We start from the raw sequence: 89,960 nt of genomic DNA, 5'->3' as shown, positions 1-89,960 counted from the left end.
AAAGAAACAGGGCGTTTAAGTTAACAAATTAAAAAGTTTTAGAGTTAAACACGGAGTGAATGTATTTATAACCATGAGGGTTTTAAAGATGATTAAAGGAAAAGAGAAAATAGTGATAAAGAAGTAGAGATAAAACAGTGTAAAGAAAAGCTAAACAAGGCAGGCGGTAAAATAACCAATCGATTAAAATAACCAATAGAATAGAGAGAAAAGGATCACCGTGGTAATAAACCCGGTACGTAGCCATACCTTGAGTGAAACTGGGTTATGGGCAGAGCCGCTTGCTTTGGCATTATTGCCATAGGGTGACCACAGCAGCTGCAGCGGTTCATTGTGCATAAAGCCCTTGGCGACAAGCCGCCAGCCCTGATCAACGGTTGGCAGCAAGGCTAATGAAATTGCGGCTGGCAAGGTGGAATTTAGCAACTGGGGCTCGCTCTGCCCCGCACCGACCTGCCAGCGAATGGTGTGCGTTTGGCCTTCAAGCTGAAGGCGCAATTGCAACTCCCCTTCCCCGCCACCTAGACGAAAACTGGGTGATTGCAGCGTCGGTGTTTGGTAGCCCTGGGTTTGTCCCAGTGACGAAGCCGATGAGCTTGCCAGCATACGGACAACCTGCCACTGGGACTGTGGCAAGGTTTGCGGTGTTGATGGCTGGGCGTTATTCGACAGTGGCTTGGCTGGCCCTTGCTGAAGCGGCGGGGTGAACTGCTCCGCCTTTAGCTGCTGAGGCTCGATTCGCAGTAGTTTGTTTATCGCCGCAGAGATCGGTGACAGCATAAAAAGTCCTCAACAAGCCCAGCTGTTATCATCTAATTCTTTACTAAACAGGCTGTTATTAACCCGGTCATTATCAGCTGAGTAACGATACCACGGTTTGACGGTGGACATTGGCCTGCACCTTCAAGTTTTGGAACGCCGAGGTAAAGCTATCACCAGTAGGTAGCATGCGCAACAAATCGGCCTCAACCGTGCCCAGTACCTGATCGCTGAGGTAACGGTTACGCTGATTGATGGTATCGATGCGTTGCATGACATCTTGGTTATGGAGCTTCAATTCCTGAATGCTGGATTTGATCTGCTTCATCATCTGCTGGGTTTTTACCAACGTCTGTCGAAGCTGTTCTTTATCGGTCTGCCATTTCTGTGGTTCAAAGCGCGCTTCGGTTGTCTCTAGTTTTACCCGGTTCGGCTGGCCTGCCGGAAAACGGTCACCTTGGCCGACAACCCGCATTTTCTGTGACAAATGCTGCCAATCCGCTTCATTGGCAGAAAAAACTAGCTGGCGCTGTTTGTTCAATGACACCCCGATACCGTGCTCATTGAGCGCCTGGCGAAACTGCATCGCTTGTTTTTCCGGTGTGGCGTTAGCCGTGAGTTTCACCGGCACCGCATTAGCCCCGCCTTTGGCTAGGTTGAAAATCAGCGTTTCGTCACGAGGGCTTGGGCGCTTGGTATCTAGCCCTTTGATTTGGAATGCAGTACGCGGCTCGCCATGAAATACCGGCTTAAGCTGGCGGCTTAGTACTGGCTGGTCCTTGTATGTCGCCTGCTGCAAGCGCTGCTCCATCCGGCTTGCCAGTTGTTCAATCTCCGCCGTGATTTTTGGAGAGGCACTACCCGAGCGCATCGCAAACTCCACCCGCTTACCAAGCTGGGCCAAGTTCTTACCAATATCATTAAGGCTGAATTCTGCCACCCGCGAGGCGGCAACTTTATGCTGGGCACGCTGGATCAAGCTGTGCTGGCGGGTATGCTCCGGAGTCAGGGTTTGCGACAAGCGCAATGGATCCGGCTGTTTGTTATCAGGTACTGCGGCCGTTTTCGTGGCCGGCCTAGCGATTACCTGCTGCTGGCGACTGGCTCCGGCTGCCGCCGAGCGAAGATCATTTACCTGAGAAACCATGTGTTTTCCATCAATCGAAAAATACCCTGCCGAGCGGCCCGGCAGGGTATGAATTACATAATACTAAATAGCGACAAACTAGCCGTTTTGACATAGGTTGACTGGGTTGCCTGCAAGGCCAACAGATAGTTGTTGTATTGCACCATGGCATCGGCGTAATCGAGATCTTCAAGCTGGCCAATCAGGTCATTATTAAACAGCTCAACCTCACTGTGGCCATCCTGCATCGTGGTCAAGGCATTCTGGCGGCTACCCAGGCTAGTAACAGTGCCCGATACTGCCATCATGGTATCATCGAGCACATCAAGGCTGCGTTCGATAATATCACTGCCCGACATATCGAAGTCCGGGTCACGCAGCGCGCCAATCAGTTCATCAAGCTGGTTGAAAATATCCGTGCCGCCGGAAAAGAACATATCCTGGGCATTGACGTTAAGCTGGATAGTCACACCATCACCGACGACAACTTCACGGATACCGGTATCCCCTTGGTAAATCCAGTTACCCTCTTCATCCTTGACCAGTGGCTGGGTGTTTACTTCGTTACCCGCGAAGATGTATTTGCCGTTTTCATCCTTGGAATTCACCAAGCTCACCAAACTGTCTTGCAGATGCTCAAGCTCGTTAGCCATCGCAGCCAATTCGTCTGGGCCATTGGCACCGTTACCGGCCCATAGCATCAAGTCGCGAATTTGGTGCAGCACATCAACAGCACTGCTAAGGTAAGTTTCCTGCTTTTTCAGCGCCGTATCCGCTTGCTCGATATTGCCCTGATACTGGCTGATCGCCGCCTGCTCACGCTTTAGGTTCATCACTCGGCTGGATGCCATCGGGTCATCAGATGGGACCAACAAGCGCTTACCCGTCGCCATCTGCTGCATGATTTTATTGATGCCCAAGGAATTTTGGCTCAGGCTACCAGACATCATCTGGCTGTATTGATTAGTACTTACACGCATCAAGGGTTCCTTAGAATAGCTGCATGATTGAAGCAAACATCTGGTTTGAAGCGCTGATCACCTGCATGTTGGCTTGATAAGCCTGCTGGTACATCATCAAGCTCACCGCCTCCTCATCCAGGTTGACGCCACTGGTGGCAGATTTTTCAATCGTCGCCTGTAGGTAGATGTTGCTGGCCGCATCATGATCGGACTGAGCCTGACGGCTTTTTACAGCAATATCACTCAACAAGGAGTTAAACGCGCTGCCCAGTGTCTGACTGCCTAGATCACCAATTTCAAATTCTTGATCTTTAATCTCAATCAGTTTCAGCAAGTTATCAGTGTTACCCGGCGTGCCGTCACCTGATAGCGCCAAATCTTCCGGTTTGAAATCCGGGTTGATCGATAAGGTTGCCGCTGGGTTTTCCGGGTCAAAAACAAACAGTGGTTTGCCCGGTTCACCATTGAGGTCAAAACCCTCGGCCAACTGGTCGTTAAAGGCTTGGGCAAACTCAAAAGCGATATCGTTAATGGCTTCTTGGGTTGGCACTAACACATCTCGCTCGTACTCAATCAGGGCACCCAGTTTGCCGCCCATGTCGTCATCAATTGGGAAGCTCTGACCGTTCAACTCCAGTGACAACACATCGCTACGTGGGTTATTCGGATCAGATTCAAGGTTAAACTGAGCCACCTGATTGCCCATTACCAATGGCTGACCATTTGGCAAGGCAATGTTCAGTGTGCCATCACCGGCATCGGTAATACGCACATCAACAATTTCGGACAGCTCGGCAATCAGCACATCACGCTCATCTTGCAACGCTGACGTGTTTGCGCCTGATGCCTCACCCTTGCGGATTTCTTCATTGAGCTTGCCAATATTCGACATTAAGCTGTTGGCTTGGGAAACCGCACTGCTACGTTGCTGGGACAAGTCATCATACTGGCCATCTAGCGAGCTGCTTAGCTGGTTGAAACGGTTACTAAGTGCTTCTGCTTCACTAATGATCAGCGAGCGATGGGCTGAGCCATAAGGCGAAACACTGGCACCATTAAGGGCAGAGAAAAAGCTGTCAAAGCCTTGGCTCAGATCCATCGAGTCACCTGACAGAAGCGTCTCTAACCGCTTGAGTTGTTGGGCAGACGTCGAGGCAGCTCCCAGCATTGAGCCGGCACGGAAGATCTGGTTGGTCTGGTATTGATCCGTCACGCGGCGGATAGCATTGACCGATACCCCGTTACCCGCATCTTTCATGCTCATGCTGGTTGAGCCGACGGCTGATAACTGTACCTGCTGGCGGCTATAGCCCGGGGTGTTGATGTTGGCTACGTTCTGGGCCGTTACATTCATGCCCACTTGGCTTGCCTGTAGGCCAGACAAGCCGATATTCATTAAACTCATGCGTTAGTGCCCTCACGGTTGAAATGCAGCAAAGACTGGCTAAATGCGCTGCCCGCGAGCGGACCTTGCTCTGCCTTACCCGAAGTTAAAGCGACCTCGTTGCTGGCATCCTTAAACCCTTCTTCACCACCGAGTTGACGGACAATGACTTCCGCCAACCCTAGCTGGCTTTTCGACATTTCAATGGCGATTTGCCCATCGAAAAACTCCTGGTAGGTTTTGTGCTCACGGCTGCCAAACAAAGCGTTATCGTCATCGGCATTGAGGGCTTCACTCGCCTTGCGCATTTGCTTGAGCACCATTTGCAAAAACAGGGACTCAAACTGCTCGGCGACTGTCTGGATAGCCTGCTGCTGGTCACCACTGGCTTTGAGCTCTGCCAGTTGGCGGCTATCGAAGGTGGTCACCGTTCCTGTATGAGGATTGGTGGCGATCCGGCTGGTTGCCATCGGCTGCAGCGCCATGGTGTTCACCGGTAAAACTGTTACTGTCATTGCTTGTCCTTAAATCACGACCAGTTCCGCATCCAGTGCACCGGATGAATGGAGTGCCTGCAAAATGGCAATCAAGTCGTCGGGAGAGGCGCCCAGGCTGTTTACTGCTGACACAATGGTTTCCAGCTCAACCCCTTCCGGCCAGATAAACATCGGGTTTCTCTCGTGGCTGATATTCAAGTCCGATTCCGGCGTTACAACAGTATTACCGCCGCCAAACGCATTCGGCTGGCTAACGTTAAACGACTCAGCAATCGTCACTGTCAGGTTACCGTGACTCACTGCCGCACGGCCAATGCGCACGCCGTTCCCCACCACAACAGTACCGGTACGGCTATTAAAGACGACCCTTGCACGTTGGCGGCCAATATCGACGGTCATATCTTCCAGCATCGACATGAAAATCACCCGCTGCTCGAAATCCTTCGGCGCCGACACCTCCACCCGGGCATTGCTGACTGCCATCGCGGTATCCGGACCAAAAGTGTCGTCAATCTGGCGCGAGATATTGCGTGCGGTAGTGAAGTTCGGGCGCAGCAAGTTCAGTGTCACTTTCGGCTGGCTGACAAAATCAGAAGGAATTTCTTCCTCGACAATCGCCCCGCCCGGAATACGCCCTGTAGTTGGCACATTGACGGTAATACTGGAACCAGAACGACCTTCGGCTTTCACACCGGCTACAACCAGGCTCCCTTGAGCAACTGCGTAAATCTGGCCATCGATAGCACGAAGCGGCGTCATGACCAGACTGCCCCCGCGCAGGCTCTTAGCATCACCAATCGATGACACCGTGACATCGATAGTCTGCCCCGGCCCCGCTAAAGGCGGAATTGATGCATGTACGCTTACCGCGGCGACGTTACGCAATTTCGGGTCGATATTATCCGGCAGCTGCAAGCCAAACTGACGCAGCATGTTGGTAACCGACTGGCTGGTGAACTTCACCTGGTTGCGATCTCCCGTACCATCGAGACCAACCACTAGGCCATAGCCGATTAACTGGTTGTCTCTCAGCCCTTGGATATCCACTAAGTCAATCAGGTGACGCTCATTGGTTTCGGCACTGGCTGTTTCTACAAACATGAAAGGCACCACCAACACCGCCAGTAAAATGATAAGTTGCTTAAACATAATGCCTCGTTAGAGTGGGAACAGCGGATTGACAAACAGCTTGGTCAACCAGCCGGCCTCATTAGCATCGGCCAGTACACCACTTTGCGAATAGGCAATGCGGGCATCACCGACTCGCTGGGAGGAGATCTGGTTACCGTTGTCGATATCATCGACCCGCACCAGGCCATCAAGACGGATAAACTCATCGCCTTGGTTGAGGCGAATCCATTTTTCACCCTTGATTCGCAGCACTCCATTAGGCAGCACTTCGTGCACCATGACCGTAATCGAGCCGCTCAAGGAGTTACGTTGCGAACTGGCCGAACTACCGCGGAAATCACGTTCTCCCGAGATATCAGCCCCGGCACTGCCGCTGTTTGAATTACTCGAGAAGCTGCCCATCAGGCCACCACTGGCATTCTTGCCAAAGTTGGTATTGGCCTGCTTGCTCGAACGGGTATCTTCATCCAGCGAGACGGTCAGCATGTCGCCGACCCGGTAGGCACGGCGGTCCTGAAACAAGGTCCACATATATCCGTCACGGTAAACCGAGCCACTGCGGGCATCCGGCAGCGAGTAGTCGAGCATCGGCGGCGCGTAGTCCAGATCATCAGGCGCTGGGCGCTCATCAATCAAGGAGGGGGTCGACGAGCAACCGGCCAAGAGCATAGCCGCCAGCCATGCTCCCAGACGTCTAACAGTGTTAACTTTTGTCAATCCGGCCATAACTTACAGTACCTGAGAAACGTACTGCAGCATTTCGTCAGCAGAAGACAGGGCCTTGGCATTCATCTCGTAACCACGCTGGGTGGTGATCATATCGACCATTTCCTCCACCACCTGGACGTTAGAGCCTTCCAGCACACCTTGTTTAAGCTGACCAAAGGCACCTTCACCGGCAATGCCATCGATGATCTCGCCACTAGAGGCGGTTGCTCGGAATAGGTTTCCGCCCATGGCTTCAAGACCGGCCGGATTAATAAAGTTAGCCAAGGTGATCTGGCCGATTTCCTGCGGCATATCGTCGTTGGCAACCTTGACCGAGACGATACCGTCACTGCCGATAGTGATAGTCTCGGCATCTTCTGGCACCTGGATTTGCTGCGCCAGCGGCAAGCCCTGGGTATTGACCAGTAGGCCATCTGAGTTCAGGTGGAACTGGCCGTTACGGGTGAATGCCTGCTCACCGTCCGGGGTCTCCAGCTCAAAGAAGCCCTTACCGTCAATGGCCACATCCAAGCTCTGGTTGGTGGTTTGGTACATACCCTCGGTAAAGACCTTCTGGGTGCCTACAACACGCACCCCCGATCCAAGCTGGATTCCGGTTGGCAGTTCGTTGATCTCATCGGCCATCGCCCCCGGCTGGCGCTGGATTTGATAGAACAGATCTTCAAACGCGACGCGGTCGCGCTTATAGCCAACGGTGTTGACGTTGGCTAGGTTGTTGGAAATGGTCGCCATCTTGGTGTCTTGGGCGGCCAAACCGGTTTTACTGATCCATAGTGCTGCGTTCATCTCTTATCCTTACGCTCTGATCAGGCGATTGCCTGCTTCTGCAATTTTTTCTGCGGTCTGCATCATCTTCAGCTGCATCTCGAAGTTGCGGCTAAGCTGCATTGAGGCCACCATTTCTTCAACGGCCACCACGTTGCTCTGCTCCAAAAAGCCCGACACCATCATCACGGTCTCATCATCATTAAGCGGCTCACGGTCATTGGTCACAAAAAGGCCATTCTCCAACTTGCCAAGCTCTTGTACCTCAGGGTTTACCAGTTTGAGGCGGGCAACTTCCACCGCCAGTACTTCCCCTTCAGGAACAATATTGATTAAGCCGTTATCACCAAACTCGATGCTGCTATAAAGCGGGACATTCACCACATCACCGCCGTCAGCCAATACCGGCAGTCCACCAATATGCAGGTCACCCTCTTCAGTGCGCTCAATGGCCCCCGAGCGGGTGTAAGCCTCATCGCCATCGGGTAACTGAACGGTAAAAAAGCCATCACCACGAATTGCCAGATCAAGCTCACGCCCTGTAGTTTGTAGCTCGGCAGCATCAAAACGGGTACCTGCCGACTGGGCCTGAACCATGGTGCGGCTGTCGAAGCCATTGCCCTGCACGGCATACGCCTGGGCGCGCTCCATGTCGGCACGGAAGCCATGGGTATTGATATTGGCTAGGTTATTGGCGCGCACCTGCTGGGCATTGAATACCCGGCCCGCCCCGCTTGCTGCGGTATAAATCAAACGATCCACGCTAATGCCCTTACATGTTGAACAGCACTTGGGTCAGTTGCTGCTGGGTGGACAGCGACTGGGCATTGGCTTGGTAGTTACGCTGGGCTGTCATCAGGCCGACCAGTTCACCAGTCAAGTCAACGTTGGACTCCTCGATGTAACCAGAGTAAAGGCCACCTAGCGTCCCTGTACCCGGCGCGCCAATCAGTGGCTGGCCCGAAGCCTGAGTCGCGCTCCAGCCAGTATTACCAGTCTGCATCAAGCCGCCCGTATTCGGGAAGTCTGCCAGTACCACCTGACCCTGCAGCATTTGCTCACCATTGCTGTAGTTGGCAAACACCATACCGTCTTCGTCGATGGTGATCCCGGTCAGCTCACCGGCACTGTGGCCATTGCTGCGGTTGGTTGATACGGCAAATTCACTGCCGAACTGAGTCGTCCCCGACATAGAAAGGGCAATGTTCATCTCAGCGGCACCTTCCGGGGCAAACGTCAGGTTGATGTTGCCTGTTGGCGCAACCAGCTTACCGCTGTCATCAAATTCCAATGCTTCGCTGATTGGGTTTTCATCAGCATCAACCATGACCTCACCATTCATCGCGTAATGTACTTCCCACTCGTTTTCACCGGTTTTCACGAAGTACTGGGTCAGGGTGTGTTCATTGCCCAAAGAGTCATATACCGTTGTGGTGTAGGAAGAGTTGAAGCTGTCGCTGTCTTCCGGATCAAACGCAATGCGGTTGCCATCTTCGTCGAGGATCGGTGATGCACCGGCATCAAGATTAGCTTGGAAATCTACTCGGTCAGTCGCTTTAGCAGGAACCGAGCCTGTCGATACCTGAAGGTCGCCCATCGAGCCCGTTTGCAGATTACCGTTATTATCCGTGGTGTAGCCCTGCAGGCGCAGACCTGCGCTGTTGACCAGATAGTTGTCTTTGTCTTGCTGGAACATCCCGGCACGGGTATAGGTGTAGCTACCGTCTTCACCCTGCAGAACGAACATGCCGTTACCACCAATCGCAAGGTCGGTAGTGCGGCCTGTCATACTAAATGCACCGTCGTTGAATGACTGGGAAAGGCTCGCAAGTTCAACACCACCGCCCATGCCGCCGTTCATCAGTGCCGCGAATTCAGCACGGGATGATTTAAAGCCAACGGTTGAGACGTTAGCGATGTTGTTACTGATAGTGTTCAATTCCTGAGAGGTGGTATTCAAACCACTCATTGCAATGTTAAAGCTCATTATATTTTTCTCTTGCTAACCTAGTTTTTGCGGGCCGCTATCGGCGGCCAGCCAACGTAAATAAAGGAGTGGGCTCGGGGCCGTTATCGCCACCGCTGTTTGATTCGCCATATTGGTTGACGTTGAAGAAAGGCACATAGCCGACGCCACCAATCAAGAATTCCGGTGAGCCGCCACCTGGCGGAATACGCATTTTCTCGATAGTGCCAGCCACCATGACATCCGGCTTATAGTCGGTATCACTGGTGACCACGCTCAGATCGTACTGACCGTCTTTTAGACCCAATGCCTCAGGGTCAATCACAAAGGCCACTTCGCCCTCGCTGTTGGCACCTAATTCGATGGTTTCAACCAGCTCGCCAGCGTCATTGCGGATCTCAACCTTGAGATCATCAACCAGGCTATCTAGCTCAATGACGGCATCCAGCGGGTTGCCTTCCAGCTCCAGGGTATCGGTGATCACCCGAACATCTTGGCCGACCATGCCAGCGGTAGTCAGCACCTGGATGTTATCCAACAGCACCATTTGGTTAACCACGGTATTGTTCATGTTCTGCATGGTCTCGACCTGGGTCATCTGTGCCAGCTGGGTCATGAACTGGGTTGTATCCAGCGGATCTAACGGGGTCTGATTCTGGATCTGGGCAATCATCAAAGTCAGGAATGTGTTGTCCTGCTGGCCATTACTGGCAATTGGATCGTGTCCACTACTTGTGGTCGCACCGCCGCTATTGGTGACATATGGAGTACTCATCGCGATCCCTTACTGGCCTAGTTTCAACAAACCCTGCTGCATGCTTCGCGCACGCCCCAGAACATCAACACTGGTTTCAAAGCTGCGTGAGGCCGACATCATATCTGCCATTTCCGACACCACATCCACGTTGGGATAGAACACGTAACCGTCGGCATCTGCTATCGGGTTACCAGGCTCGTACCGGCGATCAAGCTCACCTTCGACAGGCACGACATCCATGATTTGAACGCGGGCACCAGCACGCTGGCTGGCCTGGAACTGACTGTTTTCATACACAGTGGCGAACACCGGCTTATGGCTGCGGTACGTTCCTGCTTCCGTGGTTGAGCCGGCATCAGCATTGGCCAAGTTACTGGCAATGGTATTAAGGCGCATGGTTTGCGCAGTCATAGCCGAACCGGCGATTTGGTAAATTTCACTAAATGACATAACGGGTTACTGTCCTTGAATAGCTGTCGCCAGCCCTTGGAATTTCATGTTCAAAAAAGTCAGGCTGGTTTCGAAATCCATCGCGTTCTGAGCGTAATGAGCCTGCTCTACCCCCAATTCAACGGTATTACCGTCCATTGTGTTGTTATAAGGATTACGGAATTGCAGTGCTGGAGACGTTTGCGACTGAACCTGGCCGTACTGACGCTGCTGCGCTTCAACAGAAGCAATCGCTGCCTGAAAATCAAAATCGCGTGCTTTGAACCCCGGAGTGTCGACATTAGCCAGGTTACCCGCCAGCACCTTGGCACGCTCGGTACGAAGGTTTAAAGTGTGCGGGTGAATGCCGAGGGCCTTGTCAAAGTTGATTCCCATTTGGTGTCCTTGATTGCAAGAATTCTAAAATCTGGAGTCTCACAAACAATTATCGTGCCAACTTTTATTTTGTTGATTTAAAAGAAAATAAAACAGAAAGACCGAGCCAGCGGAAGCGCCACTTCCGCCACGGGAAGGCAGGCGGAAACAGCAAAGCGGAAGCCATTCCGCACCAAGGACAAAACGAAATGGAACACACTAAATGGTAAACTTGACACAAGACGCTCGAGCTGTGGTAACCATGGCTCTGTTATTTATATTGCTCGGAACCCACCCCGTTGCTTCGGCCCAAGCCACTGAGGACAAGTCCGGACATACCAACGTCGAAAATCAAATACAAAGCCAAGTCACTCGCGCCATCGAGCAAGAGGTAAAGCATGCTGCGGCACAGCATCATTGGCCACCAGCCCAACCCGACATTTCGCTGAGGCTACCGAGCGGAAGCCAGCGGCTCGAGGCATGCTACACCCCATTAGATATCGAGCGTATCGACCGGCGCCGTTACCCTGCTGGCCGCCTGCGCTTTTCGGCCCGTTGTAGCCAAACCGAACCGTGGCAGATCACTGTGCAAGCCGATGTGGGTATCACAATACCGGTTGCTTTTGCTGCCAAGACCCTGAGCAAGGATGCCGTTATCACCGATAATGACATCGTTCTCAAACCAACCGATATTGCCACCATCAACCGTGAATTCTTCGCCTCAAAACAGGGCTATATTGGCTTACGTGCCCTGAGGCAAATCCGCCGCGACCAGCAACTATCTCCATCGCATCTTAGCCCGGCCTACATGGTCTCTGCCGGAGACACTGTGATTATCCAAGCCAGCAACGGACAGTTCAGTGCCAATATGCAGGGAGTTGCCCTCGAAGGTGGGTATGAAGAACAACAAATACGGGTGAGGAACAACAGCTCCGGCAAGGTGATCCAAGCAACGATAGCCAGGACTGGGCTGGTCACCACGCTTTTCTAATTTGATTTAATCTCACAGCCGGCTTGGTCGTTTAATCAAAGTATCGGAGAAGAAGTCAGGAGAACTGCCATGATCGAGTCAACTAAAGCAGGTTTGCAGCTAGCCACAGCAGCTCAGAGCCAACCTCAGAAAACGCCAGAAGCAAGCAGCAAAGAAGTATCAACCTCACCTGCGCCGGTCGCATCAGTGACCAAGCCAAGTGCAGATGTCAGCCCGCAGGCCCAAAGCTTGGATAATCTCCAGCAGGAGCTAAAACGTATCCCTGATGTGGATATGGTCAAGGTCAACGAGATCCGCACCTTGCTTGCTAGTGGCAATTACGAGGTCGACCTCGATGGGCTGGCTGCCAGCATCCGCGGTGCCCACCGTCGCGATTAATCCAAGACGACATCATTACACGACGGAAGTTGAATACCATGAGCCAAAAACCCGCGTCAGTGATCAAGGCTTTTATCCAAGATATCAATCTTGATCTGGCTGATTACCAAAAGCTCCATCAACTGTTGAAGGTGCAGCATCACAATATGCTGCACCGCAACAGCGATAAACTCACGGCGATGACAGGGCCACATCAAAAGCTGATAGCTCAATTACAACAGCGCGCTGATCACCGAAGTTGGTTGCTGGAACAACTTGGTATGAAAAGCTCACCGGACAGTGTCAACCGCCTGATCTCTGCCCTTCCGAACCAATACCGAAAACCTATCGACCATAAATGGTGTGAACTAAAAGACCTGGTTCACAGCTGTATGGAACAAAATGACCGCAACAGCCGTCTGCTCAGTATGCAGCAGGAAATACTCGGCCAGGTCCTGCATCAAGAAAGTGAAGCGACGTACCAGCCGCTTTAGCTGCTAGCAGATCGAATAAAACAAAAACGCCACAGCAGGTGCTGTGGCGTTTTTGTAATTTTAGTCCTGACGTGTGAGGTTTATCACCATTCACTATCAATAATTAGACCGGATGAACCGTTGCATCGCCATCTCATCCATCAGCTTTTGCTCACTTCTCGCTACCTGTCTTTCGTGATGCTGACGGCGCTTATCAATCACATTATCAAGACTTTTCACTTTCACGTGCTGCTGGGTAACATGGTGTTTAAGGCTAGCCTCTTCAGCTTTAGACAGCGCCAAGGTTTGGCTCTGGATTTCTGTCAGGTGCTTGAGGTGATCACGAAGGGCAAAACGGTTATGCCAGGCCAGTGCCGTTTCACCGGCAACTACCTGACAAGAATCATAAAGCTCATCAAGTTGTTCGAGTTTTTGCAAGTGATTGGCACTGTCTTGCTGCTTTTGCTGGTACTGCTGGCCGAGCTTTTCCAACTCGCCCTGACGGATCTGACGAAATCTATCCAGTGCCTGTGAATGCTTAGCCAAGGTTCAGCTCCTGTATCAATTGTTGCATCTGGCTGTTTACCGTTTCCCAATCGGCACTTTCATCCATCTCCTGCTGCAGGAAAGCCACCAGTTTGGGATAAGCGCCCACCGCCTGATCCATTTCTGGATCATTACCCGGCTGGTAACCACCAAGCGGGATAAGTTCACGAACTTCCTGATAACGGCTGTAGAGCTGCTTGAAGCGCATCGCAGAACGGAGCTGCTCTTTGCTCACCACCTGTGGCATCGTCCGTGAGATAGACTGGGAGATATCAATCGCTGGATAATGCCCCGCTTCTGCCAACTGGCGGCTCAAGACAACATGGCCATCGAGGATCGCCCGAGCACTGTCCGCAATAGGGTCTTGCTGATCGTCCCCTTCCGCCAGCACCGTATAAATCGCACTCATGCTGCCTTGTTGCGAGGCGCTGTTGCCAGCCCGCTCTACCAATTGCGGCAGCATACTGAAAACCGACGGCGGATAGCCCTTAGTTGCCGGTGGCTCACCCAGTGCCAGGGCGATTTCACGCTGCGCCATAGCAAAACGGGTCAACGAGTCCATCAGTAGCAGGACATCCTTGCCCTGATCGCGGTAGTACTCTGCAACTCGGTGACACAGCTGGGAAGCCCGTAGCCGCATCAATGGTGATTCATCCGCCGGGGCGGCAATGACCACTGCCCGCGCCAGCCCTTCAGGCCCTAGGGAGTGCTCGATGAATTCCTTCACCTCACGGCCACGTTCACCAATCAAACCAACGACGACCACATCGGCACTGGTCTGGCGGGTGATCATCCCAAGCAACACACTTTTACCGACCCCACTGCCAGCAAACAAACCAATTCGCTGCCCCTTACCCAGAGTCAGTAAACTATTCATTGCGCGGATGCCGACATCAAGCGCACCATCAATCGGGCGCCGCGACATCGGGTTAATATTTTCGCCATCAAGGCTGATATCATCTTGGCCCAGCACTGGCCCCAAGCGGTCAAGCGGCTCACCAAGACCATTGAGCACCCGGCCAAGCCATTGCGGCCCGATACGGAGCTGGCTTTCACCTTCGAGCGGCCACACCTTGGCGCCAGAAAACAACCCGGATGCGTTACTAACCGGCATCAGATAAGCCACCTCGCGGTTGAAGCCAACAGTCTGCGCCTCTATCTTGGTGCCATTTCCGGTCTCGACCAAGCAACGCTGGCCAGTGAGCAAACGGCATCCCACCGCTTCGAGCATCAAGCCAGTGACCTTCACCAGTCGCCCGGTAACTTTCGCCACCGGGACCGAATCGAGTGAGGCCAGGGCTTGTTCCAGGCGGTAATCGATTATGTTACTCATGATGCCTGTCTAACTTCCCCATTGCTCTCTTGCTCTGAGATCTGGCTTGCTTCAACCGCGACCTGCTCATCGAGCAAATGGCCTTTAACGGCTGACATGCAGGTATCAAGGCGTTGCTCACAACCGGCATCCGCTTCGGCATTTTTGGTCACGACCCGACATTCGCCCTGACGTAGGGTGTCATCACAGACAATATTCCACTCGTCAATTTTGTCGCTCGCCACTTTCTCGAGGTGAGTGAATTCCTCCCTCGCCATTTTGACCTTCAAGCCCTGTGGTTCACCCGGTAGGCTCTCGAGGGTTTCTTCCACCAAGGCCATGATCTGCTGCGGTTGCAATGCCAGTTCGCAACGAATCACTTGCTGGGCAACCTTCTGAACCAATTCGCAGACCTGTTCTCGCTGACGGCGTTCGTGGTCGGCAAACAACTCGGCGGTTTGCTGGTGCATTTGGGCAAAAGGGGCTGAGGCCTGGATAAACTGGGCCTTACCTTCCTCAATCCCTTGCTTCATCCCTTGTTCACAGCCTTGCTGGATACCCTGCTCAAAACCTTGCTGCTGGCCTTGTTCAATGCCCTGTAGCAAGCCTTCTTCATGGCCCCGGGTCATCCCCTGCTGAAACCCTTGATTAAACTGGGCCTGGAAATCCTCCTGCTGGGATGGCTCAGGTGTAGGGTCAAGCACCGATTCCCCACCCGCCCCTGTCATTGCACGGGTATCTTGTAGCAAGCGTGCATCTTCACTCAACTCATCAAGGCCAAAATCGTCCATTGCCAGATTATCGAAACCTAACTCATCGACACCAAACTCTTCGTCCAACCCCAGAGCAGCGTCAAAGTCACTGTCTAGCCCTGCTCCCATTGCAACCTCCGGCTGCTGACCGTGTACTTTGACGGCAGACTGGGTAAAGGCTTGGGCATCGACTAACGGCGGAAAGCGATGGCTACGAAACTGACTAGGCTGTAACCGCATGATTCTATTTCGTCTAAACATGACTATTCCACCGTCGTCTCTTGGTAAAGCTGCAGACTGATCACCTTGGATTCATTAAGTTCACGAACATAGTCCATGATTTCCGCGCGGGCTTCCTGTACCTGGCGTACCGACACTTTGCCTAGCTGGGCGATTTCTGTTTCCATCGACTGCTGCATGCGGCGCGGCAAGATAGCGAGCAACGATTTGCGCATGGCGGAGTCTGCCCCTTTCAGGGCCATGGCCAGCAGATCCGTTGGCAGATCTTCCAAAATACGCAAGCGAACGGCTTCAGGCTGGCGGGTAAGGATGGAGAACTCGTACATTTTGTTCTTAAGGCGGTCGGCCAACTCGGTATCGTGCTCTTCAAGCGCCGTCATTAGAGCCATCTGATCACCGGTGAAGCGGTTGATAATATCTGCCACCTGCTTCTCGCCTTCAATCACCGCGCTCGAGTTTTCCGCCAGGTATTCGATACAGCGATCGACCAAGTCCTGCAGCTCTTCTGCCACTTCACGGCTAACTTCAGTCAATACCGCAATGCGACGCAGCACATCTTTCTGCTGATCCACCGGTAACTCGACCAGTACCTGCGAAGCAATCTCAGGCGGCAAGAAGGCAATAAATACCGCCTGCATCTGGATATGCTCGTTCATCAAAAACTTGGCAAGGTGCTTGGGTTCAATCCATTGCAGTCGCTGCATGGTAGTACGGATCTCATCGCCATAAATCGTATCCAGCAGGTTACGGGCCAAACGGCCACCGAGTGCTTTATCCAAGGTACGTTGCAAGAAGGTTCGTGATGCCCCACTGATCCCCGACTGGGCGCGGAACTCTTCGAAAAAACCCTGCAGTACGAAGCGAGCTTCAATACTGCGGATTGCCGGCTGCTTGGCCATGGCATGGCTAACCTTGAGCAATTCGTCCCGTGACATGTGGCGCATTACCTGCGAGGCCGACTCTTCGCCCATGCTAAGCAGCAAAATAGCGGTCTGCTCCATCGGGTCTAGCAGTACATCACCGTCTGCCAGGTGGCTAAAATTACTTAGACTCATTGCTGTTCACCCACTTCTTGATCACTTCTGCAACACGTTCTGGTTCAACTTCGGTCAGTTTTTGCAGGTGCTTGACCTGCACTTCTAACTCAGAGCCCGGAGGCGGTAAGGTAGACAGGTCAAACTCGCCCTCAGCCGCTGGCTGTGGCTCACTGTCCTCGGCCACCATGCCCCCTTGGGCAATCGAATCTAACAAGGCATCTGCCAGATCCTGCTCGCTACCGCTAGCCGGAATACTAACTGGCTTATATTCGCTTGTTGGCTCGGCAGCTGGCAGATCTTCGTTGGCAACTAGCTCAACACTGCCTTCCGGTGTTGCTGCGAGTGCCGTGGTTACTGGTGCCGGACGCTGTAGCGCTTTGACCAGCGGGCGAAGTACCAGCAAGATAAATGACAAACCGAGCAGCGCATATACACCGTACTTAGCCAGTAACAGCAATTGCTGATCGTGCCACCATGGGGTATCAACCGGTGCGGTGTCTATCGCACGAGCAAAGTTAAATGCATGCAGGCTGAACTGGTCACCGCGTTCGGCGACATATCCGACGGAATCTTTAACCATTTGGGCTATTTGCTCCAATTGTGCTTGTTGCCAACCTTGTTCATGGACATCATCGTTGAGCAACACTGAGACTGATAACATTTCTATACCGCCCTGGGCATGGCGGGTATGGCGGACCTTGCGGCCGACATCATATTGGCGGCTGAGCTCAGCACGCTCATTGCGGGTTTCATTGCTAGCCGGGCCTTCCTCCCCGGCAGGCTGATTACTCAGAGCCCCCGGGATCCCCATTGCCAACTGGCCCTGGGTCTGATCCTGCTTGGTAAATTCGGTACGCAATACCGGGTCGCTATCGACAGACTCGTGGGTCTCTTCGATTTGGTCGAAATTCAATGTTGCCGCAACCTGGACCCGGAAGTTCCCGACGCCAAGCAAAGGTGCCAGCATATCGCCGGCCCGGCGTACGATGTCACGCTCGACCCGCTGCTGGAGTTCGTGGAAACGGACATTGATCTGGGACTGCTGCCCCATCGCCAGATCAGCGCTGAGCAAGTTGCCGTACTGATCCACTACCGACACGGCATCTGCCGTCATGCCTGTAATACTGCCGCTCACCAAGTTAACAATCGCTTCAACCTGAGGTTGATCAAGCTGCATCCCTGGCTCGAGCTCGAGCATTACTGCTGCCGATGGCTTTTCCTCGTTGATGCCTACAAACAAGGTACGGTTAGGGATCGCCAAATGCACCCGGGCATGGTTGATGGCACGGATAGCCAGGATAGTTCGGGCTAGCTCACCCTCTAGCCCCTGACGGTAGCGAGCGTTCTCAATAAACTGGCTAGTGCCAAGGCCGGAGCTGCGGTCAAGAATTTCCAACCCTTCTGGCAATTTGGCTTTCACACCACGGGCTGCCAAGGTGATCCGAGCATCAGCCAAGCGATTGGCTGGTACCATGATCTGCCCGGTTTCGTTATCTAGCTGGAACTGGATTTTTTCCTGCTCAAGCACCGAAAGGATCTCGCTGTTGTCGTAACGCTCCTGAGTGCCATAGAGGGGTTTATACGGGCTGCTCTGGGTCCACATCACCACCACGATAAAAAACGATACCAAGACTGCCAGTGCAGTAATAAGTGCCACGTTCTTATACTTTCCATCCAAGCGTTGTTGGATTTTTTCTTTATATGACAGCCATTTGTTAGATGGTGCCTGTTCTGGATTTTCAGCTACTGTTGTACTCATTTTCTTCTCACTACAGAGGCATCTTCAGTACATCGTCATAGGCAGCCAAGAGCTTGTTCCTTACCTGTGTCAATGCTGAAAAAGAAATACTGGCTTTTTGGCTGGCGACCATTGCGCCGACCAAGTCATCGGAGCGGCCGGCATCCACATCTGCCGTCAATTGATGGGCAAAATGCTGCTGGTTATCGACCCGGCGGACAGCCTGTTGCATGGCTGCCTGAAAGTTACCGGTTGGTGGATGTGAGACATTGACCGCAATCTGGGTGCCGGTTTGAGCTTGTTCCCGCATCACAGCCATACGCTGCAACATCTCGCTCTGAATCATTGAGTTCTGATTCGACATAATGTGCTTTCCTTACGCCGCTGAGCTTGTTTGGTGAATGTATGAATCGATGTTGATCCCCTGCTCGCGCATGGCGGCGATCTTGTATCGCAGCGCACGGGTTGACATCCCGAGGGCCTCTGCCGTGTCATTTCGTTTGCCATTGAAGCGGGCTAAAGTGTCGAGGATAAATTGCTGCTCGGCATTCTTGCGGCTTTGCTTGAGCGCTTGCTTGGCATCTTCCACTACCTCGGTAATTGCCCCCTCAACCATGGTGCTGAGCATGTCATTGAGCATCAGATCCTGTGCCGTGATCCAGTGACCATGGCGCATCACCAGAGCACGCTGCACGGTATTTTCCAGCTCACGGATATTGCCCGGCCAGTTGTAGTGCAGCAGGGCCTGCTGAGCTTCTTTAGAAAGGCTGCAGGAGTCCGCCCCCCCGGCATTGAGCTTGCGGATAAAGTGCTCTGCCAATGGCAGGATATCTTCCTTGCGCTCACGCAGCGGTGGCCACTGCAGTGGCAAGACATCCAAGCGGTAATAAAGATCTTGGCGGAACCGGCGCTCGGCAACCGCTTGCTGCAGGTCTACATTGGTTGCAGCAATGATCCGAATATCCAGCGCAATCGAGCGGTGGCTACCAAGGCGTTCGACCTGACGCTCCTGAAGCACACGCAACAGTTTGGCCTGTAGCGCAGGAGGCATCTCGCCAATCTCATCTAGCAGCAAGGTGCCGCCATTGGCCTCTTCGAACTTACCGGCCTGGCTTTGGGTCGCACCGGTAAAGGCACCTTTGGTATGGCCAAACAGTACCGCTTCCAACATACTTTCAGGGATCGCCGCGCAGTTAATCGCCACAAACGGCCCCTCGCTTCGTGGGGAGTGATCGTGAACATAACGTGCCAATACTTCCTTACCGGTACCCGATTCGCCAGTAACCAAAACAGTTGCATCGGTTTGGGCTGCACGATGGGCCATTTGCAGCACCTGCAAACTACGCCGGCTTGTTGCCACTACTTCACGCTTCGGTGACTGGACAATTTGGTTACGCTTCATCAATGCCGTTATCTGCTCCGGCTGATAAGGCTGCAACAGGTAATCATCGGCTCCTGCCTGCATGGCATCGCTGGCCAGTTTGCTCTGCTGGTAATCGACGATAGCAACAACCGTACCGCCTGCCGTAACCTGCTTAGCGCGACGAATCGTTGACAGCATGTCCATGTCTGCCAAGTTATCGGCAATAAACAGTAAACTGTCTGGTTTTGCCTGCAGTTTCGCTAAGGCATCTGCCGCCGTAGAGGCATTACAGACCGTATAACCTTCCGCACTCAGTAGTTTGATAGCTGCCGCGGCCTGGATCAGACAACGGTGGGCAAAGATCACATTACCGCTATTCATACATCCCCCTTGACCAAACGTAATTGCACCCGGCGATTTTTCTGATTAGCGCGATTACCAGTCCCTTGCTGGGCTGGGTAACGCTGGCCATGGGCGCGCAACTGGATGAGATTACGATCAACCCCAAGTGCTACCAATTCATCAGCAACGGCCTGGGCCCGCTGACGCGACAACCATAAGTTATCCAGTGACGTACCGGTAAGATCGGTATGGCCATCAATCAGCAAGGCGTTGATTTCCCGGTCGTAGCGAATGTAGCTCGCGATATCACCGAGCATCTTTCGTTGCTCTGCGCTGATCCGGCTTTCACTGCTGGCAAACAAGAATGTATTGTCTCTGGCCTGTTCGTAACCTACCGGTAGCATCTGTGCCAAACAGGACTTGAATTCCTGATAGGCGGGAGCAAAGCTCACCGATGGAATATCCCAACGTTTGGTTTCTTGGTGCTGGTTATAACTGACCGAGATCTGTCCCCATGCCCCTTTCTCCATTTTATTTAGCAGGTAATGAAGTGATTCTGTCCCACTAAAAGCCAGTCCATGCTGACCCTGTTCCTTACCCTGTAGTAATTCACGCAGAGGCTGATTTTGCTCCCACGGCGAATAATTGACGCTTAACGAAACCTTATCGACAAAATAAGGACGCTGACTACTGGTAAAGGAAACCAAATATGGCTGAGCTGAGTTTGCAATAAACGCAACACTGCCATCGAACTTAAGTTCCTTTGCTAATTTGCAAGAAAAGCGATCTCCTGAGAATTGCCAATCCACTTTATCTAATGGTGATTGAATAACTGTTGCATCTACATCATTTGATAAAAAAACTAACAAAGAAAGCACTGCGGTTGATTTGATTGCTTTCATATTAAACAAATTGCCTAACTGGTAAAAATTATTTTATTTTCGCGTTAAAAAGCAACGAGAAAAATAATGCTTGCAAGCATGCCTTCATTAATATCAACTTAATTTATATGCAACGAGACACACCTATTATTATATTTGTCAATAAAGCAAGGCATTGTGGGTGGATATTAGGCAGCATTTAATTAATTTACTAGGCAGTTATTTCTTCCATTTATTTTGCTTGGCTTAAGATCACGATTTCATATTTGGTTACAAATAGACGACAACAACAAATAAAAAACAATTAGAGCAACAAGTGATGATAGATTTTACAAAATAAAAACAAACAAGCCGAAAAAACATGCACAAGCGCACACTTTCAAGACAGTCTTATTTTTACTCCTATTGATATAAAAAATAGTTATGTGATCTTGATTCACCAAATAATTAAAAATTCATTTAAAAAAATTAATTTGCAGGATTTTGACAATTATTTACAAGCATTTGAACTATTGGACAAATGCTGATAGAAATAATCGCCGAACAGATACAAGCAATTTATTGAGCTTATTTAGTAATTAAGTTTAACTTTTATATCTTCGGGATTATTAATGAAACCGAGCATTAGCAAAAATAAAGTCAAACCGAGGAATATACATAGTTCAAAGAATGTATTTCCTATCGACATTCGTTCATTAGGAAGACCTTTAAATGCTGCTCAGCAGTCTTTATCGCCTTATATTACCCAGTCGGTAAAAGCACTAGAGCAAACACTGAACAACATGACCCGGCGAACGGATTGCCACGTCAAGCTTCTCAGTTACGGCTTGGATGTTAACTACCAGGAAATAAAAGACAGGGAACCCATTGCCTTTAGCCATAATGCATTTGGCGGCCAGTGTCTTGTCAGTATTTCCCAGCCGCTCACCCACCTGATTGCTGAAGCATTCTATGGCGGGACTCCCTGTTTTGCTGCGACAGACAACATTAGCAATGACACGGCTGACGACATGTTGGGGAATAACGATATCGATTCCAGCGACGATGGAGAGGTTGCCTCAACTAAAGTACAGCCTATGAACGCCAGCGAAAAGCGTGTTCAAGCCCGACTTGCAGCGACCCTATTAAATGAGATCAGCCACCAATGGCAGGTTTCAAACGAACAACCAGCATTTAGCAACGGTGTGCTGCACGCCAAATTTGCTATCCAAATAGCGCAGAGCTACGGGGAAATTCACCTCCACCTTGATGATGACCTGCTGTTGCAATTAACCGCAAAGGATGTTGCCAGCCAGACCGAGCCGACGAAAGTCGATGATCTGCGAGAGATGCACCTCAAGCAGGTACCACTTCGTCTTAATGCCGTACTAAGCCGCCAGACTCTGGCTCTCGATCAAGTCATCAACTTGAAGGTAGGCGACATCATCGCGACTGACATCCAAGAAGTGGTTGATGTTCACGCCGGCACGCTACCCCTGTATCAAGCCCATATCGTTGAACGCAATGGTCATTTGGTCTTGCAAGTTATCGATAATATTACTCCTCAGGAGCGACACTGATTATGAACGAACAAAACATCCAACACCTGCTTGATGGTGATCTAAATATTGATGCTGATGTCGCAGACATCTTCGAGACGCCAGCTGCATCCGAGACGTTAGATCAGCCATCACACGCACCACGTGACCTTGGTTTCTTCCGCCAGATCCCTGTAACGGTCACGCTGGAAGTTGCCAGCACCGACATCGCTTTAGGTGAACTGTTGACTGTCGGCCCAAACTCGGTGATTGAGCTGGACAAGCTCAATGGCGAGCCGCTAGATGTTAAGGTAAATGGCCGCCTATTGGGCCATGCCGAAGTCGTAGTCGTTAATGACAAATACGGCCTGCGCCTGACTGATATTGCCGAAGATGCCCTGCATGACGTCACGGCATAAAACACATATGCCGGTTTGGCTTAAATTGCTGCCTTTTGTGGCGCTAATGCTTGGCTTTTCCGGCCAAGCATTGGCCGATCAGGGGATTGCTTTTATGTCAGTGTTTGACGGCGAAAGCAATCAGGAATACTCGGTCAAGGTCCAGATCCTACTTCTGATGACGGCGCTGAGTTTTCTGCCATCCATGCTGCTGATGATGACCAGTTTCACCCGTATCATTGTAGTACTGGCGATCCTCCGTCAGGCACTGGGTCTGCAGCAAAGCCCGCCAAACCGGATCTTGATCGGTATCGGCCTGACCCTGACCATGCTGCTGATGAAGCCGGTTTGGGATCCTATCTATACCGATGCCTATATGCCTTATGACAATGGCGATATCACCCTGCAGCAGGCCGTCGCCGAGGCTGAAAAACCGGTACGGGCATTCATGCTGGCCCAAACCTATGAGAACTCCCTCGAGCAGATGCTGCGGATTGCCGGAGACCCACTCGATCTCGAGCCTGAAGAGATCAGCTTTGCGGTTTTGATGCCGGCTTTCGTACTCAGTGAGCTAAGAACCGCTTTCCAGATCGGTTTCATGTTGTTTATTCCATTCTTGATCATCGATATCGTTGTCGCCAGCGTGCTGATGGCCATGGGTATGATGATGCTGTCACCGCTTATCATCTCACTGCCGTTCAAACTGATGGTGTTTGTGATGGTTGATGGCTGGACCATGACTGTCGGTAGTCTGACGGCCAGTTTCGGAGGTTTGTAATGGGGATCGATGCGACGGCTAACCTGTATGCCGATGCCATTTATATGATCATCTCTATGGTGGTTATCCTGATCGGCCCGAGCCTGCTAGTTGGCTTAGTGGTCGCTGTCTTTCAGGCGACGACCCAAATCAACGAGCAAACCATGAGCTTTCTGCCAAGGCTGCTCACCACCCTACTGATGCTGATATTTGCCGGCCCGTGGTTGCTACGCAACATCAGTGACTTCTTTACTTCGCTATTCCATACGATTGCCAATGTCGTTAGCTGATAGCTTGGTAAACCTGACCTTTGCCGATATTACCGCCATAGCCGGCCAGCTATGGTGGCCATTTTTCCGCATCTCGGCAGCCTTCATGACCATGCCATTTATCGGCAATGCACATATCAACAACCGGACTCGGTTACTATTGGCGTTGTCGGTTTCCCTGATTGCCGCGCCGTTGCTACCAACTATGCCAGCGGTTGACCCAGTATCACTCAAGGCTGTAGCGCTGGCGGGAGAACAAATTGTCATCGGTGCGCTGCTTGGTATGTGCCTGCAATTTCTGTTTGCCGCCATGGCGATGGTTGGCCAGATCATGTCGATGCAAATGGGCCTCGGGATGGCAATGATGAATGACCCTGCCAACGGGGTCACCGTCGCCCTGCTGGGCAACTATTTCTTGATGTTCACTACTTTATTATTCCTTGGCCTTGATGGTCATCTCGTCGCGGTGGATATCATCGTCCAGAGTTTCGAGCGCTACCCGGTAGGTGGTGGCTTCGACGTGGTTTCTTTTGCCCGTTTGATTGATCTCTTCGGCTGGATGATGACCGCAGCGGTCACCATCGCGCTACCGACAATTGCCGCTATGCTCACCGTTAACCTGACTTTTGGGGTCATGAACCGTGCCGCACCGTCACTCAATGTTTTCGCCCTAGGCTTCCCGATGTCAATGATGCTCGGGTTATGTGCGGTCTTGTTATCGACATCTGGCCTGCCAAGCATTTATGCCGAGCTTTGCCACCAAATCCTCAGTGAGATGCGCCTGATGGGAGGGAACTGATATGTCTCAGCAACAGAGCAGCCAAGACAAGAGCGAAAAGCCCAGCCCACAGAAACTGCGCAAAGCCAAACGCGAAGGCCAGGTCGCCCGCTCCAAAGAGTTCGTAGTCGGGATCCTGTTCATCGCTATCGCCCTATTCCTCTGGGCCTATGGTCCTTTTCTTGGTGAGCAAGCTGAGAAGTTGTTCACCATTAACTACCAACTCAGTGCTGCCGAGCACAGGGAGCCCGATATCATGGCCCGCAAGCTTGGTGAAAGTGTACTGCTGCTGGCCGGCATCTTCGTACCCATGGCGATGGTGCTGATCATCATGACGGTTCTTGCCTCTATGGTGCCAGGTGGCTGGGTCATGTCACTCAAACCTATCCAGCCTAAACTGAGTAAAATCAGCCCGCTGGCCGGCCTCAAACGTTTGTTTTCCATCAAATCACTGGTTGAACTGGTTAAATCCATCCTCAAAATAGCGCTGATTTCCACCGTGCTGTATACGCTGCTCGATAACAACCTCAGCACGCTGATCGCCGCCCAACGAGCACCTTTCGAACAAGGTATGGGGATCACCCTCAACCATATTATCAAGGCACTGATCTATTTTGGCATCGTGGTATTGCTTATCGGCTTAATCGACATGCCCTACCAACTATGGAGCCACATCAAAGAGCTCAAGATGACCAAGCAGGAAGTGAAGGACGAGCACAAGAACAGCGAGGGCCGGCCTGAGGTCAAACAGCGTATCCGGCAAATCCAGCAACAGATGTCGCGCCGCCGGATCGATAAATCGGTACCAACTGCCGACGTTATCCTAACCAACCCAACCCACTATGCCGTCGCCCTTAAGTACGATCTCAGCCGGGCCGGTGCTCCCTTTGTTGTCGCCAAGGGGGAAGACGAAATGGCCTTGCGTATCAAGGCGATTGCCGAGCAGCACCAGATAGAGGTGATAAACCTGCCGCCACTGACCCGAGCGATTTACTTCAATACCCGGATCGATCAGGAAATACCGGGGCCGCTGTTCGTCGCCGTGGCCCATGTCCTGACCTATGTCATGCAGCTGAAAGCTTATAAAGAAGGTAAAGAGGAAAAGCCCCAACCATTGCCGAGCTTTGCCATCCCGAAGCAACTGTTGATCCCGAATAAACATTAATGCAACCAACAGATACAACAACACTACCACCAACAACAATAAGCAACGTCAACTTTGAGCTAGAAGTCCTATGAAAGCGAAACTGCAACAACTGTTTCCGAACCTGACCAGCAGTTACCTGGGGATCCCCATCATGCTGCTGGCGATCCTGGCTATGGTCATTTTACCCTTGCCGCCATGGCTGCTCGATGCCCTGTTCATCTTCAATATCGTACTGGCAGTCATTGTGTTGCTGGTTGCGGTATCGAGCAAACGGCCACTCGACTTTTCTGTGTTCCCGACCATCTTGCTAGTCGCCACCCTGATGCGCCTAACCCTCAATGTCGCCTCGACCCGGGTGGTATTACTCAACGGTCACCTCGGCGGGGATGCAGCAGGTAAGGTGATCCAGGCTTTCGGTGACGTGGTTGTCGGCGGGAACTATTTCGTCGGTATTGTGGTGTTCGTTATCCTGATGATCATCAACTTCGTGGTGATCACCAAAGGGGGCGAACGTATCTCCGAAGTCTCGGCACGATTCACCCTCGATGCCCTGCCGGGTAAGCAAATGGCCATCGATGCCGACTTGAACGCTGGCCTGATTGACCAAGACCAAGCCCGTACCCGTCGTGAAGAGGTCGCCCGCGAAGCAGACTTCTATGGCTCAATGGACGGTGCCTCCAAGTTTGTCCGCGGAGATGCTATTGCCGGTTTGATGATTCTGGTCATCAATATCTTGGGCGGTATTACCATAGGTATGGTGCAGCATGACTTGGCTGCCAGCGAGGCATTCCAGCGTTTCGCCCTACTTACTATCGGTGATGGCCTAGTCGCACAGATCCCGTCGCTGCTACTGGCGACAGCTGCTGCCATTATCGTTACTCGGGTCAACGACAGCGGTGATATCTCGGTTGATGTCCACCGCCAGATGCTCGCCTCGCCAGCCACCTTGTTTACTGCGTCGGCTATCATGCTGATCATCGGCCTGGTGCCGGGTATGCCGCACCTTGCTTTCTTTATCTTTGCCGCGGTACTCGCCTACGCCGGTTGGAAACAAAGACAGATTGAAAGTGATCCGGAGCCGCTAGAGCAAGCCGAGGCCGTTGCTGAGGCCATTGCCCAGGACAATACCCCGACTCTAGGCTGGAATGATGTACCGGTAGTAAACCCGATAGCCTTAGAGTTGGGTTACCGCTTGGTAAACTTGGTCGACAAAAACCAAGGTGAGCCGCTGGCCCAACGCATTCGCGGGGTAAGGAAAACCATCACCGAGCAGGTGGGCTTTTTGATCCCGGAAATTGCGATTCGTGATAATCTCAAGCTCAAACCCACCCAATATTCCCTATTGCTTCATGGTGAAGTGATCGCGCAAGGTGATATCGACCCAGAGCGCCTGATGGCCCTTGCGGTTGGTGAAGTTTACGGCCAACTTGATGGCGTACTCGGCAAAGATCCTGCTTATAACCTCGATGCTGTGTGGATTGAACCCGCCAACAAACCCCAAGCGCTTAACCAAGGCTATTCTGTGGTTGATGGTGCAACAGTCATTGCGACCCACCTTAGCAAAATAATCAAAGAGCATCTGGCCGAGCTATTCAGCCATGATGATGTCGAGCGCCTGATGGAACGCCTTGGCAACTCGGCGCCCAAACTGATGGAGGCACTGACCAGTCAGCTCAACCATCAACAGCAAATGCGGGTATTCCGCCAGCTTCTAGTGGATCAAGTGCCAATCAAGGACATCGCTAATATCGCTTCGATCATGGTCGAGAGCAGCGAAATCACCAAAGATCCCATCCTGATCGCTGCCGATATCCGCTGTGGGCTCAAACGCTCCCTGACCAATAGCCTGGTCGGCCCAAGCAAGGACTTCAACATCTATACCTTGAGCGACAACCTCGAAAAAATGCTGATGACCTCTTTGAGCAAAGCCCAGCAGAGCGGCGGGCAGACTGCATTGGACAGTTTCCCAGTAGAGCCTAGCCTACTCGCTCAGTTACAGCAGAATATGCCGGCGGTCAAAGAGCAGCTCAAGCAAAATGGCTTCAAGCCAATCCTTCTGGTAACGCCGCAATTAAGACCACTATTGGCCCGCTATGCCCGAACATTTGCCAAAGGCCTGGTGGTGCTTTCTTATAACGAAATCCCCGAGGACAAGAACATCAATGTGCTTGGCCACTTAGGTTAACTAGCTCTCGAACTGTATTTGTCCCTTCTTCTTTCTAGGCTGGCATCTGTTGGGTGTCCGGCCTGGAGAGAAGAGGAAGGATAAAGAACATTTTGCCCTTTACCAAGACAGTAAAATGAAGTTTCAGAAACAAAAAAGTAACACCTAATTTTCCCTTACTCATCAATAACTTCATCTATACAGCTGGTTACCCAAATAACATCCCCATAAAGATTAACCAATCTCGTGACATATCTATCCGCATTTATCGCTTTACCCGTGATAAAATTATGGTATAAATCCAACGCAAACGATTGCGCAACTCATAAAGCCTGCTTGCGCGATATATACAAAGTTACCAAATGCGAGGTTATGGTCGTCCATGAAAAGTGATATTGAAATTTGCCGTGATACATCGCTCACTCCGATTGATCTCATCGCTCAGCAGGCTGGCCTGCTACCTGAAGATTTGACTCCGCAAGGCACATTAAAAGCCAAGGTGAAACCTTCTGTCCTCAAGCGCTTGGCTGACAAGGAAGAAGGTAAGTTGGTTGTCGTTACTGCGATCACCCCGACCCCTTTGGGTGAAGGTAAAACCGTAACCACCATTGGTCTTGCCCAAGGTCTGGCCAAAATCAACCAGTCGGTGATGGCATGTATTCGCCAACCATCAATGGGCCCGGTGTTTGGTGTTAAAGGCGGTGCAGCCGGTGGCGGTTACAGCCAGGTCGCGCCGATGGAAAAGCTGAACCTTCACCTGACTGGCGATATTCACGCTGTGACAGCAGCCCATAACCTTGCCGCTGCCGCAATCGACGCCCGTGTTTACCACGAAGAGCGCCACGGTTACGAAGGCTTTAGCGAAAAAACCGGCATGCCAGCCCTACGTATCGATATGAACCGTATCGTCTGGCGCCGTGTAATGGACCACAATGACCGTGCCCTTCGCATGATCACGGTTGGCAAGAACCAGCCAGGCAAAACCATTAACGGCCTTGAGCGTGAAGACGGCTTTGATATCTCGGCGGCTTCTGAGCTAATGGCAATCCTAGCCCTTTCAAAGGATTTGGCTGACATGCGCCAGCGTATCGGCCGTGTCGTATTGGCTTATGACCTAGATGGCAAACCAGTCACCGCAGAAGATCTCCAAGTTGCCGGCGCAATGGCCGTGACCATGGTCGAAGCAATTGAGCCAACCATGATGCAAACACTGGAAGGGGTACCGACCCTTATCCACGCTGGCCCATTTGCCAATATCGCCCACGGCAACTCGTCGATTATTGCCGACCGTATTGCCCTGAAACTGGCTAACTACACCATTACAGAGGGTGGCTTCGGCTCAGACATGGGCTTCGAGAAAGCCTGTAATATCAAGGCTCAGCAAGCAGGCCGTGGTCCAGATTGTGCCGTGGTTGTTGCTACCCTACGTGGCTTGAAAGCCAACTCGGGGCTGTATGACCTGCGCCCAGGCCAGGCACTGCCACAGGCTATTTTCGAAGAAGACGAAAAAGCGCTGGTTGCGGGTTTTGAAAACCTGAAATGGCATATCAACAACGCGGCCAAATACGGCGTACCTGTTGTTGTGGCAATTAACCGCTTCCCGCAAGATACCGATGCCGAACTGGCACAGCTAAAAGCGATGGTTGAAGCCGAACAGTTCGCTACCCATGTCGATGTAGCGATCAGTGAAGCCTTCGGTAAGGGCGGTGAAGGTGCTGTTGAACTGGCAAAAGCGGTGACCCGCGCCTGTGAAACCCCAGCTAACTTCAAGCCACTGTACTCATTGTCACAAACGCTGGAAGAAAAGCTGATGACCGTCGCCGAAGTTGGCTACGGCTGCCGTGGTGTGGAGTTGTCAGATCTAGCCAAAGAGCAACTGGCCCAGTTCAAAGCCCAAGGCTATGACAACTTGGCACTTTGCATGGCGAAAACCCCGCTGTCTATCAGCCATGACCCTAGCCAGAAAGGCGCACCGAGCGATTTCACTGTTCCGGTCCGTGAGCTGAAACTATGTGCCGGCGCTGGCTTTGTCTACGCCCTGTGCGGTAACGTAATGACGATGCCAGGCCTACCGGAAAAACCTGCCTACCTAGGTTTGGACATTGATGCCGACGGTAACATTGTTGGTTTGAGCTAATAGCTCTACATCAAGTACAACTAAATCCACAAACGAAACGCCAGCACTTGTTGGCGTTTTTGTTTCTCAGGCTTATATCAAACTGATAAACAACCCGGCCACAGTGGCATTGAGCAAGTTGGCCAGTGTTGCCGCCACCAGCGAGCGTACACCCAAGGTGGCAATCTCATGATAACGGCTTGGGGCCATCACCCCGATACTGCCCAGCATGACCGCAATTGATCCGAAGTTAGCAAAGCCACACAAGGCAAAAGCGATAATCGCCTCTACCCTTGGCTCCAATATACCCTCAGCAATCATTGGCGCTAGCTGCGAGAAAGCCACAAACTCATTGATAGTGGTCTTGGTCCCGAAAATTACCGCCATCTGCTGGGCTGAATCAAAATCCCAGATCCCGGCCATAAGCGCAAACGGCAAGAACAAGTAGCCAAACACCACATCCAGGCTCAGCTCTGGCACACCAAACCAGCCACCAACGCCAGAGAGCATACCGTTAATCAGCGCAATCAAGCCCACAAAGGCCAGTAGCATGGCACCGATGTTCAAGGCGACTTGCATGCCCTGTGCGGCCCCCTGCGCAGCTGCATCGATCACATTGGCGGGTTTCCGCAGCTCCTGCTGCTGCTCCTCTACACAACCCGTCGCATCCTCTGTTTCAGGGATCATCAGCTTGGCCATCATCAAACCGGCAGGGGCTGCCATAAATGAAGCAGCCAGCAGGTATTCTAGGGGGATCCCCATCTGGGCATAACCCACCAGCACCGAACCTGCAACCGAGGCCATGCCACCCACCATTACCGCAAACAGTTGTGAGCGGGTCATGGTTGGCAAATATGGGCGGATCGTCAAAGGTGCTTCAGAGATACCAAGGAAAATGTTCGCGGTCGCAGAAATTGACTCAGGGCGGCTGGTGCCCAGCACCCTTGCTAATCCCCGGCCTAGGGTATTTACAATCAGCTGCATGATGCCAAGGTGATAGAGTACCGACACCAACGCAGAGAAAAACACCACCACCGGCAGCACCCGCAGGGCAAGGACAAAACCATTGCCGCCAAACAACTCGAACATCTTGTCTGACACTAGGCCACCAAACAAGAAGCCAATACCGTGGTTGCTGTAATTGATCACCGTTTGCACACCGGCAGAAAAATCCGATAGCGCCTCACGACCAAACGGGCTGTAGAGGACAATGGCAGCAAAACCCATCTGGATCGCCAAAGCCCCCAGAACCGTTCGCCAATTGATACGATCACGTTGTTCAGAAAGGAAATAAGCCAAAACAATCAGCAACAAAATGCCGATCACACTGGATAGAACTTGCATAGATAACTCATAGAAACAATCAGGCAGTGCCGCACCCTGGGACGTGTTGTCCAGAGTCAGTTAGTTGTTCAAAACAACCCGATCCAAAGTGCTTGGGGCGCTACCTAGGTACACCTCTGCCCGGGATAAAATCTCAGGCACCAAATGCACTCGATTTCCCTCTGCTTTGAATCCTTGCCTCCTGGCGGCATTTTGTTCGTATGAATGAAAAAAACGGGGATTCTCGCGCAATATGCGAGTGGGCACGGAAAAACCGTGCAGAAAAACGCGCGCAGGTTAAGCAGTTTTGTGACCAACTGCAAGGCATGCAGAACCAAGCGCTAAGGAAAACAGCAAGCTGGGGAAAAGACCATCAGTTCCATTGACCAGCCCAAACCAAGATTACCAAGCTATTTGCTGAGGTAATCGTTATCATGGAAGGTTCTCACCCACTGCGGCTGGTATACCACCAGTAGGGTAATTGCCATGCCATTGATAAGGGCTTCGGGGAAGAGTAGCAACGGCATCAGGACCAAATAGTTTTCGACAATATAGTGCCAACTATATAAGCCGCTCACCCACATTACCCCACTATTGAGCAGTTGATGAGCCGCTATGGTTAACGCACCGTTAATGAATGCTGCAACGAAAATATAGACAAAAAGGTGGCGGTTGAGGTACCGATAAGTCAGGCGAAACAGGCAAAAACTCAGCCAAGCCGGGAAAATGACCGACACCACGAGATAAATACCTATATCCGCAACGGGTAACAAACTAAAGCTAGCAAGTAACAGTGCCGGGAAGACACCGATTAATGACGCTATCCGCCAACCATGGCACAACGCCAACGTGGTTAGGGCCAAAAAATGCACCTTTAATCCATCCGCTAACCCGGCCTTTAGGCTCCATAGCAGAAACAAAACGACCACACTAGCAAGAACCCAGTGCTGGTAGTCCTTTTCCTGCCGAAACTTGGGCCAAAACTCCCGGGGAAAACTGGCAACAAGTGTTATCACCGCAAGTAAAATTCCGGCTAGCTGTAGACCACTCATCACATCTGGCATCCCTGTATCATCCCCATTAAATGTCCCCTGAAAATCCCTCTCAACCCATCACATCAACTACGTGCTTCAAAACAATAATCCACTCAAGCAATCCCCTAAATCCATGTAATAATTAGGGAGATAGTTGGATTAATTCGCCTAATCGCAGTGGATTTGGGTAGACTTTATACGATTAGTAATTTTTAACAAAAAAAAGTTAGCAAGACGTAACTAGATCAATTTTTTTTCGATTTATCCTGTTAACCTCAATGCCAGCTCAATAAAAATTAAGGCCTATCATTATGGAAATGACTAACGCACAACGCCTGATCCTCTCTAATCAATACTACTTGATGTCTAAACTCACGCCAGAGAACGAAGCCAAATACCGCCGCCTACAAACTATCGTAGAGCGTGGTTACGGCCTACAAATGCGAGAACTAGACAAAGAGTTTGGTGATCTGCCTGAAGAAAACTGTCGTGAAATCATTGATTTCATGGAGATGCACCATGCGATGCAAGAATCTTACAAAATGCTGTCTGATGATAACCAGAAGCAAGTAGATCAGCGCCGCCTTAACTTCCTTGGTTTTGATGCTGCAACAGAAGCCCAGCATGTCCACTACGTGCGCTTCCTGACAGAAGAAGAAGGCCTGTACCCTCAGTTCGACAAATCAGAGCACATGTTCAACAGCCAGGTGCCGATGCTGGAAAAATACCAGCGTATGCTGCGTACATGGCGCAACTGCCCTCGTCAGTACCACTTGTCTGCCACTGAGATCCAACAGGTCCTCAACGCCTAAGTTACTCTCAATTTTTTTTCAAGCCGGAGCCTTTGCTCCGGCTTGTTGTATCTGAGTCTTGACAACCCTTCCAACATAACAAAAATGTGAGCCCTGCCGGTAAATGCTCGCATCGCGTGTCAAGTTTGACCCTTATGTTATGCAAAGCATGATAAAAGCGATAAACCACTAATAATTCAGATTATTAGCCACTAATTACGCTACTCTTGGCATCTATTTCCCTGTATACACATAAACACTCTGGCTAGCTGATCTGCAATGATGAAATTAATTTATGCCGTCATACTCCTTTTCTCGCTCTCAAGTTGGGCCAAGCCAACCGATCAGCTGATCATCCTGACCACATTTACTGTCGAATCACTACAGCCACTCCTCAAACAATTTAAGCAACTTTACCCCGAGGTACACTTCACTGTTCTCCATCGCCGCGAGATATCCGGCTTGCGTTTGCTCAGCTATGATGATCATGACATTGACATCGTCATCTCTTCATCGCGCTCACTGTTTACTCCGCTGGTTGAAAAAGAACGCTTGTTACCTCTCAATGCGCTCAATTTTGATACGGCCTTTCAGCAGCAGCGCTTTTTGCAGGACTCCATTACCAATGTCGCCATCTTTGGTTATTCCGGCTATGGGTTAATGTGGAACAACGATTATTTAGAGAAACACAATCTCCCCTTGCCGAATAAGTGGGAAAGCCTTGCCGATCCCCGCTATTTCAACCATTTGGTCATGAGCAGCCCAGCCCGCTCTGGCACCACCCATGTTATGGTTGAAAATATCCTGCAGCATTACGGCTGGAAAAATGGTTGGAAGCTACTACTTCAGATCGGGGGTAACCTATCTTCTGTCTCTGCCCGTAGCTATGGTGTAAAAGACAGCATTGCCCGAGGTTTAGCCGGTGTCGGTCCGATCATCGATAGTTACGCTTACGAAAGCCAAAAGTTATTTCCGTTTATCCATTTTTCCTATCAACCCAAAAGTCCACTGATACCTAGCTACATCGCTGCGGTCAAAAACCTCAACCAGGCAAGGCGCAGTATCGAATTTATTGAGTTCCTGCTCTCTGAAGAAATACAACAGAAGTTATCGACCAGCTCACTCAATAAATACGCGCTGGACCAAACAATGGCGCAACCATTTGAAATTACGCCTATAGACCACAAACTGATGGAAGAGCGCTCGATCTTAGTCAAGCAACTCTTTGAACAGACAGTAAACCGCCAGTTGATTCGCCTTAACCAAGCATGGCAATTGATCCACAAAGTTAGGCAGCGCAACGACTTATCCTCTGAAGAGCTACGCCAATACAATCTCGCGATCCGTCTGGCCTCAACACCACCTATCTCTGAAGCCCAGTCGCGTAATTCCCAGATGCGAAGTGCTATCAGCATGTCGAGAACCGATGTGTACACTGCTCGCCTACTTGAGGAATGGCGCATATTGATGGCAGAACAACTCGACCAAGCCATCAGTATCTGTGAAAAATTGCTCGAGGGCAGCAAGCACGAGGGGAACAGGTAATGCTACTCGGCAACACCATAGGTAACCGCCTCATTGCCTCGATCGCCCTGATGGCCTTTTTGACCATTAGCGTCAGCGTGATAGCCATCATCAACTGGGAGAGCCTAGATGACCAGATCCAGGCCATGGTTGAGACAAACATGCCGACCTTACGGGCAAGCTATCAGCTGGAGCGAAACACTGCCGCCCTGCAAGCGGCACTGAACGTGCTTAACAACAATACCGACCCAGTTTTGCATGCTGAGTTAAAGCAAAACATCAATGACAAGCTGGCCAAAATCAATACGACCATCGACCAAGCAGCCAGTCTTAAATTTCATGATGCCATCAAGGCAGAGCACATTACCTTGCAAAGTGATATCAAGGTATATGCAGGCCTGTTGTACCAACGAAATACCCACATTTCTGTTCTGGCACAGACCGAAAACAACCTCAAATGGCTGCACCAGGACATGATTGATGAACTGACCCCCATTCGTCAGGAAGTCGAATGGCAGCTGACACGGATGCTGCCAAATGCGTTGGCATCGAGCACAATCAATGACGTGATAACTGAGTTTTCCCTGCTTCAGGCTATCACGGTGAAAGAAAACGAACTGCACCAACTGGTGCAGGAAATTATCCTACAGCGACAACAAAGGGATATCAGTAACGCCTTCTATTTCATTGGCTACAAGACCAAAGCGCTCAGCAAGATGAGCCAAAGCCTAAGCCACTACCCTTCTACCGTCTCTTACAGGCAATTGTTAGATGAATTGATAACCCTAGTTGAACCTGGCGGTATCCTAGAAAAGCAATTACTGCATGATTATCAGCTTTACCAGCAGATCAGCGATTACCAAGACCAGATCCAAGCTCAACTGGCCTATCAAGAAGAGCTGATCCTGACCATGGTGGAGCAAGAGGACGCTGCACTTACTACGCTCAATGAGAAAACGCGTCAGGCGATCTCTATCAGCAATATCATTCTATTTGGCACCATGGCCATCACCTTGTTTCTTTCGGTGATGCTGTCGATATACCTGGTCGGCCAAGGCATCGTCAAACGGCTAAACCTGTTGTCACAGGACTTACTTGCGGTGACCAACAACCAGCACGATGCAACTATCCAAGTGACCGGTAATGATGAAATTGGCCAATTAGGAGACAACTTGCGTGAGTTCTGCCGCCAAATGCAGGAAATGCAACAAAGCAATGCTTTAAACCTAATCAACAATACCCAGGCCAGTATCATCACCTGTAGCCTGGAAGGCACTATCGAATCCGTCAATCCAAGCGCCCTCAACTTGTTCGACAATATCGAAATGCCGCACAACCGAGCTATTTGGGAACTATTTAGCCCAACCATGCACGCTCGGTTGCGATCGCTATTCAACGAAAATAGCCCACTGTTCAGCCTCGGAGGCTGTAACTTAACCCTGAAGCAGAAGAAAGTGGATCTTGAAAACCTCTACCTGCGCTTGGATTTCCGCCTGTTCCAGCAGGGACAGCAGAAAAAGGTGATCATCACGATGACTGATATCACCGAGCAAGAGAAAGCGGCACGCTGGCTAGAAAAAATGGTTCGGGAAAAGACCCACTCCCTGACCAGCCGTAATCGCCAACTGAAATTAGAGATAGAAGATCGTAAACGGGTAGAAGCCGACTTACGCGCAACCCAAGACGAGCTGATCCAAGCGGCGAAAATGGCTGTGGTCGGCCAGACCATGACCTCACTTGCCCATGAGTTGAACCAGCCACTCTCGGCTATCTCTACCCATATCTTTACCGCCAAGTTAGCACTAGAGAAGCAACGTCTTGATCAACTGCCAACATCATTAGGTAAAGTCGAAAACCTGGCTTCCCGCATGGGGCGTATCATCGCCAGCCTAAAAAGCTTTTCAAAAAAACAGTCATCCGACAGCCCAATCAAACAGGTAGAGCTCAACGCATCGATCAAACAGGCAATGATGATTGTCGAAAGCAGGGCCAAGGTCCAGCAGACAGAAATCCATAACTTATTGGCAGGGCCCTATTTCTGCCATGCCGATCAGGTCCAACTTGAGCAGGTTCTGGTCAACCTGCTCGTCAATAGCTGCGATGCCGTTGCCGGGAGCGAGCATCGAGAAATTACCATTGAATCCCTTGACTGTCAGGCAGATCGATGTCGCCTGGCAGTCAGTGACAGCGGCAATGGATTTGCCGCCGAAATCATCGAAAAACTCTTTATTCCCTTTACCACAACAAAAGAGGTAGGGCTTGGCCTTGGGCTAAGTATCTGCCGTTCAATCATGAACCGCTTTGATGGCGATATTTACCTCGCTTCAAACTTGCAAGGCGGTGCCATGGTCGTGTTGGAGCTAAACAATTATGATAATGAATAATGATATAGAAGTACTGATCATTGATGATGACCATGATGTATTGGAGTCATATCAACAACTTCTAGAAATGTCAGGTTTTAAAGTCAAAGCCATTACTGACCCAACACAGGCGACATCCCTGTTACACAAGAACTGGCCCGGTGTGGTCGTTACCGATATGTACATGCCAGGACTCAGCGGCATGGACTTACTCGAGTTCATCAAAAACTTAGATCCTGAATTGCCTGTCATTATGATCACTGGCCACGGTGATATCCCGATGGCCGTCGACGCGGTCAAGCGTGGCGCTCTCGATTTTCTGCAAAAGCCACTGCAACCCGCAGAGTTGCTGACCCTGCTGGAAAAACACTTACCGCAGCGTAAAAGCACTATCGAGCAACGTGAATCTATCGGGCAGTCCACCAGTGAGATCTTGCTGGGTGAGAGCCCCCTAATCGTCAAAATCCGCGAAAAAATCACGCAAATGGCACTGACTTGCAAAGATGTGCTGATTGAAGGCGAAAGCGGTACGGGCAGGCACACTGTATCCAAACTACTGCACCAACACAGCCAACTGCACAAAGGGCCGTTTGTTGCCACCCAAGGTAGCAAAATCACCTGTACAGCCGATCTTCAGCGCGCCATGATCTCAGCCCGCAGCGGCAGTATCAGCCTGAATGAACCTCAGGCCATGCCTCTGGAAACCCAGCAATGGCTGTGCCGCTTTCTGTTAGAGCAAGAGCGCCAGAATAAAAAAGAAGTGCGGGTATTGGCGATAACCGGAGCGAACCCTGAAGCGTTAGTCGAGCAAGAAGTGTTGCTGCCCGAGCTTTTCTATTTCTTAAGCCAGATACGCTTTCAGCTTCCGTCGCTGCGCCAACGGGTCAGTGATATCGCACCGTTGTTCAAATACTTCCTAAAGCAAAGTTGCCAGAAACTGCACAAAGCCGTACCTGCCATCGATAAAGCTTACATTAATACGTTGAATCGCCACGCATGGAGCGGAAATGTTCTAGAGCTGAAAAATGTCGCGGAGCTGTATGCGATTGGGATAGTGAAGCTGACAGGACAAGACAGGACCAAGCCATTAGAGCAAATGAGCAGCCCGCTTGATGATCTGGTCGACAGCTATGAGAAACAAGTCATTGAAGATGCGCTGTACCTGTTTGCCGGCCGCATCAACGATGTGTCCAACTACCTACAGATCCCACGCAAGAAACTGTATTTGCGGATGAAGAAACACAATTTAGACAAGGCCGAGTACAAAGCCAAAAGCTAACCCACCTTTGGGGAGCGCCATAACGATGAAGCCAGCTTACGCTGGCTTCATGCATGCTGCGTTAGTACTCGTAACGCAGGCCAAGGAACATATAGTCATCATCGGTCTTTCCGGCAAATCGCACGGGTTCCGCCGTTCCATCATCCCCATCTTTTCCGTCTCGGAACACATAACTGGCAAAGATAGAAGAACGCAGGGTCAAACGATACTGTGCTTCCAAGGTAGTATCACTGAGTTCAAGCTCATCACCATCACTATTATCCAACCAGCGGTAACCACCACGCAGCACCCAGTAGTCATTGAGTTCATAGACGGCGGTAAACTCAACCACCTCGTCCTTACTCTTGATGCCACTGCCGTAATCCACCTCATCCTCTGAATAAACCAAACCCAGAACTAAGTCGCCGATATAATAGCTGCCGCCGATACCCCAGACATAATATTCGGCGCCATTGTCATTCTCGTCATACTGATACACTGCAACCGGTGCAATTTTGCCGGCTTCACCCAGATCAAAGGTATAGCGCATCGCGATGTTGTAGCCTTGCTTTAAGTTATCGACAATTACATCACCGGCTTCATTTTTAGTGGTATCGTCATTACCAATAATGTAGGCAAGGGAGTAATCAAAATAACCAGCGCTATTTTGGTACTGCAATGTCGCATCCTGTCGGAAAACTTGAGTTGCTGTAGGGTCAACATCAGCAACTTGACGAGCGATTGCAATATCCGATGCGGCATACACATCAACAATATCAGTAAACATAATCAGGCCCGATGCTACTCGTCCACCGGTTACCTTACCGTAATACTCTGAATCAATACCGACCCAAACATATCGGGCAGATAAACTGTCATTTCCTTCTCCGGTATTCCCTCCTTCAGCAGCATTTACTTGGTACTCTGCCCAACCGATCACTGAGACATCATCATTCACCGTTTGTGAACCACCAAGGCCAAGACGGGCATCAAATTTACCTTTTACATCACTAGAATCTTTGTCGGTAACGTTAAAGGCCAAGCGCCCATAAACATCAATTGTCGAGCCATCATCTCCTTGGAAAATCGTCCCCGCCTGAGCATAACCGGTACCCAATAATGACGATACTGCCACTGCTAATGCTACTCTTTTCATGTTCAACTCCTGTTGTACATTTTTATTGTCGAGGCCATCGCTTGCCTCGTGAAAAAGCACTGCTACTCTTTGAACGCTCAATGCACTTTCTAAAAATCAAGCACTTATTTGCGCTTAATTAGCATAGTACAGATATGCAGATATTGAATATTTGTTGAAAATTTATTGAACTTTTATGCACAAGAGAGAATGAATGGTTTGCCACTCACATTAACCGTTTTAAACGAAACGAAAAAAGGGAAGCAAAATTGCTTCCCTTCACTTGCGATAATTTCCAGTGATTCAGGCGGACTTAGAAACCGTATGAAGCACCGAAGACAAATGCATTGTTGCTGTTATTTGCTTGGTTACGGTACTCGAAGTACGGTTGCACGCCGTTGCGAGTCCATGTTGCACGGAGCTCATGATCTTTTGAGTTCTTGCGAGACTCGCCATTATTGGCATCATCGTTAAAGTTATAAATAAAGTTATACTTCAAGTTCACATCTTCGTTCAGCTGATAAGCGATTGATGTATCAGTACGCAGTGAATCACCGGCTGTATCTCCATCTGTCGCATCAATGTGGTAGCGAGAGCGGTGGTAAAGCGAGATGTTATCCATGTTGTAGCCAATTTTGACTAGCGGGCGGTACTGGATAGTCTCACCTTCCTGAACAAGATGATGGTAACCCGCAGCAACCCACAGATTGTCAGTGATGTTCATCGCTTGCTCAGCACCTAGAGTGACATAAGTAGAGTCTTGTAGCTTATTTCCCTTATCATCCACATTGATCTCACCCAACTGGATGCCGTCGAACTCAGTCAGTAGCGTCAGGCCACCCAATGAGTTAGTAAATGTATGGCCTGCTTCTAAGGTCGATGTCGCATCTGACCCACCATCGCTATGAAACTGCACGTTACCCGTTACGTAAGATGACGCCATTGCGCCTTGTGCCATTAGTAATGCGACTGCGCCTAGTGCAAAACGTTTCATTATGAACTCCTAAAGAAAAATACTCGCGGCATGTGTGCCATCTTGTTTTTTTACGGCATAAATTATTATTCAGAAAATGGATGTAATCGACAATGAACATCACCCAATCTACTTATTGCCTTGCAACAGAATCATATTCCAACCCATCCCTAGGGCATGCAATCCAACACCAATAACCACTTGATATAAAACCAAAAATAGAAAGTAAAACACTTCCTTTGAGTTGAAAAATATCTGAGATAGCTGAATATAAACTGAACATGAAGCACGGATTTATCTTTAAAATATAACTGTGATCTAGATATAATTTTACAGCGCGAAATATGTGATCGATATCCTTTCTTCCCAGCGCTTGCAGGCGTATATAGGCGGCGTTTACAATATTCCATCTACTCTTTCAGCTCGGTAACACCTATGTCATACCAATGCCCTCTCTGCCACCAACTGCTTACCCAACAGGACAAAACATGGAAATGTGCCAATAATCATCAGTTTGATCAGGCCAAGGAAGGGTATGTAAATTTAATGCCGGCTCACCATAAGAGCTCAAAGAATCCGGGCGATAACAAAGAGATGATGCAAGCTCGTCGGCTATTTCTCGATGCCGGCCACTATGCCCCAATGCGTCAGCAGGTGATTGAAAAGCTTGAACAACATTTACCAGATAATGCAGAGCACCTTTTGGATATCGGCTGTGGCGAGGGTTATTACACTTCTGGCTTTGCCGCCGCTTTGTCGGAACATCCAGCACTAGAAGTTCACGGATTAGATATTTCAAAAGTGGCGGTGCGCTTCGCTGCCAAACGCTACCCGACCTGCCATTTTTGCGTGGCCTCGAGTCACCGCTTGCCATTTGCAGACCGCTCCCTTGACGGTATGGTAAGGATCTATGCGCCTTGCAAAGCAGAAGAGCTCAAGCGCACGGTTAAACTCGGTGGCATCATAGTTACCGTCACTCCTGCGGCCCGCCATTTATACCAACTCAAAGAGCTTATTTACGATGGTGTGAGGTTGCATGACATGGACCCAGAGATCATTGATGGGTTTGAGCTGATCGATCAAAGCCAACTTCACTACGACATGACGCTCAATGGCGAAGAGGCAACGGCATTGATGCAAATGACCCCATTCGCGTGGAAAACCAGTGACAGTGTTTGGCAACAACTGGCAACCAGCGAGCAGTTCCGCTGCGAGGCTGACTTTGCTATTCGGGTTTATCAACGTCAGGCATAATCCCTACTCTCTTCGGTTTACCGCAATAAACAATAGTAGTTATCAATTGCAATTGATAACTACTATCAACTCACTTATCATCACAGCTTCTATACTTAATGTTTTGTTTGTCGTGTAGTTTTTACTCGGCCTCATTCAACACTGTGAATTGATAACCATGAAAAAATGGCTTTCCCTCGGTCTAGCGAGCCTGATGTTCGGCTGCACCTCTCATTCTGACGTAAACGGCATTGATGCAACCAATGCGACTCAACCGCTGCCGACAATGTATGACTCAACTATTCAGTCGCCTCAAGGTCAGCCAATGACCTTGGCCCAACTGGCGACGGCCCTCAAAGACGCAGATATCGTCTTGGTCGGAGAGTGGCACGGCCACCCTGGCGCGCACCTGATGCAGGCCAAGTTATTTGCCGCCCTCTATCAGCAAAACCCTGATATGGCGCTCTCGATGGAGCAATTCACCCGCGACAAACAACATGTCGTCAATCAATATCTGGCTGGTGAAATCGGTGAGAAAACCCTGATCAAAGAAGGTAAAGCCTGGCCAAACTACAGCAGTGATTACCGCCCGTTAGTTGAGTTTGCCAAAATGAATCAACTGGATGTCATTGCCGCCAATGCACCTAAATCTATCGTTCGTTGTATTGGCCAACAGGGGGAGGATTATTTAACCCTGCTTCCAGCCATTGAACGTAAGTGGGTCGCTGAGCAACTTACTCTGGGTGATGATGCCTACCACACTAAATTCAATGCCTCGATGCACCATGGTGACGAAGAGAAAACAAAGCGCCAATTTGCCGCTCAAACCGCTTGGGATGACACCATGGCCGAAAGTATGGTGGACTACCTTGCCCTACATCCAGGTAAGCAAATCATCCATGTTGCTGGTCGATTCCACGTTGCAGAAGGCTTGGGAACAGCATCACGGATCACTACCCGTAACCCAGATTTGAAGGTGATGATGGTAACCCCTGTCACCGAGAAAGCTAATGTAGCGGAAGGTTCACCAGACTTCACTTTCGAAGTCATGCCACTGCCGACCGCTTATGTCGACAAAGACAAAATGAAAGCAGCAATGCAGCAAATTTACGGCAGGAACAAAGGACTTGAATGCTATAAATAACAAGTTTATAGCCTAGAAAAGAACAGACCCCACCGGCGGCCAAGCTTGTGGGGTCGTTGGGAGAGATACAGCTAATATCTCGATAGCTATTATTTCGTACCAGAGCTGACCCTTTCCTGAACGCTCGCCTGTCACAGCATGATCCAAAGCACAGTTTTTCATAGCGTTATTCCGCCAAAACAAAAAACTTACCTCCAGTAACGACAAAAATAGCAATTAAGCGTATCTGACTATTTTTTAGCCGCCTCTTAAACAAACTCACCGCGTGATTTATACCAAGCAATATTCCATCACCATTAAAGACAACTCTTCCAGCATGATCGCCCTTAGTGTTGTTGCATTATTGTTAAATAACATATGTTCATTGTGCCCACAATGCGCTACAACAATATGCCAAGCCGATATTTGATTGCTATAGCAGGTATCGCAACCGGCACTTTGTAAAGCAAACAGGGAATGTATGAGAATGGACATAAAAAACAATAAACTACTCACCGCTATCTGCGTCGCCACTTCACTGACCTTGGCATCGGCATCCGCTATGGCGGCCGATGTTGCCAAAGTCGCTGTATCACAGATTGTCGAGCACCCCGCCCTTGATGCGGCCCGCAATGGCCTGCTTGATGGCCTGAAGGAAAAAGGCTACATCGAGGGGGAAAACCTAGAATTTAGCTACCAAACTGCCCAAGGTAACCCCGCTATTGCGGTCCAAATTGCCAAGCAGTTTGTTGGCGAACGCCCTGACGTTCTGGTAGGCATTGCCACCCCGACAGCACAAGCCCTAGCAGCCTCGACCCGCTCTATACCCGTTGTCTTTACTGCGGTCACCGATCCTGTTGGCGCCAAGTTGGTCAAGGACATGGAACAACCAGCCCGTAATGTCACCGGCTTATCCGATCTGTCTCCTGTTGCCCAGCACGTCGCTTTGATGCAAGAGCTGCTGCCAGAAATGAAAAACATCGGCGTGGTCTTCAATCCAGGTGAAGCAAATGCAGTAGCCTTGGTTCAACTACTGCGTGCTGCTGCGGAAGAAAAAGGCCTGACTGTGGTTGAAGGAACAGCCCTGAAAAGTGCCGACGTCCAATCTGCCGCCCAGATTGTTGCCGCCAAGGCAGACGTCATTTACGCCCCGACCGATAATACTGTCGCCAGTGCCATTGACGGCCTGGTCAATGCCGGTAACCAAGCCAAAACCCCTATCGTCGGGGCATCGACAACTTACATTGAGAGTGGCGCGCTGGCAGCCCTTGGTTTCGACTATTACCAAGTGGGAGTCCAGACTGCAGATTATGTTGATGCCTTGCTAAAAGGTAAGAAAGTCGCGGAGTTGCCGGTAAAAGTTGCCAAAGGCTCAGATCTGGCCCTCAACCAGAAAGCTGCAGACAAGCTAGGCATCACCTTCCCAAGCTCAATGATTGAGCGCGCGACGTCGATAGAGAAGTAAGTTTATAGATCCTAGATCCTGGTTCCTAGCTAACGGTTCTAGGTTCTAGGTTCTAGGTTCTAGGTTCTAGGCAGGATGCCTACTCACATATAAAGACAAGGAGAATAAGGATGTCTTTCTTTGCCTTTCTCGGGACGCTTGAAATCGGGCTGGTCTATGGACTGGTTGCCCTTGGCGTCTATCTCACTTTTCGTATTCTGGACTTCCCCGACCTCTCGGTCGATGGCAGCTTTCCTATGGGAGCAGCCGTGGCGGCGACAGCCATTATTGCCGGCTTCAACCCGTGGGCGGCAACCTTGCTGGCCATCGCTGCCGGTGGATTATGTGGCTTGGTCACCGCCTTTCTTGCCGTACGCTGCGGGATCCTCCACCTGCTAGCCAGTATCCTCACTATGATTGCGGCCTTCTCGATAAATATCCGCATAATGGGTAGCCCAAACCTCTCCCTGCTTGGTGAAGATACCCTGTTTACCCCGTTTGAAATGCTCGCCTTTGACTACGGACTGGATGAAGGCATCATCCGCTTAGCGGTCGTGCTGGCCTTGGTCGTTGCAAGTGCGTGGTTTATCACCCGGTTGCTCGCCAGTGACTTTGGCCTTGGCCTTCGGGCCACCGGTGTAAATAGCCGTATGGTCAACGCTCAAGGTGGTAACACGGCACTGTACACCTATTTTGGCCTCGCCTTATCCAATGGTTTTGTCGGCTTTGCTGGCGCCCTGTTTGCCCAGACCAACAGTTTTGCCGATGTGACTTCCGGTGTAGGAACCATCGTCGTCGGCTTAGCTGCAGTTATCCTCGGACAGACCTTGCTGCCTGGGCGCAAGATTTGGGTCGCGGTAATCGCCGTGATCCTCGGCTCTATCCTGTATCGCCTAGCCGTCGCTTTTGCCCTGAGTAGCGGTATGTTCGGCCTACAAGCGTCAGATCTCAACCTGATCACAGCCCTATTGGTTGCCTTCGCGCTTATTGCCCCGCGTATGAAAGGGCAATTGATACGCGGCAAAAAGAAACCATCCGTCGCCACCAACAAGGCCAGCGCAAGAGGTTAAGGCAAGCATGATTGAACTCAATGATATCCGCGTGACCTTTAATGAAGGCACAATATTGGAAAACCAAGCGTTGAAAGGGGTTTCCCTCAGGGTGCCCGAAAAGCAATTCGTTACCGTGATTGGCTCCAACGGGGCGGGAAAATCCACCCTCCTAGGTGCAGTCAGTGGTGAAACGCCAATGGTTGGCGGGCAAGTGCTGATAGACAGCATTGATGTTACCCAGAAAAGTGTCCACCAGCGGGCCCAATATGCTGCCCGTGTTTTCCAAGACCCACTGGCCGGTACTTGTGGCTCACTGACCATAGAAGAGAACATGGCACTGGCCTACAAGCGTGGCAGCAACCGCAGCTGGAAGCTCGCCCTTTCTTCCAAGCGCCGCAAACTGTTCCAAGAGCGCATCAGCATTCTCGGCCTTGGCCTAGAAGATCGCCTAGGCGACAGCATCGGATTATTGTCGGGCGGGCAACGTCAGGCCGTGAGCTTGGTTATGGCAACACTCGCTGACAGTAAACTATTACTGCTCGATGAGCACACCGCAGCACTGGATCCCCGCATGGCGGCCTTCGTTCTCGCACTGACCAATAAAGTCGTACAGGAGTTTGACCTCACTGTAATGATGGTCACTCACTCCATGAAAGATGCTTTGGCCTATGGCGAACGCACTGTCATGCTGCATCAAGGGGAGATCGTCCTTGATGTCGCTGGTGAGGAACGTAACCAAATGGGCGTCAAGGATTTGTTGGAGATGTTCAGTAAAGTTCGCGGCGAAGAGCTGGCGGATGATAGCCTGTTGCTGAACTAGCACCAAAATTGCTATTCGCGACCTACGGCAAATTAAAGTAAAATACCCATCGTGCCCAGCATGTTCTGGGCCTTATTGATTTTTAGGAAAACGATGAAAAAAACATTTGCTTTAACTCACCCGAAGAAAGCGGTTCCACGCGTTGTCGAAGCTGTAAAGTTCGAGGTAAAGAAATACCTCAAGCGTGAACGTAACAAATCCCTGCCAGCAGGCGCTGACTACTGGGATTTCGACTGTAAATATGGTCACACCGAGCAGGAAGCAAAGGTAATCCACGTTAAAGAAATCAACAAGTGCATCGACGAAGCGGAATCTTTGTCGCTGACCTCTTTCTACTTGGAAATCTTGGCTAAGCCAGCTGTGCGCACCAAGCGCCAAGTTGAAGACGAAGAGTAATCGTCGAACAAAAAAAGTAGCCCGCTGGCTACTTTTTTTGTATTCAAATCAACTTAAAACAAATGCCCTATCAAAACCAACGCTCCAGCGAGGATTTGTCCAGTTGCTTGAAGGCACGGTTTAATACCTGAGCCAACTCTTTATAGCGCGGGCGGCTTTTCAGTGGCTGCAACGTATACCCTTCACTAACAATCTTGTCATGGATCTCACGGTACCAGCTTGCCAGTGACGGCGGCAGGTCGGTTCGGCTCCGCTTGCCAAGCCACCACAGCCCTTGCAAAGGCATACTCAGGGCAAATAAAGCAATGGTGATAGCTTGTGGCAGGGCGTCATAGTTATCAAAGGCCATCTGGCTCAGAACACTGATAACCGCTACCGCTGGCATCACTCGCATTGCAAAACGTGTCGCTTTTATGTAGCGCTGCTCGGGAAACAGGATGGCCAACTCTTTACGCATTGGCCACGTAGCCATGTAATCCTGGCCATGACGGAAAGCTTGCCAAATAGAATGTTGTTGACTCATAAACCACCAAACTTAAAAAAAATCAGTAAAAATTCAAAACCAGCGATAACAAACTTGATTCAAATTAATTTTTTCTAAAAATACTTTTGTTATATTGCACCACAATCGCTATCCTATGCACGCCTACATTTATTGTTGCCTGTAATCATCGTTCTGGCAACTGAAGGCACTTCCAAGGATGGCCCAGAATCTGGGTTACACGATTCTACTTGATACGGATGTAGCACGATTTTGACCCTGACTAGACCGACTTGTCGAAAAGTCGTCTATTCTATGGGTAATTTTTATTTCAGTTGAATATCAACTTTCAGACAGATTATAGGTAGTCACTCATGTCTAAGCTGGTTTTAGTTCTTAACTGCGGTAGTTCTTCTCTAAAGTTCGCTGTTGTTGACGCGGTATCAGGTGAAGAGCACCTGACAGGTCTTGCAGAATGTCTGCACCTTCCAGAAGCACGTATCAAGTGGAAACTTGACGGCAAGCACGAAGCTCAACTAGGCGACGGCGCTGCTCACGAAGAAGCACTAGCGTTCATGGTAGACACAATTCTTGCGTCTAAGCCAGAACTAGCTGAAAACCTAAAAGCTATCGGTCACCGTGTAGTACACGGCGGCGAGCAGTTCACTAAGTCAGCACTGATCTGCGGTGACGTACTTAAAGGTATCGAAGACTGTGCAACTCTAGCACCTCTTCACAACCCTGCTCACATCATCGGTATCAAAGCTGCTCAGAAGTCTTTCCCAGCGCTTAAGAACGTTGCTGTATTCGACACTGCGTTCCACCAGACTATGCCTGAAGAAGCGTACCTATACGCTCTACCGTACAACCTATACAAAGAGCACGGTATCCGTCGCTACGGTATGCACGGTACTTCTCACCTATTCATCACTCGCGAAACTGCGAAGCTGCTAGGTAAGAAAGAAGAAGAGCTAAACATCATCAACTGTCACCTAGGTAACGGTGCTTCAGTTTGTGCAATCAAGAACGGTCAGTCTGTAGATACTTCTATGGGTCTAACTCCTCTTGAAGGTCTAGTAATGGGTACGCGTTGTGGTGACATCGACCCAGCTATCATCTTCCACATGCACGACAACCTTGGCTACTCTGTTGAGAAAATCAACAACATGCTAACTAAAGAGTCTGGCCTAATGGGTCTGACTGAAGTGACTTCTGACTGTCGTTTCGTTGAAGACAACTACGGCGAGAAAGAAGAAGCAACACGTGCAATGGACGTGTTCTGCCACCGTCTAGCTAAGTACGTTGCTGGTTACACTGCTTCTCTAGAAGGTCGCCTAGACGCAATCACTTTCACTGGCGGTATCGGTGAAAACTCTGCACCTATCCGTGAGATGGTTCTAAACCGCCTTGCTATCCTAGGTGTTGAAGTTGACGGTGAAGCTAACCTTAAAGCACGTTTCGGCGGCGAAGGTGTGATCACTACTGAAAACAGCCGTGTTCCTGCAATGGTTGTTTCAACTAACGAAGAACTAGTTATCGCTGAAGATACAGCTCGTCTAGCTGAAATCTAATCGGTCGATACTGATTTCAACGGCTGGCCTAGGCCGGCCGTTTTTTCATGGCTTATGACCTTAAGTCATGCTTTTTTGTGGTGCTGTCCAATACCGGTTCACCCATCGTTATTGCACAGCGCTGTCGTATTTCAATAGTTGAGGAATCCATAGTGTCCCGTACTATTATGCTTGTTCCGGTTGGTGCCGGAGTTGGTCTTACTAGCGTAAGCCTAGGTGTGCTTCGTGCAATGGAGCGCAAAGGTGTTCGCGTTTCTTTCTTCAAGCCTATCGCTCAGCCACGTCACGGTGGCGGTCAGCCAGATCTAACAACTAACATCATTGCTGCTAACAGCGATATGAAAGTGGCTGAACCATTCTCAATGGCTTGTGCAGAAGAGCTTATCCGTAACGATAAGAGCGACGTGCTACTAGAAGACATCGTTGCACGCTTCAAAGAAGCAACCGCTGACGCTGAAGTTGCATTGATCGAAGGTCTTGTACCAACTCGCAAGCACCCATTTGCTAACCAGATCAACTACGAGATCGCTAAGACTCTGGATGCGGAAATCGTATTCGTTGTTGCACCTGGTACTGATAACCCAGCTCAACTTAAAGAGCGTATCGAAGTAGCATGTTCTAACTTCGGCGGTATCAAGAACAAGCAAATCGCTGGTGTTATCGTTAACAAGCTTAACGCACCTGTTGACGCTGAAGGCCGTACTCGCCCAGACCTATCTGAAATCTTCGACGACGCTGAAGCCACTGTACCTTCAAACGTTGAAGTTATGCAGGTATTCAACTCAAGCCCAATCCGTGTACTAGGCTGTGCACCTTGGAGCGCTGAGCTGATCGCGACTCGTTCTACTGACATCGCTAAGCACCTAAACGCTGAAATCATCAACGAAGGTGACATCGCTTCTCGTCGTATCAAGAGCATCACTTTCTGTGCGCGTTCTATCCCGCACATGGTTGAGCACTTCCGCCCAGGCTCTCTGCTAGTAACTTCTGCAGACCGTCCTGACGTAATCGTTGCTGCATGTCTTGCTGCAATGAACGGCGTTGAGATCGGTGCACTACTGCTTACTGGTGGCTACGAGCTACCTAAGCCAGTTATGGACCTTTGTGAGCGTGCATTCGAAACAGGCCTACCTGTTATGACTGCAATGGGTAACACTTGGCAGACTTCTCTGAACCTTCAGAGCTTCAGCCTAGAAGTACCAGCTGACGATAAAGAGCGTGTTGAGCTAGTTAACGAGTTCATGGCAAGCCACATTGACGGCCAGTGGATTGAATCTCTTACTGAAGGTTCAACCAAAGAGCGTCGCCTAAGCCCACCAGCATTCCGTTACGAGCTAACTGAGCTTGCACGTAAAGCGGCTAAGCGTATCGTTCTTCCTGAAGGTGACGAACCACGTACTGTTAAAGCTGCAGCTATCTGTGCTGAGCGTGGTATCGCTGAGTGTGTGCTTCTTGGTAACCCAGAAGACATCAAGCGTGTTGCTGAGCAGCAAGGCGTAACTCTAGGTGCTGGCGTAACTATCATCAACTCTGATGAAGTACGTGAGAACTACGTTGCTCGTCTTGTAGAGCTACGTGGCCACAAAGGCATGACTGACGTTGTTGCTCGTGAAAAACTTCAGGATTCTGTTTTCCTTGGCACAATGATGCTAGAAAACGACGAAGTTGACGGCCTGGTTTCTGGTGCGGTTCACACCACTGCGAACACTATCGTTCCTCCATTCCAGATCATCAAGACTGCACCTGATGCGTCTATCGTATCTTCTGTATTCTTCATGCTACTACCTGATCAGGTACTGGTATACGGTGACTGTGCGATCAACCCTGATCCAACAGCTGAGCAGCTAGCAGAAATCGCTATCCAGTCTGCAGACTCTGCAAAAGCATTCGGCATCGAGCCTCGCGTAGCAATGATCTCTTACTCTACCGGTACTTCTGGTAAGGGTGCAGACGTTGAGAAAGTACGTGAAGCGACCAAGCTAGCTCAAGAGAAGCGTCCAGATCTAGTGATCGACGGTCCTCTTCAGTACGATGCTGCGATCATGGAAAACGTTGCGGCTTCTAAGGCGCCTAACTCGCCTGTAGCTGGTAAAGCAACTGTATTCGTATTCCCAGACCTAAACACTGGTAACACGACTTACAAAGCGGTACAGCGTTCTGCAGACCTAGTATCTATCGGTCCAATGCTTCAGGGCATGCGTAAGCCAGTTAACGACCTATCTCGCGGCGCACTAGTAGACGACATCGTTTACACCGTTGCTCTTACTGCGATTCAGGCTAAACAAGCTGACGACGCTAACAAGTAATATTGAGTTACTTGCATAATGTTTCAATGCCCCGCACTGCGGGGCATTTTTTTACCCATATAAAATCAATTTCTTATATATTCCGCTGAATATTTATTCCTCCTTTTTTCACGCAACTGACATCATATGGTGACCGAATTCACAATACCCACATAAAGAGTATGATTATTCGTTAACGGAATGTTTTTTCGGAACTTGTATACCACTTTTGGCGTAGTTGATGGTTTATAAACCCGGGTTAAGAACTTAGTGCAGAAGTTCGAGCGGTTTTTGACTTATATGAAACAAGGATAATGGAATAATGTTCTGGATACACCTGTTATTACTGCTAGCTGTCATTTTGATCGGTATACGCCACGGCGGTATCGCCTTTGGTCTACTCGGGGGCCTTGGTGTCTCTGTCATGACATTTGTTTTTGGCATCGCCCCGGGCCAACCGCCTGTCGGCGTTATGCTTATCATCCTCGCAGTGGTTGCCGCCTCTGCCACCCTTGAGGCCACCGGTGGCTTGAAGCTACTGGTTAAATTTGCCGAGCGCCTGCTTCGTAAACACCCAGAGCATGTGGTATTCCTTGGCCCGATTTGTACTTACTCACTAACAGTACTGGTTGGTACCGGCCACTCGGTCTACCCGCTACTGCCTGTTATCTATGACGTCGCCTATAAAAAAGGTATCCGCCCTGAGCGTCCGATGGCAATGGCCACCGTTGCTTCGCAAATGGGTATCACTGCCAGCCCAATCGCTGCGGCGGCTGCCGTTGTGATGGCAACAGCGATGGACAACAACCTCGATATCAACCTCATCAACGTCTTGATGGTTACCATTCCAGCCACCTTCGGCGGCCTGTTGATTGCCTGCCTATGGAGCTTGAAGCGTGGTAAGGACTTGGACAAAGATCCAGAATTCCAAGCGCGCCTTGAAGACGAAGAGTTCCGCAACAGCCTGGTTGACCCTGATCAGGAAGGTTCTGCCGAAGAGGAAGCAGAACACGAGCGTACCGCGAAGAAAGGCCTTACTGTGTTCCTGCTCGGTATCCTTGCCGTTGTCGGTATCGCACTGTTCAGCAAGCAAGTACTGCCACAAGGTGTTGGCATGTCGGTTGCTATCCAGTTCATGATGCTATCGGTCGGTGCGGTTATCCTGCTAACCACTAAGATTTCACCTAAGCGTATTGTTAACAGCAACGTCTTTATTGCCGGTATGAGCGCGGTGATCACCATCTTCGGTATCGCATGGTTCAGTGACACTATTATCGGCCACCATAAAGAGTACCTCGTTGGCTTGGTAAGCGGCATGGTGAACGTTTACCCATGGACCTTTGCCTTTGCGATGTTCTTCGTGTCTGTGTTCCTGAAGAGCCAGGCAGCCGTGCTGACTATTATGATGCCACTAGGTTTTGCCCTTGGTATCGACCCTGCTGTACTGATTGGTGTGCTACCGGCGTGTTACGCTTACTTCTTCTTCCCGTTCTACCCAAGTGATCTCGCTGCTATCAGCTTCGACCGCTCGGGCACTACGGCAATCGGTAAGTACGTATTGAACCACAGCTTCATGATCCCAGGCTTTATTGGTGTGGGTTCGGCAACGATTATTGGTTATTTCATCTCTATGATGGTGAACTAAGCCACCCTGAACTGAAATAAAAAAAGGCCGCTACATCCGTAGCGGCCAACATGTCAGACTCGAATCAACACAAGAAATAAAAAACTAACTCAATACCAAGCTAGTAAACGTAGAACACGGTACTCCCCACTTACTTGTTGCGTAAGTAGATAATCCAATAACCCATACCGACAAACACACCACCACCGATGATGTTCCCCAGTGTCACCGGGATCAGGTTATTGATTACAAAATTACTCAGGGTCAAGTCGGCAAAATCCGCCGGGTTCATACCCGACATCTGCCAAAATTCAGGTGTGGCCAGGTGCTTGATACCAATAGCCATCGGTACCTGGAACATGTTGGCAATGCAGTGCTCGAAGCCCGATGAAACGAACATCGCTACCGGCAGGATCATCACCAAAATCTTATCTGTCAGGGTACGGCCGCTGAAGGTCATCCATACCGCCACACACACCAGTACATTACACATTACGCCTAAGGCAACGGCCTGCATGAAGTCATGGTGCAGCTTATGCTGGGCAATTTGCATCGCATTAATACCGACCGCACCGCTGCCAGACATGTACTGTTTGGTCATCAGCATGATCGCAACAAGCATCAGCGCACCGAGTAGGTTACCGATATACACCACACCCCAGTTGAGCCACAGGCTCTTCCAACTGATCTTTCCGCTGGCACGGGCAACAAGCGTCAACACAGAACTGGTAAACAGCTCGCCACCGGTGATCACAACCAAGATAAGACCTAGGCTAAATGCCAAACCACCGATAAAACGCGACATTCCCCACGGCATGTCACCAGCACCAGTAGTAACTGTGGTATAGAACACAAACGCAATACCAATATGCATCCCAGCGGTGATCGCCAGTAGCAACGACTTCATCGGATCTTTGGTGGCCTTGCTTACACCTACCTCGGCCGCTTTCTCCGCCATTTGTGGCGGTAATAACGAATCAAACTGATTCTGACACATATTGTTTGGCACCTGACACATCTTGAAATACACAAAAATAAGGAGGCGAGGATAGTGACTTTTATCACACAAATATTCAAGGGTTCGCCAAAACAATAATTCGAGATATACGAACGAATTACTCGGATATTTCGAATCAACAAATATTGTAAACATCGAGCAACAAATCTGTACGCCAAAGATTCAAATCGCGCTAACATGCCGTCACATTGCAACTACATTTATACCCATATGTGCATAGCAGTGGAATCTTATGCACAGCCCCAAGCCTGTAAACAAGATATACCGAGATCAAAAAAGGCGGCTAAACAGCCGCCTTCTCGATACTTGATGAATTATTTTTCAATTACGCCAGTTCAACCTGGCAGATGATCTCATCATCAAAAGAGAGCACCTTGAGCGTATTGTCTTCCAGTAGGCCATAGCTGGCCTGGTACTCACCACGAGGAATCGTCACCGAACCAGGGTTATAGACATAAAGGGCATCTTTCTTTTCAGCAACGGGAAGGTGGGTATGGCCTGACACCACCACGTCACCATCGCGCAGACGCGGGTGCTTGTCAGCGTTGTAAAGGTGGCCGTGGGTCAGAAACAAGCGGCGGCCATTTGGCAGCAGTACCAAGTTGTAATCTGCCATCATCGGGAATTCCAACAGCATCTGATCAACATCACTGTCGCAGTTACCTCGTACTGCGGTGATCTTCTCGGCATGCTGGTTCAACTGCTCGGCTACATCAATCGGTGCGTAGCCCGCAGGTAGTGCGTTGCGTGGACCGTGATTGAGCACGTCGCCAAGTAGGATCAGGTGGTCAGCCCCACTCTGCTCGAACTTTGCCAGAGTACGGCGGGTGCTGTCGGCACAGCCGTGAATATCAGAAGCAAAAAACAATTTCATGTCAGGAGATCTTTCTTCGGTACAGGATGACTGTGATCCTACACCTAAGCCCATGACAATGCCATTGCGCTAACCGTTACGATTCTTCCCGCAGCATGCCGTTCAATACGATGTTGTTATAGCTCACCATACCGATAATATGGCCACTCTCGATGACTGGTGCGCGGCTGATACCAAAACGCTCAAACAGACGGGCACAGTAGCGGACATCCATGGTGGCACTGACCGACAAAGCTGGCTTGGTCATGATTTCATAGATATTGGTCCGCTCGGGCGAACGATCCAGCGCCAACACCTTTTTGGCGATATCGTTCATTAGCACAATTCCGTACTCGTCGTCTTCATTACGCTTATTGACGATCAACGCTTTCACTTGCTTTCGTTTAGCAATACGAATCGCCTCTGCCACTGTTGTCAGTCCTTCAACCGTCGCGTAGGTGTCCATCATTACATCCCGTACCCGGACCAAGGTGTCATCACTCATAGCTTCGCCTCAACAACTTTGGTTAATGTTTCAACCTGGTGGGCCACCCCCACCGCATCTTCAACATCGAGTTGGACAGCAATACCTTGCCCAGAGGAAGAGTCAAAATCCCCGACCCGCTCAATGGTTTCCAGAATCGTCCTGGCCAGATGCTCCTCGACCACAAACAAGATCACATCCCGCTGGACATCGAGCCCAAGGCCAAAAAAGGTTTTTTTCTGGTACAAACCTTCGCCGCGGGCATTGTTGATCACCGTTGCCCCTGTCGCCCCGGCTTTGCGCGCAGCATCCAACACGGCATCGGTTTTCGCATCTTCTACAAAGGCCAATAACAACTTAAATCGCATTTCCTTCTCTCCTCTTAGCCTGCCTTGCCGACAGTTGGGCATAAGCCATCACTGTGATCATCGGAAACAGGCTGGCAAACGCAATGAGCCCAAACCCATCGAGCATCGGGTTTCTTCCCGGCACAGTGGAGGCCAACCCTAGCCCTAATGCCGTGACTATAGGTACAGTCACCGTCGATGTTGTTACCCCGCCGGAGTCATAGGCCAAGGGGACAATCATCTTCGGTGCAAAGTAGGTCTGCACCACCACCACGCAGTAACCCGCCAAGATGTAATAATGAAGCGGGTCTCCGGCGACAATCCGGTAGCTGCCTAAGGCAATGCCCACCGCGACCCCGAGCGCAACAGCGATACGCAGGCCGTTAACACTTATAGTATCGCCCGAAACCTGATTCGCTTTTATGGCCACAGCAATCAAAGAAGGCTCAGCGATAGTCGTACTAAAACCGATGGCCGCGGCAAAAATGTATACCCAGTAATACTGGGTCCAGGGAATAACATCCGGGATCCCTTCCCCACTATCGAACAAGAAATCCATGGCTGTCAGTTGGGCTGCCATAGACTCCCCTAGAGGGAATAGCGCCAGTTCGAGGCCAAGCAGGAAAAATGACAGGCCGATGACGACATAAACGAACCCTAGCGCGACCCTAGGCCAGTTGGTGACCGGGCGGCGCAACACGACAAGCTGGAAACCGAAAATAATAATGGCAATCGGTATGACATCTCGCACTGTCATCAGCAAAGTGGATAAAAAGTGGGGAATAATCCCATGGAGCTCTGTCATCCCAATCCTCCTAATGCACCAGCATGCCGTAGGCCATTACAAATATCATCGGTGTCAGCGAGGCAAAAGCGATCAAGCCAAAACCATCAACTATCGGGTTACGGCCTTTTATCGACGAGGCTAGCCCAACCCCTAGCGCCGCCACCAGCGGGACGGTAATGGTCGATGTCGTCACCCCACCGGAGTCATAGGCAATCCCGACAATGGCTGGAGGGGCAAACCAGGTCATGATCATCACGAGCAAGTAGCCCCCGATGATCATCCAGTGGATTGGCCAGCCTTTCAAAATACGTATCACCCCGAGCATAATGGCAATACCGACCGACAGAGCCACCGTCAAACGCAATCCTGTCGCATAGTCCAGTTGGCTTTTGGCATCTGTCGCTATCAGCCCCCCTCTAGCAGCAACCTTGGCGGCTTCTGCTGACACTGCAGTAAGCGCAGGCTCGGCAATCGTGGTACCAAACCCTAAGCAGAACGCAAAACACAGCAGCCACCATACGCTTCCTTTACTGGCAAAGGAGCGTGCCATTGACTCGCCGATTGGAAACAATCCCATTTCCAGCCCGAATACAAACAGGGTCAGACCTATCACAACAAAGGCTAGGCCAACCAGAATCGGGCCGAGCTTGGGCATTGGTTGCTGCAGAACCACCAATTGGAAAAAGCCTATCACTAAGATGATCGGCAATAAGTCACGTAGACTGGAAAGCAGGGATTTCAGCAGGGCGAGTACAAACGACATTCCACCTCCTGGCTGTCGCCCGGTAATCAAAAAAGGGTATACCTTCAAGGTACTCCCCAAACGGATATAGACACAGCTTTTATGTGCCAACACGAGAGCTAGCCCACATAACAAGATGGCATAAAGAACATAGTTAGCGATACCAAGCCTTTGGTTTAGCTATACTTATGCCGAGAGCCATACCAATATGGGCAAAGGCATTGCCTCAAAGGAGAAGTATGAAGATATTAGTGACCGGCGGAACCGGGTTTATCGGCTCAGCCTTGATCAATGCGCTCAAACAACATGATATCACCGTGTTGAGCCGTGACCCGGCCAAAGCGAGCCAAAACCTAGGCGGTAAGATTAACGCCGTCGACTCCCTTGACCAGTTCGATAACCTTGATGACTTTGATGCGGTCATCAACCTCGCCGGTGAGCCGATCATCAACAAACGCTGGAGCCCGCAACAAAAGAAGAAAATCTGCCATAGCCGCTGGGACATGACAGAGCAGTTAGTTGCAAAAATTCAAGCTGGCAGCCAACCGCCCCATACCTTCATCAGCGGATCGGCAGTAGGGGTTTATGGCGACCAGAAAGACACCGTCATCGACGAGTCATTTGCCATCAGTGATCATGTCAACCACGAAGATTTTGCCCACCACGTCTGCCAACGCTGGGAAGAGATTGCGCTCGGTGCAGAAAGCGAGCAAACCCGGGTCTGCCTGCTCCGGACCGGTATTGTGCTGGGGAAACATGGTGGCGCCTTGGCAAAAATGCTTCCCCCCTACCAGCTTGGTCTTGGCGGGCCGATTGGCAATGGTTCGCAATATACGCCTTGGATCCACCTTCAAGATATGGTCGATGCGATAGTGTTCCTACTGGAAACGCCAACGGCAAAGGGCGCTTTCAACCTCACTGCGCCAGAACCCGTCACCAACAAGTTATTTAGCCAAGCGTTAGCCAAAGCGCTGCGCCGCCCCCACCTTTTTTTCACCCCGGCTTTCGTACTCAAGCTGGCCCTTGGCGAAGCGGCCTCGTTGTTACTTGAAGGCCAACGAGCTATACCGAAGAAGCTCGAAGATCTCGGCTACAGCTTTCAATACACAACCATTGAGGTGGCATTGGGTGATATTGTTTCCAGGTAAATATTGTTTCCGGTTGAGCACGAACAGCAAATACAAAATAGCTCCCCGATATGGGGAGCTTTGCAAAACCACAATACCCGGATAGGGTTCTACCTAGCCCCGCACCGGTTGCAGCAAGCTATTGATCATCGAGCGGATAATCACAACCACCAGCAACAACGACAGCATCGGCACGACCAGCCACATTCCCGGGTGCCAGCTTACCGGCAGTTCAAAGCCCCATTTGACCAAAGCCGCAACGACAGCTTCAGCACCGGCCGCCGCCATCACACCTGCCAGCAAGGCCATAATGCCATACTCGCCCCACACTGTAGCCGAGACTCTTTTGCGGCTGGCACCCAATGTCCGGTATAAACGGATTTCGTCCCGGCGCTGGGCCAAGCTCAGGCGTAGCAAGGTCATCACCAGCAACAGGCCACTGACCACACCTAAACCGGCCAGCACCGACAGCGACAAGGAGACCTGCTGCATGATGCCCTGAATACGGGTTGCCATGGTTCGCAAGTCCAGCAAAGTAACCGTTGGGTAATCCCGGCCAAGTTGGTTAACCACAGCCTGTTGGTCGGCCTCAATACGGAAGCTTACCAACCACGTGGCCGGAATATCGGCCATTACATCAGGCGTGAAGATAAAGAAGAAATTGGGTCGCATATTGCGCCATTCGACCTCACGGATACTGGTCACCTCTGCACTGAAAGGTTGGCTGTTTACGTTGAAAGCCAAGGTATCACCCACCGTGATCCCTAACCTTTCAGCCACACCCGATTCAACTGAGACCCCGTTCGTTGCCTGCCAGTCCCCAGCGATCACTTTATTGTGGACAGGGATAGAATCACGCCAGGTCAAATTGAGTTCACGGCGCAATGAGCCATCTACTTCTTGGTCACCCTGTTTAGCTCGCTCCAATAAGTCTTCTTGGTTGAGGTGGGTTATCCGCCCACGCACTACCGGATAGCTGTCGGAACGCATTACCTGTTGCTGATCCAAATAGTTGAGATACTCTTCTTGCTGCTCTGGGCTAATATTCAAGGCAAACACATTCGGTGCGTCCGCAGGAAGGGTTTGTTGCCAGTCAGCCAGCAAATCAGAGCGTAGCAGCCAAATCACCGTCAGCAGCATCAACGAGCTAGTCAGGGCGGCCAACTGGGCCCCGGTCGCCATCGGACTGCGGTTGATACGGCTCAGTGCCAAGGTAATCGCTGGCCCCCAGCGGCCCCGCTTGAGCCCCCTGACAATAGAGACACCAACCACGGCAAGAATGACAAGGATCGCAGCGAGCCCTAACAAGGTCAACCACATCAACCCATTGCTTCCCAGCCACAACAACCCTGCCACCAATGGCAATAGGGCCAGAGCATACCCCTTGTTGCTGGTTTTCCAGCTATCCATTCGCTGTATTACCGAGATAGCAGGCGCATCCACCAGCTTCAATAGCGGAATGCCCATGCCCGGGATCGCAACCAGCAAGGCAACGAGTACACTTACAACCAGCGGCGTAAAGCCAATCCCCGGTAAAGGATCAGGCAATACATCTACCAAAGGCACCCGCAGTAAATACTCCAACAAAGCACCAATCGCTACCCCTGCGACCAGTGCAAGACTAAAGAGCATGCCGAGCTGGCGGGCCAACCATTGCCACAGCCACTTCTTGCTCGCCCCCAAACTTTTCATCATTGCCACAACCTCGGTCCGGGTCGAGGCATAATGCATACAGGTCAGCACTAAGGTGGCAGTCGCCATCAAGATCACCAAAATTAGCGTCAGCGACAGGTACTGGCGGGCTTTTTCAATCACATCACCCGTTCGCCCTTGTGAAGTTTCACTCAACCAACGCTGCCCCGGCTCAAGTTCGACTTGCTGCTGCAATGCTTTGAGCTGGCTATCTGCACCAGTGAAGTAAGCCCGGTATTGGACCCGGCTACCCGGCTGGATTGCCCCGGTGTTATCCAAGTCATCGGCATGGATGAGCACGGCCGGCATTTGGCTGAACGGATTGAATGACAGCTCCGGCTCTTGGACGATTGTCCCGCTAACCTTGAGCTCGGCATCACCAATAGCCAAGACATCTCCGGGTTGGACCTTCAACAGATCAAATAACCGCTCCGCGAGCCATAGCTCACCAGGCTGCACCTGATGGTGGATACCGGACGGGCTTTTCAGCTCAAGCTCCCCCCTTAGCGGGAAGTCACTCTCAACGCTTTTGACACTGACAAGCTGCATGGCTTCATCACTGAAAGCCATGGTCCCGAAGCGTACTTGTTGGGAGGTGACCAACCCAAGCTGCTCCGCCTTGTCCAAAGTCGGTTGTTCAACCGGGTTGGCCGAGCGAAACACCAAATCGGCCGCAATCATGGATCGCCCCTGATCGACCATGATCTTCTCAACCCTGACCACCAAGGCCGCTAAGGCAAACACACAGGCGATGATCAGTGTTAGGGCCACGGCGACCGGCCATAACTGGCCATGCCAAAGTTCGCGCCAGCTCCACTTGAGCAGCATCGAACGGTTAACGGACGGGGAATCGGATTGGATTTCTGTCATTTCTGTCATGCGGCTACCAAACTCCCACTTTCAAGTGTCAAGGTCCGGTCACAACGCTGGGCTAGCTGGGGATCATGAGTCACCAATACTAAGGTAGTACCGTGATCGCGGTTGAGGGCAAACAGCAGCTCGATGATATTGGCTGCAGTATGCTGGTCCAAGTTACCGGTCGGCTCGTCGGCAAATAACACCTTGGGCCGAGTCATAAATGCCCTCGCTAGAGCTACACGTTGTTGCTCCCCCCCTGATAGCTGTGCCGGTAGGTGAACTTCCCTGCCGTCTAAACCGACTTTTTCAAGCAGCTCCCGTGCCCGCCCCTCATCGGCTTCCTCTCCCTTGATAATGGCAGGTAACATCACGTTCTCCAGAGCCGACAGTGATGGGATCAGCAAAAAGCTCTGGAATACAAAGCCGATGCTGTCACTGCGTAGTGCCGCCCGCGCCTCGTCATTCATGGCCGCCAGTGGCTTACCTAGCAATTCAATACTGCCCTGGCTTGGGATATCAAGCCCGGCTAGCAAGGTCATCAGCGTCGACTTACCCGCCCCTGAAACACCCACCAAGGCAATTGCCTCTCCCTGCTCGACCTCGAGCGAAACATCCTGCAAAATGGTGAGCGACGATGATGCTGTCGTCACCTGCTTGGACACTGATACAGCTTTAATCACGGATGTAGACATGATGCGATTCCTTTCAGTAATCTTTTTTCTTGTTTTCACTCAGCACGCCCTCGCGGCCAAACTGATGGTACTGGGCGATAGCCTCAGTGCCGGTTACCAGATGCAGGCCGAACAAAGCTGGCCGAACCTACTGGATGCTGAGCTTGAAAAATATGGCCATGATGTCACTGTGGTCAACGCCAGTATCTCCGGCGACACCACAGGTAATGGGATGGCTCGGCTTCCCCGCCTACTCGAGCAACACCAACCTGATTTCGTCTTGATTGAGTTGGGTGCCAACGACGGGCTCAGAGGATTTCCTCCTACAACTATACGCAATAATCTCAGTGAGATGATCACTGAGATAGAGCAAGCAGGTGCTTACCCGCTGCTGATGCAGATATTTGTACCGCCAAACTACGGCAAGCGCTATAGCGACCAGTTCGCAAAAGTGTATCAAGATATCAGTGAGCAACTGGAGATCCCATTGCTGCCCTTTTTCCTCGAGCACATTATCCTCAAGCAGGAATGGATGATGGATGACGGCCTGCATCCCAAGCCTGATGCCCAGCCGTGGATAGCCGATTTCATGGCTAAAGAGCTTGCCCCACACCTCTAATTCAACAGACAAGGATGCCCTCAATGACGGCGACAAACCCGCTCCGAATCCTGATCACCGGCTGCAGCAGCGGCATCGGTTATTACTGTGCGAAAACACTGCACCAGCAAGGCCACAAGGTTATCGCTAGTTGCCGGCAACAAGATGATGTCAAGCGCCTACAGGACGAAGGCCTGCACTGTGTGCTGATGGACATGGACAACGAAACCTCAATCGAGCAAGGGTTTGCCGATGCGCTGGCAATCGCTGGAGGCACTCTGGATGTTTTGTTCAACAATGCCGCCTACGGCCAACCAGGCGCGCTGGAAGACTTACCAACCCAAGCCCTACGCCAGCAATTTGAAAGCAACCTGTTTGGCTGGCACCACCTAACCCGATTGGTTATCCCAGTGATGCTGGCCCAAGGCAGCGGTAAAATTGTCCAGAACAGCTCGGTACTGGGCCTAGTTGCCATGAAGTACCGTGGCGCCTACAACGCCAGTAAATTTGCCCTTGAAGGCTATACCGATACTCTACGCCTCGAACTGAGCAACACCCCAATCAAGGTCAGCTTGATCGAACCCGGCCCGATTGAGAGCCAGTTCAGGGCCAATGCCAAGGCAAAGTTCGAACAATATATTGATATGGGCAACTCACGCCACCAAGCCAGTTACCAAAATACGCTAGACCGATTAGGTAAAGACTCGCCGTCAAGCAAATTCACCCTTGGCCCTGAATCGGTGTTGAAGCCATTACAAGCCATTATGGGAACCGCAGAGCCAAAGGCCCGATACTACGTTACACAGCCCACTTATATCTTTGGTTTCCTGCGCCGTATTTTGCCTACCCGTTTACTCGATTCCCTGTTGGTCAAAAGTGATTAATAAACTGAATTAGCCTTCGCCCCAAACATAACACTGGCGAATAGCGCTCAATAAATACACAACAAAATAAGTCACTTACCAATAACCGGGATCAAAAAAGCACCACTGGGGACCAACAAACCTGAAAAAACACTGAATAGACCGGCGGAAGCAGCGTTTCCGCCAAAAAAAGCAAGAAATGTCATATTTGTGTCACACAGCACGGTTAAGCTTGTAGTGTAAATTGAGGTTGTTCCCTACCGGCCTTTAATTTCCCTGTAACCGTTCCGATAAAGAATAAAGAAAGGTGTGACAATGACATTACGCCAAATAAATATCCTTTGCGTGTGTGTGACACTCGCATTGCTGTTGACGTTTCAATAAAAATGGAGAGCCGGGCTCTCCATTTTTATTTGTCTCGACAGCGCCAGCCTAATCTCTATTTAGCCACGACCATCACCTTCTCACTGTTTCACCTTGAAAATCCTCGCCTTCCCCCCCATAACTATCACAACGAAGAAATTTATGGCCTACGCGCTTTTTCAGAAGTCCAGGGAGTGAAGATAAACCCATGTATGACCAACTAGCCATCGAACTGAACGAACAGAATCTGCAACAGGTGATCGAGCAATCGATGCAAACCCCAGTGGTGATCAGTTTCTGGGCCCCTTCTATGCCTGAGACGGCCGAAGTCAACCAAATCTTGGAAAAGCTGGCGGCGTCCTACCAAGGCCAAGTCACCCTGGCGACCCTTAACTGTGAAGCCCAGCCAATGGTCGCAGGCCAGTTTGGCGTTCGTAGTTTGCCAACCGTTGCCGTATTCAAAAATGGCCAGCCTGTTGATGGCGCAGCCGGTCCGCAGACCGAGCAAAGCCTCATGGAAATGTTGGCCAAACACCTGCCAAGCCCAGAGGAACTGGCGCTGAAAGCGGCACTGGAGCAAGTCGACAACCAGCAATATAACGAAGCATTGCCGGTACTGCGTGAGTTGGCGACCAAGTTCACCCAAAACAGCGTGATCAACCTGGCTCTTGCCGAATGCCTGCTAGGAACGTCTCAATACGATGAGGCAGAAACCCTACTTGCGACCATTCCAATGCAAGATCAAGATGCCAAGTACAAAGGATTGATGGCAAAACTGGAGCTACACCAACAAGCCAGCGATTCGCCGGAAATCCGCCTGTTAGAAGAGAAACTAGCCGCGGAACCTGGCAACAATGAAATTGCCTTTGAGCTTGCCGTACAATACAGCCAAGTTGAACGTGCGGAAGAGGCATTGGAACTACTTATCGGCCTGCTTCGCAAAGACATGAACTTTGCCGATGGTGGCGCCAAGAAAACCATGATGGACATCCTGGCTGCACTTGGCCAAGGTAATGCTGTCGCTAGTAAATACCGCCGCCAGCTATACTCACTGCTTTACTAAGCGAACGGGTTTAATAGACAAACTTGAGAAGGCAGGGTTATCCCTGCCTTTTTTCATGGGAAGAGGGGTATCTAGAAAGGGCATTATCCATGCCGACACAGCCCTTCAATGATCGGGCAACTTGCCCCCTCATCGCCCGGGCACTGCTTGGTCAACGTTTCCAAGGTTTGCTTCATTTCCAGCAGCTCTTTGATCTTCTCATCAATCTCCACCAGCTTTTGCTCTGCCTTGGCTTTGACATCGGCACTACGTCGTTGCGGATCACGGGAGAACGCCAACAACTCTCGGCCTTCATCAAGGGTAAAGCCCACCAAGCGCGAACGCCGGATCAGATGCAGTTCATCGATATGTTTGGCACTGTATTGGCGGTAACCGTTCGCCGCCCTGCCCGGCGGTGAAATAATGCCCTTGTCTTCGTAAAAGCGGATGGTCTTAGTCGTCAGCCCAGTCTGCTGGGACACTTCACTGATATTCATACTCAGCCTTACAGTTAATGGAAGGTTAGCGTCATTCTATTGCTTTTCTCGGTGGTATTCAAAATGTATTGACCTTCCAGTTGATGGAAGCTTTATGATTACCTTAAATGAATCAAACTGTCTTATCAGTAAGGCTTCAAAATGGTCGAGTTAACCCTACCGCTACGAAAAGTGCGATGCATGAACTGCGCGAACAAAATCAAAGCGGCCCTCACAGAATTACCGGGCGTCGAGTCTGTCGACGTCAATACCGAGCAAGCTAACCTACAGGGCACCTTTGCCCCTTTGGCAGCAATCGATGCCATTTCCCAGCTTGGCTATGAAGCAGGTTATCAATACCAACTGCCACTAGCAGGCCTGTCATGCTGCAAGTGTGTACGTAAGGTCAAGGAAGCACTGGACAGCCAACCTGAAATCTTCTCTTCTGATGTCAGCAAAACAGAGCTAACGGCAACGGGTACGCTACCTGAAGCAAAATTAATTGAGCTAATTGAATCTCTCGGTTTCACTGTACCTTCTGATAATACAGAGCAACCAGCAGTGACGCCGACTACCTATGAGCTCTCCTTGTCCGGCCTAAGCTGTGGTAAATGTGTCGCCAAAGTCGAAGCCTTATTCAAAGAGCATGCCGATATCGACAGCTTCTCGGTGGCCAAAACCCATGCCAGCGTTAAAACCTCACTGGCTCAGGCTGAGGTTATCGGCTTGATTGAATCGGTTGGGTTTAGCGCCGCACCTGCAAGCAAAAGCACCACTAGCGACAAGGCTGAAACCGTTTCAGGCAAAGCCACTACTGATGTACCTCACGATAAGGGTGAAATGTCGGATAACGAATCGGCTTCACTGCAGTTCATCTTATCAGGGATGACCTGTGCCAGTTGCGTCAGTTCGGTCGAGAAAGCGATTCTCAGCGTACCCGGCGTTTCATCCACCAGTGTCAATTTGGCTGAGCGGACGGCGTTGGTGAGCGGTAATGCCCCAAGCAACGAGATCATCCAAGCGGTTGAAGACGCAGGGTACCAAGCTGAATTATCTGAAGACGAACTGACCCGGCGCCAACGCCAGCAGGCACAGAATGAGAAGGTATACCGCCAACACATCAAGAATGCTTATATCGCGCTGGCTGTCGGTGGGCCATTGATGGCCTGGGGCGTTTTCGGTGGCAGCATGATGATAGCGTCCCGGGCTGACCAAATCGGCTGGGGGGTGGTCGGGATCATCACCCTGGTTTTGCTGGCTACCGTCGGCAAGCACTTCTTCGTCAATGCCTGGAAAGCGTTCAAACACCACCGGGCAACCATGGACACCCTTGTCGCGCTGGGTACCGGCGCAGCATGGCTGTATTCAACTTTCGTTGTGCTCGTGCCCGATTTGCTACCGATGCAAGCCCGCCATGTCTACTTCGAGGCATCGGCAATGATCCTAGGCCTGATCACGCTGGGACATGCCCTTGAAGCCCGCGCCCGGAGCCGGACCTCCAAAGCGCTCGAACAGTTGATGGATTTACAGCCTCAAACTGCCATCATCGTCGACAATGGCGAAGAGCGCGAAGTACCACTCGCTGATGTCCGTACCGGTATGGTGCTGCGCCTCCATCCCGGCGCTAAAGTCCCGGTTGATGGCACCATCCTCGAAGGCCAGAGCTATATCGATGAGTCTATGCTGACCGGAGAGCCGATCCCGGCCAACAAGAAAACAGGCGATACCCTCCATGCAGGTACCATCAACCAACATGGTAGCTTGTTGTTTACGGCGGAAAAAATAGGCCGCGATACCATGCTGGCAAGGATTATCGATTTAGTACGCCAAGCGCAAAGCAGCAAACCGGCTTTGGCCCGGTTGGCCGATACCATTTCCGCTATTTTTGTGCCTGCCGTCATGATCATCGCCATCGTTACCGCCATGATTTGGTACTACTTCGGGCCGGATCCTTCATCGGTGTATATGCTGGTAACGGCAACAACAGTGCTGATCATCGCATGCCCTTGTGCACTGGGCCTTGCCACCCCAATGTCGGTCACCGTCGGGGTTGGCCGTGCGGCAGAGTACGGCGTCCTGATCCGCAACGCTGAAGCGCTACAAATTGCAGCCGATGTCGATACTGTTGTGCTGGATAAGACCGGCACCCTGACTGAAGGTAAACCAGCCCTTGTTAGCAGCAACTGTTACAACAGCTTCAACAAAGGCCAATTACTGACCTTGGCAGTTAGCCTCGAGCAAGGCTCCGAGCACCCGCTGGCAACAGCCATTGTCAACGCCGCCAAAGCCGAAGCCCTTAGCCTAGAGCCGCAACTGAATTTCCAAGCCCAACCCGGCTATGGCATCAGTGGTGAAGTGTTGGGGCACACTGTCCTACTGGGCAACCAGAAGTTGATGGCTCAACACCAGATTGATATTGACCAAGCCCAGCAAGCCACTGATAGTGCCAGCGAGCAAGGTGCAACCCCAATCTATGTCGCGGTCGACGGCCTACTGGCTGGTTTACTGGCCGTTAGCGACCCTATCCGCCATGATTCGGTTGCCGCCATCAAGCGCCTGAAAAACATGGGGCTGGATGTGATCATGTTGACGGGTGATGTCCCAGCGACAGCGAATGCCATCGCCAAGCAAGCGGGTATCGAACATGTCATTGCAGGTGTGCTGCCAGACGGCAAGGCTAGCGAAGTGGAGAAAATCCAGGCCCAAGGCAAGCGGGTGGCTATGGTCGGAGACGGCATCAATGATGCGCCCGCACTGGCCCAAGCCGATATCGGTATCGCGATGGGCAGCGGCAGCGATGTAGCAATAGAAAGCGCCCAACTGACGCTGGTCCGCCACTCTCTTCATGGTGTACCTGATGCGCTGCAGCTTTCCAGAGCCACCCTGCGCAATATGAAGCAAAACCTGTTTGGGGCCTTTGTCTATAACACCTTAGGCATCCCTGTCGCGGCTGGTATCCTGTTCCCGTTTACGGGAGCATTGCTCAGCCCAGTTGTCGCGGGGGCAGCTATGGCGCTGTCTTCCATCACCGTGGTCAGCAATGCTAACCGCTTGAGGCTGTTCAAGCCTGACGGTGAAGAAAGGCAAACCGTAAAGTCCCACTCACAGCCACAGACGGAGAATTAATATGGTCGCTATCATTGGGTTCCTTGCTATTGCCTTTATTGTCTGGTGGTTCTGGCTCCAGCCTAAAAAGTAACTCTTTAGCCCTATCCGATCCTATAGTGAGCTGATATAACAATTAGATATCTGGTTATTTCAGCCCACAGGATCATTATGCTCAAAGCACTCTTCACCCGGGCAGCCCTACTGCTGCCCTTCATCACGACCAGCGTGGTAGCCGAACCTTTAGTTTGGCAAGCCCAAGATGCCCACCGCCAATTTATCATCCTCGGCTCCATCCATGCCGGCGACGACGGTTTCTACCCGCTACCAACGGCGTTTACTTCCCATTGGGAAAGTGCCGATGCCCTTGTGGTTGAAGCCAACATCCTCAAGCCAAGCTCGGCGCAGCTCAACCCAACCGTCGCAACCACCGCCGAGATGTTAACAGACATTGAAAAACAATCTTTAGCCGCGACCGCCAAACTCGCCGGTTTATCTTCCTCACCACTGCTAAGCTCCCCACCTTGGCTGGCTGCAATCAGCTTGCAGATGAAAATGGCTGAACAAGCAGGTCTTAGCCCAGACAGGGGGATAGATATCACCCTACTCAAGCGAGCCCAGGCCAGCCAATTGCCAATACTCGAACTTGAAAGCATCGAAAAGCAACTGCGCTTGATGGAGCAGCTGGACGATCATGGCAAAAACCTACTGATGGCCACGGTCAATGAATGGGACGAAATGGCAGGCCAGCTTTCTTGCCTGATCGATGCATGGCAAGCTGGCGACCAAGCACAGCTTGATACCCTGTTTGACGAAAGCCAGTATGACGACGATACCGATTCTGCCCTGATCGTTGATCGCAACCACGACTGGGCGGATAAACTGATTGGGGATCCTACCTACCAGCGAGGAAAGTTCTTGATAGTCGTCGGCGCGATGCATCTATTGGGAGAGGAAGGGCTGCATGAATTGCTCAGACAAAAAGGCTTTTCAATCAAGCAACTGAGCCAAAGTAAACAAGCGTCATGCAGCTAATGGTGTGGTGGTGGAGATGCGCTATCAAACTGCGCTATTCACCGGCGCCAGAAATGAAAAAAGCCCCAAACTGCGCGTCCCGGACTTTCCTGTAGGCTTTGAAGAGTGGTCGGTGAAGAGGATTCGACGCGGCTGGGCTTCCAGACCCCGACCCTCTGGTCCGCTAATCCCAAAAATCTGAGATGCGCTACCAAACTGCGCTATTCACCGAAGCCAGAAATGAAAAAGCCCCAGTCATTCGACTGAGGCTTTAAATAGTGGTCGGTGAAGAGGGATTCGAACCCCCGACCCTCTGGTCCCAAACCAGATGCGCTACCAAACTGCGCTATTCACCGACAGTAAATAATGGCGTTTTAAGCTGCCACTATTTGAAGTAGTGGTCGGTGAAGAGGGATTCGAACCCCCGACCCTCTGGTCCCAAACCAGATGCGCTACCAAACTGCGCTATTCACCGACTGTAAATAATGGCGTTTTAAGCTGCCACTATTTGAAATAGTGGTCGGTGAAGAGGGATTCGAACCCCCGACCCTCTGGTCCCAAACCAGATGCGCTACCAAACTGCGCTATTCACCGACGATAAATAATGGCGTTTTGAGTTGCCACTATTTAAGAATAGTGGTCGGTGAAGAGGGATTCGAACCCCCGACCCTCTGGTCCCAAACCAGATGCGCTACCAAACTGCGCTATTCACCGACGAAGTAAGTAAAAAGCCTTTGAAACTCTTTACTTGAATCAGCATCACTGCTGAGGTGGCTTATAATACTCAGCCAAAGAATTTACGCAAGCAGAAATACTCATTTTTAAAAAAAACCATACTCGATTGCTCACAGAACTACCAACCAAGGCGAAAAAGTGATCGCAACCGCACTAGTTAACACAAAGTTAATACAACCCGTAAACCATTGATCCAGATCATCACAACATTTTTGCTGCATTGTTTATCTTATGACCTCTATCCCGCGACCTAAAGGAATACTTATGGATTTTTGGTTAGATCTACTTTTTGGTAATGCCGTAGGCCTGTCGTCAATGATTGTTATCTTTGCCGCGCTGGGATTAATGTTATTTTTTGGCGGTTACTTTGTTTACAAAGCACTGTCAGCACCCTCTCCTCACTAGAGCCATTTCGCAATGTCATCTGCTTGCGCCAGGGTCCAAATTGTCGGTTGAGGCCCTGGATTTATTTCCTTCCCACTCAAATATTAACTCCCTCCTTCATCGTTATCCTTGTTCAGCCACCTCCGGCCGCAAAACTCTCCTGCAATTTCCGTTCAAACATGCAACTTGCAGGGACTTGGGTATATAATCGGACATATATGCCTTCAACCCTGAAACACCATGTCTGAGAACGATGAATTAGATCTCTTCCGAGAGATGATGGCTGATGTCGCTCCTATCAAACAGGACAAAGTCGAAGTCGCCCACAAACACCAAGTTACCGAAGCCCAACTCGCAAGACGCCTGGCAGCGCAGACCTTGTCTGACGGCGATCCTGAATACCTGTCTTTAGATTACGCCAAAATGGTCAAGCCCGACGACATGCTGGGGTTCAAGCGTGATGGTGTTCAGGAAGGTGTATTCCGCAAACTCCGCTTGGGTAAATACGACATCAATGCCCGACTGGATCTGCACCGAAAAACCCTGAAAGACGCCCGTGACGAGGTCGTTAACTTCCTTCGCCAGTGCCAGCGGATGGATATCCGTACTGTGATTATCGTCCATGGTAAGGGAGAGAAATCCAACCCTCCAGCGATGATGAAAAGTTACGTGGCTACCTGGTTGGAACAAATTACCGATGTGATGTGCTACCACTCAGCACTGCGCCAACACGGCGGTAACGGTGCACTCTACGTCATGCTGAAAAAGAGCCCAGAGCGTAAGCTAGAAAACCGCGAACGCCATAGCAAGCGACAGGGCTAGCCCTGCTTATTGCTATCTGCAATACACAAAAAAGGAGCCTGTGGCTCCTTTTTTAGTCCCTTCATGCCCCTCATTAGGCCTGGATAACCACCCGCATTGCTAGCAGGATAAGCACCACACCAGAGAGCCTATCAATCAGTTGTGCCTTGGTCCGTAGTTTTTCCAATACTTTAGGGTTCGACAACACAAAAGCAATCAAGGTGTACCATAGGCCATCCACCAGCAGAGGCGTCGCCACAATAATCGCTCGGCTGCTAAATTCAGTCCCGACAGCGACAAACTGGCTGAACAATGCAAGGAAGAATAGTGCCAACTTGGGGTTGAGTAGTGAAATCATTGCACCGTCACGGGCCGCTTCTACCAAACTGGTCGATTTGCCTGCCGCCAATTTTGCCGCTACACCGCCTTTCGAACGTAGGGCATTGACACCAAGGTACGCAAGGTAGGCCGCACCCGCATAGGTAATAACATTAAACAAGGTTGGTGACTGCTTGAGTACCACCGCAAGGCCGAGCAACGTCACCAAAGCATAAACACCAACACCAGCGGCATGTGCCCAAGACGTAACGACGCCATGCAGGCGACCTCCCGCCAAACTGTGTTTGGCAACTACGGCCAAACTAGGTCCCGGCGACATTGCCCCGAGCATACATATCATAAGTAACGAAAGCCAAATACTGAATGTCATTGTTAGTTCCTATCCGCTAGAGCTAATTTTTTCTGATAGACAGACTTTAGCAAGTGAAGGTTATGCGAGGAAATCAAAAGAAATCATCTTTGCCATGATTTGAAATCATAACCAAGCCAGTGCCCACTAAATCGAATACATGGAGCCCCTCATCACCGTAAGCACCTGCTCACGGAACCAACGGTGGGCAGGGTCATTTTCATAACGGGGATGCCAAACCAGCCAATAGCTATGCTCTGGCTTGGGGATCGGCAACAGTTTGAAAGTAATATCAAACCAAGCTTGCATGTTGCGGGCGATATGCTCGGGCAGCACCATCAACATGTCGGTGCGAACCAAAGTTTGAAAAGCAGCACTGAAGAACGGAACAGAGAACTGTACATTACGGTTTAGCCCCTGCGCTCTGAGCTCCCGCTCGACAAAACTGTCTTTATCGCCCCCGGCTGATACCCGCATATGGGGGTAAGCGGCAAGCTGCTGTAATGACAAAGAAGGTTGATTGGCTAGAGGGTGCTGGCCGCGCATCGCACACACCGGATAATCGGAACCAATATGGGCACCACACAAGCCTTCGGGGATTTGCGGCAGCATGGTGGACACCAGTTGGATATCAAGATCTGCCAAATGGGATAAATATTCCGGCGACCACAAACGGTAACTGATGTTGGCCCCCGGAGCCTGCTGCTGCACCTGCTCAACAATATCGGGCAATATGTACTGCGCGACATAATCGGAGGAAGCCAAGATTATCGGTCCGGCCCAATGCTGCGGGGAGAAATCTGGCTCATCCAGCAGCCCCTGGCAACTAGCGAGGATCTTATCGACCTTGCCCTTGAGCTGCTGCGCCTTAGGCGTCGGCAACAAGCGGTTGCCCTCCCTAATTAACAAAGGATCACCGAATAGCTCGCGCAACTGGGTCAGCTGGCGGCTAACCGCTGACTGGGTCACACATAAGCGCTCAGCGGTGCGGCTAACATGCGACTCTTCCAGTAACACTTGCAGGGTACGTAGCAAATTCAAATTGATGTTTTGCATGGCTCCCCTTAACTGAAAACGGGTTTATTGAAAGCTAGGCTATTGAAAATCAGAGTTTTGCCAATGGCGCAAACTGCCCGCCAGTCAACGAAAGAAGATCGCCCGGCGCCAACTCGATTTCCAACCCTCGTCGGCCAGCACTGACGCAGATGGTCTCATACTGCTCGGCAGAGGCATCAAGAAAGGTCGGCAGGCGTTTCTTCTGTCCCAAAGGGCTGATGCCACCGACAATATAGCCCGTCGTTTTCTCTGCAATTTGTGGGTCAGCCATATCTGCCTTCTTAGCACCCGCCGCCTTCGCTGCCGCTTTGAGATCGAGCAAGCCGGCAACAGGTACAATTGCCACCGCCAGCTTTTTAGGGTCACCATTGAGCGCAAACAACAGCGTTTTGAACACCTGATTCGGATCTTGCCCCAGTACCTCTGCTGCCTCCAGGCCAAAGTTGGTATTGGCCGGATCATGCTTGTACTGATGGATGGTGTGGGCGATTTTCTTTTTCTTGGCAAGATTAATAGCAGGTGTCATGGCCGCTCCGGTTCCGTTTCCAAATAACGACAGCCACTATAGCCCAACCCGGTTGACGCCAAAAGAAAAAAGACGCTTTGGCTTAAATAGGGCCCATTAAAAAAGCCCTGCATGCGCAGGGCTTTGCTCAATAGCGTTAACCGTAATTGTTAACGGTAAACCATCTCACCTTTTGGTGCGAACGCGTTCACATCAATCGGGCTGTTGGTCTGCAGGAACTCTTTCAGTACTTCTGCATCAACGAAACCGGTATTCACATGGCCTGAGTGTTCGGTGATCTTAGGGTAACCGTCGCCTCCTGCAGCGTTAAAGCTCGGTACGGTGAAGCGGTATGTTTCCGTCAAGCTCAATGGCTTGCCACCGATCTTCACATCGCTCACTTTACCGTTAGCCACTGTCATAGAGATACCGTAGAACTGGGCATAGGCACCTGAGTCAACCGGCTTAGTCGCGACAACATTCAGGTAGTCCATCACTTCGCTACCGGTCATGTCGGTGTAAGTGACGATATTGCCAAATGGCTGCACCGTCAGCACATCCTTGTAAGTAATATCACCACCAGCAATCGAATCGCGGACGCCGCCCGAGTTCATGACAGCGAAATCTGCCTTGGCACGCTGCATGTGTGATGCTGCAATCAAACGACCTAGGTTAGTCTGCTGGAAGCGAACCACATTACGATCACCTTCAAGCTTGCCATTAGACTCGGCGATCTTGATATTCAACTGCTCTTGACCACGCTCCTGGAATGGCTGTAGGAAAGCCTTCACTTCACTATCCTGAGCAATCTCGTCCTGAATAAATACCCGCTCGCTGGAGCCATCAGCCAATTTCACTTTCTTCTTCAGGTTAACTGGGATCAGATCATAGCTAACCATTTGCAATTCACCGTTCTGGAACTCAAAGTCCGCACGGCCAACATATTTACCCCACTCATGGGCCTGGACAATCCAGGTGCCGTTTTGCTGATCCGGTTGGCAGTCATCACCTGGGTTGAAGTTCTTGTTGTACATGTTTGGACCTTCCATGCACACCGGCTCCTGGGAGTGACCACCAACAATCATATCCAGTTCACCAGCAGGCAGGTAACGGGCAAGGGCAACATCACCCGGCGCATTGATGCCATGGTTACCGTTGGCATAGTGGCCCATATGGGTTGCCGCAATGATCACATCCGGATTTTCTGTTTCCTTCAGCTCTTCGATCACCTTCTTGGCTTCTTCCTTAGGATCGCGGAAGTCAACACCACCGATATATTCCGGGTTACCGATCTTCGCCGTGTCTTCTGTGGTCAAACCCACCACAGCAATCTTGATGCCTTGCTGCTCGAAGATTTGGTATGGCTGGAATAGGCGATCGCCAGTTTCCTTGTCGTAGATATTGGCAGACAGCATAGGGAACTCTGCCCACTCTTCCTGCTTACGCAAAACTTCCAGTGGGTTGTCAAACTCGTGGTTACCCAATGCCATTGCATCATAGCCCAGCATATTCATACCCTTGAAATCCGGCTCTGCATCTTGCAGGTCAGATTCAGGTACACCGGTGTTGATATCGCCCCCCGATAGCAACAAAGTTGTACCACCCTCAGCTGCAACTTCTGCACGGATCTGATCCAATAGCGTCTTACGCGCCGCCATACCGTATTCGCCATAAGAATTATGCCAGAAACGACCGTGGTGATCGTTGGTGTGGAGAATGGTTAGCTTATACGTTTGATCAGCCTGCCATGATGGGGCAGTGGTGTCAGATTGGCTCGCACAACCTGCCAGAGAAGCCAGAATCGCAGCGGTTAACGCTGCCTTGGTGAAAAAGCGTTCCGTCATTGGGGTCACCTTAACCTAATTATGTGTTTTTACTAGAATTGACGAGCGTCAGTTTAAGTTATTTGGTGAACACTGTTATGGGGTTTTCATCATTATGTTGACCAGATCACTATACTGGCTTCGCATTTTCATAACGATGAGATAACAAGCAAAAAAAGCCTCACGGGTGTGAGGCTTCTGGTATCATTTGCGGTTTTTCTAATCTTATCTATCGACTTATCAAGCCGTTGCCAGTTTGCGCGCTGGGTGCTTGATAAAAATGGCTGCGATAGCGGCAAAAGCAAGGAAGAAACAGTAGTAAGAATGGCTCACCACTTCTAATGGTGAAAGACCGAATACTGAGCCCAGCAACAATGCTTGGGCACCATATGGTAATACTCCCTGCACCACACAAGAGAAGATATCAAGCAAACTTGCCGAGCGGCGAGGCGTCACACCGTTTTCTTCCGCCAGTTCACGGGCTACACCGCCAGAGACAATAATCGCAACGGTATTGTTAGCCGTACAGCAGTTAGTCAGGCCGACCAAGCCCGCAATACCCAACTCGCTCGCGCGGAGGTTCTGGGCTTTCGAATGTTGCTTGCTAAAGACTCGGATCACTTTGCTGATCAGTTGTGTCAGGTAAGCAAGGCCACCCTGGCGGCGCATCAACTCACCCATACCACCGATGAGCATCGACAGCAGGAAGATCTCCTGCATGTTGCCGAAACCAGCATAGATATCCTGACCGTAAGTCGACAGGCTGTAATCTGGCGTACCGAATAAACCGATACCACCCGCCAGTAAAATACCGATACTAAGTACGACAAAAACATTCAGGCCAGACACTGCCAATACCAAGATGGTGATATAAGGCAATACTTTCAGCCACTCAACGTCTGTGGTCGCGGGTACTTCAGTCGGGGTGCTGCTAAATAGGAACAACAAAATCGCTGCAATTGCCGCAGGTAGGGCGATACGGATATTTTCGCGGAATTTGTCTTTCATCTGACAGCCCTGCGAACGTGTCGAGGCAATCGTGGTATCCGAGATAATTGACAGGTTATCACCGAACATCGCACCGCTCAGAACCACACCGGCCGTCAGTGCCACATCCATGCCAGCCGTTTGGGCAATCCCCAAGGCAACTGGGGCCACTGCCGCAATGGTGCCCATTGATGTGCCCATCGCAGTGGCGATAAAGGCTGAAATCACAAAGATACCCGGCAGGATCATGCTAGCAGGAAGCATAGACAAGCCAAGGTTTACCGTGGCATCCACACCACCGGTGGCTTTGGCTACTGAAGCAAAAGCACCTGCCAATAGGTAAATCATACACATAGCAATAATATCGCTATGGCCTACTCCACGTAGGAACTGCTCAATGGCTTTGTTGAGTTTTTCCTTGCTCAGCAGGATCGCCGCGATTACCGCAGGCAGTGCTGCGACAGGGGCTGGCAATTGGTAGAAGGCGAAATCCACACCTTGCATGGTTAGGTAAGTACCCACACCAATAAACAAGGCCAAGAAGATCCCCAATGGGAGTAACGCCAACGCAGAAGGCGCAGGCTCGTTAGAATGTTGTTGTGTATTGTTCGACATGATGACTACAGGACATCTATTTTAGAAATTGCGCCTAGACTAAGTGTTGTTAATGGCCGCGTCAACATCTAGACGTCTAAACATCCAAAATAATCATTATAAGCAGTCGATAATCCTTATAGGTATAAGTGTAACAAAATGCATATCAAACATTGTTAAATCGTCAAATTTCTGGCGAAGCGCACCTCTTTTTCGTCAATCAAAAGTCACGAAAAATCATCAAGTTGTTTTTTATTCGACCACGGCCACTTTTCCGTGCAACAGGCAGAAAATCGCTATAGAATCCGCCTCGCAGACACCTCCCCCACCTGTTGTTGAGATAAAGACAATGACGCTAACCTTGAAACAGAAACTCATTGGCGCCAGCCTTTTTGCTGTTGTGATTATGGCAACGGCACTGACTTGGCTTGCCGCCAACCAACTCTTTGACCAAACCCGACAGGGCATCTACGCCCGAGCCGAGAGTATTGCCCACGCAGCTAACGAAGGCATTGCCGAATGGGTAAATATCCGCCGCGATATCGCGAGCTCGTTCAATGACTATAGCCGCGAAGAAAATATGGTGCCGTATTTACAAATGGCCCGAAAAGCGGGTGGTTTCGACGATATCTTCTTCGGTACTCCAGCCGGAGGTATGTTCCGGTCTCATCCTGAGCGTAACCGTGCCGACTACGACCCGCGTACCCGCCCTTGGTACCAAGATGCGGTGAGCGCTAACCGTCAAATCGTTACCACCGCATACCGTGATGCCATCACCAATGCATTGCTGATCACCATTGCCGAGCCTGTCCGCAACAATGGCAGCCTGCAAGGTGTTGTCGGTGCCGACGTATTGATTGACCAGCTGGTAAATGATGTTATTAGTTTGGATGCAGGTAAAAATGCCTACGCCATGCTGATCAACAAACAAGACAACACTTTTCTAGCCCACCCTGACGAGTCTTTGATCCTCCAGCCAATCAACCGTTTCAGCAGCGAACTCAACATGGCGATGATCGATGAAGCTGCCCGCACTGGCAGCATTGAAATGGCCACTATCGACGGTAAAGAAAAGCTGTTCTACTTTGCTACTGTACCGGGGACAGACTGGGTACTTGGCCTGGAGATGGATCGCGCGACTGAAGAAGCGAGCCACACGACACTGCTACGCCAGCTGATCATCACCTCCATTGTGATCACCCTGATTGTGGTAGCAATTTCCGCTACCCTCGTCGGTTACCTGTTCCGCGACCTGGCTCGCGTATCTGAAGCACTGGCTGAAATTGCCACCGGTGAAGGTGACCTGACCCAGCGCTTGGAGCCTCGTAGTGATGATGAAGTGGGCCAGCTTGCCCATAACTTCAACCGTTTCGTCGGCAATATGCATGCCATGGTGTGCAAGCTGAACGATGTCTCTAACTCCCTGACCCAGCAGGCACATGTTACCGCTTCTCAGGCTGAAGAGCGCAGCACCCGTATCCAGCACCAGCAGGACGAAATCAATATGGTGGCAACGGCTATCAATGAGATGGCTGCAGCAACCCAGGAAATTGCCGGCAATGCTGACAATACGGCCCGTACAGCCGGTGAAACTGTCGAAGTTTCTGATCATGGCGCGACTCAGGTCGGCCAGAGCCAGCACTCCATCACGAGCCTAGCGACTGAAGTGGATACGGCGACAGGTGTGATCAGTGAGCTGAACAGCCATGCCCAGAGCATCAATACCATTCTATCTACGATTCAGGGAATTGCCGAGCAAACTAACCTGCTGGCACTCAATGCAGCTATCGAAGCAGCCCGTGCCGGTGAGCAAGGCCGGGGGTTTGCCGTTGTTGCCGATGAGGTCCGCGTACTGAGCCAGCGTACCCATGCTTCGACGCAGGAAATCCAGCAGATGATCGAGACCCTGCAGCAAACCACGGGCAAAGCCGTCGGGATCATGGAAGACAGCCGCAAACTGGCGGAAACCAGTGTCGATGATGCCAACTCGGCCTCGGCGAGCCTATCCCAGATCAACAGTGCAGTGACCAACATCAGTGATATGGCGACCCAGATCGCCTCGGCAGCGGAAGAGCAATCCTCCGTGACATCGGAAATTACCCGTAATACCGAAGGGATCCGCGATGTCTCCAACGAACTTGCAGTAGAAGCCAGCGAGGCGGCTAAGCAAGCGGCTGAGCTATCTGAACTATCATTCCAGCTACAGCAGGAGATCAGCCGCTTCAAGTTATAAGTGAGCGGCTAAACCAGCTAAAGCAGCAGCAATAAAAAAGGCGATACCTCGGTATCGCCTTTTTACTATCAGCAAGAAGAAAATATCTTACTTGATTTCGATTTCTTCGAAGCCCTTGACCAGGTCATCAAGCTGCTTCAATTGAGCAAGGAATGGCTCTAGCTTGTCCAATGGGAAAGCAGATGGGCCGTCACAGCGGGCTTTATCCGGGTTCGGGTGCGCTTCCATAAACAGGCCTGCAATCTTAGTTGCCAGACCAGAGCGTGCCAAATCGACAGTTTGCTCACGGCGGCCACCAGAAGCGGCACCGTTAGGATCACGGCATTGTAGGGCGTGGGTAACATCGAAGATGATCGGGCTACCTTTAGAGGCCTTCTTCATCACATCAAAACCAAGCATATCAACCACTAGGTTATCGTAGCCGTGCAGCACACCGCGCTCACACAGGATGATATTTTCGTTGTCGCACTCAGCGAATTTCTCAACGATGTTACCAACCTGGCCAGGGCTCATGAACTGAGGCTTCTTCACGTTGATCACCGCACCGGTTTTTGCCATTGCCTGAACCAGATCAGTCTGGCGAGCAAGGAAAGCCGGCAGCTGGATAACGTCAACCACATCGGCAACAGGCTGGGCCTGGTACTGCTCGTGGATATCAGTGATGATTTTCACGCCGAAGGTATCTTTCAACTCTTGGAAAATCTTCAGGCCTTCTTCCATGCCCGGACCACGGTAAGAGTGCACAGAAGAGCGGTTAGCTTTGTCAAAAGAAGCCTTGAAGACATAAGGAATGCCTAGCTTATCTGTCACTTCAACGTACTTTTCACAGATCTGCATCGCCAAATCACGTGATTCCAGTACGTTCATGCCGCCGAATAGGACAAACGGCTTATCATTGGCAACATCAATATCACCAACGCGAACAACTTTCTGTTCCATCATCTTCTCTCTTAATTTTTAGCCAAGACCCTATCCAAATTAATGCAGGGTCAACGGCTCTTTGTTGAGTTCTTGGACCTGAAGCTTCAGCAACTCGGCAGCTGGGTCTTCAGGGCATTGCTCGATAAAGTATTCGTAATCCAGTGCCGCAGCATGGCTGCACTCTAGCTGCTGGTAAATATAGCCACGATCACGGATTTCGTGCGGGTCTCCCGGACGGAAAGCCCCCAGAACGACATCACTGCAGCGCAACGCTTCGGCAAACAGCCCTTCGCGAAGCAGTGCGCTTTTCATCACAGTCAACCAGCGTGCCAGCACGTCATAGTTGCCAGCCGTTGCAAAGTGCTCGCTGCGCAACTCGGTAAATGGTCCTTTGTGGCCTTTGAGCCAGGCCGCCATAACATGCTTACTCAGGTATTCACCATCAAACGGGTTAATGAACTGAGGTTCACTGCCGTACCACTCTACCTTAAGAACAAACTGGGTCGGGAAAGCAACGGCACTGACCGGCAAATCCAGGCGCTGGGCGAGAAACAGGAATAGCGCCCCCAGCGACACAGGGATCCCTTTCTTGCGCTCAAGGACTTTGTCGAGAAACACGTTATCGGATGAGTAATACTGCTCGTGATCGCCAATAAAGCCCCACTCGCGGTAAAACAGGCGAATAAGCCCCTCAAGGCGCAAGTAACTATCAGGCTCATCCATCAAGGCTTGTTCAGCCTCCTGGGCAAGCCGTTCCAACTGGATGCTGACCCAGCCAGCAGGGAAACGCGGATCCACCGCTTCAGTCATCGCAACCGCGCCATCCACCAGCGGCATCTGCTCCAGTTCTTGTTCGGTAAAGCGTAACATGGTTATCCTAGGAAAGAGGTTTTGGTCATTGCTATTTTGGCGGCGGCCATTACCCAGCCCAGCGAGCCGAAGAAGGCAAAGGTCTTAAAGACTTTGTTCGTCCCCATTTTCAGGGTGAAGTAGCCAAGCGCAATATAGGCCAGCACACAGCTGAGCTTTTGCGTCATCCAGCCACCTGCCGCCGTAAACGGCACGAAACCGGTAATGAAAATCAAAGCCACACCGGTTAGCAATAAAACGGTATCCACCACATGGGGGGTAATTTTCAGGAACTTCTTCTCGTTCAACGACGAGTTGGCCATCATCAAGCAGTAACGCAAGATAAACAAGGTCACGCTAAGCGCGATAGCCAGCATATGTAGGTGTTTTATAGCGGGATACATTGTATACATTGTTGTTATCTCTCTATCCTTGCCAGCGGCCCATGGTCACACGATCCAGGCCGGCATAATCCTGTGCTGTGGAGACCTCATGGTAACCCAGCGCGTCTAAAATACCACGTACAGCCAAACCTTGCTCGTATCCGTGCTCCATTAGCAGCCAACCACCAACTTCAAGGTGCTGGCGGCCTTGCTCACTGATCAACTGAATATCAGCCAACCCATGATCCTCTGCCACCAAGGCACTCTTTGGCTCAAAGCGGACATCCCCTTGTTCCAGGTGGGGATCCATTTTGTCGATATAAGGTGGGTTGCTTACAATCACGGCAAAACGTTCTTGCTCTGACAGCGGGCTATACCAACTACCAGAGAGAAAACGTGCATTGGCAATATGTAGGTTAGTGCGGTTTTCCTCAGCAAGCGCAGCAGCTTCAGGACGCAAATCAATACCAGTAACGGCAATATCGCGTCGCTCTGAGGCCATTGCCAGCGCAATGGCGCCTGTCCCTGTGCCCAGATCTAACACCTTGCAGGCGTCGGCAGGCAGCTTTTCCAGAGCCAGCTCCACCAACCTTTCGGTATCTGGACGCGGGATCAGGGTATGGGGTGCCACTTTAAGAGGCAGCGACCAAAACTCACGCTCACCAACGATATAAGCCACCGGCTCACCCGTCAGGCGCCTTGCCAATACAGATTCAAATGCTGTTTGCTGGGCAGCATCCAATTCTTTTTCCGGCCAGGTTAACAGGTAACTGCGGGGCTTATCGAGCACATGGCACAGCAAAACGGCGGCATCGATATGCGGGCTGTCTGAGCCCGCATCAATCAATGCCTTAGCCGCCAGCTTCAGCTGGGCGTCTATCGACAGGGTCATTAGTTCTGCTCAGCCATGGCTGCTAACTGGTCGGCCTGGTGTTCCTGTAGAACCGGCTGGATCAAGCTGTCCATATCGCCTTCCATCACTTCGTTCAAACGGTAGATAGTCAGGTTGATACGGTGATCAGAGACACGGCCCTGCGGGTAGTTGTAGGTACGGATACGGTCTGAACGATCGCCCGAGCCAAGTAGGTTACGGCGGGTGCTCGCCTCTTCTGCATGGCGCTTCTCTTCCTCAGCCTGGATAATACGGGCCGCAAGGACAGACATCGCTTTCGCTTTGTTTTTGTGCTGTGAACGCTCGTCCTGACACTCTACCACGATGCCCGTTGGCAAGTGGGTAATACGGATAGCAGAATCCGTGGTGTTAACGTGCTGACCACCGGCACCCGATGCACGGAAGGTGTCGATTTTCAGGTCGCCTGCATTGATTTCAGGGATTTCCGCTTCTGGGATCTCTGGCATCACGGCAACCGTACAAGCAGAGGTATGGACGCGGCCTTGGGATTCTGTTGCCGGAACACGCTGTACACGGTGACCGCCTGACTCAAACTTCAGGGTGCCATACACTGCTTCACCACTGATTTTGGCAATCATCTCTTTGTAGCCACCGTGCTCGGCATCGTTGGAACTCATCACTTCAACGCGCCAACCGCGTGACTCGGCGTATTTGCTGTACATACGGAACAGGTCACCGGCGAAGATACCGGCTTCATCACCACCGGCACCGGCACGGATTTCAACGAAGCAGTTACGCTCGTCGTTCGGATCTTTAGGAATAAGCAGAACCTGAAGCTCATCTTCCAAACGGATGATCTCCGCTTTGGCTTCCTTGACTTCTTCCTGCGCCATCTCGCGCATTTCAGGATCGTCTTCATTAGCCATCTCTTCAGCAGTCGCCAAGTCTTCTTTGGCTTGCTGGTAGGCCTGGAAGCATTGGGTTACTTCCTCCAGCTGTGAATATTCACGGGAAAGCGCACGGAACTTGTCCTGGTTACCAATGATCTCTGGATCACCTAGCAAATGCTGGACTTCTTCATAACGCTCAACCAGCGTTTCTAATTTCACTAAAATTGAAGGTTTCATATAGGTTTCTACTGTATTCCACTAAAGGCAGGGAAGGTTTCCCTGCCAGGATTAATTCTTTGCGGTATCTAGCCCTAGTGTCTCGCGGATCACCGCCAGCTTTTCTGGCTCGCCATCTTTGGCGGCCTGCTGCATCGCGCGGGTAGGCGCATGGATAAGTTTGTTGGTCAGTTTGTTACTGAGCTCGACCAAGACTTTTTCAGGATCGCCGCCATTGGCCAGCGCCTGCAAACTACGAGTAAGCAAATCTGATTTAAGATCCTCAGCCTGGCAACGGTATTGACGAATACTGTCTACAGCTTCAAGCGAGCGGATCCAACTCATGAAAGCGGCACTTTCTTCACTGACAATCGCTTCTGCCTGTATCGCCGCCACTTTACGCTGTTCACGGTTTTTCTCAACAATACTGTGCAAATCATCTACCGAATAAAGGTAAGCATCGTTGAGATCCCCTACTTCCTGCTCAATATCACGCGGTACCGCAATATCAACCAGCAGCATAGGTTGGTGGCGCCGCGCTTTGATGGCTTTTTCAACCATCCCCTTGCCGATAATCGGCAGCGGGCTCGCCGTTGAGCTAATCACAATATCAGCCCGGTGAAGGTGCTCTGGGATTTCTTGCAAGCTAATCACTTCAGCACCGAACTCCCGGGCCAAGTTTTCGGCCCGCTCTTTGGTCCGGTTGGCGACAATCAGTCGGTTGCACCCCTGCTCCACCAAATGGCGGGCAACCAACTCAATGGTTTCCCCCGCACCAACCAGCAATACCGTCGCTTCTTCAAGCGATTCGAAAATCTGTTTTGCCAATGTACAAGCGGCAAAAGCCACCGATACCGCGTTGCCGCCGATATCGGTCTCGGTACGCACCCGTTTCGCCACGGTGAACGTTTTATGGAACAGCTTTTCCAACATCCCCTGGATAACTTGGTTATCCCGGGCATCGGAATAAGACTGCTTGACCTGGCCTAGGATCTGCGGTTCGCCTAGTACCAGTGAATCCAACCCGCAAGAAACCCGCATCAGATGACGTACAGCAGCCTGCTCTTCATGGAAATATAGGCTTGGCATCAGCTCTTCTGTACTGATCTGGTGAAACTTACTCAACCAGTCAATCATGAGCCCGGGGCCTTGCTGAGCCACATCGCAATACAGCTCTGTACGGTTACAGGTCGAAACAATCACCCCACTGTGAACCTCTGGATGGTCCTCCAGTTGAGCTAAGGCCTGCTTCATCTTTTCTGGCGAAAACGCAACCCGTTCACGCAAGTCTACCGAGGCTGTTTTATGGTTTATTCCTAGTGCAAGCAATGTCATGGAGACGGTGTACCACTTCGCCGATGAAATATGATTTAAGGGCGGATTTTACTTGATGCCCCCACTTAATTAAAGAACGCAGATCGATTCTACATGGCAATAACCCACATAAATTAGCATTCAATTATTCATAGAATAGGAAAAAAGAGTGATATCAACCTTCCTTTTTCCGAGAGAAGGAGTTGGAAATATTAAGATTTTACCGCTATTGTTTGGCAACAATACTTAATAAAAAAGTGATAACGATGATGTCATTATTGCGACATGCCCGCCATCCTTTTGCCCGAATTCCCCGTAGAGCACCTTGGTTTGCCCTTTTCCTATCCTTACTAGCCGGCTGTGCGACCCAACCACCACAGACCACCGAGACCGATTGGGAAAGCCATGAACAAGCGCTTGAAGCCCTCTCTAGTTACCAGGCTAAAGGAAAACTCGGCTATAAAGGCCAGCAACGCTTTGGTGCCAATTTGATCTGGGAAACCACCGCAAGCAGTGATCACCTACTGCTCACCAACTTCCTTGGCTCGACACTGCTGAAACTCGATGCTACCCCCAGCAGCGTGACCCTAGTCGACAACAATGGCAAAACCCACCAGGGTTCAAACGCCAGCGAGTTGGTTGCCAACCTAACTGGTATTAACCTGCCGGTTGAACAGATGCGCGATTGGCTGATTGGCTTGCCGACAGCGGTAGATACTTACCAGCTCAACAACGAAAATAGAGTGGGCTACCTTGCCAAACGTGTCGATGGCAAACTCTGGCAGCTTGATTACAACGAGTATGACTACTCGGTTAGCCCGGCATTGCCCAAGCGCATGGTCTTGAGCTCGGCCGGCACCAGCATTACCCTTATCATCCACCAATGGACCATTAATTAGAGTACGCTATGATCACCCGCACCACCGAATGGCCGGCACCGGCCAAACTGAACCTGTTTCTCTATATCACCGGCCGCCGCGCAGATGGCTACCACGAGCTGCAAACCCTGTTTCAGTTTCTCGATCATAGCGATACCCTGACGATCACCGCCAACAACAGCGATCAGATCACCCTAACACCTGCCATTGAAGGGGTGAAAACCGAAGACAACCTGATTTACCGTGCCGCTGACATGCTACGCCAAAAGGCCGGTATCGAAGCTGGCGCAGATATCCATATCAACAAAATCCTACCAATGGGCGGTGGCCTTGGCGGCGGCTCATCCGATGCCGCGACCACGCTCGTTGCCCTAAACTACTTATGGCAGACTCACCTCAGCGTCGATGAGTTAGCCGAGCTGGGGTTGGCCCTTGGTGCCGACGTGCCTGTTTTTGTTCGTGGGTTAAGTGCATTTGCCGAGGGTGTAGGCGAGCAATTACAGCCTGCAGAGCCGGAAGAGAAGTGGTATCTGGTTGTCAAACCAGAGGTAAATATTGCTACGGTTGATATTTTCACCCACCCTGAGCTAAAAAGAGATAGCAAAAAACGGTCTTTAAATGCACTGTTAGCAGGGGTTTACGAAAACGATTGCGAAAAAATCGTCAGATCACTGCACCCTGAGGTTGATAAGGCGCTTTCGTGGCTGTTAGAATACGCGCCGTCGAGATTGACCGGCACTGGCGCTTGCGTGTTTGCTGAATTTAGCACCCATGAAGCGGCCACTGCAACCCTGAATAAATTACCAAACTGGCTCCAAGGATTTGTCGCAAAAGGTGTCAACACATCTCCCCTTTTGACAGCCTTGAACGCACATTCTACGGATTGTCAGTAACTACAACTTGGACGCAACCTGAGGTTTCCACCGTGCCTGATATGAAGCTGTTTGCTGGTAACGCGACACCAGAACTAGCCCAACGCATTGCTGACCGTCTTTACATTTCTCTAGGAGACGCAACAGTTAACCGTTTTTCCGACGGTGAAGTCTGTGTTCAGATTAATGAAAACGTTCGTGGTAGCGACGTATTTATCATTCAATCTACTTGTGCGCCAACCAATGACAACCTAATGGAACTGGTTGTTATGATCGATGCACTACGCCGTGCTTCTGCAGGCCGTATTACCGCTGTAATCCCTTACTTCGGCTATGCTCGCCAAGACCGCCGCGTCCGTTCTGCCCGTGTGCCAATCACGGCAAAAGTCGTTGCCGACTTCCTGTCCAACGTAGGTGTTGACCGCGTTCTGACTGTTGACCTTCACGCTGAGCAAATCCAGGGCTTCTTCGATGTTCCTGTAGATAACGTATTCGGTAGCCCAGTACTACTAGAAGACATGCTAGCGAAGAACCTGGAAGATCCAGTGGTTGTTTCTCCAGACATCGGTGGTGTTGTTCGTGCTCGCGCTATCGCGAAACTACTAGACGACACTGATATCGCTATCATCGACAAGCGTCGCCCACGTGCCAACGTTTCTCAGGTTATGCACCTGATCGGTGACGTTGAAGGCCGCGACTGCATCATCGTTGATGACATGATCGATACTGGCGGTACACTATGTAAAGCCGCTGAAGCTCTTAAAGAGCGCGGTGCTAAACGCGTATTCGCTTACGCAACTCACCCTGTATTCTCTGGCAGTGCGCCACAGAACATCCGTGAGTCTGTCATTGACGAAGTTATCGTAACTGACTCAATTCCTCTAACTCAGGAAATCCAAGATACAGGCCGTGTATCGGTTCTAACGCTATCTGGCATGCTTGCTGAAGCAATCCGTCGCATCAGCAACGAAGAGTCAATCTCAGCGATGTTCCAGCACTAATTCTGGACCGCTAAAGAGCTCTAACGCCCCGCCATGTGCGGGGCGTTTTTCGTTTAGATATCAATTTTGGCTATTTTGATATAACATAGCGCGCGATTTTACAGCCCCTAGACTTGAGAGATCAGTGTGAGTAACAATATTCGCCTACTTGTTGGCCTAGCAAACCCCGGTGCCGAATATGCCAGGACCCGTCATAATGCCGGTGCCTGGGTGGTAGAAGAGCTGGCCCGTATACACAATGTCAGCCTACGCGAGGAAGCCAAATACTTTGGCCAAACCGGCCGGATCCAGACCAATGGCCAGGATCTTCGCTTGTTGATCCCATCTACCTACATGAACCTCTCGGGTAAATCGGTAGCTGCACTGGCGAAGTTCTTCCAGATCAAGCCAGAAGAGATCATGGTTGCCCACGATGAACTTGACCTGCCTCCGGGTGTTGCCAAGTTTAAAAAGGGTGGCGGCCACGGTGGTCACAATGGCCTGCGTGACATCATCAGCAAGATGGGCAACAACAAAGATTTCTACCGCCTGCGGATTGGTATCGGCCATCCAGGTGACAAGAACAAGGTAGCTGGCTTTGTCCTAGGCAAGGCGCCAGCCAAAGAGCAGGAAAATATCGATGCGGCTGTTGATGAGGCAGTTCGTTGCATGGATATTTTGCTCAAAGATGGCTTAAACAAAGCCCAAAATCGACTACATTCATTCAAAGCTGTCTAAGCCGAATACTGTAGCCAATACTGAATTTATTTTTCGGCAGCGGGTCTGCCGGACTGTTTTACCGAACAATTACCAAAAGGGTTTCAAACCATGGGTTTTAAATGCGGAATCGTCGGCCTGCCTAACGTAGGTAAGTCCACTCTTTTCAACGCCCTGACCAAAGCAGGGATCGAGGCAGCGAACTTCCCGTTCTGTACTATCGAACCAAACACAGGCGTAGTGCCAGTGCCGGATCTGCGTCTTGATGCCCTGGCAGCGATCGTTAACCCTGAGCGTATCCTGCCAACAACGATGGAATTCGTTGATATCGCAGGCTTGGTTGCTGGTGCGTCTAAAGGCGAAGGTCTAGGTAACAAATTCCTGGCTAACATCCGTGAAACCGATGCGATCGGCCACGTTGTTCGCTGTTTCGAAAACGAAAACATCATCCACGTAGCTGGCAAGATCAACCCGCTTGACGATATCGAGGTGATTAACCTTGAGCTTGCTCTAGCTGACCTTGATACCTGTGAGCGTGCTATCCAGCGCCAGGCTAAACGTGCCAAAGGTGGTGATAAGGATGCTAAGTTCGAAATCGCCGTACTTGAGAAAATGCTACCGACCTTGACTGAAGGTGGTATGGCACGCTCGATTGAGCTAAGCAAAGAAGAGTTTGCAGCAATCAGCTACCTGAACTTCCTGACGCTTAAGCCAACCATGTACATCGCCAACGTTAACGAAGATGGCTTCGAAGACAACGAGTACCTAGACATGGTTCGCGAGCACGCAGCAAAAGAAAACGCTGTTGTGGTTCCAGTATGTGCTGCTATTGAGTCTGAAATTGCAGAGCTTGACGATGCAGACCGTGAAGAGTTCCTATCTGACATGGGTATCGAGGAGCCGGGCCTTAACCGCGTGATCCGCTCTGGTTACGAACTGCTTAACCTACAAACTTACTTCACCGCGGGTGTGAAGGAAGTTCGTGCTTGGACTATCCCTGTTGGCGCAACAGCTCCACAAGCAGCGGGTAAGATCCACACTGACTTCGAAAAAGGTTTCATCCGTGCAGAAGTCGTTGGTTACGACAACTTCATCGAATTCAACGGTGAGAACGGTGCGAAAGAAGCGGGTAAATGGCGTTTGGAAGGTAAAGACTACATCGTTAAAGACGGTGATGTGGTTCACTTCCGCTTCAACGTTTAATACCGCCTAACGTATTATCCCATACTCTAGAAAGCCAGCCGCCGTGCTGGCTTTCTTTTTATCTGCGTGGCTACGAATACCCTACCCATAAACTTGTTCCAGCTTTACCCTTTTCACACGCGCTAAAACGCATAAAAGCAGATGTTTAGCACGGCAAACGCCCAGTTCGTCCAAATAAGCACCGAACAGCCGGGTTTTTTCAAGATATTCAAAAAAACTATTGACGCTATTGGCTGGTATGAGCATAATGCGCCCCGTTCCCGACACAGCGGCCAGACAGGCAAGCTGCTAGGAAAACAACAAGATGGCTACGTAGCTCAGCTGGTTAGAGCACATCACTCATAATGATGGGGTCACAGGTTCGAATCCCGTCGTAGCCACCATCTCCTTTCTTCGGAATCGAGATACAATGTGCGGAAGTGGCGAAATTGGTAGACGCACCAGATTTAGGTTCTGGCGCCGCAAGGTGTGAGAGTTCAAGTCTCTCCTTCCGCACCATTATTCTTCGGTTGAGCTTTAGCTATTAAGCAAGAGCTTGATTGAAAGCAAGTCTCTGAAAAGAGCACCTGCAGGTCTATCGCCAAGCGGTAAGGCAACGGGTTTTGATCCCGTCATTCCCTGGTTCGAATCCAGGTAGACCTGCCACCTTTACAAGGTTGTTGATTACTAGTATAGTCGGCAACCCATGTTGGCTACGTAGCTCAGTTGGTTAGAGCACATCACTCATAATGATGGGGTCACAGGTTCGAATCCCGTCGTAGCCACCATTCTTTCCTTTGAGAAAGAAACAATTTGTGCGGAAGTGGCGAAATTGGTAGACGCACCAGATTTAGGTTCTGGCGCCGCAAGGTGTGAGAGTTCAAGTCTCTCCTTCCGCACCATCATTCTTCGGTTAAGCTACTGAGCTTAATTGAAAGCAAGTCTCTGAAAAGAGCACCTGCAGGTCTATCGCCAAGCGGTAAGGCAACGGGTTTTGATCCCGTCATTCCCTGGTTCGAATCCAGGTAGACCTGCCATCTTTACAAGGTCGTTGATTACTAGTATATTCAGCAACCCATGTTGGCTACGTAGCTCAGTTGGTTAGAGCACATCACTCATAATGATGGGGTCACAGGTTCGAATCCCGTCGTAGCCACCATTCTTTCATTAAGAAAGAAACAATTTGTGCGGAAGTGGCGAAATTGGTAGACGCACCAGATTTAGGTTCTGGCGCCGCAAGGTGTGAGAGTTCAAGTCTCTCCTTCCGCACCATCATTCTTCGGTTGAGCTGTAGCTTGTTAGCAAAAGTTTAATTGAAAGCAAGTCTCTGAAAAGAGCACCTGCAGGTCTATCGCCAAGCGGTAAGGCAACGGGTTTTGATCCCGTCATTCCCTGGTTCGAATCCAGGTAGACCTGCCATATTTCAATCATTAGCATTAGCTGATGATACATGATGGCTACGTAGCTCAGTTGGTTAGAGCACATCACTCATAATGATGGGGTCACAGGTTCGAATCCCGTCGTAGCCACCATTCTTTCTTTAAGAAAGATACAATTTGTGCGGAAGTGGC

General features: G+C 50.8%; 84 protein-coding genes and 15 tRNA genes. 48 read left to right on the top strand and 51 right to left on the bottom strand.

Annotated features, from left to right (window positions below; genetic code table 11):
• Positions 1–183: 183 nt before the first annotated feature.
• From C9J01_RS23985 to flgB, 13 genes are all read right to left on the bottom strand, one after another.
• Entirely contained in the window at positions 184–780 is a 597-nt protein-coding gene (locus C9J01_RS23985; RefSeq protein WP_107300641.1) for a hypothetical protein, read from the bottom strand.
• Positions 781–853: 73 nt separating this feature from the next.
• Positions 854–1,906: a hypothetical protein gene (locus C9J01_RS23980; RefSeq protein WP_107300640.1), complete on the bottom strand. Its 1,053-nt coding sequence runs from the start codon at positions 1,904–1,906 to the stop codon at positions 854–856.
• Positions 1,907–1,959: 53 nt separating this feature from the next.
• Entirely contained in the window at positions 1,960–2,865 is a 906-nt protein-coding gene (gene flgL, locus C9J01_RS23975) for a flagellar hook-associated protein FlgL (RefSeq protein ID WP_107300639.1), read from the bottom strand.
• Positions 2,866–2,875: 10 nt separating this feature from the next.
• On the bottom strand, positions 2,876–4,252 hold the full coding sequence (flgK, locus tag C9J01_RS23970) for a flagellar hook-associated protein FlgK (protein WP_107300638.1): 1,377 nt from the start codon (positions 4,250–4,252) through the stop codon (positions 2,876–2,878).
• Entirely contained in the window at positions 4,249–4,746 is a 498-nt protein-coding gene (locus tag C9J01_RS23965; protein WP_107300637.1) for a rod-binding protein, read from the bottom strand. Before C9J01_RS23965 ends, flgK begins: the two co-directional genes overlap by 4 nt.
• Before the next feature lie 9 nt (positions 4,747–4,755).
• Positions 4,756–5,877 (bottom strand): flagellar basal body P-ring protein FlgI, encoded by a 1,122-nt coding sequence (locus C9J01_RS23960; RefSeq protein ID WP_107300636.1) that lies wholly within the window; start codon positions 5,875–5,877, stop codon positions 4,756–4,758.
• Positions 5,878–5,886: 9 nt separating this feature from the next.
• Positions 5,887–6,585 carry a flagellar basal body L-ring protein FlgH gene (flgH, locus tag C9J01_RS23955; protein ID WP_187463412.1) on the bottom strand — a complete coding sequence of 233 codons (699 nt, stop codon included), beginning with the start codon at positions 6,583–6,585 and terminating at the stop codon, positions 5,887–5,889.
• A 3-nt stretch (positions 6,586–6,588) separates the two neighbouring features.
• Positions 6,589–7,374 (bottom strand): flagellar basal-body rod protein FlgG, encoded by a 786-nt coding sequence (gene flgG, locus C9J01_RS23950; RefSeq protein WP_107300635.1) that lies wholly within the window; start codon positions 7,372–7,374, stop codon positions 6,589–6,591.
• Positions 7,375–7,383: 9 nt separating this feature from the next.
• Positions 7,384–8,115 carry a flagellar basal body rod protein FlgF gene (locus C9J01_RS23945; RefSeq protein ID WP_107300634.1) on the bottom strand — a complete coding sequence of 244 codons (732 nt, stop codon included), beginning with the start codon at positions 8,113–8,115 and terminating at the stop codon, positions 7,384–7,386.
• A 10-nt stretch (positions 8,116–8,125) separates the two neighbouring features.
• Entirely contained in the window at positions 8,126–9,340 is a 1,215-nt protein-coding gene (flgE, locus tag C9J01_RS23940) for a flagellar hook protein FlgE (protein WP_107300633.1), read from the bottom strand.
• A gap of 37 nt (positions 9,341–9,377) precedes the next feature.
• The gene (locus C9J01_RS23935; protein WP_107300632.1) at positions 9,378–10,094 is read right to left on the bottom strand and encodes a flagellar hook capping FlgD N-terminal domain-containing protein; all 717 of its coding nucleotides are present in this window, start codon (positions 10,092–10,094) and stop codon (positions 9,378–9,380) included.
• Positions 10,095–10,103: 9 nt separating this feature from the next.
• The gene (gene flgC / locus C9J01_RS23930; protein WP_107300631.1) at positions 10,104–10,526 is read right to left on the bottom strand and encodes a flagellar basal body rod protein FlgC; all 423 of its coding nucleotides are present in this window, start codon (positions 10,524–10,526) and stop codon (positions 10,104–10,106) included.
• Between the two features lie 6 nt (positions 10,527–10,532).
• Positions 10,533–10,901, bottom strand: coding sequence for a flagellar basal body rod protein FlgB (flgB, locus tag C9J01_RS23925; protein ID WP_107300630.1), 369 nt, complete (start codon positions 10,899–10,901; stop codon positions 10,533–10,535).
• Positions 10,902–11,103: 202 nt separating this feature from the next.
• Here flgB and flgA point away from each other — a divergent pair, with 202 nt between their 5' ends.
• The 3 genes from flgA to flgN all read left to right on the top strand — a co-directional run bounded on the left by flgA (position 11,104) and on the right by flgN (position 12,722).
• Positions 11,104–11,871 carry a flagellar basal body P-ring formation chaperone FlgA gene (gene flgA, locus C9J01_RS23920; RefSeq protein WP_107300629.1) on the top strand — a complete coding sequence of 256 codons (768 nt, stop codon included), beginning with the start codon at positions 11,104–11,106 and terminating at the stop codon, positions 11,869–11,871.
• Positions 11,872–11,940: 69 nt separating this feature from the next.
• Positions 11,941–12,249: a flagellar biosynthesis anti-sigma factor FlgM gene (gene flgM / locus C9J01_RS23915; RefSeq protein ID WP_107300628.1), complete on the top strand. Its 309-nt coding sequence runs from the start codon at positions 11,941–11,943 to the stop codon at positions 12,247–12,249.
• A gap of 38 nt (positions 12,250–12,287) precedes the next feature.
• Complete coding sequence (gene flgN / locus C9J01_RS23910) at positions 12,288–12,722, top strand: flagellar export chaperone FlgN (protein WP_107300627.1); 435 nt, start codon at positions 12,288–12,290, stop codon at positions 12,720–12,722.
• Positions 12,723–12,818: 96 nt separating this feature from the next.
• On the opposite strand, the gene fliJ is transcribed toward flgN, so the two are convergent.
• From fliJ to C9J01_RS23870, 8 genes are read right to left on the bottom strand one after another with little or no spacing between them, the layout of a single operon-like run.
• Positions 12,819–13,247, bottom strand: a complete 429-nt coding sequence (fliJ, locus tag C9J01_RS23905) for a flagellar export protein FliJ (RefSeq protein ID WP_107300626.1) — start codon at positions 13,245–13,247, stop codon at positions 12,819–12,821.
• On the bottom strand, positions 13,240–14,580 hold the full coding sequence (fliI, locus tag C9J01_RS23900) for a flagellar protein export ATPase FliI (RefSeq protein ID WP_107300625.1): 1,341 nt from the start codon (positions 14,578–14,580) through the stop codon (positions 13,240–13,242). The genes fliJ and fliI overlap by 8 nt, the downstream gene beginning before the upstream one ends.
• Entirely contained in the window at positions 14,577–15,572 is a 996-nt protein-coding gene (gene fliH / locus C9J01_RS23895) for a flagellar assembly protein FliH (RefSeq protein ID WP_107300624.1), read from the bottom strand. Before fliH ends, fliI begins: the two co-directional genes overlap by 4 nt.
• Positions 15,573–15,574: 2 nt before the next feature.
• On the bottom strand, positions 15,575–16,606 hold the full coding sequence (locus tag C9J01_RS23890) for a FliG C-terminal domain-containing protein (RefSeq protein ID WP_107300623.1): 1,032 nt from the start codon (positions 16,604–16,606) through the stop codon (positions 15,575–15,577).
• Complete coding sequence (fliF, locus tag C9J01_RS23885; RefSeq protein ID WP_107300622.1) at positions 16,593–18,347, bottom strand: flagellar basal-body MS-ring/collar protein FliF; 1,755 nt, start codon at positions 18,345–18,347, stop codon at positions 16,593–16,595. Before fliF ends, C9J01_RS23890 begins: the two co-directional genes overlap by 14 nt.
• Positions 18,348–18,357: 10 nt before the next feature.
• Entirely contained in the window at positions 18,358–18,690 is a 333-nt protein-coding gene (gene fliE, locus C9J01_RS30105; RefSeq protein WP_107300621.1) for a flagellar hook-basal body complex protein FliE, read from the bottom strand.
• 12 nt (positions 18,691–18,702) lie between these two features.
• Complete coding sequence (locus tag C9J01_RS23875; RefSeq protein WP_107300620.1) at positions 18,703–20,070, bottom strand: sigma-54-dependent transcriptional regulator; 1,368 nt, start codon at positions 20,068–20,070, stop codon at positions 18,703–18,705.
• A complete protein-coding gene (locus C9J01_RS23870; protein ID WP_107300619.1) occupies positions 20,067–20,933 on the bottom strand; it encodes a MotY family protein in 867 nt (288 codons plus the stop codon). The genes C9J01_RS23875 and C9J01_RS23870 overlap by 4 nt, the downstream gene beginning before the upstream one ends.
• Before the next feature lie 590 nt (positions 20,934–21,523).
• On the opposite strand from C9J01_RS23870, the gene C9J01_RS23865 reads away from it, so the two are divergent.
• The 8 genes from C9J01_RS23865 (at position 21,524) to C9J01_RS23830 (ending at position 30,079) form a co-directional block, all read left to right on the top strand.
• A complete protein-coding gene (locus C9J01_RS23865; protein ID WP_107300618.1) occupies positions 21,524–22,471 on the top strand; it encodes a FliM/FliN family flagellar motor switch protein in 948 nt (315 codons plus the stop codon).
• Positions 22,472–22,473: 2 nt separating this feature from the next.
• Positions 22,474–22,848: a flagellar motor switch protein FliN gene (gene fliN / locus C9J01_RS23860; protein WP_107300617.1), complete on the top strand. Its 375-nt coding sequence runs from the start codon at positions 22,474–22,476 to the stop codon at positions 22,846–22,848.
• Positions 22,849–22,894: 46 nt separating this feature from the next.
• The gene (fliP, locus tag C9J01_RS23855) at positions 22,895–23,605 is read left to right on the top strand and encodes a flagellar type III secretion system pore protein FliP (protein WP_237157058.1); all 711 of its coding nucleotides are present in this window, start codon (positions 22,895–22,897) and stop codon (positions 23,603–23,605) included.
• Entirely contained in the window at positions 23,605–23,874 is a 270-nt protein-coding gene (gene fliQ / locus C9J01_RS23850; protein WP_107300615.1) for a flagellar biosynthesis protein FliQ, read from the top strand. The genes fliP and fliQ overlap by 1 nt, the downstream gene beginning before the upstream one ends.
• A complete protein-coding gene (gene fliR / locus C9J01_RS23845) occupies positions 23,861–24,652 on the top strand; it encodes a flagellar biosynthetic protein FliR (RefSeq protein ID WP_107300614.1) in 792 nt (263 codons plus the stop codon). The genes fliQ and fliR overlap by 14 nt, the downstream gene beginning before the upstream one ends.
• Before the next feature lies 1 nt (position 24,653).
• Positions 24,654–25,796 carry a flagellar biosynthesis protein FlhB gene (gene flhB, locus C9J01_RS23840; protein ID WP_107300613.1) on the top strand — a complete coding sequence of 381 codons (1,143 nt, stop codon included), beginning with the start codon at positions 24,654–24,656 and terminating at the stop codon, positions 25,794–25,796.
• Between the two features lie 70 nt (positions 25,797–25,866).
• The gene (gene flhA / locus C9J01_RS23835) at positions 25,867–27,963 is read left to right on the top strand and encodes a flagellar biosynthesis protein FlhA (protein WP_107300612.1); all 2,097 of its coding nucleotides are present in this window, start codon (positions 25,867–25,869) and stop codon (positions 27,961–27,963) included.
• A gap of 361 nt (positions 27,964–28,324) precedes the next feature.
• On the top strand, positions 28,325–30,079 hold the full coding sequence (locus tag C9J01_RS23830; RefSeq protein ID WP_107300611.1) for a formate--tetrahydrofolate ligase: 1,755 nt from the start codon (positions 28,325–28,327) through the stop codon (positions 30,077–30,079).
• A gap of 72 nt (positions 30,080–30,151) precedes the next feature.
• Here the strand turns inward: C9J01_RS23830 and C9J01_RS23825 are convergent, their stop codons facing one another.
• Positions 30,152–31,402 carry a NupC/NupG family nucleoside CNT transporter gene (locus tag C9J01_RS23825; RefSeq protein ID WP_107300610.1) on the bottom strand — a complete coding sequence of 417 codons (1,251 nt, stop codon included), beginning with the start codon at positions 31,400–31,402 and terminating at the stop codon, positions 30,152–30,154.
• 389 nt (positions 31,403–31,791) lie between these two features.
• A complete protein-coding gene (locus tag C9J01_RS23820) occupies positions 31,792–32,445 on the bottom strand; it encodes an energy-coupling factor ABC transporter permease (protein ID WP_237157057.1) in 654 nt (217 codons plus the stop codon).
• A 281-nt stretch (positions 32,446–32,726) separates the two neighbouring features.
• Between C9J01_RS23820 and C9J01_RS23815 the strand changes: the two genes are divergently transcribed.
• The 4 genes from C9J01_RS23815 to C9J01_RS23800 all read left to right on the top strand — a co-directional run bounded on the left by C9J01_RS23815 (position 32,727) and on the right by C9J01_RS23800 (position 38,372).
• On the top strand, positions 32,727–33,227 hold the full coding sequence (locus C9J01_RS23815; protein WP_107300609.1) for a YfbU family protein: 501 nt from the start codon (positions 32,727–32,729) through the stop codon (positions 33,225–33,227).
• A 258-nt stretch (positions 33,228–33,485) separates the two neighbouring features.
• Positions 33,486–34,751 (top strand): ABC transporter substrate-binding protein, encoded by a 1,266-nt coding sequence (locus tag C9J01_RS23810; RefSeq protein WP_107300608.1) that lies wholly within the window; start codon positions 33,486–33,488, stop codon positions 34,749–34,751.
• Positions 34,751–37,114, top strand: coding sequence for an ATP-binding protein (locus tag C9J01_RS23805; protein WP_107300607.1), 2,364 nt, complete (start codon positions 34,751–34,753; stop codon positions 37,112–37,114). The genes C9J01_RS23810 and C9J01_RS23805 overlap by 1 nt, the downstream gene beginning before the upstream one ends.
• A complete protein-coding gene (locus tag C9J01_RS23800; RefSeq protein WP_107300606.1) occupies positions 37,101–38,372 on the top strand; it encodes a sigma-54-dependent transcriptional regulator in 1,272 nt (423 codons plus the stop codon). The genes C9J01_RS23805 and C9J01_RS23800 overlap by 14 nt, the downstream gene beginning before the upstream one ends.
• A 61-nt stretch (positions 38,373–38,433) precedes the next feature.
• Here C9J01_RS23800 and C9J01_RS23795 read toward each other — a convergent pair whose 3' ends face one another.
• Both C9J01_RS23795 and C9J01_RS23790 read right to left on the bottom strand, forming a co-directional pair.
• Entirely contained in the window at positions 38,434–39,507 is a 1,074-nt protein-coding gene (locus tag C9J01_RS23795) for a porin (protein WP_107300646.1), read from the bottom strand.
• 292 nt (positions 39,508–39,799) lie between these two features.
• Positions 39,800–40,480, bottom strand: coding sequence for an oligogalacturonate-specific porin KdgM family protein (locus tag C9J01_RS23790; protein ID WP_107300605.1), 681 nt, complete (start codon positions 40,478–40,480; stop codon positions 39,800–39,802).
• A 414-nt stretch (positions 40,481–40,894) separates the two neighbouring features.
• On the opposite strand from C9J01_RS23790, the gene rlmA reads away from it, so the two are divergent.
• The 6 genes from rlmA to C9J01_RS23760 all read left to right on the top strand — a co-directional run bounded on the left by rlmA (position 40,895) and on the right by C9J01_RS23760 (position 46,527).
• Positions 40,895–41,713, top strand: a complete 819-nt coding sequence (gene rlmA, locus C9J01_RS23785; protein ID WP_107300604.1) for a 23S rRNA (guanine(745)-N(1))-methyltransferase — start codon at positions 40,895–40,897, stop codon at positions 41,711–41,713.
• Positions 41,714–41,870: 157 nt separating this feature from the next.
• Positions 41,871–42,836, top strand: coding sequence for a ChaN family lipoprotein (locus C9J01_RS23780; RefSeq protein ID WP_107300603.1), 966 nt, complete (start codon positions 41,871–41,873; stop codon positions 42,834–42,836).
• Positions 42,837–43,308: 472 nt separating this feature from the next.
• Positions 43,309–44,280 (top strand): ABC transporter substrate-binding protein, encoded by a 972-nt coding sequence (locus C9J01_RS23775; protein WP_107300645.1) that lies wholly within the window; start codon positions 43,309–43,311, stop codon positions 44,278–44,280.
• 110 nt (positions 44,281–44,390) lie between these two features.
• The gene (locus tag C9J01_RS23770; RefSeq protein WP_107300602.1) at positions 44,391–45,329 is read left to right on the top strand and encodes an ABC transporter permease; all 939 of its coding nucleotides are present in this window, start codon (positions 44,391–44,393) and stop codon (positions 45,327–45,329) included.
• Between the two features lie 7 nt (positions 45,330–45,336).
• On the top strand, positions 45,337–46,131 hold the full coding sequence (locus C9J01_RS23765) for an ABC transporter ATP-binding protein (protein WP_107300601.1): 795 nt from the start codon (positions 45,337–45,339) through the stop codon (positions 46,129–46,131).
• 93 nt (positions 46,132–46,224) lie between these two features.
• A complete protein-coding gene (locus C9J01_RS23760) occupies positions 46,225–46,527 on the top strand; it encodes a DUF6172 family protein (RefSeq protein ID WP_107300600.1) in 303 nt (100 codons plus the stop codon).
• A 70-nt stretch (positions 46,528–46,597) separates the two neighbouring features.
• On the opposite strand, the gene yfbV is transcribed toward C9J01_RS23760, so the two are convergent.
• A complete protein-coding gene (yfbV, locus tag C9J01_RS23755; protein WP_107300599.1) occupies positions 46,598–47,050 on the bottom strand; it encodes a terminus macrodomain insulation protein YfbV in 453 nt (150 codons plus the stop codon).
• Positions 47,051–47,382: 332 nt separating this feature from the next.
• Between yfbV and C9J01_RS23750 the strand changes: the two genes are divergently transcribed.
• From C9J01_RS23750 to C9J01_RS23740, 3 genes are all read left to right on the top strand, one after another.
• Entirely contained in the window at positions 47,383–48,579 is a 1,197-nt protein-coding gene (locus tag C9J01_RS23750) for an acetate kinase (RefSeq protein ID WP_107300598.1), read from the top strand.
• A 167-nt stretch (positions 48,580–48,746) separates the two neighbouring features.
• Positions 48,747–50,885, top strand: coding sequence for a phosphate acetyltransferase (pta, locus tag C9J01_RS23745; RefSeq protein WP_158264594.1), 2,139 nt, complete (start codon positions 48,747–48,749; stop codon positions 50,883–50,885).
• Between the two features lie 301 nt (positions 50,886–51,186).
• The gene (locus C9J01_RS23740) at positions 51,187–52,509 is read left to right on the top strand and encodes an anaerobic C4-dicarboxylate transporter (RefSeq protein ID WP_107300596.1); all 1,323 of its coding nucleotides are present in this window, start codon (positions 51,187–51,189) and stop codon (positions 52,507–52,509) included.
• Between the two features lie 130 nt (positions 52,510–52,639).
• On the opposite strand, the gene focA is transcribed toward C9J01_RS23740, so the two are convergent.
• The 6 genes from focA to C9J01_RS23710 form a co-directional block, all read right to left on the bottom strand.
• A complete protein-coding gene (gene focA / locus C9J01_RS23735; RefSeq protein ID WP_107300595.1) occupies positions 52,640–53,485 on the bottom strand; it encodes a formate transporter FocA in 846 nt (281 codons plus the stop codon).
• A 346-nt stretch (positions 53,486–53,831) separates the two neighbouring features.
• Positions 53,832–54,380: a phosphodiesterase gene (yfcE, locus tag C9J01_RS23730; protein ID WP_107300594.1), complete on the bottom strand. Its 549-nt coding sequence runs from the start codon at positions 54,378–54,380 to the stop codon at positions 53,832–53,834.
• A 76-nt stretch (positions 54,381–54,456) separates the two neighbouring features.
• The gene (locus C9J01_RS23725) at positions 54,457–54,864 is read right to left on the bottom strand and encodes a CBS domain-containing protein (RefSeq protein WP_107300593.1); all 408 of its coding nucleotides are present in this window, start codon (positions 54,862–54,864) and stop codon (positions 54,457–54,459) included.
• Entirely contained in the window at positions 54,861–55,211 is a 351-nt protein-coding gene (locus tag C9J01_RS23720) for a P-II family nitrogen regulator (RefSeq protein WP_107300592.1), read from the bottom strand. Before C9J01_RS23720 ends, C9J01_RS23725 begins: the two co-directional genes overlap by 4 nt.
• Positions 55,201–55,995 carry a DUF1538 domain-containing protein gene (locus C9J01_RS23715; protein WP_107300591.1) on the bottom strand — a complete coding sequence of 265 codons (795 nt, stop codon included), beginning with the start codon at positions 55,993–55,995 and terminating at the stop codon, positions 55,201–55,203. The genes C9J01_RS23720 and C9J01_RS23715 overlap by 11 nt, the downstream gene beginning before the upstream one ends.
• Positions 55,996–56,005: 10 nt before the next feature.
• On the bottom strand, positions 56,006–56,740 hold the full coding sequence (locus C9J01_RS23710; RefSeq protein WP_107300590.1) for a DUF1538 domain-containing protein: 735 nt from the start codon (positions 56,738–56,740) through the stop codon (positions 56,006–56,008).
• Positions 56,741–56,958: 218 nt separating this feature from the next.
• Between C9J01_RS23710 and C9J01_RS23705 the strand changes: the two genes are divergently transcribed.
• The gene (locus C9J01_RS23705) at positions 56,959–57,867 is read left to right on the top strand and encodes a TIGR01777 family oxidoreductase (protein WP_107300589.1); all 909 of its coding nucleotides are present in this window, start codon (positions 56,959–56,961) and stop codon (positions 57,865–57,867) included.
• A gap of 93 nt (positions 57,868–57,960) precedes the next feature.
• On the opposite strand, the gene C9J01_RS23700 is transcribed toward C9J01_RS23705, so the two are convergent.
• Together C9J01_RS23700 and C9J01_RS23695 are read right to left on the bottom strand one after the other, a co-directional pair.
• The gene (locus tag C9J01_RS23700; protein ID WP_107300588.1) at positions 57,961–60,417 is read right to left on the bottom strand and encodes an ABC transporter permease; all 2,457 of its coding nucleotides are present in this window, start codon (positions 60,415–60,417) and stop codon (positions 57,961–57,963) included.
• Positions 60,414–61,088, bottom strand: coding sequence for an ABC transporter ATP-binding protein (locus tag C9J01_RS23695; RefSeq protein WP_107300587.1), 675 nt, complete (start codon positions 61,086–61,088; stop codon positions 60,414–60,416). Before C9J01_RS23695 ends, C9J01_RS23700 begins: the two co-directional genes overlap by 4 nt.
• Here C9J01_RS23695 and tesA point away from each other — a divergent pair.
• From tesA to C9J01_RS23680, 3 genes are all read left to right on the top strand, one after another.
• Positions 61,087–61,686 carry a multifunctional acyl-CoA thioesterase I/protease I/lysophospholipase L1 gene (gene tesA / locus C9J01_RS23690; protein ID WP_107300586.1) on the top strand — a complete coding sequence of 200 codons (600 nt, stop codon included), beginning with the start codon at positions 61,087–61,089 and terminating at the stop codon, positions 61,684–61,686. The genes C9J01_RS23695 and tesA overlap by 2 nt on opposite strands.
• Positions 61,687–61,709: 23 nt before the next feature.
• A complete protein-coding gene (locus tag C9J01_RS23685; protein ID WP_107300585.1) occupies positions 61,710–62,549 on the top strand; it encodes an SDR family oxidoreductase in 840 nt (279 codons plus the stop codon).
• 550 nt (positions 62,550–63,099) lie between these two features.
• Positions 63,100–63,954 (top strand): co-chaperone YbbN, encoded by an 855-nt coding sequence (locus C9J01_RS23680; protein ID WP_107300584.1) that lies wholly within the window; start codon positions 63,100–63,102, stop codon positions 63,952–63,954.
• An 83-nt stretch (positions 63,955–64,037) separates the two neighbouring features.
• On the opposite strand, the gene cueR is transcribed toward C9J01_RS23680, so the two are convergent.
• Complete coding sequence (gene cueR, locus C9J01_RS23675) at positions 64,038–64,430, bottom strand: Cu(I)-responsive transcriptional regulator (protein ID WP_107300583.1); 393 nt, start codon at positions 64,428–64,430, stop codon at positions 64,038–64,040.
• 180 nt (positions 64,431–64,610) lie between these two features.
• Here cueR and C9J01_RS23670 point away from each other — a divergent pair, with 180 nt between their 5' ends.
• Both C9J01_RS23670 and C9J01_RS23665 read left to right on the top strand, forming a co-directional pair.
• Complete coding sequence (locus C9J01_RS23670; protein ID WP_237157056.1) at positions 64,611–67,535, top strand: copper-translocating P-type ATPase; 2,925 nt, start codon at positions 64,611–64,613, stop codon at positions 67,533–67,535.
• Positions 67,536–67,685: 150 nt separating this feature from the next.
• Positions 67,686–68,549, top strand: a complete 864-nt coding sequence (locus C9J01_RS23665; RefSeq protein ID WP_107300581.1) for a TraB/GumN family protein — start codon at positions 67,686–67,688, stop codon at positions 68,547–68,549.
• Between the two features lie 106 nt (positions 68,550–68,655).
• On the opposite strand, the gene C9J01_RS29690 is transcribed toward C9J01_RS23665, so the two are convergent.
• From C9J01_RS29690 to C9J01_RS23645, 5 genes are all read right to left on the bottom strand, one after another.
• Positions 68,656–68,759: transfer RNA gene (locus C9J01_RS29690), tRNA-OTHER, on the bottom strand.
• A 48-nt stretch (positions 68,760–68,807) separates the two neighbouring features.
• Positions 68,808–68,884, bottom strand: a tRNA-Pro gene (locus C9J01_RS23660).
• Between the two features lie 42 nt (positions 68,885–68,926).
• Positions 68,927–69,003, bottom strand: a tRNA-Pro gene (locus C9J01_RS23655).
• Positions 69,004–69,045: 42 nt separating this feature from the next.
• Positions 69,046–69,122: transfer RNA gene (locus C9J01_RS23650), tRNA-Pro, on the bottom strand.
• Positions 69,123–69,165: 43 nt separating this feature from the next.
• A tRNA-Pro gene (locus tag C9J01_RS23645) sits at positions 69,166–69,242 on the bottom strand.
• Between the two features lie 285 nt (positions 69,243–69,527).
• Between C9J01_RS23645 and C9J01_RS23640 the strand changes: the two genes are divergently transcribed.
• On the top strand, positions 69,528–69,668 hold the full coding sequence (locus C9J01_RS23640; protein ID WP_107300580.1) for a DUF3149 domain-containing protein: 141 nt from the start codon (positions 69,528–69,530) through the stop codon (positions 69,666–69,668).
• Positions 69,669–69,887: 219 nt separating this feature from the next.
• A complete protein-coding gene (gene smrA / locus C9J01_RS23635) occupies positions 69,888–70,469 on the top strand; it encodes a DNA endonuclease SmrA (protein WP_107300579.1) in 582 nt (193 codons plus the stop codon).
• 73 nt (positions 70,470–70,542) lie between these two features.
• Here smrA and C9J01_RS23630 read toward each other — a convergent pair whose 3' ends face one another.
• The 5 genes from C9J01_RS23630 to C9J01_RS23610 form a co-directional block, all read right to left on the bottom strand.
• Positions 70,543–71,157, bottom strand: a complete 615-nt coding sequence (locus C9J01_RS23630; protein WP_107300578.1) for a LysE family translocator — start codon at positions 71,155–71,157, stop codon at positions 70,543–70,545.
• Between the two features lie 126 nt (positions 71,158–71,283).
• The gene (locus C9J01_RS23625; protein WP_107300577.1) at positions 71,284–72,192 is read right to left on the bottom strand and encodes a LysR family transcriptional regulator; all 909 of its coding nucleotides are present in this window, start codon (positions 72,190–72,192) and stop codon (positions 71,284–71,286) included.
• Between the two features lie 49 nt (positions 72,193–72,241).
• Positions 72,242–72,718: a Cys-tRNA(Pro) deacylase gene (gene ybaK, locus C9J01_RS23620; RefSeq protein WP_107300576.1), complete on the bottom strand. Its 477-nt coding sequence runs from the start codon at positions 72,716–72,718 to the stop codon at positions 72,242–72,244.
• Between the two features lie 149 nt (positions 72,719–72,867).
• Complete coding sequence (gene ushA / locus C9J01_RS23615; protein WP_107300575.1) at positions 72,868–74,541, bottom strand: bifunctional UDP-sugar hydrolase/5'-nucleotidase UshA; 1,674 nt, start codon at positions 74,539–74,541, stop codon at positions 72,868–72,870.
• A gap of 219 nt (positions 74,542–74,760) precedes the next feature.
• Positions 74,761–76,122 (bottom strand): Na+/H+ antiporter NhaC family protein, encoded by a 1,362-nt coding sequence (locus C9J01_RS23610; protein ID WP_107300574.1) that lies wholly within the window; start codon positions 76,120–76,122, stop codon positions 74,761–74,763.
• A 328-nt stretch (positions 76,123–76,450) separates the two neighbouring features.
• Here C9J01_RS23610 and C9J01_RS23605 point away from each other — a divergent pair, with 328 nt between their 5' ends.
• Positions 76,451–78,334: a methyl-accepting chemotaxis protein gene (locus C9J01_RS23605; RefSeq protein ID WP_107300573.1), complete on the top strand. Its 1,884-nt coding sequence runs from the start codon at positions 76,451–76,453 to the stop codon at positions 78,332–78,334.
• A gap of 87 nt (positions 78,335–78,421) precedes the next feature.
• Here the strand turns inward: C9J01_RS23605 and kdsA are convergent, their stop codons facing one another.
• From kdsA to hemA, 6 genes are read right to left on the bottom strand one after another with little or no spacing between them, the layout of a single operon-like run.
• Entirely contained in the window at positions 78,422–79,276 is an 855-nt protein-coding gene (gene kdsA / locus C9J01_RS23600; RefSeq protein WP_201797863.1) for a 3-deoxy-8-phosphooctulonate synthase, read from the bottom strand.
• 36 nt (positions 79,277–79,312) lie between these two features.
• Complete coding sequence (locus C9J01_RS23595; RefSeq protein WP_107300572.1) at positions 79,313–80,125, bottom strand: SirB1 family protein; 813 nt, start codon at positions 80,123–80,125, stop codon at positions 79,313–79,315.
• Positions 80,126–80,127: 2 nt separating this feature from the next.
• The gene (locus tag C9J01_RS23590; RefSeq protein WP_107300571.1) at positions 80,128–80,508 is read right to left on the bottom strand and encodes a SirB2 family protein; all 381 of its coding nucleotides are present in this window, start codon (positions 80,506–80,508) and stop codon (positions 80,128–80,130) included.
• 22 nt (positions 80,509–80,530) lie between these two features.
• The gene (gene prmC, locus C9J01_RS23585; protein ID WP_107300570.1) at positions 80,531–81,379 is read right to left on the bottom strand and encodes a peptide chain release factor N(5)-glutamine methyltransferase; all 849 of its coding nucleotides are present in this window, start codon (positions 81,377–81,379) and stop codon (positions 80,531–80,533) included.
• Positions 81,379–82,467: a peptide chain release factor 1 gene (gene prfA, locus C9J01_RS23580; RefSeq protein WP_107300569.1), complete on the bottom strand. Its 1,089-nt coding sequence runs from the start codon at positions 82,465–82,467 to the stop codon at positions 81,379–81,381. The genes prmC and prfA overlap by 1 nt, the downstream gene beginning before the upstream one ends.
• Before the next feature lie 51 nt (positions 82,468–82,518).
• The gene (gene hemA, locus C9J01_RS23575; RefSeq protein WP_107300568.1) at positions 82,519–83,781 is read right to left on the bottom strand and encodes a glutamyl-tRNA reductase; all 1,263 of its coding nucleotides are present in this window, start codon (positions 83,779–83,781) and stop codon (positions 82,519–82,521) included.
• A gap of 245 nt (positions 83,782–84,026) precedes the next feature.
• On the opposite strand from hemA, the gene lolB reads away from it, so the two are divergent.
• The 15 genes from lolB (at position 84,027) to C9J01_RS23500 (ending at position 89,921) form a co-directional block, all read left to right on the top strand.
• Positions 84,027–84,659, top strand: a complete 633-nt coding sequence (gene lolB, locus C9J01_RS23570; protein ID WP_237157055.1) for a lipoprotein insertase outer membrane protein LolB — start codon at positions 84,027–84,029, stop codon at positions 84,657–84,659.
• An 8-nt stretch (positions 84,660–84,667) separates the two neighbouring features.
• Positions 84,668–85,531, top strand: a complete 864-nt coding sequence (gene ispE / locus C9J01_RS23565; RefSeq protein ID WP_107300567.1) for a 4-(cytidine 5'-diphospho)-2-C-methyl-D-erythritol kinase — start codon at positions 84,668–84,670, stop codon at positions 85,529–85,531.
• A gap of 32 nt (positions 85,532–85,563) precedes the next feature.
• Positions 85,564–86,511, top strand: coding sequence for a ribose-phosphate pyrophosphokinase (locus C9J01_RS23560; protein WP_146157111.1), 948 nt, complete (start codon positions 85,564–85,566; stop codon positions 86,509–86,511).
• 126 nt (positions 86,512–86,637) lie between these two features.
• Positions 86,638–87,228: an aminoacyl-tRNA hydrolase gene (gene pth / locus C9J01_RS23555; protein ID WP_044622642.1), complete on the top strand. Its 591-nt coding sequence runs from the start codon at positions 86,638–86,640 to the stop codon at positions 87,226–87,228.
• Between the two features lie 90 nt (positions 87,229–87,318).
• A complete protein-coding gene (gene ychF / locus C9J01_RS23550) occupies positions 87,319–88,410 on the top strand; it encodes a redox-regulated ATPase YchF (protein WP_107300566.1) in 1,092 nt (363 codons plus the stop codon).
• A 306-nt stretch (positions 88,411–88,716) separates the two neighbouring features.
• Positions 88,717–88,793, top strand: a tRNA-Met gene (locus C9J01_RS23545).
• A 30-nt stretch (positions 88,794–88,823) separates the two neighbouring features.
• A tRNA-Leu gene (locus C9J01_RS23540) sits at positions 88,824–88,908 on the top strand.
• Positions 88,909–88,980: 72 nt separating this feature from the next.
• A tRNA-Gln gene (locus C9J01_RS23535) sits at positions 88,981–89,055 on the top strand.
• A gap of 45 nt (positions 89,056–89,100) precedes the next feature.
• Positions 89,101–89,177 (top strand) — tRNA-Met (locus C9J01_RS23530).
• A 29-nt stretch (positions 89,178–89,206) separates the two neighbouring features.
• Positions 89,207–89,291: transfer RNA gene (locus C9J01_RS23525), tRNA-Leu, on the top strand.
• A 60-nt stretch (positions 89,292–89,351) separates the two neighbouring features.
• A tRNA-Gln gene (locus C9J01_RS23520) sits at positions 89,352–89,426 on the top strand.
• Between the two features lie 45 nt (positions 89,427–89,471).
• Positions 89,472–89,548 (top strand) — tRNA-Met (locus C9J01_RS23515).
• 28 nt (positions 89,549–89,576) lie between these two features.
• A tRNA-Leu gene (locus C9J01_RS23510) sits at positions 89,577–89,661 on the top strand.
• Positions 89,662–89,733: 72 nt separating this feature from the next.
• Positions 89,734–89,808, top strand: a tRNA-Gln gene (locus tag C9J01_RS23505).
• A gap of 36 nt (positions 89,809–89,844) precedes the next feature.
• A tRNA-Met gene (locus C9J01_RS23500) sits at positions 89,845–89,921 on the top strand.
• The last annotated feature ends 39 nt before the right edge of the window (positions 89,922–89,960 follow it).

It is taken from the genome of Photobacterium rosenbergii, assembly GCF_003026455.1.
Classification (GTDB): domain Bacteria; phylum Pseudomonadota; class Gammaproteobacteria; order Enterobacterales; family Vibrionaceae; genus Photobacterium; species Photobacterium rosenbergii.
The sequence above is the reverse complement of the archived record's forward strand: the minus strand, read 5'-3'. Positions and strand labels throughout refer to the sequence as shown.

Bases quoted from the DNA above. Each gene is read 5' to 3' on its own strand.
- C9J01_RS23780 (WP_107300603.1), top strand. From the start codon at position 41,871: ATGAAAAAATGGCTTTCCCTCGGTCTAGCGAGCCTGATGTTCGGCTGC.
- ychF (WP_107300566.1), top strand. From the start codon at position 87,319: ATGGGTTTTAAATGCGGAATCGTCGGCCTGCCTAACGTAGGTAAGTCC.
- C9J01_RS23890 (WP_107300623.1), bottom strand. From the start codon at position 16,606: ATGAGTCTAAGTAATTTTAGCCACCTGGCAGACGGTGATGTACTGCTA.
- flgH (WP_187463412.1), bottom strand. From the start codon at position 6,585: ATGGCCGGATTGACAAAAGTTAACACTGTTAGACGTCTGGGAGCATGG.
- C9J01_RS23790 (WP_107300605.1), bottom strand. From the start codon at position 40,480: ATGAAACGTTTTGCACTAGGCGCAGTCGCATTACTAATGGCACAAGGC.
- C9J01_RS23825 (WP_107300610.1), bottom strand. From the start codon at position 31,402: ATGCAAGTTCTATCCAGTGTGATCGGCATTTTGTTGCTGATTGTTTTG.
- smrA (WP_107300579.1), top strand. From the start codon at position 69,888: ATGTCTGAGAACGATGAATTAGATCTCTTCCGAGAGATGATGGCTGAT.
- cueR (WP_107300583.1), bottom strand. From the start codon at position 64,430: ATGAATATCAGTGAAGTGTCCCAGCAGACTGGGCTGACGACTAAGACC.
- C9J01_RS23760 (WP_107300600.1), top strand. From the start codon at position 46,225: ATGAAAAAAACATTTGCTTTAACTCACCCGAAGAAAGCGGTTCCACGC.
- ushA (WP_107300575.1), bottom strand. From the start codon at position 74,541: ATGACGGAACGCTTTTTCACCAAGGCAGCGTTAACCGCTGCGATTCTG.
- fliQ (WP_107300615.1), top strand. From the start codon at position 23,605: ATGGGGATCGATGCGACGGCTAACCTGTATGCCGATGCCATTTATATG.
- C9J01_RS23820 (WP_237157057.1), bottom strand. From the start codon at position 32,445: ATGCCAGATGTGATGAGTGGTCTACAGCTAGCCGGAATTTTACTTGCG.
- C9J01_RS23800 (WP_107300606.1), top strand. From the start codon at position 37,101: ATGATAATGAATAATGATATAGAAGTACTGATCATTGATGATGACCAT.
- flgN (WP_107300627.1), top strand. From the start codon at position 12,288: ATGAGCCAAAAACCCGCGTCAGTGATCAAGGCTTTTATCCAAGATATC.
- C9J01_RS23590 (WP_107300571.1), bottom strand. From the start codon at position 80,508: ATGTATCCCGCTATAAAACACCTACATATGCTGGCTATCGCGCTTAGC.
- C9J01_RS23665 (WP_107300581.1), top strand. From the start codon at position 67,686: ATGCTCAAAGCACTCTTCACCCGGGCAGCCCTACTGCTGCCCTTCATC.
- prmC (WP_107300570.1), bottom strand. From the start codon at position 81,379: ATGACCCTGTCGATAGACGCCCAGCTGAAGCTGGCGGCTAAGGCATTG.
- C9J01_RS23960 (WP_107300636.1), bottom strand. From the start codon at position 5,877: ATGTTTAAGCAACTTATCATTTTACTGGCGGTGTTGGTGGTGCCTTTC.
- C9J01_RS23695 (WP_107300587.1), bottom strand. From the start codon at position 61,088: ATGTCTACATCCGTGATTAAAGCTGTATCAGTGTCCAAGCAGGTGACG.
- yfcE (WP_107300594.1), bottom strand. From the start codon at position 54,380: ATGAAATTGTTTTTTGCTTCTGATATTCACGGCTGTGCCGACAGCACC.
- focA (WP_107300595.1), bottom strand. From the start codon at position 53,485: ATGTGTCAGAATCAGTTTGATTCGTTATTACCGCCACAAATGGCGGAG.
- C9J01_RS23595 (WP_107300572.1), bottom strand. From the start codon at position 80,125: ATGTTACGCTTTACCGAACAAGAACTGGAGCAGATGCCGCTGGTGGAT.
- C9J01_RS23710 (WP_107300590.1), bottom strand. From the start codon at position 56,740: ATGTCGTTTGTACTCGCCCTGCTGAAATCCCTGCTTTCCAGTCTACGT.
- fliH (WP_107300624.1), bottom strand. From the start codon at position 15,572: ATGTTTAGACGAAATAGAATCATGCGGTTACAGCCTAGTCAGTTTCGT.
- flgK (WP_107300638.1), bottom strand. From the start codon at position 4,252: ATGAGTTTAATGAATATCGGCTTGTCTGGCCTACAGGCAAGCCAAGTG.
- fliN (WP_107300617.1), top strand. From the start codon at position 22,474: ATGAACGAACAAAACATCCAACACCTGCTTGATGGTGATCTAAATATT.
- C9J01_RS23750 (WP_107300598.1), top strand. From the start codon at position 47,383: ATGTCTAAGCTGGTTTTAGTTCTTAACTGCGGTAGTTCTTCTCTAAAG.
- lolB (WP_237157055.1), top strand. From the start codon at position 84,027: ATGATGTCATTATTGCGACATGCCCGCCATCCTTTTGCCCGAATTCCC.
- hemA (WP_107300568.1), bottom strand. From the start codon at position 83,781: ATGACATTGCTTGCACTAGGAATAAACCATAAAACAGCCTCGGTAGAC.
- C9J01_RS23795 (WP_107300646.1), bottom strand. From the start codon at position 39,507: ATGAAAAGAGTAGCATTAGCAGTGGCAGTATCGTCATTATTGGGTACC.
- C9J01_RS23625 (WP_107300577.1), bottom strand. From the start codon at position 72,192: ATGCAAAACATCAATTTGAATTTGCTACGTACCCTGCAAGTGTTACTG.
- C9J01_RS23740 (WP_107300596.1), top strand. From the start codon at position 51,187: ATGTTCTGGATACACCTGTTATTACTGCTAGCTGTCATTTTGATCGGT.
- flgA (WP_107300629.1), top strand. From the start codon at position 11,104: ATGGTAAACTTGACACAAGACGCTCGAGCTGTGGTAACCATGGCTCTG.
- C9J01_RS23935 (WP_107300632.1), bottom strand. From the start codon at position 10,094: ATGAGTACTCCATATGTCACCAATAGCGGCGGTGCGACCACAAGTAGT.
- kdsA (WP_201797863.1), bottom strand. From the start codon at position 79,276: ATGATGGAACAGAAAGTTGTTCGCGTTGGTGATATTGATGTTGCCAAT.
- C9J01_RS23865 (WP_107300618.1), top strand. From the start codon at position 21,524: ATGAAACCGAGCATTAGCAAAAATAAAGTCAAACCGAGGAATATACAT.
- C9J01_RS23765 (WP_107300601.1), top strand. From the start codon at position 45,337: ATGATTGAACTCAATGATATCCGCGTGACCTTTAATGAAGGCACAATA.
- C9J01_RS23805 (WP_107300607.1), top strand. From the start codon at position 34,751: ATGCTACTCGGCAACACCATAGGTAACCGCCTCATTGCCTCGATCGCC.
- C9J01_RS23770 (WP_107300602.1), top strand. From the start codon at position 44,391: ATGTCTTTCTTTGCCTTTCTCGGGACGCTTGAAATCGGGCTGGTCTAT.
- fliR (WP_107300614.1), top strand. From the start codon at position 23,861: ATGTCGTTAGCTGATAGCTTGGTAAACCTGACCTTTGCCGATATTACC.
- fliI (WP_107300625.1), bottom strand. From the start codon at position 14,580: ATGAGTAACATAATCGATTACCGCCTGGAACAAGCCCTGGCCTCACTC.
- C9J01_RS23685 (WP_107300585.1), top strand. From the start codon at position 61,710: ATGACGGCGACAAACCCGCTCCGAATCCTGATCACCGGCTGCAGCAGC.
- flgG (WP_107300635.1), bottom strand. From the start codon at position 7,374: ATGAACGCAGCACTATGGATCAGTAAAACCGGTTTGGCCGCCCAAGAC.
- flgC (WP_107300631.1), bottom strand. From the start codon at position 10,526: ATGTCATTTAGTGAAATTTACCAAATCGCCGGTTCGGCTATGACTGCG.
- flgB (WP_107300630.1), bottom strand. From the start codon at position 10,901: ATGGGAATCAACTTTGACAAGGCCCTCGGCATTCACCCGCACACTTTA.
- flgE (WP_107300633.1), bottom strand. From the start codon at position 9,340: ATGAGCTTTAACATTGCAATGAGTGGTTTGAATACCACCTCTCAGGAA.
- rlmA (WP_107300604.1), top strand. From the start codon at position 40,895: ATGTCATACCAATGCCCTCTCTGCCACCAACTGCTTACCCAACAGGAC.
- prfA (WP_107300569.1), bottom strand. From the start codon at position 82,467: ATGAAACCTTCAATTTTAGTGAAATTAGAAACGCTGGTTGAGCGTTAT.
- flhA (WP_107300612.1), top strand. From the start codon at position 25,867: ATGAAAGCGAAACTGCAACAACTGTTTCCGAACCTGACCAGCAGTTAC.
- C9J01_RS23815 (WP_107300609.1), top strand. From the start codon at position 32,727: ATGGAAATGACTAACGCACAACGCCTGATCCTCTCTAATCAATACTAC.
- C9J01_RS23965 (WP_107300637.1), bottom strand. From the start codon at position 4,746: ATGACAGTAACAGTTTTACCGGTGAACACCATGGCGCTGCAGCCGATG.
- C9J01_RS23980 (WP_107300640.1), bottom strand. From the start codon at position 1,906: ATGGTTTCTCAGGTAAATGATCTTCGCTCGGCGGCAGCCGGAGCCAGT.
- C9J01_RS23640 (WP_107300580.1), top strand. From the start codon at position 69,528: ATGGATTTTTGGTTAGATCTACTTTTTGGTAATGCCGTAGGCCTGTCG.
- C9J01_RS23670 (WP_237157056.1), top strand. From the start codon at position 64,611: ATGAACTGCGCGAACAAAATCAAAGCGGCCCTCACAGAATTACCGGGC.
- flgM (WP_107300628.1), top strand. From the start codon at position 11,941: ATGATCGAGTCAACTAAAGCAGGTTTGCAGCTAGCCACAGCAGCTCAG.
- ispE (WP_107300567.1), top strand. From the start codon at position 84,668: ATGATCACCCGCACCACCGAATGGCCGGCACCGGCCAAACTGAACCTG.
- fliF (WP_107300622.1), bottom strand. From the start codon at position 18,347: ATGAGTACAACAGTAGCTGAAAATCCAGAACAGGCACCATCTAACAAA.
- C9J01_RS23610 (WP_107300574.1), bottom strand. From the start codon at position 76,122: ATGTCGAACAATACACAACAACATTCTAACGAGCCTGCGCCTTCTGCG.
- C9J01_RS23725 (WP_107300593.1), bottom strand. From the start codon at position 54,864: ATGAGTGATGACACCTTGGTCCGGGTACGGGATGTAATGATGGACACC.
- C9J01_RS23810 (WP_107300608.1), top strand. From the start codon at position 33,486: ATGATGAAATTAATTTATGCCGTCATACTCCTTTTCTCGCTCTCAAGT.
- pta (WP_158264594.1), top strand. From the start codon at position 48,747: ATGCTTGTTCCGGTTGGTGCCGGAGTTGGTCTTACTAGCGTAAGCCTA.
- fliE (WP_107300621.1), bottom strand. From the start codon at position 18,690: ATGTCGAATCAGAACTCAATGATTCAGAGCGAGATGTTGCAGCGTATG.
- C9J01_RS23875 (WP_107300620.1), bottom strand. From the start codon at position 20,070: ATGAATAGCGGTAATGTGATCTTTGCCCACCGTTGTCTGATCCAGGCC.
- C9J01_RS23680 (WP_107300584.1), top strand. From the start codon at position 63,100: ATGTATGACCAACTAGCCATCGAACTGAACGAACAGAATCTGCAACAG.
- C9J01_RS23700 (WP_107300588.1), bottom strand. From the start codon at position 60,417: ATGACAGAAATGACAGAAATCCAATCCGATTCCCCGTCCGTTAACCGT.
- C9J01_RS23985 (WP_107300641.1), bottom strand. From the start codon at position 780: ATGCTGTCACCGATCTCTGCGGCGATAAACAAACTACTGCGAATCGAG.
- ybaK (WP_107300576.1), bottom strand. From the start codon at position 72,718: ATGACACCTGCTATTAATCTTGCCAAGAAAAAGAAAATCGCCCACACC.
- C9J01_RS23830 (WP_107300611.1), top strand. From the start codon at position 28,325: ATGAAAAGTGATATTGAAATTTGCCGTGATACATCGCTCACTCCGATT.
- flgL (WP_107300639.1), bottom strand. From the start codon at position 2,865: ATGCGTGTAAGTACTAATCAATACAGCCAGATGATGTCTGGTAGCCTG.
- C9J01_RS23870 (WP_107300619.1), bottom strand. From the start codon at position 20,933: ATGAAAGCAATCAAATCAACCGCAGTGCTTTCTTTGTTAGTTTTTTTA.
- C9J01_RS23705 (WP_107300589.1), top strand. From the start codon at position 56,959: ATGAAGATATTAGTGACCGGCGGAACCGGGTTTATCGGCTCAGCCTTG.
- flhB (WP_107300613.1), top strand. From the start codon at position 24,654: ATGTCTCAGCAACAGAGCAGCCAAGACAAGAGCGAAAAGCCCAGCCCA.
- yfbV (WP_107300599.1), bottom strand. From the start codon at position 47,050: ATGAGTCAACAACATTCTATTTGGCAAGCTTTCCGTCATGGCCAGGAT.
- fliP (WP_237157058.1), top strand. From the start codon at position 22,895: ATGCTTGGCTTTTCCGGCCAAGCATTGGCCGATCAGGGGATTGCTTTT.
- C9J01_RS23630 (WP_107300578.1), bottom strand. From the start codon at position 71,157: ATGACATTCAGTATTTGGCTTTCGTTACTTATGATATGTATGCTCGGG.
- C9J01_RS23605 (WP_107300573.1), top strand. From the start codon at position 76,451: ATGACGCTAACCTTGAAACAGAAACTCATTGGCGCCAGCCTTTTTGCT.
- C9J01_RS23715 (WP_107300591.1), bottom strand. From the start codon at position 55,995: ATGACAGAGCTCCATGGGATTATTCCCCACTTTTTATCCACTTTGCTG.
- tesA (WP_107300586.1), top strand. From the start codon at position 61,087: ATGATGCGATTCCTTTCAGTAATCTTTTTTCTTGTTTTCACTCAGCAC.
- C9J01_RS23720 (WP_107300592.1), bottom strand. From the start codon at position 55,211: ATGCGATTTAAGTTGTTATTGGCCTTTGTAGAAGATGCGAAAACCGAT.